The organism is Granulicella aggregans (assembly GCF_014203275.1).
GTDB lineage: Bacteria > Acidobacteriota > Terriglobia > Terriglobales > Acidobacteriaceae > Edaphobacter.
Window position 1 is genome coordinate 57672 of sequence record NZ_JACHIP010000007.1, and the last position, 115343, is coordinate 173014.

At 59.3% G+C, this 115343-nt stretch carries 105 protein-coding genes and 3 tRNA genes (2 of these 108 cut by a window edge); 44 read left to right on the forward strand and 64 right to left on the reverse strand.

The window, feature by feature from the left end:
* On the forward strand, positions 1–355 hold the 3' end of the coding sequence (locus HDF16_RS21675) for a hypothetical protein (protein ID WP_184221556.1). Its footprint begins 1859 nt before the window's first position; only the last 355 of its 2214 coding nucleotides appear in the window; its start codon lies beyond the left edge, outside the window; it ends in the stop codon at positions 353–355.
* A gap of 134 nt (positions 356–489) precedes the next feature.
* On the opposite strand, the gene HDF16_RS21680 is transcribed toward HDF16_RS21675, so the two are convergent.
* Positions 490–1674 carry a diflavin oxidoreductase gene (locus tag HDF16_RS21680; RefSeq protein ID WP_184221558.1) on the reverse strand — a complete coding sequence of 395 codons (1185 nt, stop codon included), beginning with the start codon at positions 1672–1674 and terminating at the stop codon, positions 490–492.
* A gap of 119 nt (positions 1675–1793) precedes the next feature.
* Between HDF16_RS21680 and HDF16_RS21685 the strand changes: the two genes are divergently transcribed.
* A complete protein-coding gene (locus HDF16_RS21685) occupies positions 1794–3569 on the forward strand; it encodes a S1 RNA-binding domain-containing protein (RefSeq protein WP_184221560.1) in 1776 nt (591 codons plus the stop codon).
* Between the two features lie 5 nt (positions 3570–3574).
* On the opposite strand, the gene HDF16_RS21690 is transcribed toward HDF16_RS21685, so the two are convergent.
* The 11 genes from HDF16_RS21690 to HDF16_RS21735 all read right to left on the reverse strand — a co-directional run bounded on the left by HDF16_RS21690 (position 3575) and on the right by HDF16_RS21735 (position 11311).
* Complete coding sequence (locus HDF16_RS21690; protein ID WP_184221562.1) at positions 3575–3985, reverse strand: hypothetical protein; 411 nt, start codon at positions 3983–3985, stop codon at positions 3575–3577.
* A gap of 98 nt (positions 3986–4083) precedes the next feature.
* Positions 4084–4887 carry a zinc ribbon domain-containing protein gene (locus tag HDF16_RS21695; RefSeq protein ID WP_221312994.1) on the reverse strand — a complete coding sequence of 268 codons (804 nt, stop codon included), beginning with the start codon at positions 4885–4887 and terminating at the stop codon, positions 4084–4086.
* Positions 4888–4982: 95 nt separating this feature from the next.
* Positions 4983–5579 (reverse strand): pyridoxamine 5'-phosphate oxidase, encoded by a 597-nt coding sequence (gene pdxH, locus HDF16_RS21700; protein ID WP_184221566.1) that lies wholly within the window; start codon positions 5577–5579, stop codon positions 4983–4985.
* A gap of 123 nt (positions 5580–5702) precedes the next feature.
* Positions 5703–6197, reverse strand: a complete 495-nt coding sequence (locus HDF16_RS21705; protein WP_184221568.1) for a DinB family protein — start codon at positions 6195–6197, stop codon at positions 5703–5705.
* Positions 6198–6211: 14 nt separating this feature from the next.
* Positions 6212–6991 carry an enoyl-ACP reductase FabI gene (locus HDF16_RS21710; RefSeq protein ID WP_184221570.1) on the reverse strand — a complete coding sequence of 260 codons (780 nt, stop codon included), beginning with the start codon at positions 6989–6991 and terminating at the stop codon, positions 6212–6214.
* A 133-nt stretch (positions 6992–7124) separates the two neighbouring features.
* Complete coding sequence (locus HDF16_RS21715) at positions 7125–7514, reverse strand: EVE domain-containing protein (RefSeq protein ID WP_184221572.1); 390 nt, start codon at positions 7512–7514, stop codon at positions 7125–7127.
* A 28-nt stretch (positions 7515–7542) separates the two neighbouring features.
* Positions 7543–8376, reverse strand: a complete 834-nt coding sequence (gene murI / locus HDF16_RS21720; protein WP_184221574.1) for a glutamate racemase — start codon at positions 8374–8376, stop codon at positions 7543–7545.
* A 67-nt stretch (positions 8377–8443) separates the two neighbouring features.
* Positions 8444–8806: a GerMN domain-containing protein gene (locus HDF16_RS30830; protein ID WP_246409622.1), complete on the reverse strand. Its 363-nt coding sequence runs from the start codon at positions 8804–8806 to the stop codon at positions 8444–8446.
* On the reverse strand, positions 8806–8988 hold the full coding sequence (locus HDF16_RS30835) for a hypothetical protein (protein ID WP_246409625.1): 183 nt from the start codon (positions 8986–8988) through the stop codon (positions 8806–8808). Before HDF16_RS30835 ends, HDF16_RS30830 begins: the two co-directional genes overlap by 1 nt.
* A gap of 86 nt (positions 8989–9074) precedes the next feature.
* Positions 9075–9809, reverse strand: a complete 735-nt coding sequence (locus HDF16_RS21730) for an N-acetylmuramoyl-L-alanine amidase family protein (protein WP_221312995.1) — start codon at positions 9807–9809, stop codon at positions 9075–9077.
* 146 nt (positions 9810–9955) lie between these two features.
* Positions 9956–11311 (reverse strand): DUF1015 domain-containing protein, encoded by a 1356-nt coding sequence (locus tag HDF16_RS21735; protein WP_184221578.1) that lies wholly within the window; start codon positions 11309–11311, stop codon positions 9956–9958.
* A gap of 289 nt (positions 11312–11600) precedes the next feature.
* Between HDF16_RS21735 and HDF16_RS21740 the strand changes: the two genes are divergently transcribed.
* From HDF16_RS21740 to HDF16_RS21775, 8 genes are all read left to right on the forward strand, one after another.
* Positions 11601–12662, forward strand: a complete 1062-nt coding sequence (locus HDF16_RS21740) for a VWA domain-containing protein (protein ID WP_184221580.1) — start codon at positions 11601–11603, stop codon at positions 12660–12662.
* A 22-nt stretch (positions 12663–12684) separates the two neighbouring features.
* Entirely contained in the window at positions 12685–13884 is a 1200-nt protein-coding gene (locus HDF16_RS21745; protein WP_348641387.1) for a VWA domain-containing protein, read from the forward strand.
* Positions 13885–14100: 216 nt separating this feature from the next.
* On the forward strand, positions 14101–15939 hold the full coding sequence (locus tag HDF16_RS21750) for an ABC transporter ATP-binding protein (protein ID WP_246409628.1): 1839 nt from the start codon (positions 14101–14103) through the stop codon (positions 15937–15939).
* Positions 15940–16088: 149 nt separating this feature from the next.
* Complete coding sequence (locus HDF16_RS21755) at positions 16089–20573, forward strand: glucoamylase family protein (protein WP_184221584.1); 4485 nt, start codon at positions 16089–16091, stop codon at positions 20571–20573.
* A 186-nt stretch (positions 20574–20759) separates the two neighbouring features.
* Complete coding sequence (locus tag HDF16_RS21760) at positions 20760–21233, forward strand: chemotaxis protein CheW (protein ID WP_348641388.1); 474 nt, start codon at positions 20760–20762, stop codon at positions 21231–21233.
* Entirely contained in the window at positions 21230–23053 is a 1824-nt protein-coding gene (locus HDF16_RS21765) for a chemotaxis protein CheA (protein ID WP_184221588.1), read from the forward strand. The genes HDF16_RS21760 and HDF16_RS21765 overlap by 4 nt, the downstream gene beginning before the upstream one ends.
* 1 nt (position 23054) lies before the next feature.
* Entirely contained in the window at positions 23055–23432 is a 378-nt protein-coding gene (locus HDF16_RS21770; RefSeq protein ID WP_184221590.1) for a response regulator, read from the forward strand.
* 30 nt (positions 23433–23462) lie between these two features.
* A complete protein-coding gene (locus tag HDF16_RS21775; protein ID WP_184221592.1) occupies positions 23463–23987 on the forward strand; it encodes a chemotaxis protein CheX in 525 nt (174 codons plus the stop codon).
* 14 nt (positions 23988–24001) lie between these two features.
* On the opposite strand, the gene HDF16_RS21780 is transcribed toward HDF16_RS21775, so the two are convergent.
* The 4 genes from HDF16_RS21780 to HDF16_RS21795 form a co-directional block, all read right to left on the reverse strand.
* Entirely contained in the window at positions 24002–25279 is a 1278-nt protein-coding gene (locus tag HDF16_RS21780) for a metal-dependent hydrolase family protein (RefSeq protein WP_184221594.1), read from the reverse strand.
* A gap of 76 nt (positions 25280–25355) precedes the next feature.
* Positions 25356–26291 carry an MBL fold metallo-hydrolase gene (locus HDF16_RS21785; RefSeq protein WP_184221596.1) on the reverse strand — a complete coding sequence of 312 codons (936 nt, stop codon included), beginning with the start codon at positions 26289–26291 and terminating at the stop codon, positions 25356–25358.
* A gap of 25 nt (positions 26292–26316) precedes the next feature.
* Positions 26317–27423 (reverse strand): homoserine O-acetyltransferase MetX, encoded by a 1107-nt coding sequence (gene metX, locus HDF16_RS21790; protein WP_184221598.1) that lies wholly within the window; start codon positions 27421–27423, stop codon positions 26317–26319.
* The gene (locus HDF16_RS21795) at positions 27420–28751 is read right to left on the reverse strand and encodes a homocysteine synthase (protein ID WP_184221600.1); all 1332 of its coding nucleotides are present in this window, start codon (positions 28749–28751) and stop codon (positions 27420–27422) included. Before HDF16_RS21795 ends, metX begins: the two co-directional genes overlap by 4 nt.
* Positions 28752–29180: 429 nt before the next feature.
* On the opposite strand from HDF16_RS21795, the gene HDF16_RS21800 reads away from it, so the two are divergent.
* Both HDF16_RS21800 and HDF16_RS21805 read left to right on the forward strand, forming a co-directional pair.
* Positions 29181–29540 carry a hypothetical protein gene (locus HDF16_RS21800; protein ID WP_184221601.1) on the forward strand — a complete coding sequence of 120 codons (360 nt, stop codon included), beginning with the start codon at positions 29181–29183 and terminating at the stop codon, positions 29538–29540.
* 48 nt (positions 29541–29588) lie between these two features.
* A complete protein-coding gene (locus HDF16_RS21805) occupies positions 29589–30017 on the forward strand; it encodes a hypothetical protein (protein ID WP_184221603.1) in 429 nt (142 codons plus the stop codon).
* Between the two features lie 36 nt (positions 30018–30053).
* Here HDF16_RS21805 and HDF16_RS21810 read toward each other — a convergent pair whose 3' ends face one another.
* Entirely contained in the window at positions 30054–30680 is a 627-nt protein-coding gene (locus HDF16_RS21810; protein ID WP_184221605.1) for an energy transducer TonB, read from the reverse strand.
* A 68-nt stretch (positions 30681–30748) separates the two neighbouring features.
* Positions 30749–32587, reverse strand: coding sequence for an ABC-F family ATP-binding cassette domain-containing protein (locus HDF16_RS21815; RefSeq protein ID WP_184221607.1), 1839 nt, complete (start codon positions 32585–32587; stop codon positions 30749–30751).
* Positions 32588–32749: 162 nt separating this feature from the next.
* Between HDF16_RS21815 and HDF16_RS21820 the strand changes: the two genes are divergently transcribed.
* A complete protein-coding gene (locus HDF16_RS21820) occupies positions 32750–32959 on the forward strand; it encodes a hypothetical protein (RefSeq protein WP_184221609.1) in 210 nt (69 codons plus the stop codon).
* A gap of 2 nt (positions 32960–32961) precedes the next feature.
* The gene (locus tag HDF16_RS30840; RefSeq protein ID WP_184221611.1) at positions 32962–33636 is read left to right on the forward strand and encodes an RDD family protein; all 675 of its coding nucleotides are present in this window, start codon (positions 32962–32964) and stop codon (positions 33634–33636) included.
* Positions 33637–33653: 17 nt separating this feature from the next.
* Here HDF16_RS30840 and HDF16_RS21830 read toward each other — a convergent pair whose 3' ends face one another.
* Positions 33654–33974: a hypothetical protein gene (locus HDF16_RS21830; RefSeq protein ID WP_184221613.1), complete on the reverse strand. Its 321-nt coding sequence runs from the start codon at positions 33972–33974 to the stop codon at positions 33654–33656.
* A gap of 28 nt (positions 33975–34002) precedes the next feature.
* Entirely contained in the window at positions 34003–34467 is a 465-nt protein-coding gene (locus tag HDF16_RS21835; protein WP_184221615.1) for an AI-2E family transporter, read from the reverse strand.
* A gap of 76 nt (positions 34468–34543) precedes the next feature.
* Here HDF16_RS21835 and HDF16_RS21840 point away from each other — a divergent pair, with 76 nt between their 5' ends.
* Positions 34544–35896, forward strand: coding sequence for an alpha-amylase domain-containing protein (locus HDF16_RS21840; RefSeq protein WP_184221617.1), 1353 nt, complete (start codon positions 34544–34546; stop codon positions 35894–35896).
* Between the two features lie 119 nt (positions 35897–36015).
* Here the strand turns inward: HDF16_RS21840 and HDF16_RS21845 are convergent, their stop codons facing one another.
* Positions 36016–36519, reverse strand: coding sequence for a DUF2062 domain-containing protein (locus HDF16_RS21845; protein WP_184221619.1), 504 nt, complete (start codon positions 36517–36519; stop codon positions 36016–36018).
* Between the two features lie 85 nt (positions 36520–36604).
* Here HDF16_RS21845 and purQ point away from each other — a divergent pair, with 85 nt between their 5' ends.
* Complete coding sequence (purQ, locus tag HDF16_RS21850) at positions 36605–37303, forward strand: phosphoribosylformylglycinamidine synthase subunit PurQ (protein ID WP_184221621.1); 699 nt, start codon at positions 36605–36607, stop codon at positions 37301–37303.
* A 17-nt stretch (positions 37304–37320) separates the two neighbouring features.
* Here purQ and HDF16_RS21855 read toward each other — a convergent pair whose 3' ends face one another.
* Complete coding sequence (locus HDF16_RS21855) at positions 37321–39693, reverse strand: GGDEF domain-containing protein (RefSeq protein ID WP_221312997.1); 2373 nt, start codon at positions 39691–39693, stop codon at positions 37321–37323.
* 112 nt (positions 39694–39805) lie between these two features.
* Between HDF16_RS21855 and HDF16_RS21860 the strand changes: the two genes are divergently transcribed.
* A complete protein-coding gene (locus HDF16_RS21860) occupies positions 39806–40702 on the forward strand; it encodes a tyrosine-protein phosphatase (RefSeq protein ID WP_246409631.1) in 897 nt (298 codons plus the stop codon).
* A 92-nt stretch (positions 40703–40794) separates the two neighbouring features.
* Here HDF16_RS21860 and HDF16_RS21865 read toward each other — a convergent pair whose 3' ends face one another.
* Entirely contained in the window at positions 40795–41670 is an 876-nt protein-coding gene (locus tag HDF16_RS21865; RefSeq protein ID WP_184221625.1) for an aldo/keto reductase, read from the reverse strand.
* 107 nt (positions 41671–41777) lie between these two features.
* On the opposite strand from HDF16_RS21865, the gene HDF16_RS21870 reads away from it, so the two are divergent.
* On the forward strand, positions 41778–42083 hold the full coding sequence (locus HDF16_RS21870) for a hypothetical protein (protein ID WP_184221627.1): 306 nt from the start codon (positions 41778–41780) through the stop codon (positions 42081–42083).
* An 80-nt stretch (positions 42084–42163) separates the two neighbouring features.
* Entirely contained in the window at positions 42164–43276 is a 1113-nt protein-coding gene (locus HDF16_RS21875; protein WP_184221629.1) for a hypothetical protein, read from the forward strand.
* A gap of 369 nt (positions 43277–43645) precedes the next feature.
* Here the strand turns inward: HDF16_RS21875 and HDF16_RS21880 are convergent, their stop codons facing one another.
* Positions 43646–44374, reverse strand: a complete 729-nt coding sequence (locus HDF16_RS21880) for an SDR family NAD(P)-dependent oxidoreductase (RefSeq protein ID WP_184221631.1) — start codon at positions 44372–44374, stop codon at positions 43646–43648.
* A gap of 18 nt (positions 44375–44392) precedes the next feature.
* Positions 44393–44953, reverse strand: a complete 561-nt coding sequence (locus tag HDF16_RS21885; protein ID WP_184221633.1) for a carboxypeptidase-like regulatory domain-containing protein — start codon at positions 44951–44953, stop codon at positions 44393–44395.
* 302 nt (positions 44954–45255) lie between these two features.
* Between HDF16_RS21885 and HDF16_RS21890 the strand changes: the two genes are divergently transcribed.
* Positions 45256–45555, forward strand: a complete 300-nt coding sequence (locus HDF16_RS21890; RefSeq protein WP_184221635.1) for a co-chaperone GroES — start codon at positions 45256–45258, stop codon at positions 45553–45555.
* A 59-nt stretch (positions 45556–45614) separates the two neighbouring features.
* The gene (groL, locus tag HDF16_RS21895; RefSeq protein ID WP_184221637.1) at positions 45615–47288 is read left to right on the forward strand and encodes a chaperonin GroEL; all 1674 of its coding nucleotides are present in this window, start codon (positions 45615–45617) and stop codon (positions 47286–47288) included.
* A 95-nt stretch (positions 47289–47383) separates the two neighbouring features.
* Here groL and HDF16_RS21900 read toward each other — a convergent pair whose 3' ends face one another.
* From HDF16_RS21900 to HDF16_RS21940, 9 genes are all read right to left on the reverse strand, one after another.
* A complete protein-coding gene (locus HDF16_RS21900) occupies positions 47384–48454 on the reverse strand; it encodes an aldo/keto reductase (RefSeq protein ID WP_184221639.1) in 1071 nt (356 codons plus the stop codon).
* A 96-nt stretch (positions 48455–48550) separates the two neighbouring features.
* Positions 48551–49108: a hypothetical protein gene (locus HDF16_RS21905; protein ID WP_184221641.1), complete on the reverse strand. Its 558-nt coding sequence runs from the start codon at positions 49106–49108 to the stop codon at positions 48551–48553.
* Positions 49109–49217: 109 nt separating this feature from the next.
* Complete coding sequence (htpG, locus tag HDF16_RS21910) at positions 49218–51098, reverse strand: molecular chaperone HtpG (protein WP_184221643.1); 1881 nt, start codon at positions 51096–51098, stop codon at positions 49218–49220.
* A gap of 204 nt (positions 51099–51302) precedes the next feature.
* Positions 51303–51878 (reverse strand): potassium-transporting ATPase subunit KdpC, encoded by a 576-nt coding sequence (gene kdpC, locus HDF16_RS21915; protein WP_184221645.1) that lies wholly within the window; start codon positions 51876–51878, stop codon positions 51303–51305.
* 12 nt (positions 51879–51890) lie between these two features.
* Positions 51891–53930 (reverse strand): potassium-transporting ATPase subunit KdpB, encoded by a 2040-nt coding sequence (kdpB, locus tag HDF16_RS21920; protein ID WP_184221647.1) that lies wholly within the window; start codon positions 53928–53930, stop codon positions 51891–51893.
* A gap of 11 nt (positions 53931–53941) precedes the next feature.
* Positions 53942–55717: a potassium-transporting ATPase subunit KdpA gene (gene kdpA, locus HDF16_RS21925; protein WP_184221649.1), complete on the reverse strand. Its 1776-nt coding sequence runs from the start codon at positions 55715–55717 to the stop codon at positions 53942–53944.
* Positions 55717–55803 (reverse strand): K(+)-transporting ATPase subunit F, encoded by an 87-nt coding sequence (kdpF, locus tag HDF16_RS31945; protein ID WP_432432264.1) that lies wholly within the window; start codon positions 55801–55803, stop codon positions 55717–55719. The genes kdpA and kdpF overlap by 1 nt, the downstream gene beginning before the upstream one ends.
* A gap of 255 nt (positions 55804–56058) precedes the next feature.
* Positions 56059–56781 (reverse strand): response regulator transcription factor, encoded by a 723-nt coding sequence (locus tag HDF16_RS21935; RefSeq protein WP_246409634.1) that lies wholly within the window; start codon positions 56779–56781, stop codon positions 56059–56061.
* Positions 56768–57907, reverse strand: coding sequence for a histidine kinase (locus HDF16_RS21940; protein ID WP_184221653.1), 1140 nt, complete (start codon positions 57905–57907; stop codon positions 56768–56770). Before HDF16_RS21940 ends, HDF16_RS21935 begins: the two co-directional genes overlap by 14 nt.
* Positions 57908–57935: 28 nt before the next feature.
* Here HDF16_RS21940 and HDF16_RS21945 point away from each other — a divergent pair, with 28 nt between their 5' ends.
* Positions 57936–59387, forward strand: a complete 1452-nt coding sequence (locus tag HDF16_RS21945) for a sensor histidine kinase (RefSeq protein WP_221312998.1) — start codon at positions 57936–57938, stop codon at positions 59385–59387.
* Between the two features lie 84 nt (positions 59388–59471).
* Here the strand turns inward: HDF16_RS21945 and HDF16_RS21950 are convergent, their stop codons facing one another.
* From HDF16_RS21950 to rlmN, 3 genes are all read right to left on the reverse strand, one after another.
* Positions 59472–60143: an NAD(P)H-binding protein gene (locus HDF16_RS21950; RefSeq protein ID WP_184221657.1), complete on the reverse strand. Its 672-nt coding sequence runs from the start codon at positions 60141–60143 to the stop codon at positions 59472–59474.
* A 6-nt stretch (positions 60144–60149) separates the two neighbouring features.
* Entirely contained in the window at positions 60150–61991 is a 1842-nt protein-coding gene (locus tag HDF16_RS21955) for a CRTAC1 family protein (protein ID WP_184221846.1), read from the reverse strand.
* Positions 61992–62161: 170 nt separating this feature from the next.
* Positions 62162–63505, reverse strand: coding sequence for a 23S rRNA (adenine(2503)-C(2))-methyltransferase RlmN (gene rlmN / locus HDF16_RS21960; protein WP_184221659.1), 1344 nt, complete (start codon positions 63503–63505; stop codon positions 62162–62164).
* Between the two features lie 89 nt (positions 63506–63594).
* Between rlmN and HDF16_RS21965 the strand changes: the two genes are divergently transcribed.
* The 4 genes from HDF16_RS21965 to lolA all read left to right on the forward strand — a co-directional run bounded on the left by HDF16_RS21965 (position 63595) and on the right by lolA (position 66867).
* Positions 63595–64236 (forward strand): TFIIB-type zinc ribbon-containing protein, encoded by a 642-nt coding sequence (locus tag HDF16_RS21965; RefSeq protein ID WP_184221661.1) that lies wholly within the window; start codon positions 63595–63597, stop codon positions 64234–64236.
* A 73-nt stretch (positions 64237–64309) separates the two neighbouring features.
* Positions 64310–65623 carry a M16 family metallopeptidase gene (locus tag HDF16_RS21970; RefSeq protein ID WP_184221663.1) on the forward strand — a complete coding sequence of 438 codons (1314 nt, stop codon included), beginning with the start codon at positions 64310–64312 and terminating at the stop codon, positions 65621–65623.
* Between the two features lie 75 nt (positions 65624–65698).
* On the forward strand, positions 65699–66217 hold the full coding sequence (locus HDF16_RS21975; RefSeq protein WP_184221665.1) for a prepilin-type N-terminal cleavage/methylation domain-containing protein: 519 nt from the start codon (positions 65699–65701) through the stop codon (positions 66215–66217).
* A complete protein-coding gene (gene lolA, locus HDF16_RS21980; protein WP_184221667.1) occupies positions 66217–66867 on the forward strand; it encodes an outer membrane lipoprotein chaperone LolA in 651 nt (216 codons plus the stop codon). The genes HDF16_RS21975 and lolA overlap by 1 nt, the downstream gene beginning before the upstream one ends.
* 3 nt (positions 66868–66870) lie before the next feature.
* On the opposite strand, the gene HDF16_RS21985 is transcribed toward lolA, so the two are convergent.
* Complete coding sequence (locus HDF16_RS21985; protein WP_184221848.1) at positions 66871–67380, reverse strand: pyridoxamine 5'-phosphate oxidase family protein; 510 nt, start codon at positions 67378–67380, stop codon at positions 66871–66873.
* Positions 67381–67516: 136 nt separating this feature from the next.
* Here HDF16_RS21985 and HDF16_RS21990 point away from each other — a divergent pair, with 136 nt between their 5' ends.
* The 3 genes from HDF16_RS21990 to aroA all read left to right on the forward strand — a co-directional run bounded on the left by HDF16_RS21990 (position 67517) and on the right by aroA (position 70358).
* Positions 67517–68248 carry an HAD family hydrolase gene (locus HDF16_RS21990; RefSeq protein WP_221313000.1) on the forward strand — a complete coding sequence of 244 codons (732 nt, stop codon included), beginning with the start codon at positions 67517–67519 and terminating at the stop codon, positions 68246–68248.
* Between the two features lie 99 nt (positions 68249–68347).
* The gene (locus tag HDF16_RS21995) at positions 68348–68827 is read left to right on the forward strand and encodes a (deoxy)nucleoside triphosphate pyrophosphohydrolase (RefSeq protein WP_348641389.1); all 480 of its coding nucleotides are present in this window, start codon (positions 68348–68350) and stop codon (positions 68825–68827) included.
* Between the two features lie 232 nt (positions 68828–69059).
* Entirely contained in the window at positions 69060–70358 is a 1299-nt protein-coding gene (gene aroA / locus HDF16_RS22000) for a 3-phosphoshikimate 1-carboxyvinyltransferase (RefSeq protein WP_184221669.1), read from the forward strand.
* Here the strand turns inward: aroA and HDF16_RS22005 are convergent, their stop codons facing one another.
* From HDF16_RS22005 to HDF16_RS31320, 8 genes are all read right to left on the reverse strand, one after another.
* A complete protein-coding gene (locus HDF16_RS22005) occupies positions 70359–71540 on the reverse strand; it encodes a glycosyltransferase family 9 protein (RefSeq protein ID WP_184221671.1) in 1182 nt (393 codons plus the stop codon). It lies immediately after the preceding gene.
* A gap of 29 nt (positions 71541–71569) precedes the next feature.
* Positions 71570–72106 carry a bifunctional nuclease family protein gene (locus HDF16_RS22010; protein ID WP_184221673.1) on the reverse strand — a complete coding sequence of 179 codons (537 nt, stop codon included), beginning with the start codon at positions 72104–72106 and terminating at the stop codon, positions 71570–71572.
* The gene (miaB, locus tag HDF16_RS22015; protein ID WP_184221674.1) at positions 72106–73419 is read right to left on the reverse strand and encodes a tRNA (N6-isopentenyl adenosine(37)-C2)-methylthiotransferase MiaB; all 1314 of its coding nucleotides are present in this window, start codon (positions 73417–73419) and stop codon (positions 72106–72108) included. Before miaB ends, HDF16_RS22010 begins: the two co-directional genes overlap by 1 nt.
* 81 nt (positions 73420–73500) lie before the next feature.
* On the reverse strand, positions 73501–74019 hold the full coding sequence (locus HDF16_RS22020; RefSeq protein WP_184221677.1) for a hypothetical protein: 519 nt from the start codon (positions 74017–74019) through the stop codon (positions 73501–73503).
* A gap of 76 nt (positions 74020–74095) precedes the next feature.
* Positions 74096–74172 (reverse strand) — tRNA-Glu (locus HDF16_RS22025).
* A gap of 57 nt (positions 74173–74229) precedes the next feature.
* Positions 74230–74306 (reverse strand) — tRNA-Glu (locus HDF16_RS22030).
* Between the two features lie 146 nt (positions 74307–74452).
* On the reverse strand, positions 74453–74728 hold the full coding sequence (locus tag HDF16_RS31315) for a DUF507 family protein (protein WP_184221679.1): 276 nt from the start codon (positions 74726–74728) through the stop codon (positions 74453–74455).
* Positions 74725–75003, reverse strand: coding sequence for a DUF507 family protein (locus tag HDF16_RS31320; RefSeq protein WP_184221681.1), 279 nt, complete (start codon positions 75001–75003; stop codon positions 74725–74727). The genes HDF16_RS31315 and HDF16_RS31320 overlap by 4 nt, the downstream gene beginning before the upstream one ends.
* Before the next feature lie 127 nt (positions 75004–75130).
* Here HDF16_RS31320 and HDF16_RS22045 point away from each other — a divergent pair, with 127 nt between their 5' ends.
* From HDF16_RS22045 to HDF16_RS22080, 8 genes are all read left to right on the forward strand, one after another.
* Positions 75131–75595, forward strand: coding sequence for a hypothetical protein (locus tag HDF16_RS22045; protein WP_184221683.1), 465 nt, complete (start codon positions 75131–75133; stop codon positions 75593–75595).
* A gap of 6 nt (positions 75596–75601) precedes the next feature.
* The gene (gene recJ / locus HDF16_RS22050) at positions 75602–77458 is read left to right on the forward strand and encodes a single-stranded-DNA-specific exonuclease RecJ (protein ID WP_184221684.1); all 1857 of its coding nucleotides are present in this window, start codon (positions 75602–75604) and stop codon (positions 77456–77458) included.
* An 84-nt stretch (positions 77459–77542) separates the two neighbouring features.
* Entirely contained in the window at positions 77543–78787 is a 1245-nt protein-coding gene (locus tag HDF16_RS22055) for an efflux RND transporter periplasmic adaptor subunit (protein ID WP_184221686.1), read from the forward strand.
* A gap of 1 nt (position 78788) precedes the next feature.
* Positions 78789–79763 (forward strand): tetratricopeptide repeat protein, encoded by a 975-nt coding sequence (locus HDF16_RS22060; protein WP_184221688.1) that lies wholly within the window; start codon positions 78789–78791, stop codon positions 79761–79763.
* 14 nt (positions 79764–79777) lie between these two features.
* Complete coding sequence (locus HDF16_RS22065) at positions 79778–81196, forward strand: TolC family protein (RefSeq protein WP_221313002.1); 1419 nt, start codon at positions 79778–79780, stop codon at positions 81194–81196.
* 79 nt (positions 81197–81275) lie between these two features.
* Positions 81276–82760 (forward strand): hopanoid biosynthesis associated radical SAM protein HpnJ, encoded by a 1485-nt coding sequence (gene hpnJ / locus HDF16_RS22070; RefSeq protein ID WP_184221692.1) that lies wholly within the window; start codon positions 81276–81278, stop codon positions 82758–82760.
* A 123-nt stretch (positions 82761–82883) separates the two neighbouring features.
* Entirely contained in the window at positions 82884–83312 is a 429-nt protein-coding gene (locus tag HDF16_RS22075; RefSeq protein ID WP_184221694.1) for an EamA family transporter, read from the forward strand.
* Positions 83309–83698 carry a hypothetical protein gene (locus HDF16_RS22080; protein WP_184221696.1) on the forward strand — a complete coding sequence of 130 codons (390 nt, stop codon included), beginning with the start codon at positions 83309–83311 and terminating at the stop codon, positions 83696–83698. The genes HDF16_RS22075 and HDF16_RS22080 overlap by 4 nt, the downstream gene beginning before the upstream one ends.
* Positions 83699–83784: 86 nt before the next feature.
* Here the strand turns inward: HDF16_RS22080 and hpnE are convergent, their stop codons facing one another.
* From hpnE to HDF16_RS22100, 4 genes are read right to left on the reverse strand one after another with little or no spacing between them, the layout of a single operon-like run.
* Entirely contained in the window at positions 83785–85185 is a 1401-nt protein-coding gene (hpnE, locus tag HDF16_RS22085; RefSeq protein ID WP_184221698.1) for a hydroxysqualene dehydroxylase HpnE, read from the reverse strand.
* A 7-nt stretch (positions 85186–85192) separates the two neighbouring features.
* Complete coding sequence (locus HDF16_RS22090) at positions 85193–86092, reverse strand: phytoene/squalene synthase family protein (RefSeq protein ID WP_184221854.1); 900 nt, start codon at positions 86090–86092, stop codon at positions 85193–85195.
* A gap of 29 nt (positions 86093–86121) precedes the next feature.
* Entirely contained in the window at positions 86122–87081 is a 960-nt protein-coding gene (hpnC, locus tag HDF16_RS22095) for a squalene synthase HpnC (RefSeq protein WP_184221700.1), read from the reverse strand.
* A complete protein-coding gene (locus HDF16_RS22100) occupies positions 87078–88184 on the reverse strand; it encodes an alcohol dehydrogenase catalytic domain-containing protein (RefSeq protein WP_184221856.1) in 1107 nt (368 codons plus the stop codon). The genes hpnC and HDF16_RS22100 overlap by 4 nt, the downstream gene beginning before the upstream one ends.
* A 135-nt stretch (positions 88185–88319) precedes the next feature.
* Between HDF16_RS22100 and HDF16_RS22105 the strand changes: the two genes are divergently transcribed.
* Together HDF16_RS22105 and HDF16_RS22110 are read left to right on the forward strand one after the other, a co-directional pair.
* Positions 88320–89102: an MlaE family ABC transporter permease gene (locus tag HDF16_RS22105; RefSeq protein ID WP_184221702.1), complete on the forward strand. Its 783-nt coding sequence runs from the start codon at positions 88320–88322 to the stop codon at positions 89100–89102.
* 54 nt (positions 89103–89156) lie between these two features.
* Positions 89157–89987 carry an ABC transporter ATP-binding protein gene (locus tag HDF16_RS22110; RefSeq protein ID WP_432432265.1) on the forward strand — a complete coding sequence of 277 codons (831 nt, stop codon included), beginning with the start codon at positions 89157–89159 and terminating at the stop codon, positions 89985–89987.
* 61 nt (positions 89988–90048) lie between these two features.
* Here HDF16_RS22110 and HDF16_RS22115 read toward each other — a convergent pair whose 3' ends face one another.
* The 3 genes from HDF16_RS22115 to HDF16_RS22125 all read right to left on the reverse strand — a co-directional run bounded on the left by HDF16_RS22115 (position 90049) and on the right by HDF16_RS22125 (position 97052).
* Positions 90049–92112 (reverse strand): alpha-L-arabinofuranosidase C-terminal domain-containing protein, encoded by a 2064-nt coding sequence (locus HDF16_RS22115; RefSeq protein ID WP_184221706.1) that lies wholly within the window; start codon positions 92110–92112, stop codon positions 90049–90051.
* Positions 92113–92180: 68 nt separating this feature from the next.
* A complete protein-coding gene (locus HDF16_RS22120; protein WP_184221709.1) occupies positions 92181–93239 on the reverse strand; it encodes a tetratricopeptide repeat protein in 1059 nt (352 codons plus the stop codon).
* Between the two features lie 93 nt (positions 93240–93332).
* Positions 93333–97052 (reverse strand): TonB-dependent receptor, encoded by a 3720-nt coding sequence (locus tag HDF16_RS22125; RefSeq protein ID WP_221313009.1) that lies wholly within the window; start codon positions 97050–97052, stop codon positions 93333–93335.
* A gap of 359 nt (positions 97053–97411) precedes the next feature.
* Here HDF16_RS22125 and HDF16_RS22130 point away from each other — a divergent pair, with 359 nt between their 5' ends.
* Entirely contained in the window at positions 97412–98614 is a 1203-nt protein-coding gene (locus HDF16_RS22130) for a tetratricopeptide repeat protein (protein WP_184221713.1), read from the forward strand.
* Between the two features lie 17 nt (positions 98615–98631).
* Here the strand turns inward: HDF16_RS22130 and HDF16_RS22135 are convergent, their stop codons facing one another.
* The 5 genes from HDF16_RS22135 to HDF16_RS22155 form a co-directional block, all read right to left on the reverse strand.
* Positions 98632–99780, reverse strand: coding sequence for an arabinan endo-1,5-alpha-L-arabinosidase (locus tag HDF16_RS22135; RefSeq protein WP_184221715.1), 1149 nt, complete (start codon positions 99778–99780; stop codon positions 98632–98634).
* 87 nt (positions 99781–99867) lie between these two features.
* Entirely contained in the window at positions 99868–100737 is an 870-nt protein-coding gene (locus HDF16_RS22140; RefSeq protein WP_221313011.1) for a tetratricopeptide repeat protein, read from the reverse strand.
* A gap of 232 nt (positions 100738–100969) precedes the next feature.
* A tRNA-Lys gene (locus HDF16_RS22145) sits at positions 100970–101045 on the reverse strand.
* Between the two features lie 154 nt (positions 101046–101199).
* Complete coding sequence (locus HDF16_RS22150; protein WP_184221719.1) at positions 101200–102054, reverse strand: menaquinone biosynthesis family protein; 855 nt, start codon at positions 102052–102054, stop codon at positions 101200–101202.
* A gap of 121 nt (positions 102055–102175) precedes the next feature.
* Positions 102176–102787, reverse strand: a complete 612-nt coding sequence (locus tag HDF16_RS22155) for a biotin transporter BioY (protein ID WP_184221721.1) — start codon at positions 102785–102787, stop codon at positions 102176–102178.
* Between the two features lie 378 nt (positions 102788–103165).
* Between HDF16_RS22155 and HDF16_RS22160 the strand changes: the two genes are divergently transcribed.
* Complete coding sequence (locus tag HDF16_RS22160) at positions 103166–103537, forward strand: FtsB family cell division protein (protein WP_184221723.1); 372 nt, start codon at positions 103166–103168, stop codon at positions 103535–103537.
* 27 nt (positions 103538–103564) lie between these two features.
* Here HDF16_RS22160 and HDF16_RS22165 read toward each other — a convergent pair whose 3' ends face one another.
* Entirely contained in the window at positions 103565–104482 is a 918-nt protein-coding gene (locus tag HDF16_RS22165) for a hypothetical protein (RefSeq protein ID WP_184221725.1), read from the reverse strand.
* Positions 104483–104836: 354 nt separating this feature from the next.
* On the opposite strand from HDF16_RS22165, the gene HDF16_RS22170 reads away from it, so the two are divergent.
* The 3 genes from HDF16_RS22170 to HDF16_RS22180 all read left to right on the forward strand — a co-directional run bounded on the left by HDF16_RS22170 (position 104837) and on the right by HDF16_RS22180 (position 107366).
* Positions 104837–105607 carry a hypothetical protein gene (locus HDF16_RS22170; protein WP_184221727.1) on the forward strand — a complete coding sequence of 257 codons (771 nt, stop codon included), beginning with the start codon at positions 104837–104839 and terminating at the stop codon, positions 105605–105607.
* A gap of 99 nt (positions 105608–105706) precedes the next feature.
* On the forward strand, positions 105707–106321 hold the full coding sequence (gene yihA / locus HDF16_RS22175) for a ribosome biogenesis GTP-binding protein YihA/YsxC (protein ID WP_184221729.1): 615 nt from the start codon (positions 105707–105709) through the stop codon (positions 106319–106321).
* Positions 106322–106328: 7 nt separating this feature from the next.
* The gene (locus HDF16_RS22180) at positions 106329–107366 is read left to right on the forward strand and encodes a sialidase family protein (protein ID WP_184221731.1); all 1038 of its coding nucleotides are present in this window, start codon (positions 106329–106331) and stop codon (positions 107364–107366) included.
* Between the two features lie 17 nt (positions 107367–107383).
* Here the strand turns inward: HDF16_RS22180 and HDF16_RS22185 are convergent, their stop codons facing one another.
* From HDF16_RS22185 to HDF16_RS22205, 5 genes are all read right to left on the reverse strand, one after another.
* Positions 107384–108235, reverse strand: coding sequence for an acetyl-CoA carboxylase carboxyltransferase subunit alpha (locus HDF16_RS22185; protein ID WP_184221733.1), 852 nt, complete (start codon positions 108233–108235; stop codon positions 107384–107386).
* 122 nt (positions 108236–108357) lie between these two features.
* A complete protein-coding gene (gene dnaE, locus HDF16_RS22190; protein WP_184221736.1) occupies positions 108358–111894 on the reverse strand; it encodes a DNA polymerase III subunit alpha in 3537 nt (1178 codons plus the stop codon).
* A 151-nt stretch (positions 111895–112045) separates the two neighbouring features.
* The gene (locus tag HDF16_RS22195) at positions 112046–113503 is read right to left on the reverse strand and encodes a carboxylesterase/lipase family protein (RefSeq protein ID WP_184221738.1); all 1458 of its coding nucleotides are present in this window, start codon (positions 113501–113503) and stop codon (positions 112046–112048) included.
* Between the two features lie 109 nt (positions 113504–113612).
* Positions 113613–114815 carry a peptidylprolyl isomerase gene (locus HDF16_RS22200; RefSeq protein WP_184221740.1) on the reverse strand — a complete coding sequence of 401 codons (1203 nt, stop codon included), beginning with the start codon at positions 114813–114815 and terminating at the stop codon, positions 113613–113615.
* Positions 114816–114864: 49 nt separating this feature from the next.
* Positions 114865–115343, reverse strand: the 3' end of a protein-coding gene (locus tag HDF16_RS22205) for a glycosyltransferase (protein WP_348641395.1). Its footprint extends 685 nt past the window's final position; 479 of the gene's 1164 nt are visible here — the last part of the coding sequence; the start codon falls outside the window, past its right edge — the gene reads right to left on this strand; it ends in the stop codon at positions 114865–114867.

A 115343-nucleotide genomic window follows, 5' to 3' on the forward strand; every position in this document is an offset into this window, starting at 1 on the left:
CGTCCCGGATCGCCGCCACGTCGGCAACCCTGCCGCAGGCCTGGCTATCCTCGCAAGTTCTGCCACGCGCGATCTTCAAGGATTCTTCCTCCAGGCCAGCCAGGGATTCATGAACCTCTGCGAAGACCTGAGCATCCTCGCGAACAAATCCACTGCGGTCACCGATCTGGCAAGCTACAACACGATGCTCGGCTTCATCACCAACATCACCACGAACGATGTCTTCCTCGACTACGCGATTCCCACGGCGGGCGCGCTTCTGCACCAGTGCAGCAATGCCGGGGCGCAACTGGCCTCTGTTGTCGATCTACCCTCAGACGCAAGCTCCGTAACCTGCACCCTCACCCTCTCGTAGGAGCTCCCCCATGTTGAACTGCGTCTTGCCCCGCGTCAGACGTAGGCGCAAGGAAAAAGCGAGAAGACCCTCAACATCTGAGGGTCTTCGCGCTTTGGTCTAGATTCCTTACCCTCACCGGCGATGAGAGAGTCTTAGTAAACGTCTCGCTGATACCGCTTCTGCTTCTTCATCGTCTCGAGATACTCAGCGGCGTGATCCAGCGTCCCGTGCGATCCCTTCGCGATCACGTCCAGCAGCGCTGTCTCCACGTCCTTTGCCATGCGAGTCGCATCGCCACAAACGTAGAAGTAAGCACCTTCCTCAAGCCACTTGTATAGATCAGCCGCCTTCTCCTGCATGCGGTCCTGTACGTAGACCTTCTTCTGCTGGTCGCGCGAGAACGCCAGATCCAGATGCGCTAGAGTGCCGTCCTTGTGCATCCCCTCCAACTGCTCTTCATACAGGTAGTCCAGCTTCTTCCGCTGGTCGCCAAAGAACAGCCAGTTCTTCCCTGTCTCGCCCTTGGCCTGCCGCTCTTCCAGGAACGCACGAAAAGGCGCGAGCCCTGTACCTGGCCCGATCATGATGATCGGCGCGCTTGTATCTTCCGGAAGGCGGAACATCTGGTTCGCATGCAGAAAGATCGGCAGCGTCGATCCCACTGGCGACCGCTCGCCCATATGTCCGCTCGCCAGCCCCTGCCGCTCCCGCCCATGCGCGTCATACCGGATCACGCGCACCGTCGTCTCCACGCGATTCGGGTGCGCCAGTTGGCTCGACGCAATCGAGTACATCCGCGGCGTCAACCGCTGCAGCACCGTGAACAGCTTCTGCGGGTCCTTCACCACTCCGGGAAACTCGTGCAGCAGGTCAATGAACTCACGACCCCAGCAGTGCTCCTCGGCCATTGCCTTGCCATCAGCACCGCACATCGCCGCAAGCCTTGGGATCGGCGTCGAAGGATCGACCAGCTTCGCATACTGGTTGATCGTGCTCCGCGTTAGCTTACCGATCGCCAGCCGCGTCCGCACTGCTTCCTCAAGCGAGATCTCCACCTTGTAGTGATCGAGCACGCGCTCTTCGCCTGTGAACCCAAGCGCCGTCAGCACCATATCCACTTCGCTCTTGCGATTCTCAGCCAGGATGCCGACCGCATCGCCCGGGGTGTACTGCATACCCTCTTCGAGCTCCAGCGCGACGTGGCGTGTCTCCTTTTCGGAGCCCTCGGCCGTCAGCCGGTAGTTCTCGGTCACTGCCGATGTGTAAGGGTTATTGCGGGTGTACTTCGACGCGTGTCCCGCCTTGGTGGGCTCTACTGCTTCAATCACTTCACTCATTCAACAATGATAAAACACCTCCTACATCGCTGAGGGCTTAAGGGCCGCCCCAATCCCCGGCGTTCCAACCTCAGGTGTTATCCTGACCCAACTGAAACTCGAAGAGGCCCTTCCCGTACATGTCCGAGATCAATCCGCTGAATCCTGAAGTCGCCAACGAAGAAGCTGTCGCCACCCACCTCCCCCAGGAATCCGAAGCCAGCGTCACCGTAGGCGAGGAAGCCCCTTCCGAGTCATCCATCTCCTTCGAAGACGAGCTCGCCGCCTACGAACGCGAGAACGTTCGCCGCCCCGTCTCTGACGACGGCGCTCGCTCCAACCAGATCAACGGAATCGTCGTCAGCATCACCGCCGACGCCGTCCTCGTCGACATCGGATACAAGACCGAAGGCACTCTCCCACTCTCCGTCTTCGGCGAGAAGCCGCCCGCCATCGGCGACAAGCTCCTCGTCACCAGCAAGGGCCGCAACGAAGAGGGCTACTACGACCTCTCGCTGCAGCGCGTAGCCCAGCCCAAGGACATCTCCTCGCTCGAAGCCGCCTTCGCCGCCGGTTCGACGATCCCCGGCACTGTAACCGCTGCCGTCAAGGGCGGCCTCTCGGTCGACATCGGCGTTCGCGCCTTCATGCCCGGCTCGCGCAGCGGCGCACGTGACGCAGCCGATCTCGAAAAGCTCGTCGGGACCGAGATCCTCTGTCGCATCATCAAGTTAGAGAAGGAAGAGGATGAAAAGGTTGATATCGTAGTTGACCGCCGCGTCGTCCTCGAAGAAGAAGCGGCTGGCCTCAAAACCCGTCGCTACTCTGAGCTCGCCGAAGGCAACATCGTCTCCGGCACCGTCCGCAGCCTCATGGACTTCGGCGCATTCGTCGAGATCGGCGGCGTCGACGGTCTCCTCCACATCTCCGACATCTCCTGGACCCGCATCGCCAACCCCTCCGACGTCCTCACCGCCGGCCAGCAGATCGAAGTCAAGATTCTCAAGATCGATCCTGCCACCAAGCGCATCGGCCTAGGCCTCAAGCAGCTTCAGCCCCATCCCTGGGATGCCGTCCCCGGAACTTACACCGTCGGCGAGCGCATTACGGGCACCGTAACCCGCCTCACCGACTTCGGTGCCTTCGTGGAACTCTCCCCCGGCGTCGAGGGGATGATCCACGTCTCCGAGATGTCCTGGGCCAAGAAGGTCCGCAAGCCAGAGGACATGCTAAAGCTCGGCGACACCGTCGAGGCGGTCATCCTCGCCATCGACACCGCCGCTCAACGCATTGGCCTCGGCCTCAAGCAGACCCTCGGCGACCCGTGGGCCGACGCCCCGGCAAAGTTCCCTGTCGGCTCGACCGTCACCGGCCCCGTCTCCTCGCTCACCAAGTTCGGTGCGTTCATCACGCTCGCCGACGGCATCGAGGGCATGGTCCACGTCTCCGAGATCCTAGCCGAGAAGCGCGTCGAACGCCCGCAGGACGTCCTCCGCACCGGCCAGGTTGTTCAAGCTAAGGTACTCGAAGTCGACGCGACCAAGCGCCAGCTCAAGCTGAGCATGAAGCAGCTCATCCCCACCGGCCTTGACGAGTATCTCGCAGAACACAAACCCGGTGACACGGTCACGGCCCGCATCGTCAAGCTCGACAGCACCAGCGCCCGCATCGAGCTCGGCGAGGGCATCTTCGCCACATGCACACTCAAGGCCGCCGAGCCGGTCGTCGAGGAACCGAAGGCGACCGGAGCAGTCGACCTCTCCGCCTTCAGCTCCATGCTCAAAGACAAGTGGAAGGGCGGCTCCTCCACCACGAAGCCAAAGTCCGAGACCCCACAACAAGGCCAGATCCGCAACTTCCGCATCACGGCGATCGATCCGGAGAGCAAGACGATTGCCGTAGAACTTGTGAGTTAGCCGATCTATGTATCTTTATCTGCGAGGACCAGTCGCTCAAGTTTGTCCTCTTTCAGATTGGGAATGGCCGGATTCTTTGGGTTGTAGTGGACCTGAATCTTCTTGTCTTTTAAGGCGCTCACGAAGTGAGTTGCTGAATCCTCGCGAAGAAAGCTACGCGTGTACTCGCCCGATTGGTACTCGTTAACGAAGTAGGAATAAGCGATAACTCCATACTTGCCGAGATCTCGCCCCTTACCTTCGATAACTTTAGCCTGCTGCACCCGACCTTCGACCACGCACCAGTCATCGCCGGGCGTCCTCTTCCACTTACGAAACGCAAACGCGAAAAAGATGATGCCTAGAGTGCAGATAGGCACCACGGCGGAATAGAGCTTCTCGAGCAGCCACATCGAATCGTTGGAGTTCGTACTCATTAGAAAATCCTCGGGATTCGAACTTAATTCTGGCGACCAGTATTATCGGTCGCCAGAATAGCATCGAGAACCCCTGCCGCCGGATACTCTGCAGAAAATCACGCCAGCTTCCCGCCGCAGTCCTCGCAGAACTTCGCCGTCGGCCCTGAGACATGTCCGCAAGCGGCGCACGCCCTCGGGACTGGCGGAGCCGTGGGAGCTCCACACCCCGGGCAGAACTTGCCTCCACTCAGCGCCTCGCCACACGATGTGCAATGCGCAACCGCCGCAGATGCAGGGACGGTACTCCAGGGAGTCTGCGTCGGCACAGGAGTTGCCTCCTGCGATGTCCACTGATCTGAAGCAGGAGCTGAAGGCATTGCCTGAGCCGCGCTCTGTACTGGCAACTGAGGGCTGGGTGCCGGAGGATTGAAGCGGATCTGGGCGTCGGCGCTCATATCGACACCCGAGACGTAGTCCGTTCCCCGCGCCTTCTCGTACATCTGTTCGCGTGTGGCGGTTATCTGAGCCTGCGTCCGCAGCGAGATGGCTTCCTGCTCGTACTTGGGGGTGCATCCGGTGCACTGCGACGCCTGCGTGTTCCAGCAGACCTCCGCGCACACCCACTCCCCGCAACGCTGGCAGCGGTGGAACTTCTCTTTGACCTCGGTGACTGCCTGTTGCAGAGCGCGGTCATGTGCCGGACCGCCGATAGCGCGCTGGATCTCGTAGCTGCTGTTTCCGGCGCTTCCCAGAAAGCCGCCGAAGATGCTTCCCGCAGCCTGCAACAGTCCACCCGCTGTGCCGATCAGCGACGCCTCGTACGACGACATATATCCGTTGCCGCAGTGGTCGCAGCGAAATTCGAACTGATATCCACGATCGGTCGAGTGGTCGCTGTAGTTCCGTACAAACTCAATCATTGCCATAGCCGCAGTTGGCCCCTTTTGCAGAATTCAACTCGTATAAGTCCCAGAGTTTACTACGCAAGTGATTCTGCCTGAAGAATCGAAGCCAGTTACGGATAGAGCCTCATCTTGTTCCACCTACTTCCGTCTCGCTCAAATAAGATCCGGTCGTGAAGCCGGTCCGGCCCATCCTGCCAGAACTCAATCCTCTCGGGAATCACCAGAAATCCTCGCCAATGCTCCGGCCGCGGAATCGTTCCCGGGTACTGTACCGCAAGCCCCGCAGCCTTCTCTTCTAACTCAGAGCGGCTCGCCAGCGGACGGCTCTGTTGCGAGGCCACCGCCCCAATCTGACTCCGCCGTGACCGGCTATGGAAGTATTCGTCTGAGTCTGCCACTGAAACCGGTTCGACCGGTCCCTCCACCCGCACCTGTCTCCGCATGCTCTTCCAATGAAAGCAGAGCGCCGCGTGGGGATTCGCTTTCAACTCCTGCCCCTTCTGGCTCTGCTCGTTCGTATAGAAAGTGAATCCCTTCTCATCGACCTTCTTCATGAGAACCATCCTCACGGAGGGCCGCCCCTCCGCCGTCGCCGTAGCCAGCGACATCGCGTTCGGATCGTTCACCTCGCTCGCCTTCGCCAACTCGAACCATGTCTCGAACAGGACGATCGGATCGACTGCATCTACTGCATCAAACTCTGCCATAACCACCTGCCACCCTTCAGCCTACAGAACTGCTCTGTCGCATGGGTGTCCAACTTTGCCCAGCATCGCAGCATGAAAAACGGCCACGGAATCTTCCGTGGCCGCCACATCCCTTAAGAGATATCAGCCTTCGTCGGCTGAAGGCCCGTAGATCGACGGCACCGGGCAATCGTTCAGCCGAAGATACATCCCAAGCTGCGCCCGGTGGTGAATCATGTGGTTGAAGAAGAGGTTTCGGATAACGAGATAGCGCGGATCGGAGAAGATGATGTGCTCGCCAGCCCGCAGGGTAAAGCGCTCATCCAGCGCCTCATCGGATGCCGCAGCCAGATTCGCCCGGGCCGTCGACGCCAGCGCGTCGAAGTGCTTCAAGCGCTCCGCGCCATTCGCCGGTGGAGCGGAGGGCTCGCGCGGCTGCGCCATATCGACCTCGGTGTACGCCAGAATCCGCGTCACATGAGCCGGTATGTCCGCCGTGTGATTCGCCAGCTTCACGAACGACATCGACTTCTCATGCGGCTTGTACTCGCACTTTTCGTCCGGCAGACGCTCCAGCATCTTTCGCGTCCGGGCTATCTCGCTGTCGAACTCAACCAGCAGCACCTTCTTCAGTTCCATGATGCGAACCTCTTCTAGAAGCCCATGATGTTGTAGCCGCAGTCGACGTACATCACCTCGCCCGTGATGCCCGATGCCAGCGGCGAAGCGAGGAAGAGCGCCGCGCCACCGACTTCACTCTGCTCGACGTTGCGATGCAGCGGTGCCCGCTCAGCGTGCGAATCGAGCATCTTCTGCAGATCGCCGATGCCACGGGCGGCCAGCGTCTTGATCGGCCCTGCCGAGATCGCGTTCACGCGAATCCCCTTCGTGCCAAGCGAGCTTGCCAGGTAACGCACCGTAGCTTCGAGCGCGGCCTTGGCTACGCCCATGACGTTGTACTTCGGCACAACCTTCTCCGCGCCGTAGTAGGTCAGCGTCAGGATCGATCCCCCCTCAGTCATCAGAGGCACAGCCGCGCGGCTCACCGCAACCAGCGTGTAGACGCTGACGTCGTGGGCAATACGGAACGCCTCGCGCGAGGTCTCGATGAAGTCGTTGTGGATCGCCTCTGCCGGCGCAAACGCGACAGCGTGGACAAGATGGTGGATCGTCCCATAGGTCTCTTTTATTGCGATGAAGGTCGCATCGATCTGCTCGTCCGACGAGAGGTCGCACATAAACGTCTTCGCCGGACCACCTGCGCCCTCAAGGCCCGCAGCCAACTCCTCAGCATCGCGCCGCAGCCGCTCATTCTGGTAACAGATCGCCAGCGTCGCGCCGGCCTCCGACAACTTCTGCGCGATCGCGTATGCGATGCTGCGCTTGTTGGCCAGGCCAAACACCACGGCCACCTTGCCTGTCATATCAATCATCGAACTTCCCTTCCTTCATCGTGTGAAACGCAACCGTAAGCATAGCAGTTAGGCACCACTCAAAGCCCCGAGCCACAACTGCGTGCCCCATTCATCGCAGTCTTATCGCGATGAGTGGGACAGCCACAAACGCTCAGCCCTTCGCCGGACTCACCAGCCAGTCATACTGATCCTCGGTAATCGGCACCACCGACAGCCGGAACTGCCGGAACATGATCGAATCCGTGAACACCGAAGCCGCCCGAATCTCCGCCAGTTCCTTCGCCACCTTGAACTTCTTCACCGGCTTGATGACGACCTTGGGATTCTTCGGATCGCTGGCATCGACGCTCGCCACCTTCGCCGTTCCCACCGCCGCTTTGCCGATGTTCGAGTGATAAATCACCAGCTTCTCGCCCTTCTTCATCCCGCGCAGATATAGCAGCGCCTGATTGTTAGCAATTCCGTCCCACACCGTCTCGCCATCGCGTTCGAGGTCATCGTAGGAATATTTATTCGGCTCTGTCTTCAACAGAAATGGCATCGTTCGTCGTGCTCCTTCAATTTATTGTCTAGCCACCAAGGTCAATCAGCCGCACTTCATCAATCGGCTGCCCAAGAAATCCAGCGCCCAGCCTCTGAAACTTCTCCACGGAATCCGTCGCATAAAACTCGAGCTTCGCCACGCCTGACAAATGACCGGCAACGTTGCCAAACCTCGCAGCGATCATCTCGGCCGTAGCCATCGCCGTTGCCCGCGCCGAATCGACAATCTCCATCGGGTGTCCCAGTCGCTCCGCCGCCTCGCGTATTGCCGCTTGAATCAAAGGATAGTGCGTACACCCCAGCAGCAACGCCGCCGAATCCGGCGCCTGCGCAAGCGCCTCCGACAGATAGATCTTCAGCACCTCGTCCATCACGTGATGCGACGTCCATCCCTCTTCCACCAGCGGCACCAGCAGCGGACAAGCCTTCTCGTAAGCCTTCAACCCCAAAGCGTTGAGTTCCGCCGTATAGGCTCCAGACTGCACCGTCGCCGCTGTTGCCAGCACCAGGACATCGCCCGCTCCCGTCGCCAGCGCCGCCTTCGCTCCCGGCTCAATCACGCCGACTACCGGGATCGTCATTGCCTCCTGAATATCCGGAAGCGCCATCGCCGTCGCCGTATTGCACGCAATCACCAGCAGGTCCGAGCCCTGATCGGCAAGAAACCGCGAACTCTCCACCGCATACCGGCTGATCGTCTTCTGCGACTTCGATCCATACGGCAGCCGAGCTGTATCGCCAAGGTAGATCGAGTCCGCCTCCGGCAGCAGCTTCAGTAGTTCGCGGAGGACCGTCAATCCCCCAAAACCCGAGTCGAAGACCCCGACCTTCAGTCTTCGTGCAGAAGAAAATTGTGACATTTCAAGAGAAGAATCCAGAGAATCGCAGCCTCGTTCCGCGGTTCCTCTATCTTACTTCGGCTCATTGCTAAGGAGCCGGCTGAAGATCGCCAGGCCCGGCCGTCGTGTCCACAGCCGGATACAGCCGGCCGAGATCGACATGCCCGGCCACTGTCTCCCGCCTCTTCCCGTCCACCACAAACCTCACCGTGGCAATCTCCGGGAAGTTCGCGTGCAACGTTCCCAGCATCGACAGCAGGCTCAGCATCTCCGTCTCGACTCCCGATGGATGCTGGTCGATAAAGCTTCCCCGCAGATTGATCACCGCCATCTCGCCCTCATCTGCTCCCGTTGAACCCTCCGCCAGCGGCAACCGAACCAGGAACACATCGTCGACCGCCGCTCCGCCAGCCAGCGGATGGTCAGACCTGGGCAGAGCATACTCGGCCATCAATCGCCCCAGAAGCGCCTTCGCCCTCCCGATGTCTCATCAGGCAAAGCCAACTGGCGCTGAACAGCCGTAATCGTTCCATCGCGATCGCTCGCCAGGTCGAGCGTGGCAGAGATCTCATGGGCATGAGGCGGCGCAACAAGGGGAGTCGCATCCACAGTGGCAAGCCATCGTTTGCGCACCCTTTCCCGCTCATAAAATAGGAAGAGCGCCATCATTACGATGCTCGCAAGAAGGCCATAGAACAAAGCACGCTGGTATCGTGGAATCAAAGACCAGCCCCCATAGAGTCCGCCGGCTGCGCCTGGTTCCGCCAAAGCTGCAGGCTTGCGGCGATCGCCTCCGCCAACCTCTGCTGATATCCCCCGTCGGTAACCGGAGTCGCCTTGGCCCCCTCTCCGCTAAGAGCTCCAACTTCGATCGAGATCGCTGGGCAAGTGAGATTGTCGAGCGGTCGCATCATCACACGCATCATCGTCGCCGGAATCCCGGCCCGCGTCAGTGCCGTCCCAATCTGATTTGCGAGCAGTCCGCTCTGTGCAACATAAGCTTCCTGGGCGCGGCCCCACGGCACGCCTGTCCGAGCTTCCTCTCTGGGACGGTTCGCAGCTCGCATCACCGACGACCTCAGCGCTGAGGTCCCAACGAGCACACCCTTCGTACTACTCGACGCATGGACTACCACGCATGCAACTGCATTCGACCGGTTTGCCACCTCCGCCCTGTGGTCCAGACTTCCCCCATCTGCTTCTCCGTCCCGCGTCATAACGACATGAAAACCATCGGCCGTTAGCAACACCCGAAGCCTCTCCGCCACGGTCAGGGTCACATCCTTCTCGGCAACCTGTTCCCCGATCTGCGCCCCGCCATCAATACCTCCATGAGCCGCATCGAGCACGATAGTGCTTCGGTCAAGGTTCGCAGCTTGCGAGCCCGCAGGCTGGGCCACAAAGGCCGCCATTAAGCAGATCATCGCGGCACCCACACCTCTTCCGTTGCCCACGCATACCTCGCTGGCGAGCTCTGCTTAGAAGTCAGCCCGCCCAGCGGAGACTCGCAATCGCATCTCCATCACAGAAACCGGGCGATCCAACGGAAACGGCCCCTGGCATCGCTGCCAGAGGCCGTTCTTAGAGACATCGCAACATGTTAGTCGAGCGCGTAGATCGCCAATCCGCTCAACAGCTTGGGATAAAAGTCGGTCGACTTCTGCGGCATCACATCGCCAGACAATGAGATGTCCCGCAACTGGTCCAGCGTAATCGGCTTGATGAGAAACGCCACATCCGCCTCTCCGCTCTTCACCTGCCCCAAAGCCTCATCCGCCTCGCGAATGTAACGGACATTTCCTAGCTTCGTGATCGTCTCCTGGTTCAATCCCAGCAGGCGGTCGAGCACCACCAGGTGAAGCTGCACCACATCCAGCTTCGCCTGGCGCGGCGATATGCCTCCCAGTGCCGCGGCGACCGCATCTGGCTTGGCCTTGAACAAATAGGAGCCCGCCGCCGTTGCCGCGATAAAGGCAACGCCCTCCAAGGGCTTCAAAATATTAAGGTCAACCTCCGCGAGCCGCGTCACGTCGAAGAACTCCGCCGCCTTGGCCGCGAACGCCTCGCCGGAGAAGTCCTGCAGACCATGCACCACCCGGTGAGTCGGCAGAATCGTGATTCCCGGCGCATCCATGTTCACGAACGTCATCATCATCGCCGCTTCCGGAAACGGCGGTGCCGGCAACTGGCTTGGCGCGAGTCGCTCGTCCTCATCCGCAGGCTGGTTCAGCGGCAGCTTCAACTGCGCCGACCGCTCCTTCGCGTAGGCAACGCTGGTCTCGTAGCGGTGATGTCCATCCGCGATGATCAGCTTCTTGTCCGCCATCGCCGTAAGGATAAGGTTGATCAGGTTCGGGTCGGTGAGCTTCCAGACGCGATGTACAACGCCGTACTCATCCGTGATGGAGAGATCGGCGGGAGCCGTCTTCTCTCCGCCCTTGCCGGTACCACCAAATATCAGCTTCTCCGCCGTAAACGCCGGATCGGAGTAGAGCATGTAGATCTGCTCGCAATACGTCCGCGTCGCCTTGAAGAGGCTCATCCGATCAGACTTATGCTTGGGAAAGGTCTGCTCGTGCCGGTAGACGACCTTGTCCACATAGTCATAGAGATGACCCAGGGCGATGAACCCACGGCGTTCGCGAGTCTCCTCGGTATGCGGAACCTTGTAGGTCTGCGAGTATCCGTAGATCGCCGGCTCAGACTCTTCCGCCAGCACATGGTCGTTACGCCATTGCTTCAGATATCTAGCAGCCCGCGTGTAAACGTTGTCCCGCTCGCTATCGTCAGGCTCATGCTTGCCCAGGATCACGCGCACCAGGTTGTAGGGACTGGCGTCGTAGTAGTGCTGCTGCATCGCCGGCGTGATCTTGTCGTACGGCTGGGTCACCACGTCTTCCATATGGACGCGGGAGGGATCGTAGCGAAGTGCGCGAAAAGGATAGATACGGGCCATGCTTGGGTCGTTTACTCCATCAGTAGTTTTCTTGATTGTACGAGCTTTACGTTACAGTTCGCGTATCCGGCCGCTCGCATAGCACCTTGGTGGCATCCGATTCCTCGCGGCCAACGTAAGCCATAATGAACCCGTCCGATCCGAATATCGCCCGCATTCGCCGATGGTTACATCTTCGTGACATCTGCGGATGAAGAAAAGGTCTAGAGTATCAGCTACTGGAAAGCGTCTAGAACGCTTTCCTTACGTTTGAGATGGATCCCGTCAACGACAATCAGGGAGTATTGTCATGAAATACCTCACATCAGGCCCACGATTCTTGATTGCCGCAGCATCCACCGCTGCCTGGCACCTGCTGTTCCTGCTGTTTGTCGCGCTTCTCGGCACGGGCATCTCTGCCGCCCAGGAGAATCCCCTGGATGCCCCGAATACTCCGATCGGTACTCCGGCGAAGCCCGCGCAACCGACGGTTGCACCAACACCGCCCCCCGCCACTCCCGGTTCACCCCGCAGGAACTCCCCGATTCGGGTTGAAGCAAACCTCGTCCTCGTCCCGATGACTGTCACTGACCCCATGAATCGGCTCGTTACCGGTCTGGAGAAAGAGAACTTCAACGTCTTCGACAACAATCAGGGACAGGTCATCAAGACTTTCTCGACCGAGGACGCCCCAGTCACCATCGGCATCGTCTTCGATCTCTCCGGCAGTATGACCTCCAAGTTTGCCCGCGCCCGCAAAGCTCTCTCCGAGTTCATGCGTACCTGCAATCCGCAGGATGAATTCTTCGTCGTCGGCTTCAACGATCGCCCCGCCGTCATCGTCGACTACACCTCCGATGTCGACGACGTCGAGGCCCGCATGGTCATGCTGAAGCCCGAAAATCGGACTGCCTTGATTGATGCAGTCTATTTAGGGGTAAGTAAACTGCGCGACGCCAAGTACGATCGCAAAGCCCTGCTCATCATCTCCGACGGCGGCGACAACCGCAGCCGCTACTCCGAAGGCGAGCTTCGCCGCATCGTCCGCGAGTCCGACGTCCAGATCTACTCCATCGGCATCTTCGACGTGGACGCCTCCACCATCGAAGAGCAGACCGGCCCCATTCTCCTCACCGACATCTGCGAGCTAACCGGTGGCCGTCTCTTCCGCATCACAGACATGGGCGACATGGGCGACATTGCCACCCGCATCAGCGCCGAACTCCGCAACGAGTACGTCATCGGCTACCGCCCTTCCGAGGTAAAGAAAGATGGAAACTGGCGAAAATTGAAGGTGCGACTGCTGCCCCCGCCCGGACTTCCTATCCTCGACGTGCATTATCGTCAGGGATACTATGCACCTTCGCAGTAAACCGATAGCATAGGACGAAGTCGTGCCACTTGACCTCTTCCAACCGGCAACCAGGTCCATCCGGGCTCCCCTTGCGACTCAACTCCAGTCGATGACACCATCTGCTCGCTTCTCGACTCCCTTGGTCTGGTCGATTCTGCTGACCTCCGCCGCGCTTCTGCATGGCCAGACGCCTCAGCCAACCCAGCCCGTTCAGAGCCCTCCGCCCGCTCAAGGCCAACCGTCGCTTACGGTGGATCGCGACCCGGCCCCTTCGCCGGACCCTGACCCTGCACCCGGCTCAGTCAACCAGACGGCTCCTCAGTCCTCGCAAGGCGTCATCACCAGGGGCTCTGGCGGAAAGTATGTCCTGCGCCAGGACACCTACGAAGTCCGCCTCAACGCCACCGTCCTGGACGGCTCCGGCCGCTCTATCCTCGATCTCAACAAGGACGCCTTTCACGTCTACGAAGACGGCGTGCCACAGACCATAGCGTCCTTCCGCCACGAAGACCTTCCCGTATCCCTCGGGATCCTGATCGACAGCTCCGGATCGATGTACGACAAGCGCGCCGCCGTAAACCAGGCCGCCCTCGATCTGGTGAAGCTCTCGAATCCTGACGACGAAGCGTTCCTGGTCGACTTCTCCTGGGAAGCATTTATCGACCAGGATTTCACCTCAGACACCGCGAAGCTCCAACAGGGTCTCGGCCTCATTAAGTCCAGCGGAGGTACCGCCGTCTACGACGCACTCGTCGCCTCCGCCGACTATCTCTCGAAGAACGCCAAGCGGCCCAAGCAGGTCCTTCTCGTCGTGACCGACGGCGAAGACAACGCCTCCAGCGCCACCCTCGAAGACGCGATCCGCCGCATTCAGGACCTCGACGGCCCGGTCATCTATTGCGTCGGCCTGCTCTTCGGCCCCGACACCGATAAGAACGAAGTCCGTCATGCCCGCCGCGTCCTTGAGGCTCTCTCCGAGCAGACCGGAGGCGTCGCCTACTTCCCGAAGAACATCAAGGAAGTCGATGCCATCGCTGCCGAAGTGGCCCACGACATCCGCACCCAGTACACCCTCGCGTATCGTTCCACCAAGTCGCCCACGCTCGGCGGCTATCGTCAGATCCACGTCGACGCGAAGGAAAAGGGATACGGCAAGCTACAAGTTCGCACGCGTAGCGGCTACTTTCCCAAGACGGATAAGACCGACAAGCCAGACGCGGCAGCAGGCGCTGCCAACTAGCAAGACGCCAGGCAATGTAGAGTACCAGGTGACCAGGGATCAAGGATCGGCGCTCCCATCCACTCAGCATTACCGCATGGATGGGACTAATTCCCTTTGCTCAGTACAGACCAAGTGTGCACGAGCCAACACTTATGGTGCTTCTTTGCATCTATAAGTCAGAGGTCACAAAGTTATTTCGGCTGATTCCTCTATCCCTTCTCAAGCGAGCGCTTATTGACTTTGATCGCTGACCACGTCGACGAGCAGCCGAAAGAAAGCCCATGGCGCGAGCGCGTCCGCGCGCTGAGGAACATGCCTCCTGTCCTGAAGATTCTCTGGGACTCCGGACCCGGCGTCGTTTCGGCCGGCCTCATACTTCGTGTCATCGTTGCGACTCTCCCCTTTGCACTCGCCAAAGTAGCTCAGTACATCATCCAAGACATCGCAGACAAGGTAGCCCGCCACCAGGATCTTCCCGCCAACTTCTGGTACCTCGTGGGAACAGAAGTCGGATTGAATGTGCTTCTCGGATTGTTGACCCGCGCAGTCGACTACTCCGACTCGCTGCTCGCCAACCGCTACACCCAGTACGTTAGCGTTCGCGTCATGGAGCAGGCCGCCCGCCTCGACCTCACCACCTACGAGAACCCGATCTTTTACGACCGCCTCGAGCGCGCTCGCGTCCAGGCGACCGACCGCCTCGCGATGATCCAGCAACTGGGCCGCCTCTTCCAGCAGGTCATCACCACGCTGGCCTTCTCCGCCGCCCTCGCCGTCGCCTCCCCCTGGCTGGTCCTTCTCCTCGCGCTGGGCGTCCTGCCGTCTTTCCTTGGCGAGACCCACTACGCCTTCCTCGGCTACGCCAAGAACTTCCGCCAGACCACCGCGAAGCGCCAGATGGACTATCTCCGCACGGTAGCCGGAAGCCGCGAAGGCGCCAAGGAAGTAAAACTCTTCGGCCTCAATAAGTTCTTCACCGACCGCTTCCAGGCCCTCGCTCACGCGATCTACGTGGAAGACACGGCACTCGCCAGTTCCAAGCTGATCGTCGGCGGCCTGCTGGGAATCATCGGGACACTCGGCTACTACGGCGCTTACGTCTACGTCATCTATCGCACGCTCAACGGCCGCTACGACATCGGAGAGTTCACCTTCCTCACCACCTCCATCCAGCAGGCCAGCTCCAACCTGCAGCAAGTCTTCTCCACCGCCAGCGGCATCGCCGACCAAGCGCTTTTTCTCACCGACCTCCTCGCCTTCTTCGAGATGGAGCCGACCGTCAAGTCCAAGCCCAACGGCCTTCCCGCGCCGGAAGTCATCCATCAAGGCTTCGAGTTCCGCAACGTCTCATTCTCCTACGCCGGCAGCGACCGCAAGATCCTCAGCAACTTCAACCTGAAGCTGTCACCGGGCGAACGGATCGCCCTGATCGGCGAGAACGGCCAGGGAAAGACCACGGTCGTCAAACTCATCACCCGGCTCTACGATCCCACCGAAGGCCAGATCCTCCTCGACGGCATCGACCTCCGCGAGTATGACCTCGCAGACCTCCACCGCCAGATCGGCGTCATCTTCCAGGACTTCATGCGCTTCGAGATGACCGCCAAGGAAAACATCGCCGTGGGCCGCGTCGAGAAGAACTACGAAGACGGCGAGATCGAGATCGCCGCGCACAAGAGCCTCGCCGATACCGTCGTCGCCAAGCTCGGCGGCGGCTACGACCAGATGCTCGGACGCCGCTTCGAAGGCGGCGTAGAACTCTCGGGCGGCGAATGGCAGAAGATCGCCCTCGCCCGCGCTTATCTCCGCGACGCCCAGTTGCTCATCCTCGACGAACCCACCGCCGCACTCGACGCCAAAAGTGAGCTCGAGGTCTTCGAACGATTCGCCGAACTCACCCAGGGCAAGATGGCCCTGCTCATCTCTCATCGATTCTCCACCGTCCGCATGGCCGACCGCATCGTCGTCCTGTCAGGCGGTAAGCTGGTGGAACAAGGAAACCATAAGAGCTTGATGGAAGAGGGCGGCCTCTACGCCTCCATGTTCGAGATGCAGGCCGCCAGCTACCGTTGACCCGCTTTTGTTTGTCATTCCCGAAGGGAATCTGCGTTTGCAGTTGCTCTTCCCCGTCATTCTGACTCTGAGCCTGCCGAAGAGGAAGAATCCCCGCACTAGTCGTTTCATGTTCCACCTCGTCCGTCTCAACCAGGAAGGATTTAGTCATGGCCATCACAGACGACACCTTGATCTCGCAAGAACAAGCCCCCCACTCGACCGTACCCGACATCGAGATCCCAACCGAGGGCCTGCCAGAAGCTCCTTCGGTCTCGGACGAGGTCCTGCGCGCCAACGCCGCGACGCTGATCAGCCGCTGGCAGCCGCTTCCAAAGGCAGTCTCGTCCGAAGGTCTGAAGCTTCGCCTCAAGGCCCTCTCCGACCGCCTCAAGGCCCGCCTCACCGCCGCCAAGGCCATTGCGAACACCAAGGAACTCACACCCCAGCTTGAACTCCTCGAGAGCAGCCGCATGTTCGAGGCGGCCATTATCTCCGCCAACGCTGCCAGCGACAAATTCGCCTCCATTCAGAAAATCCAGCTCCCCGATGGCTCAGAGCTCCCTCGAATCGTAAATCTCGCGGAGAACTATCTCGCGACAGCCGATGGCATCTGGTCCCCAGCCTCGCTCTCCGTCTACACAGCTGAGGCGCAGCAACACGATCCCCTGTCTCTCGATGAAGTCCGGCTTCTTCCGGAAGCCCTCAAGCTCGCCCAGCTTGAATACATCCTCGATCGCGCCGATGAGACTTTCGCCGCTCCCACGATGCCGCCTATCGAGGAGTCGCCCTTCTCTGCCCCCATCCACAGCCTCCGCCGCCTAAACCAATACGAATGGCGCAAGCTCCTCGAATCGATCCTCAAGTTCGACGCCGTTTTGCGGCAAGACCCCACCGGCATCTTCGCCCGCATGGAAGATGAGACCCGCGCTTCGTACCATGAGCGTGTCGCATCGCTCGCCGCCCGCGCCGACAAGAGCGAACTCGAGACCGCGCAGACCGCGCTCAACATGGCCGCTCGGTCCGCGCAACGAAAAAGTCCGGATCCCCAAACGGCATTCCGCGTCTCCCACATCGGCTACTATCTCTTCGCCGAAGGTCTACCCGAACTCCGCAAACAGATCGGTTACCACCCGCCCTTTATGCAGGCCCTCCGCGACGGCCTCCGCCGCTACAACGAGGACTTCTACATCCTCGGCATCTTCACGCTCTCGGTCCTGCTCATAGCGGCGCTCATCCTTCCGCTCGTTCCACACCACGACTTCGCCGCCGTCATCTTCGCTCTCCTGCTGGCGCTACTTCCTGCAACCCAGGGCGGCGTCGACCTCATCAACTCCACCGTCTCCGCACTGCTTCACGCCGAAGCGCTTCCCAAGGTCGACTTCTCCAAGGGCATCCCCGACGAAGCTCGCACCATGGTCGTCGTGCCATCGCTGCTGCTCAACGAGGCCCAGGTACGCGATCTCTTCGAAGAGCTTGAGGCTCGTTATCTCTCGAATCAGGATCCAAACCTTCACTTCGGTCTTCTTACCGATCTCGCCGACTCGGCAGCCCGTCCGTTCGACGAAGACAAGAACATCCTCGTCAACCTCGCTGTCCGCCTCATCGATGAACTCAACGAGAAGTACGCCCGCGAAGTCGGCGGCAAGTTCGTCATGCTCCACCGCCATCGTGTCTTCAACGCGCGCCAGGGAGTCTGGATGGGATGGGAGCGCAAGCGCGGGAAGCTGCTTGACCTGAATAAGTATCTCCTCAACGTCGAAGATGCCTTCCCCATCAAAGCCGGGCCGACAGAACTCCTCAAGGGCATCCGCTACGTCATAACGCTGGACTCCGACACGCAACTTCCGCGCGGTACCGCTGCTCGCATGTCCGGCACACTGGCTCATCCACTCAACCAGGCCATCATCGATCCTCGCTCTCGCATCGTCACCGCCGGTTACGGAATTCTCCAGCCCCGCGTTGGCGTCTCCGTCTCCTCAGCATCACGCTCACGCCTCGCCGCTCTCTACTCCGGAGAAACCGGCTTTGACATCTACACCCGCGCCGTCTCCGACGTGTATCAAGACCTCTTCGGCGAAGGCATCTTCGCGGGCAAGGGCATCTACGACGTGGCCGTCCTCCACCAGGTCCTCGATCGCCGCTTCCCCCGCAACGCCCTCCTGTCTCACGATCTGATTGAGGGCGCTTACGTTCGCGCCGGTCTCGTCACCGACATTGAGATCATCGACGACTACCCCTCGCACTACTCCGCCCACACCCGCCGCAAACACCGCTGGCTGCGCGGCGACTGGCAGATCGCGCAGTGGCTCTTCGGCCGCGTCCCGAACGAAGACAACCGCATGGTCGCCAACCCGATCAGCACCATCTCGCGCTGGAAGATCTTCGACAACCTCCGCCGTTCCCTCGTCGAACCGGTTACGTTTCTCCTGCTGATCTGCGGCTGGTTCTTCCTGACCGGAGGCCCTCGTTACTGGACCACCGCAACCCTCATCCTGCTTCTGCTGCCTAACTTTGTTCAGCTTGGCTTCGGTCTCGGCCGCGCCGCTCTGAAGATGAGCATTCCCACGGCACGCGACGGAATCGCGGCCTTCTGGGCCTCCTGCGGAATTACGCTGCTGAACCTTATCTTCCTGCCGCACCACATGCTGCTCTCATTGGACGCGATCATTCGTTCGCTCAATCGCAAGTTCGTCTCCGGCAAACACATGCTGGAATGGGAGACGGCCGCCCAGTCGGAGTCTGGCAGCAAGAAGACCCACCTGGATTTTTACCTGCGGATGTCGCCGGTGCTTGCGCTTGCCTTTGGAGCCATCATCTTTCTTGCGCATCGTAACGCTCTGCTTCCCGCCGCTCCTATTCTCTTGCTCTGGGCGATCGCTCCTTTGGTGTCACGCTGGCTGAACTCATCACCCACACGGATCGAAAAGCCTCTCACCGCCGCCGACACCACTTTCCTTCGTCAGCAGGCGCTTCTGCTCTGGCGCTACTATGCAGAGTTCGGTGACGAGAAGAACCACTGGCTAATCCCCGACAACGTTGAAGAGAAGGACACGCTTCAAGTTCTCAAGCTCTCGCCCACCAACCTCGGCATGCTCTTCAACGCGCGTCAGGCCGCGTACGAGTTCGGCTTCATCACGTTGCCGGAGTACGCATCGGCGTCTCTCGGCACGCTCTCCACCTACGATCGTCTCGAAAAGAACCACGGTCATATCTACAACTGGTACGACATCGAAACCCTCTCCGCGATTCCTCCGTTCACGGTGTCCGCCGTTGATAGCGGCAACCTTGCTGCGGGCCTCTATACGCTCCACGCCGGCGCCGTCGATCTGCTCAAGCGGTCCATCCTCTCGCCTGCTTCATTCGCGGGCATCCACCTCATGCAGGACTGGGTGGCAGGCTCGAACACCCATAAGACGCACAAGCGTGAAGAGGCCAATCCGCTCCGCGCTCTCACGCAGGAACTTTTTGAAACATCGATTCCTTCTGGCTCCGGAGAGACCGTATGGATCGCCGCCGAGTGCAATCGCCGAATTCTCGCCCTCCGCAACTTCATCGAGAACTACGCTCCGTGGCGTCTGCCGGAGTTCGAGCCACTCTTCGAGTCCGCCTCTCTCGGCACCGAGATCGATTCGAAGTCGCCCGCACTAGAGAACGCCGCCGCCTACGCTCTGACCATCCAGGCTAAGCTCGAGGAGGCCTGCTGCAACTTCGCGCCCGAATCGCCCCTCGGCGGCCTTGCCACCAAGTTGAAGACGCTTATCTCCGCAGCCGACCGGAATCTCCGCACGCTGCACGGTGAGATGCTTGCCGTCGCGACACAGGCACAGGCGCATGCTGAGGCCATGGAGTACGGTTTCCTCCTCGTCGAAGATCGTCAACTCCTCTCCATCGGCTACGACGGCCCTACCGAGAAGCTCCACTCGGCCTGCTACGACCTCCTTGCCTCGGAGGCACGCATTGCCAGCTTCCTCGCCGTCGCCAAGGGTGACATCCCGCAGCAGTCATGGTTCCGGCTTGATCGCTCGCATGTGCTGGTGAAAGGCCGCGCCTGCCTGCTCTCCTGGACCGGCACCATGTTCGAGTACATGATGCCCGCGTTGTGGATGAAGACCTTCCCCAACACCCTCATCTATCGCTCACTCGAATCAGCCGTACAGATCCAGCGCGACCACGTCAAAAAGTTCCCTGGGCACATGCCGTGGGGCATCTCCGAATCGGGCTTCGCCGAGACAGACTCGATCGGACGATACGGCTATCAGGCATGGGGCATTCCCTCCCTCGCTCTGAAGTACGGCGCAGAAGACGGCCCTGTCATAGCGCCCTACGCAACCTTCCTTGCGCTGCCCATCCTGCGCGGCGAAGCTATCGCCAACCTCCGCCGCATGGCCACACAAGGCTGGGTCGGAGCCTATGGCTTCTACGAGGCGGCGGACTACACGGCAGGCCGCGAGCCTCAACTCGTGAAGTCATGGATGGCCCATCACCAGGGTATGTCGCTGCTCGCGCTCACCAATCTCCTTTGCGATAACATCTTCCAGCGCTGGTTCCACGCCAACCCACGCGTCAAAGCGTCAGAGCTTCTCCTCCATGAGAAATCTCTAAGCAAGGACACGCTGAAGTCGCTGAAGGAACGCCAGATCACCGCGGCTTAATCAAGTCAGCACGAACCTACGATCCCCCATCCATTCGCGGCCTCACCGCGAATGGATGGGATGCGATAATTCTCCTGCCGTAATCCTTGCCTCTTCCCAGCCGATAACGTCTCCATGGGGAGCCCGTCGGCAGCGATTGCACAATTCGATCAACGCCTAACGCCCCCTTCCATCGAGCCCGCTCTCGTGCCAGCAGAAGATCCACGCGCCGGAAAGCATCTCGTCTTCCGCCTCGCCACCGAAGACTTTGCCATCCGCGTCGCCAGCGTGCAGGAGATCCTCGGCATCATGGAGATCACCTCCGTCCCGCAGACGGTGCCCTCCGTAAAGGGCGTCATCAATCTACGCGGCCGTGTCATTCCCGTCATCGATCTCCGCCTTAGGCTTGGCTTCCCCGCGCAAGCCTACTCGAAACAAACCTGCATCGTCGTCATTCGGACCCGCTTTGGCGACTCCGACCGCTTTACTGGCGTCATCGTCGACGAGGTCTCCGAGGTCGTCAACATCGTCGCGGGCGACATCCAGGACACGCCGGACTTCGGTATTTCAACTCCTTCCCCCTATCTGCTCGGAATGGCACGCACTAACGATAAAGTCAGAATCCTTCTCGACATCGAACAAGTGCTCAGGAGTCACGGCCCTATAACAGGACAGCCATGATGCCCGCAGATCTGACACCGGACGATCTCGATCTTCAAACGCAGGAGCCCGGCGACATGAGCGCCTACACCGCCGACCCTGCCATGCTTGCCGACTTCATCGTCGAGGTCCGTGAGCACCTCAACTCCATCGAAGAAAAGATCCTCCACATCGAGAGCACCGGCGCGGACTCCGGCGACATCGACGCCGCCTTCCGAGCCTTCCATACGATCAAGGGACTAGCTGGCTTCCTCGAACTCTCCGACATTCAGCAGGTTGCGCATGAAGTAGAGACGCTCCTCGATCTCGGCCGCTCCGGAAAACTCTCTTCACTCTCCTCGATCGCCGATGCCGTCCTGCAATCGATGGACTTCATCCGCGGCGAGACCGACCGACTCGAGTTCGTAGCAACCTCTGACGGATCCGCCCCCGGAGCTGCTAGGACTCTCGTATCAACAGACACGATCATTCAGAAGATTCGCGCCACTGTTTCCTCATCGCAGGAGAACAAGGAAGAAGATCAGCCGTCTGAAGTGGAAGATACGCCCTCCGCGCATGACGTCCCATTGTCCGAGACCCAGACCACTTCTGCGAAGAAAGAGTCCACCCGCAACTCTTCCATCCGCGTCGAGACCGCGAAGCTTGATCACCTGATGAACCTGATCGGCGAACTCGTCATCGCCCAGACTCTCGTCAGCCACAGCCCAAAGCTGCTTGGCCTACAGGACTCTCGCCTCACCGGCGACCTCGCGCTGCTCACCCGCGTCACCACGGAAGTCCAGCGCATCACCACCAGCATGCGCATGGTTCCCATCGGGACACAGTTTCACCGCACCGCGCGCCTCATCCGCGACCTCTCTCGCCAGGTCGGCAAGCAGATCTCCCTGTCCACCCTAGGCGAAGAGACCGAGCTCGACAAGACCATAGCCGAAGAGCTCGCGGACCCCTTGCTACACATGGTCCGCAACTCCATCGATCACGGCATCGAGACACCCGAACAGCGCATCGCCGCCGGTAAGGATCCCTGTGCGTCTATCCGCCTCGCCGCCTATCACAACGCTGGCCAGATCGTGATCCAGGTCTCCGACGATGGGCGCGGCCTTGATCGCACTCGCATCCTCGCGAAAGCAACGGAGCGAGGCCTCGTGCGGCCTGGAGCTCAGCTAACCGACACCGAAGTCTATCTCCTCATCTTCGAACCCGGCTTCTCCACCGCCGAGGCCGTCACTGGCCTCTCCGGTCGTGGCGTCGGGATGGATGTCGTCAAGAAGCACGTCGAAAAACTCCGCGGCCGCATCGACATCCAGTCCGAGCAAGGCAAAGGGGCCACGTTCTTCCTCCGCCTTCCACTCACGCTCGCCATCATCGAGGGCCTCGTCGTCTGCGTCGGAGACAACCGCTACATCGTCCCCATGTTCTCCATCCTCGAGATCCTGCGACCCGATGAGCCGTCCCTCTCGACCGTGCAAGGCAGAGGCGAGATGGCCACCGTGCGTGGCATCCTTCTGCCCATCGTGCGTTTGCACGAACGATTCAATCTCGCACTCAGCACACGGCAACTCACCGAAGGCATGTTGATTGTCTCGCAGAGCGATGGCAAACGTTTCTGCCTCTTCGTCGACGATGTGCTCGGCAAACAAGAGGTCGTCATCAAGACCCTCGGTACAACCTTCAAAGACGTCGCTGGTCTCGCGGGATGCGCTGTCCTTTCCGATGGCCGCGTAGGCCTCATCCTCGATGTCCACGCCATCTACCGCACCCCGCCCATACAAGCCTTCGCGCACTTACCCGTTCAAGCATCCGCGGCGTCTGCCGATAACCACACCCAAGGGGTGGATTGAGATGAGGGATACCGTTCTGATCGTCGACGACTCGGCGATGATGCGAAAGATTGTGCTGCGCGCCCTCTCCGTCGCCGGCCTGGAGTTCAACTCCGTCCTCGAAGCCGCCGATGGCAATGAAGGCCTCGAAGTCCTCAAGGCGAACAAGGTTCAGCTCATCATGTGCGACATCAACATGCCCGGCATGAACGGCCTGGAGATGCTGCGCGAGATGCGCTCCAAAGGCATCGGCGCAGGCATCCCCGTGGTCATGGTCACTACGGAGAGCTCCGCCGAACGCGTACGCGAGGCCGTCGCCGCCGGTGCCAGCGGATACATTCGCAAACCCTTCTCGCCGGAACAGGTCAAGCTGAAGGTCATCCCTCTACTCGCCGCTTAGACTTATAAGAACGCCGTTGAGGAAGCTCTGATGACGCGACCCGAACCCGCCGTACCGGCCACGGAACTCTTCAGTCACGACAACCTTCTGCGGATGGACGAGACGGTGAAAGAGGTTTTCGGCACCATGCTGGGCATGGACGTTGCCACTCGCCCATGCCCACTCTGCGAGGAAGACTGCGTCCACGGCCCGCACACCGCGCACATCGGATTTGAAGGCGTCATCTCCGGCCACTGCGAGATCCATCTCAGCCGCAACGCCTCCGCAGCCATTGCCAGCGCGATGCTCGGCGGCGTTGAAGTCGACTCCCAAAGCGATGCCGTGTGCGATGCCGTAGGCGAGCTCTGCAACATGCTCGCCGGCGGCTGGAAAGACCGGCTCCCCAGCCTCTCTGCGGAATGCCACATCACCGTTCCGGTCAGGAGCTGCGACCTTCATAAGCATGACCCCGGCACCGAACCTTTGCCCGCCACAGCGGAACTTCAGGTTAGCCATCGCTCCTACACCTTCGGCGGCCATCATTTGCTCGAACTCACGCTGGCGCGAGCACGCTAGCCGAATCCCTCGACCTAGCGCAGATAGATCACGCCACCCTTCATCACAAACTTCACCGACTTCGTCACCGCGATATCCTTCATCGGATTACCCGGCACGGCGATAATGTCCGCGAAGTAGCCAGCCTTCAACTGACCAATCTCCGCATCCCACCCCAACAACTTCGCGCCATTCAAAACATCCGCCTGCAACACCGCCAGTGGAGCCATCCCATACTGCACCATCAGCTCAAGCTCTCGCGCCTGCGTTCCGTGCGGAAACGGCCCGACATCGCTGCCCACCGCCATCGGCACACCCGCGGCAAGCTGCTTCTTGAACTCCTCCGCATGAATCGCCTGCAGCTTGCGTTCTCTCACTGCTCCCTCAGGCGTGGAAGCATGATCCGCGAAGTACTCCGTGATGGTGAAGGTCGGCACCGCGTAGATGCCCCTGACCTTCATCGCCGCCATGGTCGCGTCGCTCAATTGGTACGCATGGTCGACCGAAACAACGCCCGCCGCCACCGCATATCCCGTCCCCGGCTCGCCCGTCGCATGAACCGCAACGTGCGTTCCCTGCCGCGCCGTCTCGCTGATCGCCGCCTCAAGCTGAGCCGTCGTGTACTGATACGGCGTATGAAACTTCCCGCCTGAGTCTGAGTCCTTGCCCGTCTCGTAGATCTTGATGAAGTCCGCGCCACCCTTCAGCTCTTCACGAATCACGCGCACCAGGTCATCCGCAGAATCGGCATACGTCGCGTTCGACATCACCTTCTGCTCCGGGTTGAACCCGATCGCATCTTCATGCCCACCTGTGATGCTGATCGCATTCCCGCTCACTCGCATCCGCGGCCCCGGAATCATCCCCGAGTTAATCGCGTCGCGCACAGCCGAGTCCGCTGAACCAGCGCCCTCTGTGCCCATATCGCGCTCCGCCGTGAAACCCGCCATCAGGTCAGCCTTCGCGGCGCTCGCGGCGATCAAAGTCCGCTTAGGAACGCTCTCCTCCACTGTTTGCAAATCTTCGTCGCCGGGATGCAGGAAGAGATGAACATGCGCATCGATCAACCCTGGCATCAGCGTCTCGTCGCCCAGGTCGATCACCTCGGCTCCATCCGGCCGCGCCACCTTCATGCCAACCTCAACGATCCTGTCGCCCCGCACCAGGATCTCGCCCGGAGTCGTGACCGTTCCAGTTGCAACATCCAGCAAACGCGCCGCATGGAGCACCACCACCTGCTTCGGCTCAGCAAGCTGCGCATAAGAGCTTGCCCCGATAAGACCGAAAGCCATCACCGTAAAAACTGTCTTCATATCTGTCCCAACCCCCAATAGATACGTCATCTCGACCGAGCGAAGCGAAGAAACCCCGCGTTTCGCTTTTGATCCCTTACTTCACCGGATGCCAATCCAGCCGCTTCCCTGTCAGGCTCTGATACACCATCGCCACAAACCCATCCCCATCCACCCGATTCGTCGCATCCTGCGCATCAAACTCTTTTGTCGGATGGCTCGCCATGATCTCTTCCAGCGTCTTGCCCGAAGCGACACCCGCAGCCACCCGATCGCGGACCGTCTGGATCATCTCGCGATACGCCCGTAGTTGCTGCTTCGTCGCCACCGGCCCATGCCCCGGAACTACCTGCGTCTTGTCGTCGATCGTCGCGAGCACCTCGTCGATTACCGGCAGATATCCGTCCACCTTCCCGCCTACTCCAACATCGATATACGGAAAGAGATTGTTCACGAAGATGTCTCCCATGTGCACCACGTTCGCTTTGTGGAAGTACACAATCGTATCGCCATCCGTGTGCGATGGCTGATTGTGAAACAGCGTGACCTCTTCGCCATTGAACTCCAGCGTCAACCGGCGATCGTACGTCAACGTCGGCAACTCGGCCGCTGGCGACGGAGGCGTCGTGCTTCCCCAGAATGCGCTATGCAGCGTCTCCGTCATCCGCTTGCGGCAGTTCTCCTGCGCGATCACCACGGCACCATCTTTCGCGAACGCGCCGTTCCCGCCGCTGTGGTCGGAGTGATAGTGCGTATCGATCACATACCGCACCGGCGCCATGCCCATCTCATGCAGCGCCGCTTTCAGCTTCGGCGCAACCTCCGCGAACGACGGGTCGACCAGCAGCGCGCCATCGATCCCGATGGAAGCGACCGTGTTCCCTCCCGACCCATGAAGCAGGTAGAGATTCGGCGCAAGCTCCCGCGAATCCATCTTGAGGTTCGCCCAGTCGGTCGAGAATCCATCAGCTACGCGCACCTGCGCGCACGCCGGAACCGCAAACAGCAGAGCCGCGAGAAGAAGATTTTTCATCGTGCAAGCAGAATACAGTGAAGCGCTACTCGAACACCGGCGTTAGCAGCCGCACCAGTTGCTCCGGCTCCGCCAGAAAGGCATCGTGCCCATGCACCGACGCCATCTCGCGATAGTCGCACCGTGCACCAGCTGCACGGATAATCGCCGCCATCGAACGTATATCCTCTGGCGGAAACAGCCAGTCCGTCGAGATGCCAACCAGCGTCAAGTGGGCCGTGATCCTGCTATAAGCGACAAACGGCGACTCATGCCCGCGCACCGGATCGAAGGTATCCATCGTCCGAGTAATCGCGATGTAAGAGTTCGCATCGAACCGGGGGTTGAATTTTTCACCCTGATGGTCGAGATACCCCGCCACATCGAACCGTCCGTTCTGCCCGGCTGATGTCGAGATCCAGGGATTCTCCTCGCCGTGTCTATTTGGCTTGCGGTTGAACCTCTGCTCAAACAGCGGCACCGACTTATAGCTGATGATCCCCAACGCCCGCGCCAGCGCCAGCCCGCCCTCTGGCTGAGGCCCGTCGCCGTAGTAGCCGCCCTTCCACGCCGGGTCGAGCATGATCGCCTGCCGCTGCAGATGATTCAGCCCCAGCCCCATAGCCCCCAGCGGAGCGACGCCAATGCTGATCGCCCTGGCCACACGCTCCGGAAACAGGATCGCCCACTCCAGCACCTGCATCCCGCCAATCGACGCGCCAATCGCAAGCTTCAGGCGGGCTATGCCTAACGACTCGATCAGCTTCGCTTCGACTCGCACCATGTCGCGGATGTTGATCAGCGGAAACGTCGGCCCGTACACCTCGCCCGTCGCCGGGTCGATCGACTGCGGCCCGGTCGACCCGTAGCAAGAGCCAAAGATATTGATCCCAATCACGCAGTCACGCTCAAGATCGAGCAGACCTCCAGGCAGAAAAAGCTGCGGCCACCACTCGGCCACCTGTGCCGAGCCCGACAGCGCATGGCACACCAGCACCGCGTTATCCCGAGCAGCATTCAGCCGCCCGTACACCGCATAGTGCAGCGTCGGGTTCACAAGCTCTTCGCCACTCTCCAGTGGGAGGACTTCGTGCAACACGAAGTCCCCCTCGAAGCTCGGCTTAGGTATTTCAAAGTTAGAACCGCTCGTCATTTTGCCGCGAGTTCCAGTTCCTTCTCCGACGCCGCACTGTTCGCCGCCGCAATCGCCTGGTCGAGGTCCGCAATAATGTCGCGAACATCCTCAATCCCGATCGAGAGCCGCACCAGCTCCGGCACCACGCCGGTCGCCGCCTGCTCTTCGACCGTAAGCTGCGAGTGCGTCGTCGAAGCCGGGTGAATCACCAGCGACTTGGCGTCGCCAATGTTCGCCACATGCGAGAAGAGCTTCAACGCGTTGATCACCTTCTTGCCCGCCTCGTAGCCGCCCTTGATTCCGAAGGTCACAAGAGCGCTCTGTCCATCGGGCAGATACTTCTTCGAGCGCTCGTAAAACTTGCTCGACTCAAGCCCCGGATAGTTCACCCAGGCAACACCCTCGTGCCCTTCAAGATGCTTCGCCACCGCCAACGCGTTCTGCGAGTGCCGCTCCATCCGCAGATGCAGCGTCTCCGCGCCCTGCAGCAGCAGGAACGAGCTGAACGGCGACATCGCCGCTCCGGTGTCGCGCAGCCCCTGCACCCGCGCCTTCAGGATGAACGCCAGCGGCCCGAACGCATCCGCGTACACCAGCCCGTGATACGAAGGATCACCTTCAGTAAACTCGGTGAACCGCCCCGAAGCCTTCCAATCGAACTTGCCCGCATCGACGATCACGCCGCCAATAGTCGTCCCATGCCCACCAATAAACTTCGTCGCGGAGTTGATCACAATGTCCGCGCCCCATTCGATCGGGCGCACCAGCGCGGGCGACGCCGACGTATTGTCGATCACCAGAGGCAGCCCATGCTCATGCGCAATCGCGGCCAGCTTCTCGATGTCCACGACGTCCAGCTTCGGATTGCCGAGCGTCTCGGTATAGATCGCCTTCGTCTTCGAGTTGATCGCCGCGCGCAGCCCCTCAAAATCATCGGCATCCACAAAGCGCACCGTGATGCCCTGCCGCGGTAGCGTGTAGTGGAAGAGGTTGTACGTCCCGCCATACAGCGATGTAGTCGAAACAATCTCATCGCCCGCGCTCGCCAGCGTCTGGATCACCAGCGTCTCCGCAGCCTGCCCCGAAGCCGTCGCCAGGCCCGCGACACCACCCTCAAGCGCGGCAATCCGCTTCTCAAAGACGTCGGTCGTCGGGTTCATCAGCCGCGTGTAGATGTTGCCAAACTCCTGTAACCCGAAGAGTCGCGCCGCATGGTCGGAGTCATCGAAGAGATAGGATGTCGTTTGATAGATCGGTACAGCCCGAGCGTGGGTCGCGCTATCCGCCACCTGACCACCATGAACCGCTAACGTCGCAAACTGCTGCTTGGGTGTTTCCTCTGCCATAAGCCGCTCCTCATCTCCATTCAGTTATGAATCATGATCTTGTGCCGCGTGGATAGTGCGTCGACTCTATCTTGCGTGTCTCAACTAAGACAGAAATCTACCGGGAAAATGAATGGCCCACCATCCTCTGGGATCGTGGGCCGCCTGGAAACTTCGTCGTCTGCCTCTAGCGCATTCGACCATTCCGGCGTTCGCCCACAGGGCCACAACACATGCACATGCGCATGTTCTTCGGCCCAAAGAAAGCGATGCTGGAAGTCATCGGAGAAGTATGCTCCGGAATGTCGCCCGAATGCAACTCACGCTAAATGGTTATCCGCTATTTATGTCGGCTTCACACTTCCGTCGGTCACCCGGCTCACAAATGGCATCAAACCCTATGTCTCGTCGCTCCATGTTGCTGTAAGTCACGAAGACAATGGAGGTTCCATGCTCAAACTCGAAACTTTACGTTACGCCGCTCCCCTAATGCTGGCGGCAACGACTCTTACAGCCACCGCCCAGCATCACCATAACGACGACTTCTATCGCGGCGTTCACAATGGAGGTCGCGGCGGCTACTACGATCGTGGCCACGATCATCACTACGACGATCGGTACGATCGCAATCGCGGCGGTATCGGCCCCGGCAAAGGTGCCCTCATCGGAGCAGGCGGCGGTGCAGTCCTCGGCGCTCTGCTTGGCGGCGGCGTGAAGGGCACCATCATCGGCGGAGCAGCCGGGGCAGGCATCGGCGCAATCGCAGGACAGGCCGCTCAGAACCACCGCGACCGTGGCTACTACCGCTAAATCCTCGCCTCACGTCCTAAACCGACATTCACTTCAGAAAGGCTCGAAATGAAATTCAGCGCAGCGCTCCGGACATCTGCTCTCATCCTTGGACTGGCAGCATCCACCCTCGCCACACCCTCGTTCGCTCAGACTCCAGCCGCATCGACCGACACCGCCGCCAGCCCATGGACCACGGAGCAACTCCTCACCAGCACCGTTCACGATGCCTGGGTCCTTAGCGGCAAAGATGAGAACAAGTTCTTCGACATGGTCAAGGTACTCATCGAGATGTCTGAGCAGAAACGCGGCATCGATCTGCCCGACTCTGTCGAAACCGGCACACGTCTTGGCAACAACATCAAGCGCCTCGCCAAGCTCGACACCGACCAGCTTCTCTATGCCGTAGTCGACAAGGCCGTCATGCAGGCCGCCCACTCAAAGCCCGTACCCGCGGGCACTCGCTCGAAGGCCGCAGCCGCGCCGGCTCAGCAATAAACTCTTCGCTTGAACGCTACGGACGAGGGTCCAAACCTACCCTCGTTCGTAGTGAAAGTGGAGTTCCTGCTCGCTGGGTACTGGGGTGCCATTTCTGGTCGCCGGGTTATAGGTCCATTGACGAACTGCAGCAATCACTTGGCTATCGACCGAATTGCCCAAACCTTTGAGCAGCTTCAGTTCCGATATCTTGCCATGCTCGTCGATCACCGCGTTCAGCACCACATCTCCCTGCGTGCCATGCGGAAGAGTTGAGAGATCGGGCGTCGGTCGCGGAAAATATTTCAGCATCGCGATGTTGATGTCACCATCGCCGAGCCCTGCTGTGGCCGAGCTTCCTACTCCCTGTTCCGTACTCGGAGCCGCCGACTTCTCCGGAGCCGGTTTCGCCGCAGGAGCATGTTTTATCACCGCGAGCTTCGGCATCTCGAGCGACTTGGAAGCCAGATCAGTTACGGCGTGCTCTGGGCTGCCGGCTGCGTAGTAAGTCAGAAGCTGGCTCCCGTGAGCCGTGCCAGGCAGTTTGTAAGGCGTTATCTTCGGTGCGCGATGAAAGAACCCCACCGCGACGAGCAGGACAACAGCATGGACGCCTATTGATACAGCGTTCTGCCGCAGACGAAACCGGTCACTGCCTCCAACCACCTCTGCCAGATCATCCATCGCTCGCCCTCTTGGCTCGTTAGTGAGACTCGTCTTGCGTCCGTTTGATGCTCTCAAATTTTCGCCAACTACCCAGTCTTCTCGCTCAACTCCGCCCACCGCGCATAAAGCCCGTCGGCAGCTTCCTGAGCCTTATCCATCTCTGCAAGCGCAGCCGTCAGCCTTATCGGATCAACCGCTACGGCGTTATCTTCAAGCATCTCCCGAGCGGCCTGAAGCCGATCTTCGGCAGCTTCTACAGCCGCTTCGATCCCCGCATACTCCCGTGCCTCAAGATAGCTCAGGTTCTTCTTCCCACCACTCGCAGGCGCGGCAACCGGAGCAGCCGAAACCGCAGTCCCCGTCGCACCTGGAGCGATCGAAGCGGCGATAATCTCTTCGCCCTTGATTCCCTTACCCTGCTCCCACTGCGAGTAGTCGGCGAATCGTTCGGCCCCGCCTCGCCCATCCAGTCCCAACACAATCGTCGACACCCGATCGAGCATGTACCGATCATGCGTCACCAGCACTAGAGCGCCCGTGTACTCGAGCAGGCTCTCTTCAAGAATCTCCAGCGTTGCAATGTCGAGATCGTTCGTAGGCTCGTCCAGCAGCAAAAGGTCGGCCGGCTCAAGCATCAGCTTCGCGATCAAAACCCGGGCGCGCTCGCCACCCGAGAGCCGCGATACCGGCTGGTTCAACTGCTCGCTCGTGAAAAGGAACTTCGTCGCATAGCTCGCCACGTGAACGACGCGGCCTTGATACACAACCGAGTCCGAGTCCGGTGCCAGCGCCCGGCGCAAGGTGATGTCCTCTTCCAACTCCCGAGTCTGCGAGAAGTACACAATCTTCAAGGATGACGCGAGCTTGATCTCGCCCGATGCCGGCTTCAATTCGCCAGTGAGTAGCCGCAGCAGCGTAGTCTTCCCGCTTCCATTCGGCCCGACCAGGCCAACGCGCATCCCGGACGTAATCAGGAAGTTCAGCCCCTCGACGATCTTCCGGGCGTTGGCACCTTCTCCGAGAACAACCGAAACGTCCTCGAACTCCACAAGCCGCTTCGTCTGCCGCTCGGTCGCCGCAAATTCGATCCCCGCGCTCGAGGTCTGCGTCCGTTGATTCACGTCCTTCAACTGACCGATCAGATCGTTCGCGCTGTCGATGCGCGCCTTGCTCTTCGTCGTCCGCGCCTTCGGCCCGCGCCGCAGCCAGTCGGTCTCGATCTTCACCCGATTCTTCAGCGCGTCCTGCAGCTTGGACTGCGCCTCCAAATACTGCTCCTTGCCCTCAAGAAACTTCGAATAGCTTCCCTTCACGCGCAGCAGCCCATCCGCATACACGCGGTTCAACTCGACCATCTCCTCTGCCGTGTTCTCAAGAAAATACCGGTCGTGCGAGACCATCACCACCGCCGACTCTGTCTCCTTGATCACCTGTTCGAGCCACGCAATCCCCGCCAGATCAAGATGGTTCGTAGGCTCGTCGAGCAGCAAAACGTCTGGCTTCGTCACGATCGCCTCGGCTATAGCAAGCCTCTTCCGCCACCCTCCCGAGAGCCTCGCAGCCTCGGCCTCAAGCGAAGGAAATCCCGTCCGCCCGGAGGTCTCCCGCAGCCGCCCCTCGCGCTCCGCCTCGGGAATCCCGGCCGCAACTAACGCTCGCTCGAGCACATCCCGCACCGTCAGCTTGTCGGCAAACACCGACTCCTGCTGCACATATCCCACGCGCGCCCGCTTGCGCACGGCTACATCACCCGAATCCGCGTCCTCATCCCCGGCTAGCACCTTCAGCAGCGTGCTCTTGCCCGCGCCATTCGGCCCGATCAGGCCGATGTGGTCACCGTCCGAAACGGTAAAAGAGATGTCGTGAAAGAGGGGCGTAGCGCCAAAGGCCTTGGTCAGCCCCTGCGCATTAAGGATTGGTGGCATTTCTCCAGTTTACCGGCTAGAAGCTACTCGTCCTAATTGAAGACACTAACGGCTTCCTACCCGCTCCGTTTGTCATTCCCGAAGGGAATCTGCTTTTCGCCGGTGACACCCCATGCTGCTTCGCACTTCACTGCACATTCATACTGGTTGTAAACTCCCTCTATGACCGATTCGAACGATTTCATCCCCAAACCCGGCGCAATCAAGATCGGCGGCCTCGGCCGCAAGGCGCAGAAGCTGCAGGCCCTCCGCGACAAGGCAGCCCAGGGCAAGACCGGAGCGAAGCCTCTGAACGCCGCCTCCACCAACATGAAGGCAAAGGACTCCTTCGCCAACACCAAGAAGACCACCTTCCAGCGCAAGGCTGTGTAGGTGTGAAGACGACGGACTTCCGCTGGCCATTTCTGATCATTCTTGCTGGTGTGATCTTGATCGGAAACCTCGCAGAGCCGGCGAGTCTGGGTCTAACATCGGAGTGGTCTGACGGCACTTACCGTTTTGCTGGAGGAACTGCTCCTTGGGCATTGGCGTCATCGGTAGTGATTGGTATTCTCTATTCTTTGCTCATGGTGGCATCCTCGGCAAAGACGCTTAATCCGTTGCCCGGAATCTTTCAGAGATGGCTGGCGTTCTGGATCGATTTCGTTTTTGCCATCATGATGGTTGCGCCAATCTTCGGCGTGATCCCGTGCATCCGTGAGTGGCGGCGAACGGGAATATTTGAATGGTCTTTTGAAAGAAACTTTTCCGCAGCGGGCGACGGTTGGGTGATGGCACTTACCTTCCTGCTGTCCTTCACCGGAATACTCGTCTACTGGGCATTTCCCCTAATGCACGGAAGGCCTTCACCTGGATCATCCATTCTCGGATATCAAATTACGGTTTCCGACGAAAACCCAATGACGTTCAGAAGGGCCTTTCTACGAACCGTAGTTGGAATCGTGGCCGCGTGCGCGCCCTACCTTGCGCCATTTATCAAGCGAGATCGAAAACGAAGACAGTTTTGGCTTGACGCAGTCTTTGGAACCTATGCAGTTCGTCTTAAGTAGCCCGCAACAAACAGTCCCTAATCCAAATCAAAATCCCGAAGCGGCCTCTCCGTAAGCGGCGACTCCTTCGCCTTCTTCACCGCCTCGGCAAACTTCTTCGCCAGCACATCATCCTTGTTCTTCTCCGCGTCCACCGACTGCCGGAACAAGCTCTCGCGCCTCTGGTCACTCTCGCGCAGCGCCTTCGCCGCCTCGCCAAAATCTTCGAACATCTTCTTCTTCGGCGCGGAGGTATGCGCAATGATCGCCCGGCTCACCGGGTCGATCTTCAAAATCCCACCGCAATCCGGACAACTTACCTCAAAAGCCTCGTCTTTCAATCCGTCGCTCAATCCCATCGCATTGCCCTCGGCAACATTCTAATCGTCAGCGTGGAGACACAGCTTTCGGCCGCACGAACGCGAAGATAACAGCCAGCAATGGCGGCGCAAGCAGCACTCCCCAGAACGGAATCACGATCCCCAGCACGATCGGCCCGAAGAATGCCGCCCACCACGGCACCCGCGTCGTCCGGTGCAGGATGTACGGCCCGATCACCAGGCCTTCGAGTACCGCTATCAGCCCATAGAGTCCCAGCACGAAACCCAGCCGATACTCGTCGTGCCCGCTGAATGCGACCGCCAACACCGGCCCAATCACCGCAATCATCCCGCCATAAGTCGGAATGAACTGTAGCAACGCTCCAAACAGAGCCCACAGCGGCGCAAACGCCACGCCGATCAGCTCCAGCCCAGCAAACCAGATCCCGCCCACAATCAGCGCATCGAGCGTCGTCGCCCGCCACCATCCCATCAACGCCGTGCCCGCAGTTTTTATATGCGAGTTATCCATACATTCTTGGATGCCAACTCCCTTCAACCGCTCCGCATCTGACCGTCAGTACAAGAAAAAAACTGGAGACATAATCATGGCAGTCATGATGCAGGCCTTCTTCTGGGATTGCCCGAAGATCGATGATCAGGAACACAACTGGTGGAACCACGTCGCCTCCAAGGTCGAAGACCTGAGCAAGGCCGGGATCAATTCACTTTGGCTGCCGCCTGTCTCGAAGGCCGCCAGCAACACGTCCATGGGCTATGACCCTTACGACTACTTCGACCTCGGCGACTTCGATCAGAAGGGCGGCACCAAGACCTGGTACGGCAGCGGCGATGAACTGAAGGCGCTGATCGCCAAGGCCCACGCCAACGGCCTCGGCCTCTACGCCGACATGGTCATCAACCACAACTCCGGTGCCGACGAAGAAGAGGTAAATCCGCTCGACGGCGAGACCCGCTGGACCAAGTTCAACCCGAAGAGCGGCCGCTTTCCCCGCGACTGGAACTGCTTCCACCCCAGCCGCTACGAGCACGTGATGATGGAGGGCGAAAACTTTGCCGGATTCCCTCACCTCTGCCACCGCAACCCGCATGTCTACGCGGCGATGTTTGAATACTCCCGCATGCTCATTGAAGAGCTCGGATTCGATGGATTCCGCTTCGACTTCGTCAAGGGTTTCGGGGCATGGATCATCGGCATCCTGTCGAAGTATCGGTACGTCAAGGACGGTAAGGAGTTCACTCCCTGGGTCGTCGGCGAATATTGGTCAGGTGATCAGGACATCGACGCATGGCTGGAGAAGGTCAACAGCTACACCGACACCCAGATCTCCGCCTTCGACTTCCCTCTTCGCTATCAGCTCAAGAAGGTCTGCGACCAGCCCAACTACGATCTCCGCAACCTCACCTACGGCGAAAACATCGTGATGAAGCGGCCTCTGCACGCCGCAACCTTCGTCGACAACCACGACATGGGCGGTGACGAGATCGTGAACGACAAGTTGCTCGCATACTCCTTCATCATGGTGCATGAGGGCTACCCGAGCGTCTTCTGGTACGACTACTACAACAACGGCCTCGCCCGTCCGCTCACCCCTAACGGCATTGACGCTCTCATCCAGGCACACCACAAGTACGCCGGCGGAGACTCCGAGATCCTGCACGCCGACCCCGACCTCTATATCATGCAGCGCCATGGGTGGAAGGATGACACCACCGACCAGGCAGGCCTCGTCTACGTCCTCAACAACCTCGGCGACAAGTGGTCCGGAACCTCGGTCAAGACGAAGTGGGCCAACCAGAAGTTCGCCCCTATCGCGTGGGACGGCCACGGCCTTTACGGCGCGGTAGCCCATCCCGACGAACGCACGACAGACGCCGACGGCAACGCCGAGTTCCCCGCCCCGCCGCGCGGATACTGCATCTACGCCCCGGTCTTCTAGTCCCGGCTTCAAAGTCGAATCCGTCGAAGACTCAGTGCATCGCTCCAATGTACCCTGGGTCTTCGGAGGATCGGCTCGTGACTTCTCTACTCGCATCCTTCAAAGCCCAGCGAGCCTGATCACTCAGGCGCTCCGCTCATCAGTGTTCTGTTTCGACGCATCAGCAACACGAGAGCTCGCCTGATGTAGAGAGCAAGTACCGGCATCGTAACGATTGCCATAATCCCCCATACAACCAGAGCGTGCCACTCCCATTGCCAAATCTCGTGAAAGAGTCGCAACGGATGACGGCTGAGATGCTCGAGCTGGCTTCTGCTGAGCGGCAGTCGATGCGTGTGAAAAAGATAGACTCCCAACTCGATGAATGGAAGAAACAGCAAAAGGTGTAGCGGGGCCACCGCGTGTACGCCAATTTGAGATGCGATCTGGTTGAGACCAAAGACCCAGGCAAGCATGATGACCAGCAGCGTAGTGAGTCCAACGGATGGGTTAATGCCGACGACGACGCCAAAGGCGAGACTCCACGCCAGCCGACGTGGCGTCACTCCGCCTCGCAGTTGACGTAGCAACGGACGCAACATCCTGCAGCGGCAAAATTCGCGTACGGTTTCTGGCACAAGCATCACTCATAATCTGATGCGGAATCGGTGTCTTTCGCCGATACCGTATTCGGGTCTATATCAGGGAACACCCTGATATTCTGACAGTATGAAATTCGGCGTTCTCGTCTTCCCTGGCTCCAACTGCGACCACGACACCTTCAACGTCATCGAAAGCCACGTCGGCCGACCCGTCAGCTTCCTATGGCACGCCTCTGAAGACCTCGAAGGCTGCGACGCGATCCTCGTCCCCGGCGGATTCGCCTATGGCGACTATCTCCGCACCGGGGCTATCGCCAGCTTCGCCCACATCATGCAACCGGTAAAGAAGTTCGCCGCGAACGGCGGCCTCGTCCTAGGCATCTGCAACGGCTTCCAGATCCTCTGCGAGTCTGGCCTGCTCCCCGGCGCGCTGATGCGCAACGCCAACCAGCACTACATCTGCAAGCAGGTCCATCTCCGAACGGAGACTGTGACCTCGCCGTTTACAAATAGCCTCGCCCCCGGCCAGATCCTCAAGATGCCCATCGGCCACATGGAAGGCAACTACTTCTGCGACGACTCTACCCTCGCCGAACTGAGATCGCAGAATCGCATCGCCTTTCGCTACGCCAGCACATCAGGCGAGATCACGCCTGAATCCAATCCTAACGGCTCGCTTGAGAACATCGCCGGCATCCTCAGCGAAGGCAAGAACGTCCTTGGCATGATGCCCCACCCGGACCGCTCCAGCGAGACACTCCTCGGCTCCGCCGACGGCCTCATCCTCTTCAAGGCCATGGCCGAAGCACTCGCAGCGACCGCATAGACCAAGCGCTTTTCCGATCAGGCGGACCGCGACTCGACCATCAAGACAGTAGCGGTCCGCTTGCGCTTGGAGGCGTACATCTGGTGATCTGCGTGGAGCTTCAGCTCCTCGGTTGTCTGGCCGTGATCCGGATATCTCGCGAAGCCCAGGCTTGCCGATCCCACCACAAGTCGTCCCTCGATCGAAAACGGATGGTCGAAACACTTCTCGAGGCGGGATAAAACCGTCTCGGAGTTTTCATAGGACGAGTCCGAAGGCATGATCAAAAGAAACTCATCTCCACCGATGCGGGCAAGTGTGTCACTCTGCCGCTTCGCCGCGAGCAGTCGAGCGCTGATCTGTTGCAGATAGATATCGCCTATGCGGTGGCCATATTGGTCGTTCACTTCTTTGAAACGGTCGACGTCGATATAAATCACTGCGACTCTGCTGCTGTTGAGGCGCGCCTCCTCGAGGGCGTCTTCGAACCGGCGATCACATAAGCGGCGGTTCGGAAGATCAGTCAAAGCATCATGGGTGGAATGATGTACCAGTGCACGATGAAGCAGGAGCTGGTTCACTGCCAGCTTTGCAATCTCGAACAGCATATCGAAGACTTCATGCCGGTCCGATGACGGCACGTAGCCGTCTCGTTCTGAGACAACGATCCAGCCGAGAACCTCTCCTTCGCTGCCGTGGAGATCCATCTTGTAAAGCTGCTTGGCAGGATTCGTCATGTTGATCGCCTGCGCCGGCCTGTCGGAGCCCTTTTCGTTGAAGAGGTAGGCGCATTCGACTCCGGGCAGAAGCGATACCACGGTATCGCAGATTACCGTGAGAAGCGCATCCGGAGTAGCACACGAATTGATCTTTTCGAGGATTCTGCTGCGCTCGCGCGCAATCGACATCGATCGTTGAATCCGGTTCGTCTGCACCACCAGGCGCTGCCTCAGAAGGAGAGCCCAACCGGCGATCAGAATCGCCACGCCCAGGAACACCGCCAGCAACTCCAGAAGATGGCGCACGGTCCACCATGAAGGCTGCGCAACTAGAAGAGCATCCGCTCCGGAACGCATCTCGATGCGAAAGAGGTTGGGATTGCGGAACGGACCTCCCGCAACAATCCTACAGATTCCCGTCACCTGCACGCGGCTGCCCTGGAGGAAGGTTGGAAGTCGGCCATTTTCAAGAATCGCGCTCACAAGATGTCCGTCTACATCGACGACCAGCGTCTCCGAGCTCGCTCCCTGCAACTGCGAAACGACCTTACCCGACATCGAGATGAGATTGTCGCTGAAAAAGCCGCCGAAGGCCTGCGAATAAGTCACCGTCTGAGGCGTCAGCTTTTCGGAGAATCCAGTCTTGATGATGGAAGCTTCCACCAGGCTCGGAGCGTACTCGCGGTCGCTGGCGAATCCAAAAGCGTCCACCACGTCGCCGACGGCCAGTGGAGAGGTTTGCCGCGTTTGGACATAGATGCTCTTGCCTTGATGTTCCAGGACGGCAGAGTCGCCCTTCTTATAGAAAGTGACGGTCCCACGAACTCGCAGCCGGTTCGACGTATCGTCCACCTTCCGCGACGGAAAGACTTCATCGATATCGGTCAGAGCAAGGTCTTCCAGCTTCTTTGCGGGCGGCTTGAGAACCTTGATCGAATCCGCCGACGGGATATACAGCATCAGGCCGGTCAACTGGTTTTTGGCATCGAACGCTCCGCCAGCGACACCTGTCATCTCCACCGTCGCGTCGAGAAGCGACTCCGGATTATTTCCAAATGACGGGTCCAGATAGACCTCTACCTCGCCTCCCGCCATCGCGACATCCAGGTGAACCGAAGGTCCGGGATGAAGCGATATCTCGTGCGTCTCGATGTCCTGCGCCCGGACAATGCCGCGAAAGGTTACCAGAAGGCAGTCGCCGTCACCTGCGGCCAGCTTCGAGTAACTCAGTTCCGGAGCCGGATACGATTTGCCGCGGCCCGTTACCGTAATGACCGGGTCAAGAGCCATCTCGGTTCGAAAACTGCCGTGCGTGAACCCATCAAGCGTGACGGAGTCTCCCGTGCGAACAGGGTAGGTCTTGCTGGTATTGATATAGACGCCCCCGGACTCGTCCTGAAAGAACATCACGCCGTCCGAAGGATCGTAGTAAGTAATCATCCCGGAGAGATGAACCTTCGCAACCGGAGCGTCCGCTGGTCGGCTATGCACCTGAGCAGCAGCCAGGAGAATGGTCGGATCAGATACTACTTCCTGCCCAAACGATGAAAGCGATGCCGGGCTAAACCAGATCATCAACGCCAGGGAGGACGCCAGTAAAAGCCGCAATCGCCGGGATTTGAAGAACCAAGAGGGACTGATCAGAAACCGAGTCTCTGGCACGTTGTCAAACGAGTTGGGCGCCTTGGCCATTTAATTTCTCAAAACAACCAGTTGGCGTGGAACAGCCAATGACCGTGACCGTCAGGCCCACCACTGCCGTGGTCATAGTGCAGCTTAAACTCTAACCGCTTAAAATCAGCGGTTGAGTACAACTATTGGGTCACATCGTGGCACGAATCCGGCCTGGTCGCCCGTCCACCCCGCGAAGGATCGGACCGGCCCAGGAGTGCTACCCTTAGTTCCAATGGTCGACATCCACCATCACCTCCTCTCCGGCCTAGACGATGGCGCTCGTGACTTCGAAACCTCGGTCGAGATGGCCCGCATGGCCGTAGCCGAAGGCATTACTCACGTTGTCTGCACCCCGCACGCCAACGGCGAGTACGAGTTCAATCCCGCAATCAATCGCCAGAAGACGGCTGAGCTTCAAAACACCCTTGCGGAGCAAGGCATCCCTCTGACCCTGGGCCTCGGCTGCGACTTCCACCTCTCCTTTGACAACATCGAGGCCGCGCTCAAGGACCACACCCCCTACAGCATCAACGGCAACGGCTACCTTCTCGTTGAGCTCCCCGAATTCGGTCTCCCCAAGGGACTCACCCAGACCTACTACGAGCTCCGCCTCGCCAACGCCACCCCTATCCTCACCCACCCCGAGCGCAACCAGACCCTGCAGGCTGATCCAAAGCGCATGGAAGGCTGGCTGCGCGGCGGCCTCCTCGTCCAGGTCACGGCAGACTCCGTTCTCGGAAGGATGGGCAAGCGCGCCGAACAGATGGCGCACAAGTTCCTCGCCAACCGTTGGGTCCACTTCCTCGCCACTGACGCCCACAGCATGCGCGGCCGCCCACCCCGCATTCGCGAAGCCTACGATCTCGTCGCAAAGAAATACGGCCAGGCCTACGCCGACCTCATCTGCACCACCAACCCCACCGCAGTCTTCAACGGCCACCCCCTGCCCGAGCAGGAAGAGCCGCTGAACCTCTACGGAGACAATGATCAAAGATCAAGCTGGTGGAGCAGGCTCTTGGGAAAGTAGATCTTTGCGCCGGTTCGCCCCACCCTTTTGCCTGTCATTCCTCTTTTGTTTGTCATTCCCGCAGGGAATCTGCTTCTGCTCCCGCCCAACTCTCACGCAGCCGCAATATGCCGCGTCAACCCATCCTGCTCCCGCCGCGACTCCGCCCCAATCGTGAACGCGTCCAGCACTCCCGTCCCCAGCGCGTAACGAATCGCCTCAGCCGGCTTATCCCGCAGATCGCCCTGCCCGAGAATCTTCATCCCAACAATGCCCTTGCCCTGTTCCCGCATCTGCTTGATCACCGGGATCACCGCCTCCGGCCGAGCATCCATGTGCGAGCCAATCGGATTCAGCCGCACCAGATCGACCTCAACCCAGGGCGATGCCGCCGCCGCCTTCAGCGCCGAAAAGCTGTGGCACGACACTCCATGCGCCCGGATGATTCCCTTCTGCTTTGCCTCCGAAAGCACGTCCATCACTCCGCGATAGCGCGTCGTCCAGTCCGCCTCCGTCACGCAGTGAACCAGCACCACATCGATATAGTCCACACCAAGCTCCCGCCGGAACCGGTCAAGATCTTCTCGCACTCCTGCAGGATCACGCGTGTCAGTTTTGGTCAGCACCGTCACCTTGTCGCGTGGAAGCTGTTTCAGAGCCGACGCAACATAAGGATGGCTCCCATACGAGTCCGCCGCATCGAAGAATCGCAAACCATTGTCGTGATAACCGTCGAGAAGCAACCGCGTCAGCGGAGCCATTCCCATCTGCGTCTGATTCGACCGGCCACCATATCCGACCGTTCCAGTGCCCATCGCAAGCCGGCTAGTCCGGATGCCGGTCTTACCCAGCACAACCTCGTCGCTCGCTTTGAACTTGTTCGGCAGCGGCTCGGGCTCGAACAGCGCCGCACGGGCAACGGCTGAACTACCCAGGATAGCTGCGCCCAAACCTTGGGCCGACCTGCTAAGAAAGTCTCTTCTCCGCATGACACGATCTCCTTGCGGTGTAGGATACGCCCGATCGTCGCGCAGTTGGAGAATCGAAGTTCAACTTTTGTTTGGACGCATCCCCGAAGATCGCATAAATTCTCCCTATGCGCCGCCTCACAATCCTCCTCTGCAGCGCCCTGCTGTGCGCCCAGGCCCAATCTCCCTCCAGTAAGAAGCCCTACACTCCAGACATCCCCAAAGTCTGGGACGACGCCGCCATGGCCTCCATCGAACTCCCCCGCGCCGCCAAGGTCGATGTCCGCCCGCTCTCGAGTGCCTACTACTACACCATCCCCGAGCGCACGCTCTGGAAGCCTATCCCGTCTACGCTCCCGGCAAGGAGCCCAAGGGCTACTACGAGTGGCTGCAACAGCAGGATCCGCAGCAGGCCGTCGACTTCGACAAACTGAAGACCGAGGAGGACTGGATCAAGGCCGGTTCCATCGTCTTCGACTCCGCCAATACCTACAGCAACCCGGTCAAGAGCTTCATGCCGGTGCGCGACCCCGGCTGGTGGCAGGCCGTAAATCCTCCCACCACGCCCGAAGGCATCATCCCGTTCGAAAGTTACGTCATCCGCGAAAAGGGCAAGGTCGAGGTCGCCACGGACGCTTGCGCCGAGTGCCACACCCGCGTGATGGCGGACGGCAAAGTCATTCGCGGAGCACAAGGAAACGTCCCCTTCGCGCAGATGTTCGCCTATGCCATACGCAATGTTCCAGAGAAGACGCCCGCCGCGCCCTTCAACGATGTCTTCTACGCCGCACCCTGGATCAAACCAGATCCATCGCTTCCACTCGGCGGAGGTGGCATCAAGCCTTTCCACGACCATCTCGCCTCTCTTCCGCAAGGTGTCAATCCCCGCCAGGGCACCAGTCTCCTCTATCCCATCCAGATCCCCGACCTCATCGGCGTCAAAGATCGTCTCTACCTCGACCGCACCGGCCTCGAACAGAACCGCAACATCGCAGACCTGATGCGCTACGACGCCATCAACAACTTCATCCAGGAGATCACCAGCTACGACGGCTTTATCCCCAATAACGATCCCGGCGATGCCAAGCTGCCCGACGCCAAGACCCAGTCGCGCGACAGCGATCGCGCCCTCTACGCTCTGGCCATGTATCTCTACTCACTGAAGCCGCCACCGAACCCCAACAAGTTCGATGCGCTCGCTGCCAAAGGGCAGAAGGTCTTCGCCCGTGAAGGCTGCCCGAAGTGCCACACCCCGCCGCTCTACACCAACAACATGCTCACGCCAGTCGAGGGCTTCAAAGTCACGGACGAGGCGAAGGCAAACTATCGCATCATGCCCATAGTCGTCGGCACCGATCCCTACAATGCCCTGAACACTCGCCGAGGCACCGGCTTCTACAAGGTGCCATCGCTAACAGGCGTCTGGTATCGCGGCCCATTCGGCCACAATGGAGAGGCCGCCACACTCGAAGATTGGTTCGACATCCACCGCCTCGACGATAAATACGTTCGCACCGGCTATCGCGGCTACAACCTGAAGAGCAGTGCAGTGCCTGGACACGAGTACGGGCTGGATACCTCAACCGAAGACAAACAAGCGCTGATCGCATTCTTGAAATCTCTGTAGCTCAAGACTGTAACTTGAACCAGGCTGCTAAAGCACCTAGACAGCCCACAACTATCCATACGGCTGCCCTGATCCATCCGCTGGAAAACTCATTGCCCGTGTTTCTCTTAGGATGCTTAGGGTCATAACTTACTTCGAAGGTGTGCCCAATCTTTCGTGGCGAATTCGCCTTATAGCTTCCGTAGAGCGTATGCCCGTTAGCCTTATAGGAAAACGAAACGATATATGTTGGGAAATCGCCTTGCCCAAGGTTCGTTCTGTTGCCTGGTAAGCTTGAAAGCAGCGTTTGCCTGCAGCCAGTAATCGTCGCTATTGCGACTACCCATTCAGGCTTCGACCGTGCCATAAACCTGCTCACCCGCTGCGAGCTTACAGCCCCAGCCCACCATCCACCGCGATCAGCTGCCCCGTAATAAAGTGCGGCGCGGTCGCGAAGAACAACACCGCCGCAGCCACATCCTCCGCCGAGCCATTCCGCTGCATCGGCGTCTTCCGCGCAAACTCCTCGTATCCCGCACCGACCTCGCCCTGCACAATCATCCCCGGAGCAACGCAGTTCACACTGATCTCCGGTGCCCACGCCTTCGCCATCGTCTGCGAGAGCATGTGCAGCGCCGCCTTCGACGTGCAGTAGTGCCCATGTGTCGCCCACGGATGCAGCCCGCCCAGTGAGCCGATATTCACGATCCGCCCACTCGCCTCACGCAGAGCTGGATGTGCTGCCTGCGCCACCAGAAACGGCGCACGCGTATTGACCTCGAACATCCTGTCCCACGCTTCGACCGAGATATCTTCCAGCGCCACCGACTCGAAGGTCCCGGCATTGTTCACCAGAATATCCAGCCGCCCAAACTCCTCGATCACCGCACCGACACTCTGCTTCACGTCCTCGGGGTCGCGCAACTCGCAGCGCACCGCCATCGCCTGAACATCCAGCGCCGAAAGATCACGCACTGTCTCTTCCGCAGCCGCCTGCGAGCCTCCAAAGGTGATCGCCACACTCGCTCCCGCACGCGCGAGCGTCAGAGCGATCTCCCGCCCGATCCTCTTCGCGCCGCCGGTCACGAGCACGGTCTTGCCTGCCAACGGTCTGCTCATCGTCTCTCTTACTTGCCGCTACAGGTTGGGCTTGGTCTCAGGCACCGGCGGAGTCTTCGACTCCGCATCAGGCGTAGCGGCCGGAGTTACGCTCGCAGGAGGAGGAGTTGTAGGCCGCACCGGCTCCTGCACCCCCGGCTTGCGCTCGGAAGCTTTGCCGGAGTTATCCACATACGCCGAGACCTGTGCGCGCGGGCGCAGCATCTTGATGCTGATTGCTTTGGTCGCGCTGTCGACCATGTAGTCTTCCGCAAACGTAGCAAACCCACCCGCAATCACCTGTACCCGCAGCTTGCTGCCGGTAGGGATGACATCGATGGCAGCCTTGCCGTCTGGCCCGGTCTTGATCTCCAAATTGCCTTCGTCCTTGCCGTCCTTCTCCGGGTTGAAGATGACGGCGGCGTTCGGAATGGGTTTGCCATTGTTTGCCCGGACCACCTCGACCTCAATATGAGAGGTCTCCGGCGGAGACTTATATTTGCGTCCACGCGAATGATCCTGGGCAAAAGCGTTCGAGGCGACGGAGGCGAAGGTGACGCAAAACAGGGCTGAAAGACGCAGATATCGACGTAACAACATGCAGCGATTCTACTCTGCGGATGCGCCGTACGAAACTGTGCCGCCGGCCTGAGTGCCTACAGGGAGGAGTAAGGGGCTGCCCTGGTAGACCTGCGCGTCTTTCACTCACATTTCACAGAGCCGTATTGACACGCCCCTTGGCCATAGCCTATCGTTAGCAGTCGAAGGGTAAGAGTGCTAACGCCTCCTCCCTACTCACGACTTCGATCTACGGGCATTCGCCTTGGTCGTCCCCAGGAACCAGCAGCTCGCGCGTCTCGAATCTATCGATTCGCGCCTAAAGAATGAAGGAGATACGAGTTATGGCAGCATCATCATTCACACCGCTTCACGATCGCATCCTGGTAAAGCGCGTTGAAGAGGGCGAGAGCATCCGCGGCGGCATCATCATCCCGGACTCCGCTAAAGAGAAGCCGCAAGAGGGTAAGGTTATCTCCGTCGGCAAGGGCAAGTCGAACGACGAGGGCAAGACCTTCCCGCTCGATGTCAAGGCTGGCGACAGCATCCTCTTCGGTAAGTACTCCGGCACCGAGATCAAGCTCGACGGCGAAGAGTTCCTCATCATGCGCGAAGAAGAAGTCCTCGGCATCTTGAAGAAGTAAGCATCGCGCGTTCGACTCACAACGTAAAAACGTACAACCGACATTAGGAGCAACGAATCATGGCAAAGCAAATTCTGCACGGAGAAGATTCCCGCCAGGCGATCCTGCGCGGCGTCAACATCCTGGCCGACGCGGTCAAGGTGACCCTCGGACCAAAGGGCCGCAACGTCGTCATCGAGAAGAAGTTCGGTTCGCCGACCATCACCAAGGACGGCGTCACCGTTGCCAAGGAAATCGAGCTCGGCAACGCGCTTGAGAACATGGGCGCACAGATGGTTCGCGAAGTCGCTTCGAAGACCTCGGACGTTGCCGGCGACGGCACCACGACCGCAACCGTTCTCGCCCAGGCAATCTACCGCGAAGGCGTGAAGACCGTTGCCGCCGGTGCAAACCCGATGGCGCTGAAGCGCGGCATCGACAAGGCCGTCGAGGCCATCATCGGCAAGCGCGATGAGAACGGCGTCGTCGTTGGCGGAGCTCTCTCCACCTTCTCGAAGCCCGTCTCCGGCGAGATGATCGCCCAGGTTGGCACCATCTCCGCCAACTCTGACTCGCAGATCGGCACCATCATCGCCGAAGCGATGAAGAAGGTTGGCAAGGACGGCGTCATCACGGTTGAAGAGTCCCGCACCATGGAGACCCAGCTCGATGTCGTCGAAGGTATGCAGTTCGACCGCGGCTACCTCTCGCCCTACTTCGTCACCGACGCAGAGCGCATGGAAGCTGCCCTCGAAAACCCCTACATCCTCATCTACGAGAAGAAGATCTCTTCGATGAAGGACCTGCTTCCCCTGCTCGAACAGATCGCCCGCACCGCCAAGCCCCTCGTCATCATTGCTGAGGATGTAGACGGCGAAGCGCTCGCAACTCTCGTAGTCAACAAGCTCCGCGGAACGCTGAACGTCGCTGCCGTCAAGGCTCCGGGATTCGGCGATCGCCGCAAGGCCATGCTGCAGGACATTGCCATCCTCACCGGCGGCAAGGCCATCACCGAAGACCTCGGCATCAAGCTTGAGGGCGTCAAGATCGAAGATCTCGGCACCGCCAAGCGCGTCACCATCGACAAGGACAACACCACCATCGTCGACGGCGGCGGAGCGGACGAAGATATCTCCGGTCGTGTGAAGGAGATTCGCGCCCAGGTCGAGAAGACCACCTCTGACTACGATCGCGAGAAGCTCCAGGAGCGTCTTGCCAAGCTGGTTGGCGGCGTTGCTGTCATCAAGGTCGGAGCTGCAACCGAGACCGAGATGAAGGAGAAGAAGGCCCGCGTCGAAGATGCCATGCACGCAACCCGTGCGGCAGTCGAGGAAGGCATCGTCCCCGGCGGCGGCGTAGCGTTGATCCGCTGCACCCACGTTGTTGACGCTCTCATCAAGACGCTCGAAGGCGACGAGAAGATCGGCGCAGCCATCATCCGTCGCGCGATCGAAGAGCCGCTTCGCATGATCGTCTCGAACGCTGGCGAAGAGGGTGCAGTCGTCATCGGCAAGATCCACGATTCGAAGGACACCAACTTCGGCTACAACGCCGGAACCGGCGTCTACGAAGACCTGGTTGCCGCTGGCGTCATCGACCCGACGAAGGTAACGCGCACTGCATTGCAGAACGCGTCCTCCATCGCCGGCCTGATGCTCACCACCGAAGCCATGATCTCCGAGATCCCCGAGAAGAAGGAAGCGGGCGGCGGCGGTCACAACCACGGCGGCGGCGGCATGGACGGCATGTACTAAGCCTTACACAACGCAATCGCAATACAGAAGGCCCCGGAGCGATCCGGGGCCTTTCTCTTTATCGCAAACACTTTTTTCTGAGACCGACGGTCGACCTACCCTTTGCTTCGATCCGTAAACCGGAAGAACAGCGACTGCTGAGCCACAGGCGCAGCGAGCTCGTTCAATGTCGCCATCTGCGTCTGCGAGAGCGGAGTGAAATCACGGGCAATTTTCACATTCTCCTCCAGCTGTGCGATGGTGTCGCACCCAATGATGACCGTGCTGACAGGATGCGACAGGGTAAAGCGCATCGCATCGCGCATGTTCATGACCCCGCTACGAGTCGCAATCGCCGAGCCTTCCCAGGAGTGCCGCTGCGCATCGAGAGACGGCGGGGTCCAGCTTGCAAGCAGGCGTCCGCGGGCGGGAACCTTCATCCCGATGATGCCCATCTGCTTTTCGACCACAAGCGGCAGCAGTTGATCCGTGAAGCTGTGAATGTGGCTATCCGCGGCGTTTAACGCCATCAATATGCAGTCGAACGGGTGGCGATTGATGGCGTCGATGAGAGCATCCGGACGGTAGTGCCCGGTAACGCCGAGATAGCGCACGACCTTCTGTTCCTGCATCTCGACCAAAGCTTCCATGGCTCCGCCCTTGGCAAAGATCGCATCGACATCTTCGGGAAGCCCAATATCGTGCAACTGCCACAGATCGACGTGGTCGGTGTTCAGCAATTGCAGTGACTTCTCAATCATGCGCAGCGACCCATCGCGGGTCCGTTCCTTCGTCTTTGTAGCCAGGAACGCCTCATTGCGCCGCGTCTTCATCACGCGGCCAACATACTGCTCGCTCCAGCGTTCCGGCCCGCCGTAGATCGAGGACGTATCGATGTAGTTCACGCCCAGATCGAGCGCGCGTTCGATGATGGGAACCGCTACATCAAAGTTATTCGCTCGCTCGATGGAGGCCTGCCCGCCAAGTGAAAAGATTCCGACCTTATATCCCGTCTTGCCCAGATTGCGAGTCGGCATCGCCGCGACGGTTCGCGGATTTGAAGGGAGCGCGGGAAGCGTACGCGAGGCTTCGGCAGGAAGAGTAGTCTGGGCAAGAAGTCCGGCAGCAATAGCGCCACCTGACTTCAGGAAGGTACGACGGTCTGCGGAGAGAAGCGGCTGCTTCATAGATGGCTCACCTCGTGGCAATGAAATTGTATAGGCGTGATCAGGGAGAGAACCAGCAATGTTCCGTTTCAGCCGTATCTCCGACCGTGTCCGGCTCTACCGTGCTCCCCGTAGATCACCAACAATCTTCGCTGCACCCACGCGCGAGACCGCCACATCATCCTCCGACTTGCCGCCGCTGAACGCGGCAATGATGTATCCGGTCTTCACTCGGACGATCACGCCGCCCTCCCAGCCAAACTCACCCGTCATCGGCGGACGAACCTTGCTGCCGCTGTCTTTCAGCGTGTCCGCCATCTCCGCGGCCTTGGCATACACGATCGCGAGTAAATTCGAGCCTTTGTCCGTCGCCGTCGGCTCATCCTTCATCCGTCCGACGACTAGCATCTTCGAACTCCACGACTCGATCTTGTCCCCGTCAAAGTAAGCGACGACGGCAGCTCCGCCAATCTTCAACTCCTCTGCACGCGCCTTCATCGATTGCAATGCTGCTCCGGCAGAAGCATCGAAGCTCGCGGAAGTCACACGCAAGTCCGCGGCGCTCGCCCTGGGAGCAGCAACCACGGCGCTTGACGGACTTTGGGCTGAAGAGAGGATCGGAGAGATACCAAACGCGCAGAGAATAAGAAGCAAATAGCTAAACTTGCTGGACATTTAAGAGCCTCAATGTTTGCCAGCAATACTAACCCGCCGCACATAAGTTTGGCCCATGACGTTCTTCCGCCATGGGCCAAACTTATGCGCTTTATACAGCAGATGCTTGTTAGATCGAAACGCTCAACACCCGATTCAGCCGCTGCACAAACGCCGCCGGATCCTGCAACTGAACACCTTCCATCAGCAACGCTTGATCCAGCAGCAGCCACGCAGCATCGGTAGCCAGAGCATCATCCGGACGAGCCAGCAGCTTCTTCACAATCTCATGATCGGGATTGATCTCGAGCGTAGGCTTCGGCGCTGGCATATCCTTCTGCCCCATCGCCCGCATCATCTGCAGCATCTGGAGCGAAGGTTCATCCTCATCGCTGACGATAACGGAAGGACTGTCCGCCAGCCGCACCGAAGCGCGAACGTCTTTTACTCTGTCGCCCAGCGTAGCCTTCATCTTTTCAAGCAGCGGCTGAAGGGTCTCCGATTTATCAGCATCAGCTTCGTCCTTTAGGTCTTCACTGGTCGCTGCCTTGTTGACCGCTTTCAACTCAATCTCGCCGTACTTGTCCACACCTGAAAAGACGATCTCGTCGAAGTCGTCATCGAGGATCAACACCTCGATGTCCTTCTTCTTATAGATCTCCAACAGCGGCGAAGACTTCAGCAGTGACTCTGACCCGCCGGTGATGTAATAAATCGCCTTCTGCTCCGCCTTCATCCGAGACTTCACATCGGCGAGGCTGGTCAACCCTTCAGCCTTCGTCGACTTGAAACGGACAAGCTCCAGCAGCGCCTCGCGATTGGCATAATCGCTATATAGACCTTCCTTCAACGGACGATTGAACTGCTCGATAAATTCAAGGTACTTCTCCGGCTGCGACTCCGAAGCATTCTTCAGTTCGGTAAGAATCTTCTTGACGCTCGCCGTGCGGATGCTCGTCAGCACCCGGTTCTGCTGCAGAATCTCGCGGCTCACATTCAACGGCAGGTCTTCGCTATCGATGACACCACGCACGAAGCGCAGATACTGCGGCAGCAACTCCTTGGCGTCGTCCATGATGTAGACGCGCTTCACATACAACTTCACGCCGACGCGATAGTCCGCGTTGTAAAGGTCCATCGGAGCCTTTGAAGGAATGAAGAAGAGTGTCGTGTACTCTAGGCTACCTTCGGCCTTGGTGTGGAACCAGAAGAGCGGGTCTTGCCAGTCGCCAGAGATGGACTTATAGAACTCCTTGTAGTCCTCATCTTTCAGCTCGCTCTTGCTGCGACGCCACATGGCGCTGGCAGCGTTTACCTGCTCGGTAACATGCTTTTTCTCGGACTTCTTCGTCTCTTCGTCCCACTCGCTCTTCTCATAAGTCAGGAAGATCGGAAACGCAATGTGGTTCGAGTACTTCTTGACGATCTCCTGCAACCGCCATCCATTGGCGTACTGCTTCCCTTCTTCGTTCAGGTGAAGCTTGATGGTCGTACCTTGCGAAGCGCGTTCGGCCGGCTCAATCTCAAAGCCGCTCTTGCCGTCGCTGGTCCACTTCCACGCCTGCTCTTCGCCAGCCTTGCGCGAGATAACTTCCACGCTGTCAGCCACCATGAAGGCGCTATAAAAGCCCACACCAAACTGCCCAATCAGGTTTGAGTCCTTCTTCGCATCGGTCGAAAGCTGCGCGATAAAGTTCTTCGTTCCCGACCGCGCAATCGTACCCAGATGTGAAACCAGGTCCTCCTCGTTCATACCGATGCCGGTATCGCTCAGCGTGATCGTGTGGTTCTCTTCGTCAAGCTCCAGGTCGATCCGTGGATCGAATGCCAGCGTCTTGAATGCTTCGTCCGTCAAAGTCAGGTGCCGCAGCTTATCCAGCGCATCGGAGGAGTTCGAGATCAGCTCGCGGAGGAAGATCTCCGGGTGCGAGTAGAGCGAGTGGATGATGAGCTGCAGCAGTTGGCTGACTTCAGTTTGAAACTCACGTTTTGTAGCGGTTGCGTTTGCCATAGACATTCATTATCGCTCTTCTTTGCGCGCGTATAAAGCCCCAACACAAGCCTTCTCTCTCCTCATGTTCTGCCAGCTACCCACAGGATCCGTCATCCTGAGCGGAGGTTGGCGCGCACTTGCGCCAAACGGAGTCGAAGGACCTGCATATCCGCCCGCCGCGCCCAAATCGTTCGGAGCTTTTCCCACGAATCTTCAACCAAACTACTTTCGATCCGGACTTGCATGATCCAACGCGAGATTCAACTCCAGCACATTCACCACCGGCTCGCCCAGCAGACCGAGCGTGCGTTGCATCGTATGTTCCGCCACGAGGCTCCGCACCGTGTCCAGGCTCAGCTTGCGCTGCTTCGCGATCCGTGCCACCTGGTACTCCGCTGCAGCAGGCGTGATGTGCGGATCGAGTCCCGACCCAGACGCCGTCACCAGATCAATCGGTACCGGCACGCCGGGATGATCCACCTGCGCTATCGCCGTATCCGCAGCGATACGATCCACCAGCTTCTTGCTCGTCGGCCCAAGATTCGAGCCACCCGAAGAAGTCGGATCATAGCCCGTACCCGCAGCCGAAGGCCGGCTATGAAAGTAGTTGTCGCCACTGAACGGCTGCCCGATCAACGACGATCCCACGACTGTTCCATTCTTCACGATTAGGCTTCCGTTGGCTTGCTTGGGAAAGGCCGAGCGAGCGATGACCGTGACCAGCATGGGATAGCCGATGCCAAGCAGGATTGTCGTGATAACCGTGTAGAGAATCGAAGTAAGAAGTATCTTGCGCATGTTAGCTCCCAGCTAAGCCAGATGAATCGCGGTGATGATGAGGTCGATCAGCTTGATGCCGACGAACGGCACTATGATGCCGCCGACGCCGTAGACGATGAGGTTGCGGCGCAGTAGCGCTTCGGCACTCATCGCTCGGTAGCCAACCCCCTTCAGCGCCAGTGGGATCAGCCCAATGATGACAATGGCGTTGAAGATGACGGCAGAGAGTACAGCCGACTGCGGCGTCTTCAGGTGCATGATGTTCAGCGCGTTCAACACGGGAAACGTTGCCGCAAACATCGCGGGAATGATGGCGAAGTATTTCGCCACATCGTTCGCAATAGAGAACGTAGTCAACGCACCGCGCGTCATCAAAAGCTGCTTGCCGATCTCTACGATCTCGATGAGCTTGGTCGGGTTCGAATCGAGGTCGACCATGTTGCCCGCCTCTTTCGCTGCCTGCGTGCCCGTATTCATGGCAACGCCTACGTCTGCCTGGGCCAGAGCCGGAGCGTCGTTCGTCCCGTCCCCCGTCATCGCGACGAGCTTGCCGTCAGCCTGCTCGCGCTTGATCAGATCCATCTTGTCTTTGGGTTTCGCCTCGGCAAGAAAGTCATCGACGCCCGCCTCACGGGCGATAGCCGCAGCAGTCAAAGGGTTGTCGCCCGTAATCATCACCGTGCGAATGCCCATCGCGCGAAGCTGTGCAAAGCGCTCCTTCATGCCGCCTTTCACGATGTCCTTCAGATGAATCACCCCCAGGGCACGTCGTCCCTCCGCAACTACCAACGGCGTGCCTCCGCTGCGCGCAATCACATCGACGGCATCGCGAACTTCCTGCGGCATCGTGCCGCCGTTCTGCTCAATGAACTTCGCGATTGCGTCCGTCGCTCCTTTGCGAATCTGGCGCCCATCCACATCGATGCCCGACATCCGCGTCAATGCGCTGAACGGCACGAACTCCGCATGAAGCTCGCTCATCTCGCGTCCACGCAGCCCAAACCGCTCTTTCGCCAACACCACAATCGAGCGCCCCTCGGGCGTCTCATCTGGCAACGACGACAACTGCGCCGCATCCGCAAGCTCCGCGTTACTCACCCCCGGCGCTGCAACAAAATCGCTCGCCTGACGATTGCCCAGCGTGATCGTTCCTGTCTTATCGAGCAGAAGCGTGTTCACATCACCTGCCGCCTCTACCGCGCGGCCCGACATTGCCAGCACATTGTGCTGTACCAGCCGGTCCATCCCCGCAATGCCAATCGCTGAGAGAAGTCCGCCGATCGTCGTGGGAATCAAACAGACCAGCAGCGCGATCAGTACGAATACAGACTGCGGCGCTGCCGAGTAGATCGCGAACGGCTGCAGCGTGGCCACCGCCAGCAGGAAGATGATCGTCAACCCCGCCAACAAAATGTTCAGGGCAATCTCGTTCGGGGTCTTCTGCCGTTCGGCTCCTTCTACTAAGGCGATCATCCGATCAAGAAACGTCTCTCCAGGATTCGAAGAGATCCGCACCGCGATGCGATCCGACAGCACCCGGGTGCCTCCGGTCACTGCTGACCGGTCGCCGCCTGCCTCCCGGATGACCGGTGCCGATTCGCCCGTGATGGCCGACTCATCGACCGAGGCAACGCCTTCGATGACGTCGCCATCACCGGGAATCATCTCTCCCGCAGTGCACTGGACGACATCGCCCACGCGAAGCAAAGCACTCGATGTGGGCGTGATTGTCCCATCCGGTGAAAGCTTGTTGGCCATCGTCTCCGACTTCGCCTGCCGCAATGCGTCCGCCTGTGCCTTGCCACGGCCCTCGGCCATCGCCTCCGCAAAGTTCGCGAACAGCACGGTGAACCAGAGCCACAAGGTAACCTGTAGGTCGAAGCTAAACGGCCCACGATTTGTAATTAAATCGCGTACAAGATAGATCGACGTGATGACACTGCCAATCTCCACCACGAACATCACCGTGTTCTTCATCATGGTGCGAGGGTGCAGCTTTACCAGTGCATCCACTGCTGCGCGGCGGACGATCTTCACGTCCCACAACGAGCGCTTTTGTGCGGTCGACATGCGAAATCTCCTTAGTAGCTCTTGCCTGCGAGCATCTGCAGGTGTTCGAGAATCGGTCCAAGAGCAAGAGCCGGGAAGAAGGTAAGCGCGCCTACAATCAGAATCACTCCGACCAGAAGCACGGCGAACAGCGGCGTGTTCACCGGGAACGTTCCCGCCGAAGGTGGCACCAACTTCTTCTGTGCCAGGTTGCCCGCGACCGCAAGCATCGGCACGATCATCAGGAACCGCCCGATCAGCATGGCCGCAGCAAGTGACAGGTTGTACCAGTGCGTGTTTGCGCTCAGACCGGCAAAGGCCGAACCGTTGTTGCCCGTCGCCGAGGCATAGGCATAGAGAATCTCCGAGAGCCCATGTGGGCCTGCGTTGTTCAGGCTGGCGAGCCCAAGGTTCGGCATCAGCACCGTGACACCAGCGAACAGCAGCACCGAGAACGGAAAGATAAGCACATACAACATGGCCATCTGCACGTCGTACGATTCGATCTTCTTACCCAGATACTCCGGCGTTCGACCGACCATCAGCCCCGCTATAAAGACAGTCACGACGACGAAGATCAACATCCCATAGAGGCCAGCGCCAACGCCGCCAAAGACGATCTCTCCGAGCATGATGTTGACCATCGTGACCAGACCGCCTAAAGGCATGAAGGAGTCATGCATGCTGTTCACGGCACCGCAGCTGGCGTCCGTCGTGGCCGTCGCGAACAGGGCTGAGTTCGCGATGCCGAAGCGAACCTCTTTACCCTCCATGTTGCCGCCGCTCTGCATCGCCGTCGCTGCCTGGTTGACGTCATGCAGCAGCGGGTTCGCGTGACTCTCCGCCCAGTAAAGAACGAAGACGCCAGCCAAAAATAGAGCCGACATGGCGGCGAAGATAGCCCACCCGTGCCCCGGCGACTTCACCATCCGTCCCAGCGTGACCGTCAACGCACCGGGGATCACGAAGATCGCAAACATCTCGAGGAAGTTCGTTAGCGCATTCGGATTCTCGAACGGATGGGCACTGTTGGCCTGGAAGAAGCCACCACCGTTCGTGCCGAGCATCTTGATCGCCTCCTGCGAGGCGACCGGACCTTGCGCGATGCTCTGCGTTGTGATGGTCTGCGTTGTCACCTTGCCATCAGTACCTGTCGTCTGCGTTTGCAGCGGTTGCACCAGGGTCGCTGTATCGTAAGGCCTGAAGTTCTGCACCACACCCTGAGACACCAGCACCAGGGCCAGAATCAAGCTTCCCGGCAGTAGCACCCACAGCGTCGCCCGCGTCGTATCGACCCAAAAATTGCCCAGCGTATTCTTCTCGCGTCCTGCGATACCGCGCACAAACGCGATGGCGAGGGCCATACCCACAGCCGCCGAGGCGAAGTTGTGATATGCCAACGTCACCATCTGCGTGAGGTAGCTCATCGTGGCTTCGGGCACGTAGGCCTGCCAGTTGGTGTTCGTCGTGAACGACGCGGCAGTGTTCATCGCCAGGTCCGGAGCGACGTTCGCGAATCGCTGCGGATTTAGTGGCAGCCAATGTTGAAACCGCTCGATCGCATACGTAACCATCATGGTTACAAAACTGAAGAGCAGCACGGCAACCGCGTACTCGGTCCACTTCATCTCGTGCGCTTCGTCGACGCCGGTAAGCTTATAGATCAGCCGCTCAAGCGGTCTCGCAAAGACGTCAAAGAACGTCTTCTGGCGATCGAAGACCTTTGCCATGTACTCGCCAAGCGGCTTCGCGGCTAGTGCAATTAAGGCGAAGAAGAGCGCAATCTGCAGCCATCCATTCGAGGTCATTAGAACTTCTCCGGACGCAGCAGCGCAAAGATGAGATAAGCCATCAGCAGGACGATGGCAAGAATGAGAAGGACTGGCTCCATCATTTTGCTGGTCCCTTCTTCGAGAGCAGCCCGCAGCCCTTTACGTAGAGGACCGCGATGGTGAAGAAGGCAACACCAACCGCAGACATTCCCAGATCCCACATGTCCCAAGTTCCTTTCGGTGCCAGATGGATCGACACACGCACGCGCTGAGGCGCGACAGAACTCATTCCACGCGAGCCGCACTAAAGAGGCTGTAACGGAGATGTAAAGAAGTCGTAAAGGGGTTGACGGCTCTTGCTGACCGAACAGCTTGCTTCAGTCCAGCCCATTCGGCTCGTCGGCTTCAGCCACGAACCTATAACCCACCCAGGGCTCGGTCTGGATGTACTGCTCGCCGCGATCGCCCAGTTTCTTTCGAAGCTGCCCAATCGCTACGCGAAGATACTCCGGTTGAGAGACGGCATTTGCGCCCCACACTGCATTCAGCAGATCACGATGAGGCAGCACCTTTCCAGGAGACTGCGCCATGTACAACAGGAGCTCAAACTGCTTCGGCGTCAAGTGAATCTCGTTCTCCCGCACGGTCACGCGATGCTGCGGCACATTGATTACAAAATCGCCAAGGTCTACGGATTGACTCTTCGGCGTATCGGCACTTTGGCGGCGTAGATGCGCTCGAATCCGCGCCTTCAGCTCTTGAATGTTGAATGGCTTGGTCACGTAATCGTCCGCGCCCGCGTCGAGCGCTGCCACCTTCGCTCCCTCCTGCTCGCGCACACTCAACACGATGATCGGGGTCTGCGCAATCGAGCGTATCTCGCGGCACAACTCCACGCCGCTCATCTCCGGCATAGAAAGATCGGTGATGACAAGGTCAGGCCTCCACTCGCGAAAGACGATCAACCCATCGAGTCCGTTGTCCGCTGTCCTGATCTCATACCCCTGGCTGCCGAGCGTCACCTGCAGCGTCCGCAGAATCTGCTTTTCGTCATCAATCAGCAGAAGCTTCGCCCGATCCTGCTTGTCATTCGTCATCATCTTCATCCTTTTCGGGCTGGGTGACGATATGCACGTCGACCGTTGGCACATCACTCAAAAAGCGTTGAATCGAGTAGTAGTAAAAATACTTGCGCAGACCTTTGATCTGCGATCTTCCGAAGATTACCTGAGTGATTCGCTTCTCGCGCACCAGTTGCGCAGCCGCAAGTGGAACACTCTTCGCGGCCACCCGCACCACGCTGGCCTTTAGGTTCGTTGCGAACTGGAGGTTGTTTTCAAGTGCGCGCTCTTCTTCTTCCGAACTCTTACGCCCATCCTGAACATTCAAAACATATAGCTCGCCTTCAACGGCATCCGCCAACCGAGCTCCTCGCGCGATCAGGTATCTGGCCCGAGGATTGGCGCTGATGCACACCAGCACGCGCTCCCGCACCGCCCAGTTATCGCGGATATGATGAGAGTCCATATAGCTGGTCAGCGTCTTGTCGACCGCCTTGCTAACGTGCTGCAAGGCAAGCTCGCGCAGTGCGATCAGGTTGCCGCGGCGGAAGAAGTTTGAAAGAGAGCGCTCGACCCGAGCCACAGGATAAATGTCACCGCGCCGCATTCTCTCCTGAAGTGCCTCTGGAGTCAGGTCGGCCATCACGACTTCATCAGCCTGCTGAATTACCCAGTCCGGCACGGTCTCGCGAATCTCGACTCCGGTCACTCGCTGGACGGTAGGCGCCACGGTCTCGATGTGCTGCACGTTGATCGTCGAAAGCACATCGATCTTCGCCTGCAACAGCTCCTGCACATCCTGCCAGCGCTTTGTGTTTCGACTTCCCTCGATGTTGGTATGGGCGAGTTCATCGACCAGCACGATCTGCGGACGTCGCGCCAGGATCGCATCGAGATCCATCTCCTCGAACGCAACACCGCGATAATCGATCTGCCGACGCGGAATCACGTCCATCTTCTCAATCAGCTCCGCCGTCCGCGCCCTGCCATGGCTCTCGACGACGCCCACGACGATATCCTCGCCGCGCTCCTTGCGCCGGATAGCCTCGCTCAACATGCTGTAAGTCTTGCCCACTCCCGGCGCATAGCCCAGAAAGAGCTTGAGCGTTCCGCGCGTCTTCTCGGGATCGGCATGGGCCAGCCACTCTTCAGGGGTCTTCGGCATCGCAGGGCACTCGAACCTTCACGCTATCATGTCAACCATGCAGATGCGGTTGCTGGTCAAGGTCATCCCGTACATCGTCTCCACCGTCGTGCTTGCCCTGATCGTGTATGTCTACTTTCATCTCATCCGCGTGAACACTACGACGGTTGCGATGACGCTGATCATCGACATCCTCTTAGTCGCGGCGTACTGGGGATTTCGTCCGTCTCTTTACACTTCTCTGGCGGCGGCCCTCTGTTTCAACTACTACTTTCTGCCACCATTCCTCACCTTCACCGTCTCGGACTCGCAGAACTGGATCGCCCTCACGGCATTCCTCGGCACCGGCATCATCGCCAGCAATCTCTCCGACCGCGCCCAGACCGAGACTCGCATCTCCAACAAGCGCCGCCGCGAAGCCGAGCGCCTCTACGAGTTCAGCCAGCAGCTTCTGGTCGCCCCAAACGTCGTCGAGCTCGTCGGAACGGTGCCCGCAAAGCTGGTGGACATCTTTGCCCTCCGCGACGTCGCCCTCTACCTGCAATCGCGCAACCGTACCTACCGGTCCCATCAGGAGTTCTTCGCGAACGATCGCGAGCTTCGCGTCGCAGCCCAGGTGCAGGACCACTCCACCCGCGAGGGCAACATCACCTTCGTGCCCATCCGTCTCGGCATGCGCCCCATCGGAGCGTTCGCAATCGCGGGAACCGGCGTGTCGCGCGAGACTCTCGATGCCATCGGCGGCCTGATCGCGATCGCGGTGGAGCGCGCCCGTGCCGTAGAGACGCTCAGTCGAAGCGAAGCCGGTCGCGAAAGCGAACGCCTTCGCAACGCCATTCTCGACTCCGTGACCCACCAGCTGCGGACGCCACTCACCTCCATCACCATGGCCATCTCAGCGCTCCGCAACGATCCAGATCTGCCCGAAGAGGCGAAGTCCGAGATGATGATCGTCATCGACGAAGAGGCGGAGCGCCTCAATCAGCTCATCTCGCAGGCAGTCGAGATGGCAGAACTCGACACCGACGACGTCAAGCTCGAACTGTCTCCCAGCGATATAGAGCCGCTCTTGTCCGAGGCATTGCGCGAGGCCAAGATCAACCACGCGCATCATCCCGTGGAAATCCACGTTGCGCCCGAGCTGCCGAAGGTCTGGCTTGACCACGCCCGCATCGTGAAGGTGCTGCTTCACCTCATCGAGAACGCCGCCAACTATTCGCCTGCCGGAACTCCAATCATCCTGAGCGCGGAGCCGAGCGGCAAGTGTGTTGTGGTGAGTGTCGCGGACCGCGGACCAGGAATCGACGACCTTGAGCGAATGATGATCTTCGATAAGTTCTATCGCGGCGAGAGCCAACGCTTCCGCGTCCAGGGCACCGGCATGGGACTCGCTATCGCGAAGGCCATCGTCGAAGCCCATCACGGCACGATCGGCGTCACCAGCCAGCTCGGGCAGGGCTCCGTCTTTTCCTTCACACTCCCTGTAAACGCCCCCGCGTGAGCACCCTGCAGACCGTTCGGGTGCCCCATCCATGCGCGGTCTCATCGCGAACGGGTGGGACGTACAAGGTCCAGATCGCCGACCCTAAACCCGCGCCACAATGCCACCAATTTCAACCGACTCGATCACCCGCTTCGGATATCCCACCTTCGCCACTTGAATCATCGCCCGACCGACCTCTTCCGTCGTCGTAATGTATTTGGGGATCAACGCTCGCAGAATCGGGAGTAACGGCGCGGTGATCGTATACAGAATCCGATAAGCCTTCGTCTTTGAGACGATCCCATGCAACGGCTGAATCATCCCCGGCCGAAACATGTACGCCGCCATAAAGGGCATCGCCAGTAAATCGTTCTCTGTCTTTCCCTTTACCCGCGCCCACATCGTTCCGCCATGCTCGCTACTATCTGTGCCCGCACCAGAAACATACAGGAAGGTCATCGCAGGATTCATCTTTACCAATGTCCGTGCGGCAGCCGTGGTCACATCATAGGTGACCTTCCGATACGCCTCTTCGCTCATCCCCGCGGAAGAAACTCCAAGCGTGAAGAAGCACGCATCGAGCCCTGTCAGCTGCTCTTCGATCGACGCGTAATCGAGAAAATCCCGGTGCACAATCTCTTCAAGCTTCGCGTCTGACTGGCCCGAAGCGCTTCGAACCACACTCACTACGCGCGTCACATCCGGATCAATCAGGCACTCGCGCAGAACTCCCTGGCCCACCATTCCGGTCGCTCCAAAAAGGATCACTTGCATCGCCCGCTACTCCTTTTTGCCTGCGCCACTACCCTCGACCACCTTGAAGATTCCGTCCACGCCCGCAAGCTTGATCTTTTCGGTAACGCCACTCGGCCAGTGAACCTCTACTTCATCCACCGCCGTCGCATCCCCAAGCCCGAAGTGCAGCCGCTTGTCGCTGGTCGAAGCGAAGCTGCCGCCGCTCACCACATCCCCGCGCTGCTTGAAGTTCGCCGTCTTCACATACACTGTCGCGCCGACGGCATCGCGAGGACTCTTCGCCCCACCGACAAGCTCCAGCTCAACCCAGTGATTCTTGTTCTCCGAAACGTTCCGCAAGAACGACGGCGTCCCATCCATGTTGTTGATGATCGCGTCGATCTTGCCATCGTTGAAGAGGTCGCCGAACGCCAGCCCCCGTCCAACCCCAGTCTTCGCGAGGCTCGAGCCCTCAACCGCAGCCACTACCTCCAGCTTGCCCTTGTTGCTATGAAACAGCAGAGGCCGCTGCTTCCAACTTGTGCCCCAAGGCATGTTGTCGACCTCCGGATACACATGCCCGTTCGCCTCCAGCAGGTCCAGCCAGCCATCGTTGTCGTAGTCGAAGAATGCCGTGCCCCATCCCAGGAACGGCACCGTAGGCTCGGCGATCCCCATCTGGTAGCTCACATCGGTAAAGTTCGCATCGCCGTCATTCCGATAGAGCGGCTTGTAGTCATCGGAGAAGGTCGTGTTGTACAGATCGACCTTGCCGTTGTGCGTCAGGTCGCCCGAAGCGATGCCCATCGACGCCGTCTCTCGTCCACCCTCATTCAGCGCGTAGCCGGAGGCAAAACTGTCGTCCTCAAACGTGCCATCGCCCTTGTTGATGTAGAGGTAGTTCGGCGTGGAGTCGTCAGCGACCAACAAGTCCACCTTGCCATCGTTGTTCACGTCGATGAAGAGCGACGCGAGTCCATAGTAGGAAGACTTCGAGTCCGCCACGCCAGCTTTTTCGCTGACGTCTGTGAAGGTTCCATCGCCGTTGTTATGGAAGAGATGATCCGGCTCACCCTTCAGTCCGCGCGGGCCGCACATCACCCGCACTCCGCGAAACTGGCAGAAGCTCCCCGCAACGCTCTGTGATCCGGATGCCGGTGGCTCAACCATGTCGTAGTGCACATATCCCGGGACAAAGAGATCGAGCCTGCCATCGCCGTCATAGTCTCCCCACGTCGCGCTGGTCGACCAGTTCCCAAGAGTGATGCCTGCCTTCTCTCCGACATCGGTGAACGTGCCGTTATGGTTGTTGTGATACAGCCGATTCTTTCCGTAGTTCGAGACGAAGATATCCGGCCATCCATCGTTGTCGTAATCGGCAACGGCCACGCCGAAACCCCAGCGCTCATTCGTCACGCCAGCCTTCTCGGCCACGTTCGTAAAGGTGCCGTCATGGTTGTTATGGAACAACGCTGCGTGCGGCGCGGGAGCCTTGCCCGCCTCGGCCTCGAAGGTGGAACCGTTCAGCATGTAGATATCGAGCCAGCCGTCATTGTCATAGTCCAGCAGGCCGATGCCCGAACCGACCGTCTCAATGATGAAGTGCTTCTCCGGCGTCCCCATGGTGTGATGCCACTTCGCCAGGCCGCTCTTCTCGGCGATGTCCGTAAAGACCATCGGTCCCGTCTTCACAAATCCACCTGCAGTGATCGGACGGCGCTCTGCGTCGAGCACCGCTGCGTGCGCCCCCCCGGTGTTCACTCCCCCCATTCCCGAGTGCTGGCCACCCTCATTCTGCTTCTGCTTTTCGGAGTCAGGCGTAGCCTGCGCCCCCACGCTCACGCCCACCGCCAGAACTAGGCCTGCCACCCAAAAAATCCGCACCATTGTTTCCTTCAAAGTCACACGCTCTCCGGTGCATACAATACACCCTAAGACCCACTCCCACATCCACCAAGGGGTGGAGACTTTCTTCGACGATTTGCCTACGTATGCCCGGGTGCCCCATCCATGCAGCTTCACCGCATGGGTGGGACGTAAAACCTTCGCACCACCGCTTATTGCGCAGCCGCGATCTCCACCAACCCAGCCTCTTCCGCCACCGTCCGCTTCAACTGTCCGCAAGCAGCATAGATGTCCCGCCCACGCGGACGGCGAATGTAGGTCGGCAGCCCGCCATCGATCAGCATCTTCTGAAAGATGGCCACGTCTTCAGGCGTCGGCTGATGATAAGCAATCCCCGGCCCGGGATTCCAGACGATCAAATTGACCTTGGCCTTGGTCCCACCGAGCAGCGCCAGCACCTCCCGCGCATGCATCGGCTGGTCATTTACGCCTCCCAATAAGACGTACTCAAACGTCACATACTCGCGCTTGCCCAGCGGAATCGTATCGACTGCTTCGAGCAGCGCCGCGATGTTCCACTTCCTCGTGATCGGCATGATCTCCGCCCGAACCGTATCGTTCGAAGCATTCAGCGAGAGCGCCAGCTTCGGCCGCACCGTCTCCTGCGCGAATCGCCGAATCGCCGGCTCAATCCCGCTCGTCGACACAGTCATGCGCGACTCGGGAATACCCATCGCGCCCGACAGCAGCCGCACGCTATCCATAAAGGAGTCGTAGTTCAGAAACGGCTCGCCCATGCCCATGAACACAAGGTTGATCCTGTCCTGCCCTACCTTGATTCCCTGCCGCGCCAGCACCGACGCCACCTGCCCCGCGATCTCACCAGCCGTAAGGTTTCGCTTGATCCCCAGCTTCGCGGTCAGGCAAAACTGACAATTGACCGCGCACCCCACCTGACTCGAGATACAAATCGTCGCCCGACGGTATCCACTCTTCTCCAGCGTCCCAACGTCCTGAAACCTCTTCCGCCTTCCAGGTGAGGAGGTGTCATCCTGAGCGGAGTCTGGCGCGTCCTTTGCGCCAGACGAAGTCGAAGGACCCGCTTCCCCTCGTGCCCCATTCATCGCAGCTTCATCGCGATGCGTGGGACCGCCCACGCTTTCAATTTCATCAATCTCCCCAGCCTCTTCCGCAGCGGCTTCGCTCCCATCCCCGCGCTCGCCGCCATCGCCCTCGGGCATCCAGACGGTCTCGACCGTCTCCCCATCACCCATCCGCATTAGGTACCGCTCGGTGCCATCGACCGAGGTCGCCGTCTGCGCGATCACCGGCCTGCCCACGACGAACCCCTCCGCCGCCAGCCGCTCCCTCACCTCAACCGGCAGCGTAGTAATCTCCGCCAGGGACTCAACCCGTCCTTTGTACAGAGCCTCAAAGATCTGCGTCGCCCGATACTTCGTCAGCCCAAGCTCCACAACAAGCGCCTGCAACTCCGCCAGCGTCTTCCCAAAGAGAGCCTTGCCAATGGATGTCAAATTTATTGCCGACTGCTCCATACTCCTGCCTTCTACGATCACTCTCAAGTTTACGATGACTGTGCCGACGAAATAGCGCCTACCCGGCAGTTCTGTGTAAGCTCCTGCATATGTCCTACGCAGATGATCCGGAAGGCTGGCATCGCCTCCGCGATGCGTATGCCCGTATGTCAGACAAAGAACTCCTCCTGTTGAACAATCAATTCGACAGTCTCACCGACGACGCGCAAGGCCTACTTCGCAACGAACTCACCAGACGCAAGCTTTCCGCGTCGTCCGCTATCTTGCCCGACATGGCGGAAGCACCTTCTGAACTCAGTGCCGAGGATACGGAGGAAGGCGATGCCTACTTTCCGGCCGATCTCCTTCAGAGGGGCGGTGTAGCCCTCTGCGAATGCGACACGACCGACGAAGCCAACTTCGTCAGCTTCATCCTTGGAGAAGAACGCATCGCCTCAGACATTCGTCGCAACGAAGGAAGATCCGACCTTCGCCTTCCGCAGGTGCTTGTCGCTCCTGACGATCTGGAAAAGGCGAAGCAGGTCCTGAACAGCGCCAACCTGACCGAACTCCGCCCGCGATTCGAAGCCGAATCAGCCATTACAAGCCGCGACTTCGCACCACCAACTTGCCCGAACTGCTCGTCTGAAGAACTCTTCCTCGAAAGCGTCGAGCCAACCAACACCTGGGTCTGCGAAGACTGCGGCACCACCTGGCAAGATCCGCCGATAGGGCCGCTCCCTGCCCATTGACTCCGCCCTTTCCCAAGTAGCCCGAATCTGCACGAAATCCAACCCTTTCCCGCTGTGAAACAATAGTCAAAATATGTCCTCAACCCTGACCCCGCCCACACCCGCCGCATCCACTCCCCGCAACATCCGCCGGACCGTTCTTCCCAACGGCCTGCTCGTCCTTTCCGAGAGCATTCCCCACGTCCGCAGCGTCTCCATGGGCGTCTGGGTCAACTCCGGCGCGCGCGACGAGACCATCGCCCAGAACGGCATCTCCCACTTCGTCGAACACATGGTCTTCAAGGGCACCACCTCGCGCTCCGCCCAGCAGATCGCCCGCGAGGTCGACACCATCGGCGGCAATCTCGACGCCTTCACTGGCAAGGAGACCGTCGGCTTCACCATCAAGGCTCTCGACGAACACTTAAACCCGGCTCTCGATGTTCTCTCGGATCTTGTTCTCCATCCCACCTTTACGCCCGAGGACATCGCCCGCGAACAAGGTGTCATCCTCGAAGAGATCAAGATGGATGAGGACAACCCCGACTACCTCGTCCACGAGATCTTCACCCAGAACTTCTGGAAGAACGACGCTCTAGGTCGACCCATCCTCGGCACCGTAAAGACCGTCTCCAGCTTCGACCAGCAGACCGTCTTCGACTTCTACGCTAGCCGCTTCACCCCCAGCAACATGGTCTTCTCCGCCGCCGGCCATCTTGACCACGACTCCTTCGTCCAGCAAGTCGAAAACCAGTTCAGCTCCCTCGCCGCCAGCTCCGACACCCCTTTCGTGCGCCAGAGTGCGCCCCCGGCAACCCCACACATCACTCTGAAGCGGAAGAAGTCGCTCGAGCAGGTCCAGTTCTGCCTCGGCGTGCCAGCACCGAAAGTATCAGATGAAGGCCGCTACGCCATCTACCTCTTGAATAACATGTTAGGTGGTGGCATGAGCAGCCGTCTCTTCCAGTCCGTCCGCGAAGATCACGGCCTCGCCTACTCCATCTACTCCGAGATGAACCCCTTCCGCGATACCGGCTCCCTCTGTGTCTACGCCGGCACCTCCATCGATAAGACTGAGCGTCTCCTCCGGCTCACCCTCGACGAACTCCGCCGTCTCAAAGAAGACACCGTCAGCGAGGCCGAGTTGAAGCGCGCCAAGGATCAACTGAAGAGCAACATCGTTCTCGGCCTGGAGAGTTCCGGCAGCCGCATGGCCAACCTCGCCCGCCAGCAGATGTACTTCGGTCGCTTCTTCGGCGTCGACGAGATCACCGAGGAGATCAACGCAGTCACTCCCGCCGACGTCCAAACGACTGCCCAATCGCTCTTCCGTCCCGAATCGATGGCCCTGACACTTCTAGGTAACCTCGGAACGCTCAAGATCGAGCGCGAAGACCTCGCCTGCTGATAAAGTTTGAATCGAACTCTGCGCGATGACGCGCAGCACGATGCAGTATCGACTACCTGCAAAAGACGAGGAACCATGAACTTCCCTGACACGCAAAAGACATCGCGCTCCAACGAAGCGGGCTTCACTCTCATCGAGCTCCTAATCGTCATGTCCGTCATGCTAATCCTCATGACGCTGGGTATCCCGCAGCTGCTCAAGCTGCGCAAGAACGCGAATGAGCTCTCAGCCCAGCAATCCATTCGCACCGTCGTGAACGCTGAACTCCAGTACAACTCCGCCTATCCGGCCAACGGGTTCGCCTGCACGCTCCCTGCCCTTGGCGGCGATCCAAAGTCCGGCGCTCCCTCTGCCCTGGGCGCGCAGCTGATTCCAACTGACCTCGCGACCGGCAATAAGGCGGGCTACACCTTCACCATCGCCTGCGGCGGCAAGGTCACCGTCAACAACCAGGACCAGTTCAGCTCTTTTGAGATTACCGCCACTCCGACTTCGGTCGGCAAGACCGGCGACCGCGGCTTCTGCATCGACGAGAACAACGTTCTCCGATTCGATCCGGCTGGCGCTACCAATTGCACCCAGACAGTCCAGTAATGTCCTTGATTCGATCTCTGCTTTACGCTGTCCTCACCGGAGTTCCCCTCGGAACTCCGATGCTGCATGCGCAGGTATCCGATCCCATCCTGCGCAAAGTCGGCGACCACTACAACCATCTTTCAAGCCTTCGCGCCAGTTACTCCGAACACTACACCGGCATGGGCATGGACCGGACCGAAACCGGGACGCTGCTCCTGAAGAAACCCGGCCGCATGCGCTGGAACTACAACACGCCAGCCGGCAAGGTCTTCCTTCTGGATGGCAAGTTCGGCTGGTTCTACACGCCTGGCGATAACCAGGCCACCCGCATTCCCGCGAAAAAGCTCGACGACCTGCGCTCCCCGTTGCGTTTCCTCCTGGGCCACACCCAGCTTGCCAAGGAACTCGACCAGATAACCGTCGCACCGGATGGCTCCAACTTCCGCATCGCCGGGATTCCCAAAGGCATGACGCAGCGTGTCAAATCGCTCGCGCTCACCGTGACCGCTGCTGGCGCGATCCAGACGATGCGACTGGAAGAGATCGATGGCGCAGTAACGGAATTCGCATTCTCGGGCATGCAGGAGAACATTCCCGTTCGCGACTCCGACTTCACCTTCGCCCCTCCAGCCGGAGTCGCGATCGTCGACGGCATTGCCCCAATCTAGTCGCTAGACCAGCACCTTCCCCGACTCACCCACATCCACCTTTCCGCCAGTTGCCGCCGCAGCCAGATACTTCATACCGCGCACAATCCGGCTCGATGAAGCCTCCCAGTACTCAGCCTCGGTAACATCCACCCGCAGCACGCGAATGCTGGGATCGTCCTCGCCCTCTGGAAACCAAGCCTTGTACATCGGGTTCCACATCTCGTGAATCTTCGCCTTGTCCCGGCTGGTGGAAGCGAACCCTTTCACGGTTACATACTTCGAATCGCCGCTGTCGGCATAGATCAGGGAGACGTGACTGTCATCGGCAATCTCGTGCAGCTTCCCCGACCCCGCCTGCGTCAGAAACCACACCGTTCCGTCGAAGTGCTCGAACTTCTGCGTCGCCATTGGCCGGCTGTCGAAGCTCCCGTCCGGCGCCGCAGTCGTAAGCATGGCCATCCGGATGTCCTTGATCAGATCGCCGATCTTCTGCAGTCCCGCGTCCCCGTAAAGTTCCTGATACTCGCTCATAGCAAATCCTCCAGGCACTACGATGCGCTTCGCCGCGAGAATGTCTCTCCACCGTCCTTTCACAAGAGCAGCGTAAAATTTATCTATTCAGCAAAAAAAAGCAGCGTGTAGCGACACGCGGAAGAGATGACCAAATTTGAGCACCGCCATCAATAGGCCCCCGTTTTCAACCCTATCCACGGAAGAGTTCCACGCAGCCGTCCATGAACTGAACCCCGCCATCGCGGTCTTCGATTGCGACGGGACCTTGTGGTCGGGCGACGCTGGCTCGACCTTCATGCACTGGACGATCGAAACCGGCCTGCTTTCGCGCGATGCTACGGATTGGCTCGACGCTCGCTACCGCGGATACGCGCGCGGCGAGGTCTCTGAGGTCGCCATCTGTGGCGAGATGGTGCAGGTCTACCACGGGCTCGCCGAATCGGAGCTGCGCCAGTCCGCAGCCCGCTTCTTCACTGAAAAGATCGAGCGCAACATCTTCCCGGAGATGCTCGCCCTGGTAACCGAACTCCAGCAGCGAGGCACCGAGATCTGGGCGGTAAGTTCAACCAACGATTGGGTGATCGAGGAGGGAGTGAAGCGATTCAGCATCCCGGCAAACCGCGTGCTCTCTGCCCGGGTCGCTATCGAGAACGGCATCGTAACCGACCGGTTGCTGGATGTGCCGACCGACGAGGGGAAGGTCCGCGCGCTGCTCGCTGCCGGGGTCGTTACACCCGACGCGGTCTTCGGCAACTCCGTCCACGATGCGGCCATGCTGGCCATCGCTCGCCGCGCGTTCCCGGTCAATCCAACCGCTGCGTTGGTCGAACGCAGCACGATGGAAGGCTGGCCCGTCTATCTCCCGGTCTCGATACGCCGCCCCTGAATCGAACTTTTCAGCATAGTGCCTACTTTGGGCCCATACCCCATTCGGCAAGCCGATAAGTCCAATCTTTACTTCACAGCGTCTAAACTCTAGACAGTTGTGAAAGAGCCGATACGCAAACTCGACCGCAGCACCGATTCGGGAACCCCGAAGCCGATGCGTCTGGTCGTAGCGGGGCTGATCCTCCGCCATGCCGACTCCGCGGAGTCCGGCACCGGAACGACCGAAGTCCTTATCTGTCAACGCAAACCGGACCAACCCATGAGCCTGAAGTGGGAGTTTCCCGGCGGCAAGATCGAGCCCGGCGAAACCGCCGAAGAGGCTCTCGCGCGCGAGCTTGACGAGGAGTTGGGCATCAGCGCGACCATCGGCCGACGCATCGCCCAGATCCGCCACAAGTATCGCAACGGCGGCGCAATCGACCTGCAGTTCTTCGTAGTCGACCAATTTGGCGGCGCACTCGAAAACCGTATCTTCAACGACATGCGCTGGTCCCCGCTCACTGCCCTTCCCGAATACGACTTCCTCGCCGCCGACCTCGGCCTGATCCGCGACCTCTCCGAAGGCCGCCTGCTCTAACCCATCTGGCCTGTCATCCTTCGACGAAAGTCGGAGGATCTGCCGTCCTTCCACCAGCCCACGACGTGTCTGCGGTCAGGTAGAATCCGGGGGTGGGTCATGATTGGAACCGCGCTCGTAGAATCAATATCTTGGCAATCGTTGTATACCACCAACCTACTTAGAATCAATATTTTGCACAAATAAGGCGGAGGGGTAGGCCCCCCGCGAAAGAAAGCGATTCCAGACCGAAATGTCGATTGAAGTAGTCCGTCCCGCCCGCACCCTGCAAGGCTCCCTAACCGTTCCCGGCGACAAGTCGATCTCCCACCGCTATGCGATGCTCGCTGGCCTGGCCGAGGGAACGACGCGCCTCTCGAACTTCTCCACGGGTGCGGACCCGGCCAGTTCCCTCGCCTGCATGGAAGCGCTCGGAGCGACGGTAGAGACCACCGGCGAAGGCCCAACGCGCGTGATCGAAGTGACCGGAACAGCGGGCAAGTTTATCCAGCCGACGCAGCCGCTGGACTGCGGCAACTCCGGCTCGACCATGCGCATGCTCTCCGGTCTGATCGCCCCCCATCCGCACACTTTCACCCTCATCGGCGACCACTCGCTGACGCTCCGCCCCATGGAGCGCATCCGCAAGCCGCTCTCACAGATGGGTGTGAAGATGGACCTCATTGAAGGCCATGCGCCGATCACCATCCACGGCGGTCCACTCCAGGCGATCGACTTTGACACACCTATTCCCTCAGCGCAGGTAAAAACCGCCGTCCTCTTCGCCGGTCTTCAGGCCACCGGCACCACCAGCCTGTCCGAGTCCGTCCGCACCCGCGACCACTCCGAGCACGCACTCCGCGCCTTCGGTGCGACGCTCACCCGCTCTGGCGACAAGCTCTCCATCCCCGGCGGCCAGACTCTTAAGGCCATCGACGCCACCGTCCCCGGCGACCTCTCCTCCGCCGCCTTCTTCCTCTGCGCCGCGCTGCTCTTCCCGGACTCGAACCTCATTCTCGACTCGCTCGGCATGAACCCCACCCGCACCGCTCTGCTCGATGTCCTGGCTACGCTCGGAGCAAAGTTCAAGGTACTGACTGTCGAAGAGCACCACGGCGAGATGATCGGGACCATCCAGGTCAACGTCGCCCCCGGCGGCCTGAAGGGTGCCGACATAACCGGCCCTCTCTCCGCCATGATCATCGACGAGCTTCCCGTTCTGGCTGCCATTGCCCCGTACACCCGCGACGGCATCCGCATCCGCGACGCTAAGGAGTTGCGCGTGAAAGAGTCCGACCGCATCGCTCTGGTCGCGAAAAATCTCACAGCCATGGGAGCGAAGTTCACGGAGTTCGAGGACGGCCTGGACATCCCCGGCGGTCAGACATTGCACGGCGCCCAGATCGACTCCGGCACAGACCATCGCATCGCGATGGCGTTTTCGATCGCTGCTCTGCGGGCCGAAGGCGAGACCGAGATCCACGGAGCCGAGGCTGCGGCAATCTCCTTCCCGGAGTTCTTCACCAACCTGCGCGAGCTCTGCCCCGCCTAGTTATTCGGGAGATAGCGTTGGCAGATGATCGATGTGCGATAACGATCGATCGACACGCTCTGCGCGCTGCGCCCAGCTCGCAGGATAGTTTGCGATGAGATAACTGAGCGCGCGGATGACATCCTTGGCTTCTATCTCGTCCAGCTGATATCCCTTCGGAATCATCTCGCGGTCCTCGCCTCGAAGTATGCGGACATGCGGCAAGCCGAGCGGCATCCACTCAATCGCCTTCTGCCACGAGGTCGCCAGCACCACCATGGGCACGCCTGCCGCGCGGGCAACATGCATCGTGCCCGTGTCGAGCGAGACGACGTAGTCGCTCATGGCGAGCAGCGCGGCAAGCTGAGTCACGGAAGTCCGCCCCGCCAGCGAAACCCCAATCTCATCTGCGGCAAGCCGTATCTCTTCGATCGGCTTCGCGTCGGTCGCGGTTCCGACATAGACAACCGAGCAACCCAGCTCATGGCGTGCATGATGGATTACCTGGACCAATCGGTCCCGATGCCATCCCGTACGCTGGCCGCCGCTCGTCTGGGTGACCATGACCAGCAGAGGACGTCCCTGAGGATTAACCTCTCGCACGAGCTTCTCCGCGTAGGCAACGTCTGAGGAGGAGAAAGGGACGCGCGGCTCGCGGCTTGGACTCTCAAGTTTCAGCAGTCCAACCAGCCGAAGGTTGTTCGCGATCAGGCTCGCTTCTCGATCGAGGATCAGGGGCCGGTGATAGAGCGCCGGAGTCTGGGTAAAGCCTGCTCGCCAGCCTCCGGTTGCCAGCATCCCCATCAGGCCAATCCGCGTCCGCTGGTCGGAGGCACCAGTCAAGATGCAATCGGGCCGGATGCCCAACCTCGCCAGCTCCAACGAAAGCGCCTTGGCCGCCGGACGGAGTCCATGCAGCGGGTCTGGCGTCTCGATCAAGTGGTCGATGGCGGCGTTATGCCGAAGCAGTTGCAGTCCTAGTCCGCGCGTAGCGACCGTGATGACCGCATGCGGCTTCTCTGCCCGAATTGCGTCGTAGACCGGCGTGAGGTGCACGCAGCATCCCAGCGGAAGCATATATTCGAGGATCAGAATCGATCGCGCTTCTTCAATAGGAGTACGCAAGCTCGAAGACCTGACGAAGCGTTCTATCGCCATCGCCGGCGCGAGCGCCATGCCTGTGATCACTTGCTTGAGAGACATTGCCGCTACACCCCGTACGGTAGTTCCAGCTACATCTTGTAGCGGCCCATCTCGTCGTCGTTCAGATTTTCAAGCCACTTGCGGAGCTCGTCCGGATTGATGTTCTGCGTGCCATTCGCTGCCACTCGAGAGCTGGCGAGAACGTCGCGATTTACGTAGATGGGGCAGTCCCATCGCAGCGCCAGCGCGATCGCGTCCGATGGCCGCGCGTCGACGGCCACGATCTCGCCCTGCTGCTCCATCCAGATGAGAGCGTAGAAAGTGTCGTCGCGAAGCTCCGAGACGACCACCTTCGTAACCCTGGCGTTCAAGCCGCGAGTCAGGTCGCGCAATAGATCGTGAGTCATCGGGCGCGGCGTCGCCGTCTTCTCCAGTTCGATGGCAATCGCATTCGCTTCGAAGATGCCAACCCAAATGGGCAGCACCATCTCGCTCTCCACGTCCTTCAGAATGACGATGGGCATGTTGGTGATGGGGTCCATCATCAGGCCGCGAATCTGCACTTCGATCTCCGTCGGCACCTCAAGCGCCGACTTCGCCGCGACAGATTTGGCCTCATGCTTCATCAGGCAGCCTCGCCGACGAGGCTGTTCGGGAAGGTCTGCGTGATGCGCACGTTCACATAGCTGCCCGGCGCTGGAAGGATCGGCTGCGTCGTCGTAAAGTTCACAGTCTTGTTCTGCGAGCTGCGCCCAATGACCTGTCCGCGTTGACGATTGTGGCCTTCCACCATCACCTCCATCGTCTGGCCCAGGTGGCGCTCGTAGCTGATGCGCTGTAGATCGCGCTGAATGTCATTGAGCCGCTTCAGGCGGTCGATCTTGAGCTCTTCGTAGATAGAGTCCGCCATGGTGATGGCCGGCGTGTTCGGCCGGGGCGAGTACTTGAAGGCGTAGATCGCGTCGTAGCCAACCTCGCCGAGCAGCGTCGCCGTCTGCTCGAAGTCTTCCTCGGTCTCGCCGGGAAAGCCGACGATGATGTCCGAGGTCATGCTGATCTCGCGCTTCGCCGCCTTGATCCAGGCGATGCGTTCGAGGTACCAGTCGCGGGTGTACTCGCGGGCCATCGCTTTCAGGACATCGCTGGAGCCACTCTGCACGGGAAGGTGGACGTGGTCGCAGAGCGTCGGTACCGCATCGAGCACCTCGACGATGTCACGGGTGAAATGGCGCGGGTGCGAGGTGGTGAAGCGCACGCGGCGGATGCCGGGAACGGTTCCAACAGCTTCGAGCAACTCGGCAAAGGATTTCTTTCCCGACGGATCAGCGTAAGAGTTCACGTTCTGGCCGAGGAGTTGAATCTCGGTGTAGCCGGAGTCGGCGATGCGACGGGCTTCGGCGAGGACGGAGTCCGCTGTGCGCGACCGCTCCTTGCCGCGCGTGTAGGGGACGACGCAGTAGGCGCAGAACTTGTCGCAGCCTTCGATGATGGTGATGTAGCCGCGGTGCGGATTGGTGCGCGAGGTGAACTCGGTCTCGAAGGTCTCGTTGGTCTGGCGGTCGTCGAGGCCGGTGATGCGCGTCTCGCCGGCTTCGAGGCGTGCGAGCATCTCGGGGAGGTTGCGATAGGAGGCCGAACCCGAGACGATCGAGACGTAGGGTGCCTTCTCGAAGATCTTTTCGCCCTCCTGCTGGGCGACGCAGCCGATGACGGCGAACCTCTTGCCTTCGCCCTGCATCTTTTTGTACTCGTTCAGGCGGTGGAAGACCTTTTGTTCGGCTTTGTCGCGGATGGAACAGGTGTTGTAGAGGATCAGGCCGGCCTCGGCCTCGTCCTGAACCTGGGCGTAGCCTTCGTGCTCCAGGGTGCCGATGACTTTTTCGGAGTCATGGGCGTTCATCTGGCAGCCGAAGGTTTCGATGTAGAAGGTTTTGCTCACAGGGTAAGTATATCGCCCGATGGAGTTCGCCCGGGCTTGAGAACTTGTATCCCACTCTTGTCGAGTACCGCGAATCGTTCCTTAGTTACTCTTCACGAGTTCTAAGTCAAGAATATCGATCCGCTTTCCGTCTGGAGGGTCACCCCAAGACCTCCAATGCCAGTGTTTTGAAGCCGGTTCCCAAGTAAATTGCTCGGTGACAGTCTCTTGAGGTAGTTTGTAGACGAACGATAGTTGATCGCCATTCACCTGACTGTAGCCGAGGACCGAACTCTCTTCCGAGCCAAAGTTCTTCAATAAGTGCGAGATATATCGACCCTCTTTATAGTCATAGCGAAAGTAGTAGATGGCTTCGAAGGGCCTGCCTATGCCGAAGATGTTTTCGGCGCTTTTTTCTGTCAACCGCAGGAATTGATGGCTGAGCACCCATTCGCCGTGCATCTTCCATGTGTAGGGATGTTCGTGTGCAATCCCCTTCGCGTTCCAATCGCCGACGAGTTGGTCGAGTATCCGATCTTGAGGCCAGACAGGGGTGCTCTCCTGGCTGGTCGCGCCAGCGGAAGCAAGCAACAAACTCAAGATGGCTATCAGGTTTTTCATAGACCGCCTCAAAGCGAAGCGCTGGAAGCGAGATCGTACGCCATAACGCTGGAGTTTGCTCGATATATTGATTTTTTGGTAGCGCCACCGGGGCTCGAACCCGGACTCTCAGCCTTGAAAGGGCCGCGTGTTAACCAGTTACACCATGGCGCCAAATTGCTTCGGCATTGCTTTGAACTCGCATCTTCAAATCTAGAGGGGATCAGGATTTGGTAGCGTCACCGGGGCTCGAACCCGGACTCTCCGCCTTGAGAGGGCGGCGTGTTAACCAGTTACACCATGACGCCAAACAGAAGAAACATCTCTTCGCCGCGATTCTCTAAGTATATCAGGGAATTGGCTTGTGCAGAAGAGGTTGAGGTCGTTGCAAAAGACAAATGCGGGGATTCTTCGCTTCACTCAGAATGACGCCCTAGTACGCTTGAAGTCGACCCTAAAGGCCGAGTTTCTTGACCTCGTCGTTGTAGTACTTGCGATAGAGGATGTCCCATTCCTGCGAGCCTTCGACGATGATCTTGCGCTGCGAGGAGATCTTCATCCGAGCAGCCGCGTCGATCTTGGTCTCTTCCATCAGCAGCTTTTCGAGCGCCTTGCGGGCCTCCTGCCGGATGGTGTTGCGGTCTTCGAGAAAGTCGCACTCGGGGATCTCGGCAAGCGAGTCGGCGACCGTGTGAGCGAGCTTATTGAGCTTGTCGCGGGAGATTCTCATAGCACCGCCTTGTACTTGCGGGCCAGCTCGTTTTTGACCTTCTTAAACATCTCGGGGTAGCTTGCGCCGGTCTTGCGCATGTCGTCCTGGAAGGCTTCGAGGATAACGCGGACCTCATCGTTGATGCGGTCTTCGAGCGAAAGTTCCTCGACCATTGCCGTCGTCACGCGCTCGTTCAAGACGGCAGGTTTCGTGGTCGCAATCATCTTCGCTTCAACGAGATGCTTGACCGTCTGCCGTGCCAGGTACCCTACATAATCTTTAGAGAAAATCATCGCTTTTGTTCAGAATACACGATGCTGAGTTTCATCCATCCGACGCTCAGCGTCCGGATGTCGTTGAATCGTTGGTAGGGCAATTCCATAGGCGTAGCAGCCCTCTTTCTGCGACAATAGCTTCTTGATGCAGACCGATAACCTGATCTCAGTTAAAGACGACATGATTGCCTTCATCGCCGGACACGGCATGAGGCGGCTGAATGGCTATGTGACCGAAGAGGTGCCGACCGTCCTCTTTGAAGAAGACGACGCGGACGCCTGGAAGGTCTTCGTGGAGCACGCGAAGGCGGCGAACTCGCCGTTTGTAACCATGAGCGAGGTTGTTCTCGAGAAGACAGACATCGCCATCCTGCTCGAGCAGTTGCGCGACCAGAGCTATCCGGATGACGACGGCCAGGAGTTCGACGACGCACAGGCGCTGGTGAAGCACGTTGGCAAGACGGGATACCTGCAGCTTGGCTTCGCGCACCAGGGCGTGATGTTCCTCTTCGAGACTTCGACGCCGTGGTACGAACGCTTCCAGGAGCTGCTTGAGGCAGTAACCGATCTCGGCGGTATCGTCGTCGATGATGGCGAAGGCGACGACTAGGCAGCGATGAACGATGAAGCTGAGGCCCTGAACGTAACTGGGCTGGAACCTGCCGGTCGCCCATGGATCGGTCTCGCCATAGATGAGGCGACGGCGCAGGCTTTGTCGCAACAACTGGAGTGTCCGCTTCCGATTGCGAAGTTCCTCGTATCGCGCGGAATTTCAAGCTCGGTTTCAGCTCATAGATTCTTCCATCCCACAATCGATGAACTGTACGATCCCATGCTTCTACTCGGCATGGCACCCGCCGTCGAGCGCATTCAGCGTGCAGTGGCGGATGGCGAGATCATCCTGATCTACGGCGACTACGACGTGGACGGCACAACAGCCACGGTCCTGCTGAAGACTGCCATCGAACGAATCGCGCCCACGGACCGCCCGGCACAGGTGCGATACCACGTTCCCCATCGCATCCGCGAAGGCTACGGCATGCAGGCCAAAGTCCTGGGGGACGCCTCGATTGCGGGCGTGTCGCTGGTGATCAGCGTGGACACCGGAATTCGCGCGTTCGCCGCAGCTGATGAGGCCAAGGCACTCGGACTGGACCTGATCGTGACCGACCACCATCTCCCGGACGATGTGGCCGGGATTCCCGAAGCTCTCGCCGTCATCAACCCGGCTCAGGCCGATTGCCCATACCCTTTCAAGTCCCTTTGCGGCGCGGCAGTTGCTTTCAAGCTCGCCTATGCGCTGATGTCCGCAGCCGCCCGGACTGAGATCGAGCGGGAACGTTTGGAGAGCAAGATTCTTCCATCGTTCCTCAAGCTGGTCGCAATTGCGACGATTGCCGACTCGGTTCCGCTCGTCGGGGAGAATCGGGTGATCGCGGCGCTCGGGCTTCGCGAACTTCGCAATCCAGTCCAGCCGGGATTGCGGGCATTGATGCAGGTCGCACAGATCCCGCTCGACCGCCCTCCGACTGCGACCGAAGTGGGCTTTCGGCTGGCCCCTCGTATTAATGCAGCCGGACGGATGGATGTCGCAAGTGATGTGGTGGAGCTCTTCCTTACGCGCGACCCGGAGCTCGCCCAGCAGCTTGCAGAGAAGCTGGACCGCCTCAACAGCGAGCGGCGCGCGACGGAGGCAAAGGCGCTCGAAAGCATCGAGGCCCAGCTTGCCGTCATGAAAGCGGTGACCGGCCAGTTCCCTGCCGACTGCATCATCCTCGATGATGCCGAGTGGCATCGCGGCGTCCTGGGCATTCTGGCATCGCGGGTCGTCGATCGGACAGGCCGCCCCGCGTTGGTGATGACGCATGACGAAGGACAGGCGCATGGGTCAGGGCGATCGATTGAAGGCTTCCACCTGCTCGATGCATTGACGGTTGCACACGCATCCGACGCGGGTGCGGAACCCGTATTTACACGATTCGGCGGCCATGCCCACGCGGTCGGCTTCTCGCTACCCTCGGACCGTCTGGCCGACCTGAGAGAGCGGATGGCCGCCATCGCAGGAGTGCACTTCGCAGCAGAGGCTCCGGTCGAATCGCTTCACTTCGATGTTGAGCTGGAGTTTTCCCAAGTAACCGATGAGTTTGAGGGTTGGCTTTCGCGCTGCGCTCCCTTCGGCAATGGAAACCCCGAGCCGCTCTTCATGAGCTGCGGCGTCATTCTCGCGAGCGCACCCCGAATCATCAAAGACCGCCACGTTTGCCTGCAATTCGAACGAAGTGACGGGGACTCGATAAATGCCATGGGATGGAGCCGGAGTATCGACTGGCCCGAAAGGTGCCAACTCCTCGACATCCAGCGAGGCGCTTCGCTGGATGTCGCTTATTATGTTCGGCGAAATACGAACGGGCGATTTGCTGGCCTGGAACTGGAACTCGTAGACCTCAGGCTCGCTGCCCACGCGGCGGACTGAGTGCCCCAGTTCCGCAACATACTGTAACGAAAAAACTTGCTCCGTTGATGCAACATGAGCGTCTTATATACTGAAGACCCGACGATGCCAGCAAACGAAAAGACTCATCGCAACTCCTATGTAATTTGGATCGCCGCAGCTGTCGTCCTCGTAGCAGCGATTCTGTTCATTCGCTGGAAGACGAAGGACCGTGTCGTCGTCCGCTCGTCTACGGTGAGCCGCCAGAGCCTCGAGAGCTCGACCTCTACCAACGGCAAGGTGGAACCTATCCACGAGTACCAGGCCCACGCGGCCTTCCCGGGTGTGGTGAAGCGGCTCTACGTCCAAGTAGGAGATAAGGTTCCGTCCGGGGCGCTGCTGGTAACGATGGACGATACGGACATCCGGTCGCGGTTGGCCGGTGCGGCCGTCTCCATCAGTACCGCAAAGATCGGCCTCGACGCTACGCAACACAATGGGACGCAGGAAGAGCGTCTTGCCCTGACCAGCGACTTTGACCGGGCCAAGTCCCAGAAGCAACAAGCAACCAGCGACCTTGCAGCGATGCAGCAACTCCAGCAGAAGGGTGCCGCGTCCGCAGCCGAAGTCGCCGCTGCTCAGCAACGCCTGCAGACGGCAACCAGCACGCTGGATGGTCTTCAGGCGCGCAGCGAACGCCGCTACAGCCCTTCGGAGCTGGAGCGAGCGCGGCAGCAACTTGCGAATGCGCAGGCGGACCAGGCTGCGGCGGAACGTAGCTACGCGGCAGCGAATATCCGCGCGCCGTTCGCCGGGACCGTCTACTCGGTGCCAGTGGCTGAGTACGACTACGTTCCCGCAGGTGAAGATCTCCTCGACATTGCTGACCTCAATCAGATTCAGGTACGCGCCTACTTCGACGAGCCAGAGATCGGCAAGCTCGCCGTCGGCCAGAAGGTGAAGATCGTGTGGGACGCCAAGCCGCTGAAGACCTGGCACGGTCATATTGATCAGGTGCCTTCGACCGTGATCACCTACGGCACGCGCAACGTTGGCGAGTGTCTGATCACTGTGGACGATGCCCAGGGCGATCTGCTTCCGAACACAAACGTTACCGTGACCGTTACAACCTCCCAAAGCAGCAATGTGTTAAGCGTTCCTCGAGAGGCTCTGCACACAGACGGGCCACGCGACTATGTCTACCGGATCGTCAATGGCAAACTGGTACGCACCGCTGTCCAGATCGGAGTCGTCAACCTGACGCGCGTTGAGATCACTTCGGGCCTGAACGACAAGGACGTCATCGCGCTCAGCTCGACCAGCAGCAACAGCGACCTCTCCAACGGCTTGCGCGTAAAAATCGTCGAATAACATGGCTTATCGGCTCCCCACGGTTTTGCTGTTCGCGATGTTCCTTCTCCTCCGTCTCACCGCGGCGGCGGACGTCGTCCACGCGACGGCAGCTCTGAATCAAGGGCGGGTAGAGGATGCGACCCTCGAGCTTCGGAGTGATCTCAAGGCTCATCCTCACGATGCCCTGCTTCATCAGGTGTTGTGCAGGGCGTTTTACTCGGAGGAGCTCGCCGATCGTGCTATCGCGGAGTGCGAGGCAGCAGTGGCTGAAACGCGTTCCGACAATGCCTTATTAAGCGAAAATCTGATGTGGCTCGGTCGAGCCTACGGCCTCAAGGCCTCGCGCGCGAACCCTATCTCCGCATTCCGGATCGCGAAGAAGGTGGTGGGTGCCTTCGAGCGTTCGGCTCAGGTCGACCCGAAAAATATCTCCGCGCTCAGCGACCTTGGGGAGTACTACGTTGGCGCGCCTTCGATCGTCGGGGGCGGACTGGATAAAGCCGACGCTCTGGCCGCCCGTGTAATGCCCGTCTCCGCGACCAAGGCACACCGGTTGCTGGCGATGATCGCCGAGAAGCGAGGCGACAACGAAACCGCTGAGGCGGAGTTCAAGCGCGCCTTCGAAGCTCAACGGACGCCGCAGACACTAGTCGACATTGCAGACTTTTATCAGCGCCGAAAGCAGTGCGACGAGTCGGTATCGACGGTCAAGACGCTCGTCCGAATGGACCACGCACGAGACGCAGCGATCGTCGACGCCGCGAGCGTCCTGGTCGCATGCAACCGCGAACCGCAACTTGCGCGGGAGCTATTCGAAAACTATCTCACTTCTCCCGCGAAATCCGACAGCGCACCAGCAGCGCGAGTACACGTCCAACTGGGCGATTTGATCGGCAAGTCGGGCGACGTGGAAGGCGCACGCCGCGAGTACCAGAAGGCACTCGCCCTTGCCTCAGAGTATGCCCCTGCTCGCAAAGCTCTGCAGGCACGATAAGTAATCGAGATACCATGAACTTCAGCCGTAATCGCAGCATGACACAGAGAGGCCGGCAACGATCGATGCTCCGCTTCCCATCACTTCTATTGGCCGCCACGGCTCTCCTTGCGCCGTGCGTCACCTCGCAGGCGCAGATCTCTTTTTCTTCGGCGGTGGACCTTGCATTGCGGAGCGATCCAAAGATCAAGGCTGCTGATGCCGGCATCGAAAAGGCGCGCGCCGCGCTCTCCTCCGTCCGCGACACATTCATTCCCAGCGCAAGCGCGAACGGCGGCTACGGAACCTCTACGGGAGTTCCCTTGGGCGTCCCGGTGGTGTTCAGTCTGTCGAGCCAGTCGCAGCTCTTCAGCTTCGCTCAGCGGGACAACACACGTGCCGCCACGGCAGCCTTGCAGGCGGCTCTCCTGGCGGCGGAAGAGTCGCGGGACCAGGTCACCGAAGATGTAGCCGTGACGTATTTAAACCTCGACAACTCGCAGCGGCGTCAGGCCGCAATGGCGCAGGAATATAGCTACGCTCAGAAGCTGACCAATATTGTTCAGGATCGTCTGGAAGCCGGTCACGACGCACGGATCGAACTTCTAAAGGCGAAGCGCACGGCAGCACAGATTCATCTGCAGCTTCTTCAGATAGAGGACCAGATCACCGGGCTCTCCGATCACCTGTCGCGACTTGTTGGCCTGCCCGGAAACCGTCTTAGCTCGGTTTCATCCTCGATTCCCTCCCTGCCAGCGATCACGACTCTGACTGGAGATGCGCCGGACAGCTTTGGCGTCCAGTCCTCAATGGCAGTCGCTCGAAGCAAGCAATATGTAGCGTTCGGCGAAGAGCACTATCGTTTCCGGCCACAGATCAGCTTCAGCGCAAACTACAGCCGCATCAGTACCAGCCATACGAACTACATCGACTACTACCCGGGCTTTAAGCAGATGAGCGAGAGCGCTGCATCCATCGGCATTGGGATCACTTTGCCCCTCTACGACAGGCTCCACGAGGACCGTGCCCGCGAAACGGCAGCGGAGGCCCACCGCGCGCAATTTGAAGCGGAGGATCAGCGCAATCAGTTCCTCGAAGGCCGCGCCCGGCTACAGCACAGCGCCCAGGAATTGGCGGCACGAAGCGATCTCGCCGGCATCGATCGCGAGCTTGCGCAAGAGCAGCTTGACATCGTGCTGGCACAGCTTTCAGCAGATAACGGAAGTTCCGGTGGCCCGCTGATGACTCCGAAAGACGAGCAAAACGCTCGCCTGCAGGAGCGTGCGAGGGCTATCGACCTGCTGGAAGCGGAGTTTCAACTGAACCAGGCACAGATCAACCTGATGCGTCAGACAGGTCAGCTCGACACGTGGCTGAAGAACGTCGACGTTAGGGCTGTTTCGCCTTCTTCATCCACCACGATCACACCGGCTGCAGGATCCGTCACCCCATAAACGACCCTGCGGCGATACCTTCCCGACAACCCTCTTCGAAGGCCCAAGTGCTAACGAAGTGGTAAACTAAGAGATAGCGATGAAGCCACTTAAAACACTTTTTCTGAACCCGCCTTCCTTCGAGAAATTTGATGGTGGTGCCAGCTCACGCTGGCCCGCGACACGTGAGATCGAATCGTACTGGTACCCGGTATGGCTCACCTATCCCGCCGGCATGCTCGAGGGCTCGCGCCTTGTCGATGCTCCGCCGCACCACCTGAAGTGGCAGGATGTTGTCGAGATCCTCAAGGACTACGAATTCCTCGTCCTCTTCACCAGCACCATGGGCTGGGAAGGCGACCAGAAGATGGCCGAGGTCATCAAGCAGACCTATCCCTCGATTAAGATTTCGTTCGTCGGACCTCCGGTCACCACATCGACCGATAAGGCTCTAAACGAGTGCGCCGCAATCGACTTTATCTGCCGCCGGGAGTTTGACTTCTCCATCGTGGAGTTCGCCAACCACAAGCCGCTGGCTGAGATCCTTGGCGTCAGCTACCGCGAGAATGGCCAGATCGTTCACAATCCCGACCGCGCCCAGGTTACCCCGGAAGAGCTGGACGAGATGCCTTGGGCGACCGAGATCTACCACCGCGATCTCGATGTCACCAAGTACTCGGTTCCCTTCCTGCTGCACCCGTATGTCTCGCTCTACTCGACGCGCGGCTGCCCAGCGCAGTGCACCTTCTGCCTCTGGCCGCAGACGCTCTCCGGCCACGCATGGCGTAAGCGTTCGACCGATGACGTTGCCGCCGAGATGAAGCAGGCGAAGGAACTCTTCCCCCACGTAAAAGAGTTCTTCTTCGACGACGACACCTTCAACATTCAGCGCGCTCGTACCGTAGAGCTCTGCGAGAAGCTGAAGCCACTAGGCCTGACGTGGTCCTGCACCTCGCGCGTCACTACAGACTTCGAGACCCTCAAGGCGATGAAGGAAGCAGGCTGCCGCCTCCTGATCGTCGGCTACGAGTCAGGCGACGAACAAATCCTCAAGAACATCAAGAAGGGTGCGACGGTTCAGCGCGCGCTCGACTTCACCCGCGACTGCCACAAGCTCGGCCTCGTAGTTCACGGCGACTTCATCCTCGGCCTGCCCGGCGAGACCCGCGAGTCGATCCGCAACACCATCGAATTCGCCAAGCAGCTCGACTGCGAGACCATCCAGGTTTCGATTGCGCACGCCTTCCCCGGGACCGAGTTCTACGACTACGCGAAGACCAACGGCTTCATCACCAATGAAGCTATGGCTGACGATGGCGGTCACCAGATGGCGCACATCGAGTACCCGGGCCTGCCCGTCGAGTACGTTATGGAGATGGTGCACAAGTTCTATGACGAATATTACTTCCGCCCCAAGGCAGCGTTCCGCGTAGTGTGGCAGGCGATCGTCAACCGCGATGTGCCCCGCCTCTACACCGAGGCTGTCAGCTTCATGAAGCTCCGCTCGCAGCGCAACAAGGCTGCCCGCGCCGCGAAGGAAGCGAACGCGGTCAAGGCGCAGGAATCTGTCAGCATGAACGCCTAGCGTTTACGAACTCTACAAAGGGGCGGTCAGCGAGTCTGCTGGCCGCCTTTCACTTTACCCATACGGCCCAGACCGCCGTCATTCTGAGCGCAGCGAAAAATCCCCGTATTCCCCACTTTGCCCATGAAGCACACCCTCTCTCCCCAGCGCTACCTGATCCTGCTCGCGGTGATGCTGACCGTGTCGGTCGGCGACACGATGCTGTCGCATGGCATGGCGCAGGTTGGCCCAGTATCCATGCACCACCTCGGTCTGTTGATGATCGCTATGAAGAATCCCTGGGTCATCGGCGGAATCCTTTTGCTCATCGGCTACTTCGCCAGCTACCTGACGGCATTGAGTTGGGCCGACCTCACCTTTGTACTGCCCTCGACTGCCTTCGGCTACGTGATCATCGCGCTGCTGGCGAAGTTTTGGCAGCATGAGACGATCTCCCCCTACCGCTGGCTAGGCATCACTCTGATCGTCTGCGGTGTGGGCTTCGTTGCTAACGGCCCATCGCTCACTGAGCATCCTCCCAAGCCTTCGGAGCAAGGGTTGGAGCACGTATGACCACCGTCGGCGTCGTGGAGAAATGGGTTCTAATCGACGCGGTCGCTGTCTCGGCGATCGCAGGCGATATCTTGACGGCCGGAGCCATGCGGCGCATCGGCGACCTGGATCTGATTCGGGCAAAATCAGGAATTTCGGGCGCAGCTAAAGCGGTCGTGAGTAGCCCAATGTTCCTGCTCGGCGTCTGCGCGATGGCGGTGAGCTTTTTCTCTCTACTGTTCACATTGAGCGTCGTCGATGTCTCACTGGCGACGCCAGCCAGCGCCGCAATTACGTTCATTGGCAACGCGTTCGCGGCGAAGTTCTTCCTGCATGAGAACGTCGATAAGCGACGATGGATCTCGGTTGCATTCGTCGCCGCAGGTATCATCCTCCTCGCGAGGTAGCCCTTCTTCTTCGCATGACAAGAGCCCGGGTGCCCCATCCATCGCGCTTTTGTCTCTCGCGATGGGTGGGACGTAAAACGCCCGCGCTAACGAACTAACAGAGGCATCACCCCCGTAGCCGGAAGTTCAGCCGAAAGATAGCGAGCCATATCGCCCATCAGCGCTCCAGCCGCAAGTCTTCCGCTGCGTACGGCACCTTCCATGGTCGAAGGCCACTCAGTCGCCGTCCAATCGCCAGCGAGATAGAGGCCCGGCCACGGTGTCTTCTGCGTGGGCCTATAAGCATCGAGACCCGGAGTAACCGAAAACGTCGCGCGGGCTTCTTTCAGCACGCTCGACTTGACGAGCCGAGCAGTCTTGACCGCCGGAAAGAACATCGCCAGTTCTTCAAGAGCAGAGGCGAGTATCTCTTCCCTACCCAGTTTCAACTCCGGCCATGACGCACTGATGACCAGCTCCAGATACGTCCCACGCGAGGCCGGCCAGCGGCGTATGCGCGACTTGGTAAAGATCCATTGAATACGCGTATCAAGCAGCACGGCGTGGTCTAAATCGATGACCTCACGATCGAACCAGAGATGGATCGTCGTGATGGGCGCAGCGATAAAGTGCTCGAATCCAGCAGCGATCGGAGCGCCTCCCGGCAACTCCCGCAGGATGCCCTGAGTTTGTTTGAAGTCCACTGCGAGGATCACATTGCTCGTCTCGAAGACGGCGCTTTCGGTCGTGACCCGCCAGCGATCGCCAGCTATCTGTTCGAGCCCGGTCATACCGGTCTTCATGCGAACATCGACTCCGCGAGATTGAGCCAGCTCCGTCAGCGGATTCAACCACTCACTCAGCGGCAGCGCGGGAATCCCAAGCCTTCCGGCCTGCGGTGATCGCAGAAACGATTCGTGGAAGACCTTACCCGCGTACTTCGTCGAGCAGTTATCAAAGCCATCGTTCAACGCGCCAACCACCACTGGCTCCCAGAAGTGGCGAATCGCTCGTTCGGTCTGGCGAGTCCGCTTTAACCAAGTCGCAAAGCTCTCCGCATCCGAAGCGGGATAGCCACGCAAAAACTCCACTAACCCTCTCGCGACGCCGATCTTGTCACTCAGGCCCAGCATGGGCGCGCGCAGAAAACTTATCGTCTGGTGCGATGGCGCGGGCAGCACTCCGGGCGCAAGTCGCGTTCTATTGCCATTAGGCTCGAGGAAGAAAAGTTGGTCGTACCAGCGGATCGTGTCCGCTGCGCCTGCCTGCTCGAAGAGGTCGATGAGGTTCGTGCAGCAGCCCAGGATCACATGCTGCGAGTCGACAACCTCATCAAGCGCTGGATGCGGATACGAGTAGGCACGTCCGCCCAGCGTCGGCCGCCGGTCGAGGACTGTAATGCTGTTGCCGCTGATCTCCGCTCCGCCCTGCGATAGGGCAAGCGCAGCGGCAGTCCCCGCAAGGCCACCCCCAACGACGACTACGTCACGCTGAATCGCTCCGCTCATCCCCCGTTCATCCAAGGATTCGGTTCCTGAAAGACAGCAGAACGCCCTGTACGAGAATCGTCAGCTTCTGCGCCGTCGGCACCGAGGCACGCTCGCTGAAGACGTCGTAGTCCGCCGCGATGATGCGTTCCAGCAGGCGGCGGTAGATCGTCACGAGCACCCACAATGCAGCGCGGCTGTCGCGGTCGATCAGCGGCAGCAGCAGCTGCGCCGATGCGTAGTAAGCTTCAGCCTTTTCGCCGAGTGCGCGGAGCATATCGCGATCGTTCTTGACCGGCAGTTCACCCGAGGAGAGTACCTGTAACCGGTCGAAGGTGAGCCCATATCCAGCCATCAGGTCGAGCGGCAGATAGCAGCGCCCACGTTCGGCGTCTTCCTTCACATCGCGAAGAATGTTCGTCAACTGGAAGGCAATGCCGGTCTCTTCGGCGAACTTCTCGGCCCTTGGGTCCGAATAACCGAAGATGCGAATGCAGACGAGGCCGACCACCGATGCGACCAGGTAACAGTAGCGATAAAGAGCGTCAAAGTCAGCATAGCCACGTATCTCGCCATCGTCCGTCTCGTCGGGGTAAAGGTCCATCGTCGTTCCCTGCACAAGCTGCTCTAGCAGATCGTCAGAGATGCCGAAGCGAGCCTGTGTATCGCGCACTGCGACGAAGACCGGGTCAGCATCTTCGAGCGTGGATCGCCGCCACGCAGCAATCCACTCGTCCATCATCACGCGGCGAACTTCGATCGAAAATGTCTCATCGTCGGAGAGATCGTCCGCGCGTCGCATGAAGGCGTAGATCGCGCACATCGCATCGCGCTTGGCTCGAGGTAGCACGCGGAAGGAGTAGTAGAAGTTCTTCGCCTCGCGTTTCGCGATGGCGTCGCAGGCAGCGTAGGCAGCGGCGATCTCCATCGTCGGCGGTTGCGTCGAGACGGGCACGCTCACGATCTCGCTCCAAGCAACTTACCCCAGACTGCCCCCGCGACCAGTTGCAGCTTGCGAGTCTTTGAGACCTCGGGACGACTCTTCAAGGTGTCGTAGTCCTGCGCGGCGATCGCATCCAAGATCGACTCGCCACCTTTGCGGAAGAGATCCAGCGTCGTCGCAAGCTCACGGTCAACATGCTGGCTGATCGCGCTTCCCTCGCGCAGCATCTCTCGTGTGTACGCGACGAGATGCTGCATCAGTGTACGGAACTGTGGCGTGAACCGCCGTGCGGTAATGTCGTCGTCCGTCACGCCGAACTGCGTCATCAAATCGGCCGGGAGATAGCGGCGACCACGCTCCCAGTCTTCGACCACATCCTGCCAGAAGTTGGCGAGTTGAAGCGCGGTACAGATCTTGTCGGAGAGCAGGGCGAGCGACTCTTCGCGGTAGCCGGAGATCAGCAGGACGAGCCGTCCTACGGGATTCGCCGAGTCATGCGAGTACGCACCCAACTCGGCAAGTGACTCGTAGCGCGTCTTTGTCTGGTCAAGCCGAAAGGCGGCGAGCAGATCATGGAAGAGATGCCGGGGCAGATTATGTTCAGCGATCGTCTCATGCAGCGCGACAAAGACCGGATGCCGCGACTGTGCAGGCGCGTCGTAGCACTCGTCGAGCAGAGCGCCCCACTCGTCGAGGAGACGCAGCGCGGTCTGCGGATCGGAGACCTCATCACCAAGATCATCCGAGACGCGGCAGTACGCGTAGACACTCTCGAAGTGTGGTCGCACTGCCTTGGGCAAGAACCACGTCGCGACATGGAAGTTTTCGTAATGCGAGGTTGCCAGGTTGCGGCACCACAGCTTCGCCTCAGCCAGCGTAGGCCGCGCGGCGGGCATGATGTACTCCGGTGGAGCGCCCTCAAGGTTGCCATGTAAGCGATCGACCGGAACCGCCAGCTCCGCCGACGAGCTCATCGTGCGGCCCCCACAAGCGCCGACTCTACCAGTGCAAAATCCTCCAACGGATGGCTCCCCGGGAAGATCGCCGTCTTAATCTCCAGCCGCGACGCACCCCGGGAGCGCGTCAGCATCTTGTGGAAGAGATGGGGGACATCAGCAAGCGACGCTCTGCCGGTGATGTACTCCGCCGCTTTAAAGCGACCGCTTGTCACTAATTCGAACGCCGTCCGGCAGGCAGCCGGCGTGTGATGGAAGCTGGCCTTCAGCGTGATGTCGCCGTAGTGCAGCCGGTTGGTGTCGAGCGTGACCCGCGTCCCTGAGGGTGGTCCGCCAAAAAAGTTTACAGTTCCGCCTTTGCGAACCATATCGACGGCCCATCCCCACGTCATAGGAGTGGCGACCGCCTCAATGACAGAGTCCGCTCCGCGTTGTTGCGGTGTCAGAGCGCGTGTTGCGGCGACAATGTCGATTCCGTCGTGGATCTGCACAACCTGAGAAGCACCAAAAAGCCGCGCGGAAGCGATCTGATCTTCCCGCTTCACCACGGCAATCACATGAATGCCCGCCAGTTCCGCCGCGTGCATAAACATCAGCCCGATAGGCCCTGCCCCTACAACCACCATCGTGTCGCCAGGCCTCGCCATCGTCTCTTCCAGACCGCGAACCACGCAGGCCAGAGGCTCGGTCAGCGCTGCGTGCTCGAAGGCAATCCCCTCTGGAATGTGCAGTGTGTTCTTCTCCACAATCCTCGCTGGAACCCGGATAAACTCCGCGTAAGCACCGTTGTTGAAGAGCAGGTCCTCGCAGAGATTCTGCTGGTCGTGTTCGCAAAAGAAACATGCGTCGCAAGGCGCGGAGTTCAACGCCACAACGCGATCACCCACGGAAAATCCGGTAACTCCCTCGCCTATATCGGACACCGTTCCGGCCAGTTCATGCCCGAACGGGATGGGCGGCTGCAGCATCATCGCGTGATAACCGCGGCGATAGACCTTCAGGTCGGTGCCGCAGGTAAGCGCCGCTCCAACACGAACTACGATCTCTCCCTTTTCAGGAATCGGAAGCGGGACCCGCTCGAGGCGCAAATCTTCCTTGCCATGGAGCACTGCCGCCAGCATTTGGTTCGACGATCTCATTCTCTCCATTTTCTCACCGATGAGCCTGCCGGTGGGCAGCGGGATTTGGTCGAAGAAAATGCTGACGGAATCGAAGTCGCCCGGAAGGAAACCGCATCTGATACATTGAGCCAGACTATGCCTTTCGTTTCCCCAGACGTGTTCCTCAAACAACGTGTCGCAGCCGTGCAGGAATATTCCCTGCTGACGGGACAGGCGGTCGCGAATATCTTCAGCGGCCCGCACTACTGGGATGATGTCTTCACCCAGATGGATTCCATCGGTGTCGGGTCGATGCCGATCGTCATTCTGACCGGATTTTTCACCGGTTGCGTGCTCGCTCTGCAGTCGGCCAGCTCGCTTGAGGCCTTCGGCGCGATCAGCATGACCGGCAGCCTGGTCGCCCTCTCGATGGTTAAAGAGCTTGGCCCAGTGCTTACTGGACTGATGATCTCTGGCCGCAACGCCTCTGGGATGGCCTCCGAACTCGGCTCCATGAAGGTTACCGAGCAGATCGACGCCATGCGCGCTCTCGGAACCGATCCCGTCCGGAAGCTGGTTACGCCCCGCCTCATGGCCACCGTCTTCATGCTCTTCTTCCTCACCATCGTCTCGGACGCGGTCGGAATCGCGGGTGGCGCCCTGGTCAGCGTGACCATGCTGGGCTTGAATTTCTCCTCTTACTTCCACACCTCTTATCGCTCGCTTACCTACGCCGGCGTGACGCAGGGGCTGGTCAAGCCACTCTTCTCCGGCTTCATCATCGCGACCGTCGGCTGCTTCTTCGGCATGACCACCAAGGGTGGAACCCAAGGCGTCGGCCGATCGACGACCCAGGCCGTGGTCGTCTCGTCCGTCTTCATCATCATCGTGGACTTCCTGGTGAGCCGCGCGATGATCGGCATCTTTGGCAATCAATAGACCCTGGCAACCGATAGACGGCGGACGATGGCAAATTCAGTGACCGCAAATTCAATGACATCCGACAAGACGGAACCGGCCTCCGCTGCAAACAGCGAAGAGCCCGTCGTTGTCTTTGAGGGCGTCTCCATCATCTTCGACGTGAAGCCGGTGATCGAGGACATCTCCTTCACGGTGATGCCTGGCGAGACCCGCATCATCCTCGGCCCCGCAGGCTGCGGCAAGTCGGTTCTGATGAAACTCGCCAACGGCTTGCTCAAGCCGGACACCGGCACCATCAAAGTCTTCGGCCAGGATGTCACGAAGATGAGCGAGAACGACCTCTACAAACTGCGGTCGCGGATCGGCATGGTCTTTCAGGAGTCGGCTCTCTTCGACTCACTCTCCGTGGAAGAAAACGTCGCTTACCGCTTGAACGAGGAGAAGGTTCCTGAAGACGAGGCACATAAGCGGGTCGTCGAATCCCTCCGCTTCGTGGAACTGGAGAAAGCGATCTCCAAGTTCCCCTCGGAGCTCTCAGGTGGCATGCGGCGACGCGTCTCGATTGCCCGAGCGCTGATTACTAAGCCCGACCTGATTCTCTACGACTCCCCCACCGGCGGCCTCGATCCCATCACCTCGACAACGATCGTCGAACTCGTGGTCAAGCAACGCGATGTCTCTCACACCACCTCGCTGCTGATCACCCACCGCCTTCAGGACGCCTTCACGCTCGCGACCTACCAGTTCAACACCGAGACCGGGCACATGGAGAAGCTGCCGAACAACGGCATCGTTCCCAGCACGCGATTCCTGGTTCTGAACGAGGGTCGCATCGTCTTCGACGGCTCTACCGAAGAGCTTGTCCACTCAGACGACCCGTGGCTGAAGGAATACCTCTCTTAGCGGATGCGGACAGAAGTTAGCATCGTGCTGACGATCCAGTGACCTGCTTCACGTCGATCGCTTAGCGCCGTTCCTCGCTTGAGGGAAATTCAATGACGGTGATACTGCGGCTGGGGAAGATGTGTGTGAGCCGCGAAGTGAACTTCTCCGAGGTCACAGAAGGAGTCACTTCGTTGGGTCTGACCTCATCATTCGCCGCGAGAATAGTATTGGCCGTGATGGTCGATATATGCGCCGTGCCCTGTCGAACTCCCAGGGCAGAAAAATCGATCTCTGCAGTAGCCGCTCGAGTGAGGTGTCGGTTGACACAGAACAACAGAGTAGTTCCCTTGGATGTGGATTTCGCCGCAACGACATCCAGATAAGGAACGTTGACAATCTCCGGCAGGCGAAACACTCCGTGTGTCACCGAGTAAGTCGGCCCGTCGCTCTTCACCGCCAGCAGGCTGTCCGGTTGAGCATTGCTGTAGGTGCGCAGCACCCAGTAAGCGGGAGTTCCGTAAGCCTGGCCGTGCGTCTTGACGATGCCCGCGAAGTCGAGAATTCCCGTCATATCCGAGACACCGACTGCGTCCGAGTTCCGCATCACCATGTTGAGGAAGCCGCCCGCAAAGAGGCCTCCGCCCAGGTTGGAGAAGTGAGGGCCGGTGTTCAGGCCCGAGATCATGAGCCACTCCGTAAACGCCACCTTCACATCCGGCCGGCCCGACTCGACGATTTGCTTCTTGATCGCCTGCATGCGCTCGCCAAGACCCCATGGCATCGCGAGAGCCGCCTCAATACGAAATTGATCGCTAGCGTAGGGGAGCTGCACGTTATCGCCCACAACGAAGTGCGTGGAGAGATAGTTGAAGGTGTCCAGTGGTGTCGAAAGCTGTTGGGCGTTCCAGTCGTGGAAGTGGTCCTCATCCCCTCCGGTCGCTATCAGACGAGCGTTCGGATCGACGGCCCGCACGGCTTTGCTGGTGGCAAGGGTCTTGGCTGCCACTCGCTCCTGCGATGGATAGCCCACCTGGAAGTCGCCCCATAGCTCGTTGCCGAGTTCCCACAGGTTCCCGCCCTTGTGATCGCCCCAATGCTCGTTGATGTAGCGGACCCAGTCTGCCGCGTCCTGCGGCGCTCCCGTGCCAAGGTTGAGCGCGACTTGCGGCTGGGAGTGGATCAGGCGGCAGAAGGCGAGGAACTCGTCCGTGCCAAAGGTGTTGTACTCCGGAATACCCCAGGAGAGATTCAGCTTTGAGATCCGTTTGTCAGCCGGGCCAATGCCATCGTGCCAATCGTAGTGCGAGGTGAAGTTGCCGCCAAAGCGCACCAACGACGAGTGCAGATCGCGGGCGAGTGCGATGACATCAGGATCCATGCCTTCAACCGCATCGGCGGGCACCAGCGAGATGTTATCGACCTGTGCCCGCGCATCATCGCTGAGCGAAATCACGAGGTCGAGCGGGTCGAGAGGCGCTACATCTCCCTCCTTCAGCGCAAGGGTGAATGAATACTTCGTCCACCCGGCGCTTGAGGCCTCAAGGTTTGCCGAAGCAAGTATGGCGTCGTGATGATCACGTCGGCGAAGAGAGACTTTTACGCCCGCGGGACCATCGACGTGCTTGATCCAGACACTACCCTTGTAGGTCAGCTCACGTTGAACAGGCAGGTAGACGCGCTCGAGAATGCCGACCTCAGTCTTAGGCAGCGACATGATCAGCATCGACTGATAGGAGTTCGCAGCATCGCCCCGAATCGGCGAGTAACGCGAGCCCTGGCCGCGCTCGAGCGGCTCCCAGGGCAGCGGCAAGCCAACCTCCGAACCGCGGCGAAGCTCCGGCCGATCGTGCAGCATCTCGGCCACATTGTTCGACGACCATAGCCCATCTTCAAACGATGGATTCTCAACCGCGTCCGCCCAAAGGCCACCGTAGGTCGACTGCCGGATCGGCTCAAGAAAGCTTCCGAAGAGCGTCTCCGGAATAGCCTGCGGACTCACGGGCCTGCTCACCTGGATGTGGATTATCCCAGCCGCTCCGGGATTGGATTCAGTCACCTGGGCAGTCGCAAAGGTAGCGGTGCCGCAGAGCACTCCGGCAGTCAGAGAAGCACCAATCAATATTCGGTGCCGAGAAAATTTCATGATCTGAAGTCCTTTCAAGCTGGGCCTTGCGTGAGTGGGTGCAGCTGTACTTGATCGCATGGAGATTCCTACGGAGGAGCATCCGCAGGGAGAGGTGCCGATCTGCCCTGCTGCACCTTCGCCAGATCGACCGCCGCCTTCAGTTCCCTCTCCGATCCCTCTTTGTCATGCAGCCGTGCCAGGGTCAGCCCCAGGTAGTAATGCGCGGGCTGGTACTCCGGTGACGCAGTCGTGGCGCGCTTCAGCCAGTCGTCGGCTGCCACGTAATCCTTCGCCTGGTACGCGAGAATGCCCATGCCTGCGAGCGCGCCGCCGTGAGCCGGTGCACGGCTGAGAGTCCGCTCGAAGAGCGGCTTCGCCTCCGCCGCGCTCCCCTGGTCGAGAGCGATCCGGCCAAGCTGGTAGTAAGACTCCGTCTGATGCGGCTGCAACGCAATCGACCGCCGAAACTCGGCCTTCGCCTCATCGATCCTCTGCTGCATCTGCAACACGTGACCGAGCCCGTAGTGAGCTGTCGCATCGTCGGGACGTTGCTTCAGATAGGCGTTGAAGTGCTTCTCCGCAGGAGGAAACTGTTGCAACTCCGCCTCTACCCGCGCGAGCGAGTAGACGGTGGCGGCATCGTTCTGATCAAGATTCATCGCCTGTGTAAGCGTCTCCGCGGCCAGTCTGAGATAGTGCATGTCAAAGAGCTGAATGCCCAGGTCGCGCAATAGAACGGGGTCGTCGGGCAAAGATTCCCGCGCATGTCGCAGGCAGGCGAGCGCCGCCTCCTGGTCCCCCGCGCGCTTGGCCTCCAGCGCTAGCGCTGTGGCTGCATTCAACTCGCCTTGCCGCCCCTGCGGGGAACGGCGATCGATTGCCAGCACAGTCTCGAAACGCTCCATGGCCTCGGGGTAGCGACGCTGCTGAACAAAGAGGTCTCCGAGCGTGAGATTCACCGGGGGCGAGTTCGGACTAATCGTCAGCGCCTTGCGCAGGAACTCGATAGCTCCGTTGGTGTCTCCCGCTACGATCAGCTGCCGGGCCTGTTCAACCAGGGGCTGAACTTCGCCTGCGGGATTCGCCTGTCCACGAGCGGTCAGGACGATTGCAACAAGACCCGTTATGAGGAGACAACGTGGCATAGAAATAAAACTGGCGGCGGATTTATCCCGCCACCAGTATCACAGAGCATTGGTTGAAGTTTCAGGCGAGTCTCGGCCCACGATCGAAACTGCCTAGAACTGAATACGAGCGGTCAACTGCATGAGTCGCGGGTTGTCGATCGTAAACGTGGGTACACCGAAGTACTGGTCGTATGGTTGAGCGTCCGGATTGCCAAAGACATGGCGATTGAAGGCATTCAGCATCTCGATCTTGAAGATAAAGCTGACGCCCTCCTTGATCGGAGTTTCTTTGAGCAGTGCAAGGTCCTCATTGATGTAGAGATAGTTGCGAACCTCGCCTGTGACTCGCGCCACGTTGCCAAGTTCGAACGCTCCATTTTGCAGCGGTGACGTCGAGCGCAGCCGGCGGTTATCCGGAGCGTTCTCGCTGGTGAAGGCAGGCGCGCTCTGTAATGCAGCGTAACCCGCGTTGTCCTGATCGCCCAATGCGTTCTTCGGTTGAAGCAGGCCGTTGTATTCGCTGTCTACGCTTGGGTCCGGACCGGCAAGATTGTTACCGGCGCGGAGTTCGCGGAACGGATCGATATGTCCCTTGCGAGCCGCACTCTTAAAGCTCGATCCCGGAACACGGTCAAAGGAGATGCAGTTCTGGAAGCCGGGAATGCCATCAGCGCAGCCCCACGTCGTCGGCTGACCCGACTGATAACGGAGAACCCCACTAAGTTTGAACCCGCTTACCGCCGCATTGATAAACGGATTGCCCGTATTGAGGAAGTGCCGATTCTTGCCGAACGGGAAGGCGTAGGTGAAAGCGGTTGTAAAGGTGTGCGGAATATCTTGGTTCGAGATGAACTTCTGGCTCTTGGAGTCGGATGGGTCCTGCTCTTGAGCAACGCCATTGGTCACGTTGATGATGGAGTCCGCGTTCGTGATGGACTTGGCCCAGGTGTAGGAAGCCTGTAGCGAGAGTCCCTGTGTCAGCCGCCGCTCCAGTGACACGATCATTGCTTCATACGAAGAATGACCTACGTTCTGGAGACAGCAGTCCGTGGCGATGAAGTCATACTGAGGAAAAGGACGCAGCGCCTGGACATAGGCGGCCGCCGGATTGAAGGTCGCGTATGGCAGTGCCTTGCCAGTTAGCGGGGCCACGTCGCTGAAGTGGTCTCCAAGTTGGTCGCCGAGACCGAAGTATTGCTTGGAAACATTGTTGACGTTCTCTTCCTGCGACTTGAGGTGAGAGCCAGCCGAACCGATGTAACCGATCGTCAGGATGAGGTCTTTTGCAAGCTCCTGCTGGACCTGAAGGTTCCACTGATTGATCTGAGCCGGCCGTCCGTAGGAGGCTTTGATGTAGTTGCTAAAGGCCACCGGTGCAGCAGAGTTTCCGTTGTCGTAGTAGCCGGGATCAAGGTTGGTTCCCACGGTGTAAGGTGCCAGGCCATTGTCGATGGAATAGGTGGCGTTGAATCCATCGCTGTTCTGGTTGATCGGATTGGTGTAGCCGGTGAGGGTCGCACCTCCAAAGTCGCTGTACTGCAGGGGGCCGTAAAGGGTTGAGAAACCTCCGCGCAACACCGTCTTGCCATTGGAGTTCGGCGGGGTATATGCAAAGCCGATACGCGGCGCGATGTCCTTGTACCAGGTATCCGCCCAGCGCTTGTTGCAGCTTGTGCAGGTGGTTCCGAAGACCAGAGCGCCCGGCAGGCCGCTCTTAGGATCAATTGCCGACTCACTGAAGTTCGACGTGCTGTTCGTCGCCTCCTTGCGGGGCTGATCGACGTCGTAGCGGATTCCAAGGTTGAGGACGAGGTTATTGTTGACCTTGAAGTCATCCTGGACGAAGACTGCCCAGTAGTTCGAGATCCAACGCGGCTGATGGAACGGGATTGTCGTTCCAGCCGAATCGAAGCTACCAAGCAGCAAGCTGGCAAAGCCCAGGCCTGTGCCACCTGCATAGGGTCCGGTTTGAGTAGCCTTTGTCTGGTTCCCGTTGAAGTTGAAATAGCCGTTGATCTGATCGTTGGCCAAGGCGGAGTACTGCTGATATCGGTAGTCGCCGCCGATCTTGAAGCTGTTCCGACCATGAGCGATGCTGACAGAGTCGTTGAACCGGAGACCGTTGTCGATATTGTCGCCGAGCTGGTTGCGGCTCAACGAATCGACCCCGGACACGTTGATGCGAGGGAACCCGGTCACGATATTGGCGATGCCAAGCTGCTGCGCATAATTGACTCCGGAAACCGCCTCAATGGAACCATTGATCGAATTGGAGCGGTTGATCCCGAAGTTGAAGTGATTCAGGATATTTGGGGAAAACGTGTGATCCCATCCCGCGCGGCCGAAGTGGGTGATGAAGTCCTGGGTTTGCGTGTCCGGATCAACCGGGGCTGGAAGGGTAAGGTGAGTCGGACTGTTACGCGTGTTTTCGCGGCTGCTGTAAGAAGCCCAGATCTTGTCTTTGCTTCCGATCGTCTGGTCAATGCGAATGGTATAGGTCGTGTTGTTGATGGGCGATGAGGAACTTAGTGAATAGTTGTTATTCAACGCCGGGCTCGTGGGTGCCGGATAGTACGCAATCAACTTCTGTGCGACTGCGCTGAAACGGGCCGTTGGAATCGTATTGTTCGGGAAGGCAGTGCGGCAAGGAGTACCGTTCACGACACGAGTCGTGGCGGGATCGAAGATCTGGCCATTGAGAATGGTCGTGCCATCGCAGGGATTGATCTGTCCGTTGCTGCCGTTGATCAACTGGTCCTGGAAGTTTCCGCCGCGCTCTGCAGCGGTGGGTACCGTACTGGTCGTGACACCACCCAGATTCTGACGGAACTGCTCCCACGCGAAGAAGAAGAAGCTCTTGTCATGCCCGTTGTAGATATGCGGAATGTAAACCGGGCCGCCGAGAGATCCGCCGTAGTCATTCTGCTTGTCGCTTCCGCGATTGTAGTTAGCCTCCGAAGGATTGCCCTGCGACTGGTAGAAGGCCTTGAAACCGTTGTTGAACCAATTGTTCGCATCCAGCGCATCGTTGCGGAAGATATCAAACGCCGTTCCGTGATACTTGTTCGATCCCTGCTTGGTAACAAAGTTCTCAATACCCCCCGTGGTACGTCCAAACTCAGCGGCCGGAGTGGAAGTGGTGACTTTGAACTCGGCGATAGCTTCAACTGAAGGCGCTTCTTCGTCGAAAGAGGAGCCATTTTCCGAACGTGTCTGTGACGCGCCGTCGAGCAGGACTTCGTTTCCGAAGTTCTGGCCGCCGCCGATCTTCGAGATGAAGATTCCATTATTGTTATTCGCCGTGCCGGGACCCGCCGTGCCAGGGATCAGGAAGACAAACGCCTCTGGTGAGCGCATCGCGCCGACGCCACCCAGGGCGAGGGGAAGGTCGATGATCTGCTGCGCATTGACTGTGCCGCCAACGTCCGAGGACTGAGTTTCAATCTGCGGTGCGTCCGAAGCTACGGTGATGGTGTCGCTGGCTCCGCCAATGGCTACGGTGATATCGAGCGATGTCACCGATCCGACTCGGACCTCGACTCCAGTCCTGACGTCGGTCTTGAAACCCGCTGCGGTCGAAGACACTGAGTAGCGGCCCAGTTCGATGGAGGGGAAACGATAGCTGCCGGCGCTGGTGGAACGGGTCGTATAGACCGATCCGGTTTCAGCGTTAGTGGCCGTAATAACAACACCCGGGACAGCCGCTCCGGTGGAGTCGAGCACGTTTCCGGCGATCACACCCTGGTTTGTCTGGCCCGAGAGGGCGGTGCTCATGCCCAACAGAAGGCAGAGACTGGTAGCCAAGAGAAGTATACCTTTACCAATTTTCATATATAAAAATTCCTCCCAAAATGATGCTGATGCCTCGATCTTTAGTAGAGATGTTCCCCGCAAGTGGTCCGACCGCCTTATGTCTTGAGCCTGATGTATCCGCTTGCAAGAAAACGTTCTCTGGACGTTTTCCGGTTATCATCTCGAACGAGGGCTGATAGTACTCAACCAAAAGGTGGAGTGTCAATCGCTAAAGCAGCAGCGCTTTAAAATTCGGGGGATTTTGCTCCCCAATTCGCTTCCCGACCGGTCTAAGCGCGTCACGCACGATCGAGCAACCTAAACCGGTTTACATGGGCGCATTCGGCCTTTAGATTTGGAAAACAGAACCCGCCTCCATGCAAATACTTACGAGTTTTATGCCCTCCATATCGATGATGAAATTTTTCCGGATCGCGACCGCGCTGAGCATAGTTTCTGTGGCTGGCCTCGGATCAGCTCCTCTGCTTCAGGGCCAGTCTCCCGATATCGAGAACGCGTTCCGGCAGGGCGCAGAAGCCTTGAAACAGGGCCGTCCCGCCGACGCGGAGTCGGCCTTTCGCACCGCCATCCGGCTCGACCCCAGTCTTGCGGAGGCGCATCTTGACCTCGGCCTGGTGTACGGCCGCGAAGGCAAGTTGCAGGATGCAATCGACAGCTTGCATCGGGCGCTGCGCCTGAATCCCAAGCTTCACTCCGCGAGTATGTTCGCAGGCATCTTCGAGTATCAATCTGGCCAGATTGACGCGTCGGTCGACTCGCTGAAGAAAGAGCTGGCCGGCGATCCGAGAAATGGCGAGTGCCTATCGTGGCTGGGAATTGTGGAACTGGCCGCCGGCCATCCGGAGCTTGCAACTGGACCTCTCGACGCTGCGGCGGAGATCAGCCCCTCCGACCTGAGCATTCTTGAGTATCGGGGCCGGGCCCACAGCCAGGTCGCCCAGGCAAGCTACGCCAGGATGGCGCAGCTGAATCCCGACGCGTGGCAAGTGCACAAGGTCAGGGCCGAACTGTTTCTTTCAGAGAACCGCGACCGCGACGCCATCGCAGAATATGAAGCAGCCCTGGAGAATCAGCAGCGAAATCCTGACATTTATGAGGGGCTTGGCGACGCCTATCGCCACTTGAACGAGCTCGAATCAGCGCGCAAGGCCTATGCGAAGGAACTCGAGATCGCGCCATCGAACCCCATCGCAATGTACAACCTTGGAAGCACGGACATTGACCTGGGCGATTCGGCCGCAGGCATTCCGCTCCTGCTGGAAATGCTGAAGGTCTACCACGACGTACCGGTCGCGGAGTTCTATCTTGGCCGTGGATTGGCCGAAAGTGGAAAGTACGCCGAGGCTGCGGAGCATCTGAAAAAGAGCGCCGCAGGCGACTCGAAAGGCGAAGTCGGACGCAGGTCTTATTACGAGCTCGTGCGCGTCTACCGCAAGCTGCATAAGCCGGAGGATGCCGATAAGGCTTTGGCCGCCTATAACAGCCTGCGTGCGGCGGACGACAAGAAGAATGCGGACAAGCTCGCCGACTGGCGAAAGCTCAACGGAACCGTCCCAGCTTCTTCTTCAGCCAATCCGTAGCGGATTACTGCCCGAGACTACTTCTCACCTTCAAGAGCAGCTTCAGGCCAATCGTCTTTCCACCCAAGCGTGGAGATGTGAAGGCTCGGTTTCCCGTCCGTCGCGTTGTACGCGTGGAAGACGATAAGGTCCTGCTTCGGGAGGTGGATCAGAGACTCGCCGCCCGGCCCTAGCCACTTGGAATTGGCCGTGAGAAACGCAGATCCGCCGCCCGTCGCCATAGGGTGACCCTCGCGGTCGAGGTAGGGGCCGGTGACATTGCGAGAGCGACCCACCATCGTCCGATAGGTGCTCTTCGTGCCGCGGCAACAGAGGTCCCAGCTTACGAAGAGATAGTAAATATCGCCATGGTGGAAGATAAACGGGGCTTCCACGGCCTCAGTGTCGGGTGGAAGATCTCCTCTACCGGAGCGGTTCTGGTCGACGCCTGCGCGGGACGCAAGCGAGTAGACGCTCGCGTCTGTCGATGACAGGAGCCCCGTCTTACGATCCAGCTTGCGCATCTTGATGCCCGACCAGAAGCTCCCAAAGGATAGCCAGGCGTCACCTTTGGCATCGAGAATCAGGTTCGGATCGATAGCGTTGAAATTGTCGGTTTCGAGAGAGCGCAACACCAGCCCCCGATCAACCCACTTGTACTTTGGGCTAGCGCTATCGAGGGTCTCGTTCGTGGCCAACGCAATTCCGGAGGTGTTCTTCCCGAAGACAGAGAACGCGTAGTACAGGTGGTAGAGCCCATCGAAATACGAGATGTCCGGTGCCCATAACTCGGAGGTCTTCGGGCTCATCTCCTGAATCCACTTCGGGATGGAAGGAAAGATCTCTCCGCAACGAGTCCACGCATGTCGGTCGGTCGAGCATCGAATGGGAAACTGCGGCAGATCCTGAGTGCGCCTCTTCTTCGCGAGCTCTCCGCCAGGCGCGGGCGGCGGCGGGACACCTGACCCTGTATCGGCTTGCGGAAACGCAGCCCCCGTAGCAAACACGTAATACTTTCCGTGGTCTTCCCCGATCGACGGATCGTGGGTTCCCTTGAAGGCTCCCGTAAGCTCCAGTGCCTGAGGAGCCGTCTGCGCGTTGCAAATCGCTGGCGCAAAGAACGTTATTGGAGCCAGAATCAGCGCGAACCATCGCCGATCTACCGCAACTATCGCTGAAGAATTCATCTACGCTCCAAAGGCCTGCTTCAGTGAAATTCTCGCATGGAAGAAATTTCGAGGCCGGATTAATGGAATTCAACCCCTATCGGAACCTCACCTTTGCGTCTCTGAGGAATGCTCGCCATAGAGTCGGCCACTCAGCTCCATCTCTTCCCTACCCTTTTCCGCTTGCCCGGCGCGGCGATAGATCATACCAAGCTGATAGTGGAGCCGCGGCTCCTTCGGGGCAAGCCTTACCGCGTTCTCCATTCGCGTGATCGCGCCCGGCAGATCACCTTGCAGGTCGAGCGCCCGCGCAAGCTGTTCATTGCATCGGACGTCATCCGGGCTGATCTCAACCGCTCTCTTCAGTAGAGGCAGCGCCTCCCCGCCGCGTTGCAGCGATAGCAAAAGCCTTCCGTAGTTCAGAAAGGGCTGTTCGCTTGGATGCGGAAAACCCACCTGCCAGGCAAGCGCCTGGCGATACGCCGCAGCCGCATCCACTGGACGGTTTTCGGACTCGTAAATCACCCCAAGATTGTCCTCCGCCTTGACGAGCCTGGGGTTGAGGGCGAGCGAGCGCTTCATCAGAGCTTCAGCGCTCTGGAACTCCTGCTGCGTCATCCGAACCCGCGCCAGGTCGTACCAGGCTTCGGCATCGTTTGGGGACAACTCAACCGCTCTCGTTAGCCAGTGCGCTGCGGATGGGTAGTCATTCAACAACACATAGTCTCTGCCCACAACCCGCAGATCGTCCCCGCTCGGCGGCGATATCGCAGCCGCCTTTGTAAACCATTTCAGCGACTCCGCCGCCTTGTGCTCGCCCTCAAGCACGCGGCCTAGCAAATAGAGGGCCTCGCTGGCCGGGTGGGGCTCATCGGCGATGTAGCTGCGAAGCGCGCTCTCCGCTTGAAGTAGCTGCCCTGAGCCAAACGCCGATCGGGCCTGATCGAGCAGACCTGCACTCCCGCCTCCTGAGACCACTTGGGCCGCAGTTCCAGCCGTCCCAAGGGCCCACAGAAGCAGAAGAAGACATGTCCTCTCCGCTCCACGTCGGCTGCGCTGGAGACAACGACGAATTCGATAGCCTTTGGACATCAGCCCTAGCCTAGCAAAAGCAGAAAGGAGCTGGCCGGCTCAAGCAAGCGGTCCGGGAATGCGCTCTCGGGCGCAGCATGCCAGACGCGCGCTGCTCATGCTTGATTGCTGAAATGAGTGGTGGACGCGGTAGGGATCGAACCTACGACCAGTCGATTAAGAGTCGAATGCTCTACCAACTGAGCTACGCGTCCACTATTGAGGGAGCCTGTCGCTTGGAAAGGCTGTCTTTGAGGAAGGCCAGCTCATGAAGCGATTCATAAGGGCACGTTCAACTCAGCAACTAGGAAAGAATATCACAGAAGTGGCGCAGAACCTAGGCCTCCTCCACTCCTGTGCCGTGCCTTATTAGCCCACGAATTCAACTTCCGTTTTGACCGGGATCACACCGCGCTCGTATCCCAATTCCAGAAGTTTACGGATAGCAAGACGCCCATCTTCGCCGTAGTCCAGGGTCCGCTCGTTCACGTACATTCCGACGAAGCGGTTCGCGAGATTCGTGTCCAGATCCCGCGCAAACTGCATCGCGTACTCGAGAGCTTCGTCGCGATGATCGAGCGCGTGCTGAATGCTGTCGCGCAGCGCGTTCGTCGTAGTCAGCATGACATCATCGCCGAGAGACCGGCGAATGGCATTGCCTCCAAGAGGAAGCGGGAGTCCGGTCTCTTCTCTCCACCACTGTCCGAGGTCCAGCACCTTCTGCAGCCCTTCGATCGCGTAGGTCAGTTGTCCTTCGTGAATGATCAGGCCAGCATCGAATTCGCCCGCCAGGACTGCGGGAATGATCTTGTCGAAGGGAACAGTGACCGTCTCGATGTTCGGGTCGAAGAGCTTCAATGCGAGATAGGCCGTCGTCAGCGTGCCGGGTACGGCGATCTTGACCTTGCGGATCTCGTCGAGCGAGAACTTCCGGCTCGCGACGATCATCGGTCCGTAGCCGTCGCCAACGCTCCCGCCGCAAGCCATCAGCGTGTACTTCTCCTGCATGAAGGGGTAGGCGTGGAAGGAGATTGCCGTGACGTCGTAAAAGGCCTCGTTGATGGCGAGGTGATTGAGCGTCTCGATGTCCTGCAGCTTATGGGTGAACTTGAAGCCGGGTACCCGGATCTTGTTGGTTGCCAGGCCGTAAAACATAAAGGCGTCATCGGAGTCGGGACTGTGCGCAATGCTGATCTCTTGAATCGCGGTGCTTGATGCTGTCATTTACAAACTTCCTTATCCACACTCGTGGTGGTTCGGCGAGTGGGCTGTGCTAGTTATGCGAGGGCGGGAGATACGGCAGGGCGCGGCGCTCTGAATTTGCGGCTCCTGCCAAAGGGGAACGTTACGAGCGCAACCAGCGCCGCGTTGAAGCGAAGATCATCGCTGCGCCTACGACTTTGGCCGCTGCTCCAAAGAGAAATGGGCCCACCGCAACGTGCCACGCGGCGGAAGCGCTCAGATAATGCGCGCGAGCAAGCCAGGTTGCGCCGCCGGCGAGAATGACCGCCGTCGCGCCGGTACCAGACACGACCGCTGCGGTGAAGGAAGACATTCCCGAGCGGCTAAGCCTTGAAGCCGCCCCGGCGATGACCGCAGCGAAGGGGTAAGCGAAGAGGTAGCCGCCTGTAGGGCCAAAGAGCTGAGCCAAACCGCCAAGACCCGCCGGACTGAAGACCGGCAATCCCGCCGCGCCTTCAAGGAGATAGAGCATAACAGCGGAAAACGCAGCCGTAGGTCCGAGCGCCATGCCAACGAGCAGAACTGCGAAGTCCGACATCGTGAGCGGCACGGGAGTGAACGGGAGAGGCAGGGAGATATGTGCACCAGCGGCGATCAACGCCGTCGCGCCGATCACTACAAAAATTTTTCCAGGCAAGGTCTGGCTAACGGACTCGAGGAGCGGCAGTGCGGGTCGACCGTTAGGTCCCAGAGATTCGGATGTTACAGAGTGCATGTTGTCCTCTTTCGTCGAAACTTGTAGCCGTGCGTTCACTCAATTCGATGCGGTACTGGTTGGCCAACGTTGATGGCCGGAGCTGATCCTCGGAAACTCTTCAGCGACGTTGCCGTAATCCAGGGTCGACCGGCATCGCGAAGATAAGATGCATCGTCGACTTCAAGCATAGCAAGCCCACGGGCTGGTATGCACCATAATCCTCCTCCCCGATGCGTACCCTGGGAGGAGTGGGCACCAACCTTCGTGCTAGGTCAAATCAGGGCGTTTCCTTACAGCTGGATACAGGGCAGTTAGCTTTGTGGTTCGCGCGGCCGTCGGGAGAAAGATCGAAACTGGAAGTTTCGCGAAGGATTCTATACTTGGCTTGCGGAGTCCATGTCGAACCAGATCCATCCCGGAACCCGATTCGCATCGGTGGTACGCACAGCGAAGAACGTTTACGCGGTGCGTCGCAGAATTGCGACCGTTGCTGCAGCAGCCTTGACCATAGGGCTTGGCTATCACGTGGTCTTCGGCCGGAACGGTCTCTTTGTCTACCAGCAGAAACGCATGGACTCGCGAACACTGGACGGGGAGTTGCACTCATTGCAGCAGGAAAATGACCGCCTTAAAGTTCATGTGGACCGCTTGCAGTCCGATCCGGATGCGATTGAACATCAGGCGCGCGAAGAACTTCACTACACACGCCCGGGCGAGGTCATCTACACGCTTCCCACACAAACGCTTCCGGAAAAGACGAACAAGTAGGGCAACGCAACTGCGTTGCCACACTCTCTAGGGTGTTTGCTTCTTTTTTCCATGGATGTGCCGCCGTATATCGGGATAGAACTCGATCAGCAGTGCTCCGAAAGACCCCTCTGCGGTAACCTCCATGCCCTGCTCGACCGTAAGCGCAAATCCCCGCTCGGCACGAGGGTAGTAAATATTCGAAATGCCTCCGGAGATCAGGTTTCCTAGAACATTGGAGTAGTTGGGCTGCTTCTTACCGTTATCGCCCCTGGCAATGACTGTGGTTGAAAGCGAGTAGAGGAAGCGCTTTTTAAATGAGCCTGTGCCCATGCGGTAGTACCGGGGATCTTGGTGCAGCAGCACGGGAAGCACGCCGTTGCCAATGATCGTCCCGTTGAACTGGTCCACGTAGTTCGCCCCGTATCGCTCGCCGAAACCAGCCCATCCCTGTCCATAGCCGTGGCGGGTTCCGTTGGCATCGATGGAGCTGTGTGAGTCCGTCGCCTGCCCGTAGCCGGAGGTGATGAAGGCAAGTGCGAACTGGTAGGGATCAATAGCGCTTCTGAAAGCGGCTTCCATCTTCTCGCCCGCTGTCTGGGGAAGCGCCGTGCCGCCAAGCACCGCGTTGAAATTCGGCACCACTCCGGCCATGCGTTGATGAAGCTGCCGCTGGAGCTGCTCTTCAGAGAGCTTCTTCTTCTCTTCTTCGGTAAGAGGATGGTCGGGCACTGGTGCGGGTGCCTGTTCGCTGGACGAAGCCGGTTGCTGCGAACTCTGATCTTCGTTGGCAAGAGCTGCAGTAGCGAGAAGAACACCAGACTGCGGCTGAGGCGCTTCGGGAAGAGCAGCCGAGGCTACGGCGACTTGCACGGGTGAGGTCTGGCAAAGGAGCGCCACCGGAGATGCCAGGACCGCAGCGATCGTTGGGACGAGGAAAAGACGGCGAGGGCTGATAAAAATCACTCTTTGACTGTACCTGAACGGCTTTTCTGTAAGACGGAAAAATCCGGCATGAAGACTCAGGGGAATCGGTTTGCAGCTACCTGATGGAGGTTTATTGAGTCGTCGATTCGTCGCGCAGGGCCTCATTCCGTAAGATGGGTTGAGAGCCGCCATTCGTGTCCAGCGTTTGCGACACGAAACCGCGCTTGTCGTAGTATCTAGCTGGGAGTCGGATCGACTGTGCCTGGCCATCGAGCTGTTCGGTTGGCGCCACCTCCCGGTCCGAACTTCGAGTCGCCCTTGAGAAAGAGCAACTACTCCAAAATCAGAAACATCTACATGTATGGAAGGGCACTTCCGGAGGCCGTTACGAGTATGAAAGTTTACCGTCTTCTTCCCAGGTTCGTTCTCTTGGCAGGCGTCACAGCAACGATGGTCGCGATCGGATGCAAGTCGACACCGCCAGCCACACCGGCACCCGTTGCAGGGCAGAGCGCGCCTGCTCCTCTGAACTCCGATGGAACCCCAGTCAACTCCGCGCCAGCACCCTCCACAGCGCCGGCTCCCACCGTTGCGGCTACCCCTGTGCAGCCTGCAACCGTACCGGCACCGGCTCCTTTGCCACCGCCTCCACCGCCCAAGCCGGTCGCTTTGGTAGCTCCGAGTGGGACCCGCGTCGTCGTTCGAACCAATGAGACTCTGAGCGCTGGGAAGAATGAAGTTGGCGATGCGTTCTCAGGCGAGCTCGAAGAGCCCATCGTAGCGCGCGGCGCAACCTTGTTCCGCCGTGGTACGCATGTCTCCGGGACGGTTGTAGCAGCCAAGGGAAGAGGCAGGTTCAAGGGCGAAGGAGCCATCGGGATCGAAATCTCGTCCATCGGCTCCTTACGCGTTCACACCTCCGAGTACGAGAAAGAATCCAAGGGCAAGGGCAAGCGCACGGGCGCTTTGATCGGCGGCGGCGCCGGTCTAGGTGCCTTGATCGGTGGTCTGGCTGGCGGCGGTAAGGGCGCGGTAATCGGCGGTCTGGCTGGTGCCGGAGCAGGTACTGCGGGCGCCGCGTACACCGGAAACAAGGATGTCGTGATCCCGTCTGAATCTGTCTTGACCTTCAGCTTGCTGGAGCCCCTGACAGTTCACCCCTGACGCCTTCTTCCTTCGCACGAAACTATATGCCCATCCGGGCAGCGAGACGATCGCTACCGGATGGGTCTTTTCTTGCAATCGAGAGAATAAGATAGAGAGATGCGCCTCTCGCCGGTCTTCCTGCTCTCTGCCACTGATGTGTCTCACTTCCCCACCAAGGCAAAGACCTTCGATGTGCCAGAGATTGCATTTCTTGGTCGCTCGAACGTGGGCAAGTCTTCCCTGATCAACTCACTTATCGGTTCGAAAGAGGCACACGTCTCTTCGACTCCCGGCCGCACCCGTGCAATCAATTTTTTTGCCCTGCACGAGGGCGCGGGCGAGAAGAAGAAGATCCGCCCCACGCTGATCTTTGCCGACCTGCCCGGATATGGCTACGCCAAGATCTCGAGATCGATCTCATCAGAATGGCCTACATTCATCGAGCCCTATCTCGCGAACCGCGAGACGCTGGCCCTCTGCATTTGTCTCGTGGACACCAACATCCCGCCACAGCCCAACGATACCCAGCTCATTACCTATTTGAAGCAAAGCCAGCGGCCCTATCTTGTCGTAGGCACCAAGTCTGACCGCATCTCAGGAAATGTTCTGTCGAAATCCATAGCTGCGCTCAAGCGCGAGCACGAGGTCGACGAGATTCTGCCAATCTCCGCGAAGACGGACGCTGGGATAAAAACTCTCTGGTCGCGCCTCATGGCCGTGGCCGAAGACTAACCCAGCCATGCAACGCTACCTTTCCATAGTCCTTTCACTCATCGCGGTCGTCGCCATGCGTGGTTCTGCTCAGTCCCGGGGTGAGTTCATCTTTTCGCCCGGCAGCACCTCTTTTCCATCGAGCCACGCATCGACTCTCGTCGGATTGAGAGATGGCTCCATTCTCACCGCGTGGTTTGGCGGCACCGCCGAAGGCAACACCGACGTGGCGATCTGGAGCTCACGTCAGACGGGCACAGCCTGGTCAAAACCAGTAGAACTCGCGCGAGAACCCGGCGTCGCTTGCTGGAATCCCGTCCTCTTCCATATGCAGAACGCGCGCCTGTGGCTCTATTACAAGTTCGGAACCGATCCTCAAAACTGGACGGCCGCCCGAAAATACAGCGACGACGAAGGGATGACCTGGTCTGCGACGGAACACCTTCCAGCTGGAATCATCGGCCCCGTCAGGGCCAAGCCGCTCGTCTTACCCGACGGCACCATCGTCAGCGGAAGCTCCACGGAGTCCTACCACTCTTGGGCCGTATGGATAGAGCGCAGTCGTGACCAAGGAAAGACATGGGCAAAAATTGGCCCAATTGTCCCGACCCCGACCGATCCCGCCTCGAACCAGCGCGAAGGCATCATCCAGCCCTCCGTCGTCTCGCTCGGAGCGAAGCACCTCCGCCTCTATGCACGCTCCACTGAAGTCATCGGAAGGGTAGTGGTCTCAGACTCTTTCGATGAAGGCAACACATGGACACAAGCCCGACCGATCGATGTTCTGAACCCAAACTCGGGTATTGATGCCGTCGCCCTCAAAGACCATCACGTCATCTTGATCTACAACAACACGACAAAAGGACGATCGCCTCTGAACCTCGCCATCAGCACAGACGGCGAGCACTTCAAGATGTTCTTAACGCTGGAAGACGAACCGGGAGAGTTCTCCTACCCGTCGCTGATCCAGGCCAGCAATGGTGATCTTTGCATGACCTACACCTGGAACAGGAAGTCGATCCGTTTCGTGCGCCTGCCGCAATTAGAGATCCCAAAGCTCCCCTGAACGCGAAGTCCAGTGGATCACCCAACCGTGTAGAACTGGGCGATATTGCGGAACTTCGTATAGCGCTTCTCGAGCCGCACAGCCTCCGGCATACCAGTCAACTCCGCCAGATGATGCTGCAGCCGATCGTCAACAAACGCCATTGCAGCCGCAGGATCGTTCTGCGTTCCGCCCTCGGGTTCAGACAGCACATCGTCCACGCAGCCCATCCGCAAGACATCCGTCGCCGTGTAGCGGAGCGCCGCGGCCGCCTGCTGTTTCTTGCTGGCGTCCTTCCACATGATCGATGCGCAACCTTCAGGCGAGATCACCGAATAGATCGCATTTTCGAGCATCAGCACGCGGTCGGCAACGGCCAGTGCAAGAGCTCCGCCAGAACCACCTTCGCCCGTAATCGTAGCAATGGTCGGAACCTTCAGACGCGACATCTCCAGCAGATTGCGAGCGATCGCCTCGCCCTGTCCACGTTCCTCAGCGCCAAGCCCCGGAAACGCCCCGGCAAGATCGAGAAACGTGAAAATAGGCCGGCCAAATTTTTCCGCAATCTTCATACAGCGAAGCGCCTTGCGGTAGCCCTCGGGCTCCGGACTGCCGAACTTCCGGTCGACCCGCTCCTTCAACGTGCGGCCCTTCAGGTTGCCGATCACCATCACCGGCTCGCCATGAAAAAACGCCATGCCGCAGGCCATCGCGTGGTCGTCGCCGAAGGCACGGTCGCCGTGAATCTCGCTGAAGTCAGTAAACAGTGCGGAGATAAAGTCCATCGGATAAGGGCGCTTCTCGTGCCGCGCAAGCTCCGTCTTGATCCACGCTTCCGGCACCGCCGGAGGGGACTTCTGTGCCGATCGTATCGCTTCTATTTCTGCCATAACTTAGCCTGTTTTATCTTACTTGATGGCGTTCTTCCACGCGCCCAGAATGCCCAGGCGCCCCATCCATCGCGCTTCTGCTTTATGCGATGGGTGGGACGTAGAAGTTCAACCATCCCGCCTTAGTTGATCACCCTGACTCCGCCCCTGCCCACCAACTCTTCAATCCTGTCGATGAACAGCTTGTCGGCTGCAACCATCACGTCCGTTGGCTCCAGCACCACGCAGAAGGCTCCCGGCTCTTCAAGATCGAGCAGCAGCTTACCCGTTCCGGGCGCACTCCGAAAGACAGCCTGCATCTTTACCAGCAGTTCCTTGTCCGGGCTGTGCAGCGGCACTTTGATACGCAGCGCCTCCGGCAACTTCAGCTTGATATCCTCCAGCGCCTGTATCTTCGAGACCGCGAGCTTCGGAGCCGAATCCTCTTCACCCCGTAGCGAGCCCGTGATCAGAACAGGGACATCGATCTTCAGCTTCTCCGCCAGCTTCTCGTAGCTCTGTGGAAAAGCAATCAGTTCGATCTTGCCGACGGTGTCTTCAAGCGATGCCTGCGCATAGAACTCACCCGAACGCTTCGACTTCGCCACCTTCAGTCCTGTGATGACGCCCGCAATCGAGATCTCGTTCGATGGCTCCTCGCTGCGTCCGCGCCGAAACACCTGTGGCTCCGGCTTCATCTCGATGGCCTGCGCCGTCGTGACGACCTTCATATTACGTAACTTTTCGCGATACTTATCCATCGGGTGCCCGGAGACGAAGAAGCCCAGCACATCCTTCTCGTTCTGCAATCGCGTATGTTCATCCCACTCCGGCACATTGGGCAGGGCATGATCCGTGCTCGCCCCACCCACCGGTCCATCGTCAAAGATTCCAAACAGCCCGCTCTGTCCTGCCGCGCTGTCGCGCTGCGCCTTCGCGGCGCCTTCCATCGCCTTATCGAGCGCCGCCATGATTGACGCACGCGCGCCAAAGGCGTCCATCGCACCGGCCTTGATCAGCGACTCCAGCACACGCTTATTCAGCAGCCGCAGATCGACCTTCTCGCAAAACTCCCACAAGCTAGCGAAGCCCTTCTTCCCCTCGGCCTCAAGTAACGCACGGGCCGCAATGATCGACTCGATCGCGTTGTGGCCAACGTTCTTGATCGCCGCCAGACCAAAGCCAATCGCGCTGCCCTGCTCTGTCTGAATCGGCGTAAAGCTCGCAAAGGACAACTGCACATCCGGAGGAACCACCGGGATGTTCATCTCCTTGCACTCGGAGATGTACTTGACCACATTCTCCGGCTTCGAAGTTTCGCTGGTCAGCAGTGCCGCCATGAACTCGACGGGATAGTGCGTCTTCAGCCACGCCGTGTGATACGCCAGCAGAGCATACGCAGCCGAGTGCGACTTGTTGAAGCCGTACCCAGCGAACTGCGCCATCAGGTCGAAGATCTTTCCAGCGGTATCCTTCGGGTGCTTGTTCTTCGCCGCGCCGGCCATAAAGCGCTCACGCTGCTTGGCCATCTCGCCGACGTCCTTCTTACCCATCGCACGGCGCAGCAGGTCGGCGTCGCCCAGCGAGTACCCCGCCAGCGCGTTCGAGATCTGCATGACCTGTTCCTGGTAGACGATGACGCCCAACGTCTCGCGCAGGATCACTTCGAGCTCCGGCAACTCGTAACTCACCGGCCGCCGTCCCCACTTGCGCTCGATGAAGTCGTCGATCATGCCGCCCTGGATCGGGCCTGGACGATACAGCGCATTCAACGCGGTCAGATCTTCAATGGAAGTAGGCTTGTACCGCCGCAGAACGTCGCGCATCCCGCCTGACTCAAACTGGAAGACGCCAGAGGTAAGCGCGCGATGATAGACCTGCTCGTACGTCTTCTCATCGTCCAGCGCGATCGTCGCCATGTCGACGGTCTCGCCGGTCGTCCGCTTGATGAGCTTGAGGCAATCATCGATGACGGTCAGAGTCGTCAGGCCGAGAAAGTCCATCTTCAACAGGCCCATCTTCTCGATGGCACCCATGTCGTACGACGTGACGATGTCTTCGTTCTTCGCTCGAGTGACAGGTACGAGCTCAGTCAGCGGCTTGGGTGCGATCACCACGCCCGCCGCGTGAACACCCGCGCCGCGAATCAGCCCTTCGAGACGCAGCGCCGCGTCGATGATCTCCTTCACCTTGGGGTCCGTCTCGTAGGCTGTCGTCAGCGGGCCGCCATCTTTCAGCGCCTGATCGATGGTGATGCCGATGGTCGGCGGAATCATCTTCGCAATGCGGTCGACCTCGCCATACGGCATATCGAGAGCCCGCCCAACGTCCTTGATCGCCGCCTTCGCCGCCATGGTGTTGAAGGTGATGATCTGCGCGACCTGATCGCGGCCATACTTCCGTGTGACGTAGTCGATGACCTCGCCGCGACGGTTCATGCAGAAGTCGATGTCGATATCGGGCATCGAGATGCGCTCTGGATTCAGGAAGCGCTCGAAGAGAAGTTCGTTCTGCAGAGGATCAACGTCCGTGATCTCCATGCAGTAAGCGACCAGCGATCCTGCCGCTGATCCACGTCCAGGCCCCACCGGAATATTCTGCTCACGCGCATAGCGGATGAAGTCCCACACGATCATGAAGTAGCCAGGGAACTTCATGTCCTTGATGATGCCAATCTCGCGATCGAGACGAGCGTAGTAATCATCAAGCGTCTTACGCAGCAGCCCGCGCGAACGCAGGTGCGCGACGGAAGTCTCCAACCGCTTTTGTAACCCTTCGCGGCACACTCTCTCGAAGTAGCTGAAGAGCGTCTCGCCATCAGGCACGGGAAACTCAGGGAAGGGATTGTCCACCTTCTGCATCTTCAGATTGCAGCGCTCGATGAACTGCATCGTGCGCGTGCAGACCTCGGGATGCTCCGCAAACGTGCGGTGCATCTCCTCCGCGGACTTGATGTAGAACTCCTGCGTGTCGAACTTGAATCGGTTCGGATCGTTCATCGATCCAGCCGTTTGCACGCAGAGCAGAATCTCGTGCGCTCGCGAATCATCCGCCGCCACATAATGCGAATCGTTCGTTGCAATCACCGGGATGTCGAGCTCGCGCTCCATCTTGAAGATCGCGTCGCAGACCTCTTTATCCGGCTTCAGACCGTGGTCCTGCACCTCAAGAAAGAAGTTACCCTTACCAAACATGTCCTGGAACATGCCCGCACTCTTCTTCGCCTCTTCGTACTTGCCGGCCATGATGTGCTGATTGACTTCGCCCGCAAGACACCCCGAAAAGCCGATCAGCCCTTCAGTATGCTTCGAGAGGAAATCCTTCGAGACACGCGGCTTGCGGTAGAACCCATGCAGTGACGCCTCACTCGTCAACCGAACCAGATTGCGATAGCCTTCCTGGTTCTCGGCGATCAGCAAAAAGTGGTTATAGCCATCGGCGAGCGTGCGGTGGTCGTCCGTCTTCGAGAGATACAGCTCGCACCCGAGGATGGGCTTCAGGTTTTTCTTCTGCATCGCGTTGAAGAAGTGAACCGCGCCATAGATGTTGCCGTGGTCGGTCATCGCGGCCGCCGTCTGGCCGATCTTGCTCAGGTGCGATGCGAGCTTGTCTACATCGCATGCGCCGTCGAGAAGGGAGTAGTCCGTATGAAGATGGAGGTGGGTAAACTCTGCTGCCATACCTCCATTTTAGGCTTCCGTTCCCGACTCTTCCGGCTGAGGAAAACGAGTCCCAAACCCACACCCTTACCGTTACCATCCTTCGCCCACACCCTTGTCATCCTGAGCGGAGCGCCGCGCAGTCGAAAGACCTGTTTCTCAGTCCGGTCGGCTACAGCTTCCCATCCCAAAGCCTAAACTCCGCCTCCTGCGGCCTCTCCTCCACCTTACTGACAACATCCAGAATCATCGTCGGACGCGTATCCGCGCGATACCTTGGCCACACCGGCAGCCCCTGCGCGGTGGGCGTCTCCCCTTTTATGAACGCAACCCACGCAGCATGAATCTGCTTCCCCAGCACCGCTTCCTGCTGTCCATTCGCCGCATCAAGATGCGGATGCTGCCACACCATCCCCACATCCAGCGAGTGATACGAGTACCCGCTCAACCGCCCGCTCGTCTCCGCAAAGGCAAGCTCGTACACGAACGCCGTACCGCCAGCGTTCACATGCGAGTCCGCCAGCCTCAGGCTTGGCACCCAATACTCTTCCGCAGTGAGAGCGCGTATTCGCCGCTGCTCATCATTCATCTGCGGATACACCGATTTATACCGCTCATAAGTCTCGTGAAACGACGACAGCCCCAGATTCCCTACATTCTGCGCGGTAGCATCGCCAGGATGCGGCCCAACGAACAAGGCGCTCTCATCGCGATTGGTCCCGATCAGCAGCCTCTTGCTTCGAGCCCCTCCGCCGCCAACTACCTGCACCGGCAACTTCGAGATAAGCTTCCCGTCGATCTCCGGTCGCAGCGGAAAGTGCTGCGGCCAGTGGTCCATAAAGTCTTTCTGAACAGGGATGAGTCTTTCGGCAGGAGTAGTCAGCATCGCAGCCGCAGGCTGGCCCGTCGCCTCCGTCCACGCTTCGGCAAAACCTTTGCCAACGGGCGTCGCGAGCACCTTCGGCCACACTCGCTCCGCCCCTCCGCTCTCCGAGATCACCTGATGAAACAGAGACTCCGCCGAAGGAACGCCCAGCAAAATATCCGACAGCTTCGCTCCCGCCGATTCGCCGCCAATCGTCACCTGAGCCGGGTCGCCCCCGAAGCTGGAGATATTCTTGCGAATCCACTCCAATGCCGCGATCAAGTCGCGTACCGAGTTGTTCGCGGAGCCTGCATACTTCGAGCCAAGCACAGATTCGAAGTCGAGGAAGCCGAAGACTCCGAGTCTGTAACCAACGGAGATGCAAATTACGCCTTCACGAGCGAAGCCCGATCCATCGTAGGTCTTCTCGAAAGAATGCCCGCCCGTGAACCCGCCACCATGAATCCACACGAAGACCGGAAACGGCCCCTTGCCCTCAGGCGCCCATACGTTCAGATAAAGACAGTCCTCACTATGCTGAGTTCCCTGCTCACCCGGCTGCATCGGCGAAGCGCTGAAGCTCGTCGCGTCCCGCTCGCCCTTCCACGGCTTCGGTGGCAGCGGCAGCATAAATCGCAGAGCGCCAACCGGAGGCTCGGCAAAAGGAACTCCGCGAAAGACGCGAACGCCATCCTGCGTCAGTCCACGCAGAACTCCAAAAGACGTTCGGACTTTAGCGCTTGAGGGGATCTTCTGACCAAGCATGCGGCAGCCGCCCAACGCTGTTGCCGTAGCAAAAGACCGCTCGATGAACTCTCTACGATTTAGAATCGCAAACTCCTTGAAATTTTCTTCGAACTCTCAGCACTCCAGATCAGTGCGAGATAAAACTGATCCGCAATATCTTTACAGGCGTGATTGGTTTGTTTGCCGCATCTCTCGGAACGCGAGCGATGGCCTCCACCAGCTTCACCGAAGCATCATCGCACTGCCCGATGATGGTGAAGCCGCCATCGAGCCGCCGCATGGGATGTTCGGCGATGAAGATCTCGCTGTTGTTCGTGTCAGGCCCATTGTTGCCGAAGGCCAGCCGGCCGGGCCGGTCATAGCTCAGACCCGGATAGCTCTCATTCTTGAAGCGGAATCCGATGTCCGTCGCTCCGCTGATGTCTCCCGTAGAGTCGCCCGTCTGAATCACGAAGTCCGGAATGACTCGATCGAACTCCATGCCATCGTAGAAGCGCGTTCCATGCTCCACATGCTTCGTCACAGGATTCGTCCACTCCTTCGATCCATCCGCCAACCCTATGAAGACAGCCGTGGCAATGGGAGATTCCTTCGTGAACAGGCGACAGGATAGATTCCCCACCGTCGTCTCGATCAACGCCAGAGGCCCCGTCGGCTCAGGGGCTTGCGCGGTCTGCGTCATCATCGGTTCAGCCTTCGGCACGATCAATGCTGCTGATACATCGGGCGCAACCGGCGGGATTGTCTGGCCCTCTCGAACGATCGCAACATGATTGATCGCAATCGGTCGCTCCGGATGATTGTCCGCTGCTGCAAGCCGATGTGCGATCGCAGTCACCACCGGCAAAGACTCGTCATCGCATTGGCCAAATACTACCGCATCGTCGCCGTCATCTTCCGAGTTGGCATGATCGAGGATCATGAACTCAGTCGTTCCTGCCTGTCCCTTCTTACGTCGCATACCCAGCCTACCGGGATGGTCATAGCGAAGAACGGGGTTGTTCTCCACCGGAAGAGCGACACCCGGCAAGCCAGCTGTGCCCGACGTCCGACTTCCTCCGCGAACTCCCGCCGGTATGCCGTAGAGTCGAGTGCCATCGTAGAAGGGCTTCCCATGGGCCACGACTCCGCTCACGGGATCGACCCAGTCCTTCGTCCCCTGCGCTAACGCAATGAACTGCGCAGTCGTCGTCGGGCGCTCCTGCTCGAAGAGCTTGCAGCGCATACGACCCAAGGTTGTATCGATAACGGCGACGGGCGAACTCTGCGCAGCCATCACAAACGCGTTCATCGTGAAGAGCAACGCACACCAGAATCGGCTAAAAGGCATGTTGGAGTTGTAACACTTTGCCGCGCCGCAGGTTTAGCAGACTGCCTGGTCACCACATCGGCGCAACGTGCCGCTTCAACTCCGCCAGCGGATAGAAGGTCCCCCGCCAGACCACGCCCCCCTGCCTCAGTGTCGTCACCATCGACCGCAGCAACGCGTAGATCAGCAGCCACGCCGCAAACGGTGCCAGCGCCGCGTTCCATGCAGAGATGCCCGAGTGCCGTCCCAATCCGACATATAACAAAGCCACAGATAACGCCGTAAGGATCGCTGGAAGCAGCAGCTCAGGCACAATCACCACCACTGGCAGCACACAGAACGCAAATAGCCATCCGCACGCGAAGAGGAGCAAAGGAATCTGAAATCGGAACGCAGAAAAGATGTTCTTCGTAAGAACTCCAACCACACCAAGCGCGCCGGGTGCCCAATGGACATTCACCAGTCCTTTGCCAAAGGCAACTCTCTGTCGCAGCCCCGCGCGCTTTACTCGACGCGCGATCCCAAGATCTTCGATAATCTCCATGCGAA

What these genes read in the sequence shown, in the direction of transcription:
- HDF16_RS21680 (WP_184221558.1), bottom strand. Translation starts at nt 1,674, where the DNA reads ATGAGTGAAGTGATTGAAGCAGTAGAGCCCACCAAGGCGGGACACGCG.
- HDF16_RS21685 (WP_184221560.1), top strand. Translation starts at nt 1,794, where the DNA reads ATGTCCGAGATCAATCCGCTGAATCCTGAAGTCGCCAACGAAGAAGCT.
- HDF16_RS21690 (WP_184221562.1), bottom strand. Translation starts at nt 3,985, where the DNA reads ATGAGTACGAACTCCAACGATTCGATGTGGCTGCTCGAGAAGCTCTAT.
- HDF16_RS21695 (WP_221312994.1), bottom strand. Translation starts at nt 4,887, where the DNA reads ATGATTGAGTTTGTACGGAACTACAGCGACCACTCGACCGATCGTGGA.
- pdxH (WP_184221566.1), bottom strand. Translation starts at nt 5,579, where the DNA reads ATGGCAGAGTTTGATGCAGTAGATGCAGTCGATCCGATCGTCCTGTTC.
- HDF16_RS21705 (WP_184221568.1), bottom strand. Translation starts at nt 6,197, where the DNA reads ATGGAACTGAAGAAGGTGCTGCTGGTTGAGTTCGACAGCGAGATAGCC.
- HDF16_RS21710 (WP_184221570.1), bottom strand. Translation starts at nt 6,991, where the DNA reads ATGATTGATATGACAGGCAAGGTGGCCGTGGTGTTTGGCCTGGCCAAC.
- HDF16_RS21715 (WP_184221572.1), bottom strand. Translation starts at nt 7,514, where the DNA reads ATGCCATTTCTGTTGAAGACAGAGCCGAATAAATATTCCTACGATGAC.
- murI (WP_184221574.1), bottom strand. Translation starts at nt 8,376, where the DNA reads ATGTCACAATTTTCTTCTGCACGAAGACTGAAGGTCGGGGTCTTCGAC.
- HDF16_RS30830 (WP_246409622.1), bottom strand. Translation starts at nt 8,806, where the DNA reads ATGGCCGAGTATGCTCTGCCCAGGTCTGACCATCCGCTGGCTGGCGGA.
- HDF16_RS21735 (WP_184221578.1), bottom strand. Translation starts at nt 11,311, where the DNA reads ATGGCCCGTATCTATCCTTTTCGCGCACTTCGCTACGATCCCTCCCGC.
- HDF16_RS21740 (WP_184221580.1), top strand. Translation starts at nt 11,601, where the DNA reads ATGAAATACCTCACATCAGGCCCACGATTCTTGATTGCCGCAGCATCC.
- HDF16_RS21755 (WP_184221584.1), top strand. Translation starts at nt 16,089, where the DNA reads ATGGCCATCACAGACGACACCTTGATCTCGCAAGAACAAGCCCCCCAC.
- HDF16_RS21765 (WP_184221588.1), top strand. Translation starts at nt 21,230, where the DNA reads ATGATGCCCGCAGATCTGACACCGGACGATCTCGATCTTCAAACGCAG.
- HDF16_RS21770 (WP_184221590.1), top strand. Translation starts at nt 23,055, where the DNA reads ATGAGGGATACCGTTCTGATCGTCGACGACTCGGCGATGATGCGAAAG.
- HDF16_RS21775 (WP_184221592.1), top strand. Translation starts at nt 23,463, where the DNA reads ATGACGCGACCCGAACCCGCCGTACCGGCCACGGAACTCTTCAGTCAC.
- HDF16_RS21780 (WP_184221594.1), bottom strand. Translation starts at nt 25,279, where the DNA reads ATGAAGACAGTTTTTACGGTGATGGCTTTCGGTCTTATCGGGGCAAGC.
- HDF16_RS21785 (WP_184221596.1), bottom strand. Translation starts at nt 26,291, where the DNA reads ATGAAAAATCTTCTTCTCGCGGCTCTGCTGTTTGCGGTTCCGGCGTGC.
- metX (WP_184221598.1), bottom strand. Translation starts at nt 27,423, where the DNA reads ATGACGAGCGGTTCTAACTTTGAAATACCTAAGCCGAGCTTCGAGGGG.
- HDF16_RS21795 (WP_184221600.1), bottom strand. Translation starts at nt 28,751, where the DNA reads ATGGCAGAGGAAACACCCAAGCAGCAGTTTGCGACGTTAGCGGTTCAT.
- HDF16_RS21800 (WP_184221601.1), top strand. Translation starts at nt 29,181, where the DNA reads ATGCTCAAACTCGAAACTTTACGTTACGCCGCTCCCCTAATGCTGGCG.
- HDF16_RS21805 (WP_184221603.1), top strand. Translation starts at nt 29,589, where the DNA reads ATGAAATTCAGCGCAGCGCTCCGGACATCTGCTCTCATCCTTGGACTG.
- HDF16_RS21810 (WP_184221605.1), bottom strand. Translation starts at nt 30,680, where the DNA reads ATGGATGATCTGGCAGAGGTGGTTGGAGGCAGTGACCGGTTTCGTCTG.
- HDF16_RS21815 (WP_184221607.1), bottom strand. Translation starts at nt 32,587, where the DNA reads ATGCCACCAATCCTTAATGCGCAGGGGCTGACCAAGGCCTTTGGCGCT.
- HDF16_RS21820 (WP_184221609.1), top strand. Translation starts at nt 32,750, where the DNA reads ATGACCGATTCGAACGATTTCATCCCCAAACCCGGCGCAATCAAGATC.
- HDF16_RS21830 (WP_184221613.1), bottom strand. Translation starts at nt 33,974, where the DNA reads ATGGGATTGAGCGACGGATTGAAAGACGAGGCTTTTGAGGTAAGTTGT.
- HDF16_RS21835 (WP_184221615.1), bottom strand. Translation starts at nt 34,467, where the DNA reads ATGGATAACTCGCATATAAAAACTGCGGGCACGGCGTTGATGGGATGG.
- HDF16_RS21840 (WP_184221617.1), top strand. Translation starts at nt 34,544, where the DNA reads ATGGCAGTCATGATGCAGGCCTTCTTCTGGGATTGCCCGAAGATCGAT.
- HDF16_RS21845 (WP_184221619.1), bottom strand. Translation starts at nt 36,519, where the DNA reads ATGCTTGTGCCAGAAACCGTACGCGAATTTTGCCGCTGCAGGATGTTG.
- purQ (WP_184221621.1), top strand. Translation starts at nt 36,605, where the DNA reads ATGAAATTCGGCGTTCTCGTCTTCCCTGGCTCCAACTGCGACCACGAC.
- HDF16_RS21855 (WP_221312997.1), bottom strand. Translation starts at nt 39,693, where the DNA reads ATGGCCAAGGCGCCCAACTCGTTTGACAACGTGCCAGAGACTCGGTTT.
- HDF16_RS21865 (WP_184221625.1), bottom strand. Translation starts at nt 41,670, where the DNA reads ATGCGGAGAAGAGACTTTCTTAGCAGGTCGGCCCAAGGTTTGGGCGCA.
- HDF16_RS21870 (WP_184221627.1), top strand. Translation starts at nt 41,778, where the DNA reads ATGCGCCGCCTCACAATCCTCCTCTGCAGCGCCCTGCTGTGCGCCCAG.
- HDF16_RS21875 (WP_184221629.1), top strand. Translation starts at nt 42,164, where the DNA reads ATGCCGGTGCGCGACCCCGGCTGGTGGCAGGCCGTAAATCCTCCCACC.
- HDF16_RS21880 (WP_184221631.1), bottom strand. Translation starts at nt 44,374, where the DNA reads ATGAGCAGACCGTTGGCAGGCAAGACCGTGCTCGTGACCGGCGGCGCG.
- HDF16_RS21885 (WP_184221633.1), bottom strand. Translation starts at nt 44,953, where the DNA reads ATGTTGTTACGTCGATATCTGCGTCTTTCAGCCCTGTTTTGCGTCACC.
- HDF16_RS21890 (WP_184221635.1), top strand. Translation starts at nt 45,256, where the DNA reads ATGGCAGCATCATCATTCACACCGCTTCACGATCGCATCCTGGTAAAG.
- groL (WP_184221637.1), top strand. Translation starts at nt 45,615, where the DNA reads ATGGCAAAGCAAATTCTGCACGGAGAAGATTCCCGCCAGGCGATCCTG.
- HDF16_RS21900 (WP_184221639.1), bottom strand. Translation starts at nt 48,454, where the DNA reads ATGAAGCAGCCGCTTCTCTCCGCAGACCGTCGTACCTTCCTGAAGTCA.
- HDF16_RS21905 (WP_184221641.1), bottom strand. Translation starts at nt 49,108, where the DNA reads ATGTCCAGCAAGTTTAGCTATTTGCTTCTTATTCTCTGCGCGTTTGGT.
- htpG (WP_184221643.1), bottom strand. Translation starts at nt 51,098, where the DNA reads ATGGCAAACGCAACCGCTACAAAACGTGAGTTTCAAACTGAAGTCAGC.
- kdpC (WP_184221645.1), bottom strand. Translation starts at nt 51,878, where the DNA reads ATGCGCAAGATACTTCTTACTTCGATTCTCTACACGGTTATCACGACA.
- kdpB (WP_184221647.1), bottom strand. Translation starts at nt 53,930, where the DNA reads ATGTCGACCGCACAAAAGCGCTCGTTGTGGGACGTGAAGATCGTCCGC.
- kdpA (WP_184221649.1), bottom strand. Translation starts at nt 55,717, where the DNA reads ATGACCTCGAATGGATGGCTGCAGATTGCGCTCTTCTTCGCCTTAATT.
- kdpF (WP_432432264.1), bottom strand. Translation starts at nt 55,803, where the DNA reads ATGATGGAGCCAGTCCTTCTCATTCTTGCCATCGTCCTGCTGATGGCT.
- HDF16_RS21935 (WP_246409634.1), bottom strand. Translation starts at nt 56,781, where the DNA reads ATGATGACGAATGACAAGCAGGATCGGGCGAAGCTTCTGCTGATTGAT.
- HDF16_RS21940 (WP_184221653.1), bottom strand. Translation starts at nt 57,907, where the DNA reads ATGCCGAAGACCCCTGAAGAGTGGCTGGCCCATGCCGATCCCGAGAAG.
- HDF16_RS21945 (WP_221312998.1), top strand. Translation starts at nt 57,936, where the DNA reads ATGTCAACCATGCAGATGCGGTTGCTGGTCAAGGTCATCCCGTACATC.
- HDF16_RS21950 (WP_184221657.1), bottom strand. Translation starts at nt 60,143, where the DNA reads ATGCAAGTGATCCTTTTTGGAGCGACCGGAATGGTGGGCCAGGGAGTT.
- HDF16_RS21955 (WP_184221846.1), bottom strand. Translation starts at nt 61,991, where the DNA reads ATGGTGCGGATTTTTTGGGTGGCAGGCCTAGTTCTGGCGGTGGGCGTG.
- rlmN (WP_184221659.1), bottom strand. Translation starts at nt 63,505, where the DNA reads ATGGAGCAGTCGGCAATAAATTTGACATCCATTGGCAAGGCTCTCTTT.
- HDF16_RS21965 (WP_184221661.1), top strand. Translation starts at nt 63,595, where the DNA reads ATGTCCTACGCAGATGATCCGGAAGGCTGGCATCGCCTCCGCGATGCG.
- HDF16_RS21970 (WP_184221663.1), top strand. Translation starts at nt 64,310, where the DNA reads ATGTCCTCAACCCTGACCCCGCCCACACCCGCCGCATCCACTCCCCGC.
- HDF16_RS21975 (WP_184221665.1), top strand. Translation starts at nt 65,699, where the DNA reads ATGAACTTCCCTGACACGCAAAAGACATCGCGCTCCAACGAAGCGGGC.
- lolA (WP_184221667.1), top strand. Translation starts at nt 66,217, where the DNA reads ATGTCCTTGATTCGATCTCTGCTTTACGCTGTCCTCACCGGAGTTCCC.
- HDF16_RS21985 (WP_184221848.1), bottom strand. Translation starts at nt 67,380, where the DNA reads ATGAGCGAGTATCAGGAACTTTACGGGGACGCGGGACTGCAGAAGATC.
- aroA (WP_184221669.1), top strand. Translation starts at nt 69,060, where the DNA reads ATGTCGATTGAAGTAGTCCGTCCCGCCCGCACCCTGCAAGGCTCCCTA.
- HDF16_RS22005 (WP_184221671.1), bottom strand. Translation starts at nt 71,540, where the DNA reads ATGTCTCTCAAGCAAGTGATCACAGGCATGGCGCTCGCGCCGGCGATG.
- HDF16_RS22010 (WP_184221673.1), bottom strand. Translation starts at nt 72,106, where the DNA reads ATGAAGCATGAGGCCAAATCTGTCGCGGCGAAGTCGGCGCTTGAGGTG.
- HDF16_RS22020 (WP_184221677.1), bottom strand. Translation starts at nt 74,019, where the DNA reads ATGAAAAACCTGATAGCCATCTTGAGTTTGTTGCTTGCTTCCGCTGGC.
- HDF16_RS31315 (WP_184221679.1), bottom strand. Translation starts at nt 74,728, where the DNA reads ATGAGAATCTCCCGCGACAAGCTCAATAAGCTCGCTCACACGGTCGCC.
- HDF16_RS31320 (WP_184221681.1), bottom strand. Translation starts at nt 75,003, where the DNA reads ATGATTTTCTCTAAAGATTATGTAGGGTACCTGGCACGGCAGACGGTC.
- HDF16_RS22045 (WP_184221683.1), top strand. Translation starts at nt 75,131, where the DNA reads ATGCAGACCGATAACCTGATCTCAGTTAAAGACGACATGATTGCCTTC.
- recJ (WP_184221684.1), top strand. Translation starts at nt 75,602, where the DNA reads ATGAACGATGAAGCTGAGGCCCTGAACGTAACTGGGCTGGAACCTGCC.
- HDF16_RS22055 (WP_184221686.1), top strand. Translation starts at nt 77,543, where the DNA reads ATGCCAGCAAACGAAAAGACTCATCGCAACTCCTATGTAATTTGGATC.
- HDF16_RS22060 (WP_184221688.1), top strand. Translation starts at nt 78,789, where the DNA reads ATGGCTTATCGGCTCCCCACGGTTTTGCTGTTCGCGATGTTCCTTCTC.
- HDF16_RS22065 (WP_221313002.1), top strand. Translation starts at nt 79,778, where the DNA reads ATGAACTTCAGCCGTAATCGCAGCATGACACAGAGAGGCCGGCAACGA.
- hpnJ (WP_184221692.1), top strand. Translation starts at nt 81,276, where the DNA reads ATGAAGCCACTTAAAACACTTTTTCTGAACCCGCCTTCCTTCGAGAAA.
- HDF16_RS22075 (WP_184221694.1), top strand. Translation starts at nt 82,884, where the DNA reads ATGAAGCACACCCTCTCTCCCCAGCGCTACCTGATCCTGCTCGCGGTG.
- HDF16_RS22080 (WP_184221696.1), top strand. Translation starts at nt 83,309, where the DNA reads ATGACCACCGTCGGCGTCGTGGAGAAATGGGTTCTAATCGACGCGGTC.
- hpnE (WP_184221698.1), bottom strand. Translation starts at nt 85,185, where the DNA reads ATGAGCGGAGCGATTCAGCGTGACGTAGTCGTCGTTGGGGGTGGCCTT.
- HDF16_RS22090 (WP_184221854.1), bottom strand. Translation starts at nt 86,092, where the DNA reads ATGGAGATCGCCGCTGCCTACGCTGCCTGCGACGCCATCGCGAAACGC.
- hpnC (WP_184221700.1), bottom strand. Translation starts at nt 87,081, where the DNA reads ATGAGCTCGTCGGCGGAGCTGGCGGTTCCGGTCGATCGCTTACATGGC.
- HDF16_RS22100 (WP_184221856.1), bottom strand. Translation starts at nt 88,184, where the DNA reads ATGCTGGCGGCAGTGCTCCATGGCAAGGAAGATTTGCGCCTCGAGCGG.
- HDF16_RS22105 (WP_184221702.1), top strand. Translation starts at nt 88,320, where the DNA reads ATGCCTTTCGTTTCCCCAGACGTGTTCCTCAAACAACGTGTCGCAGCC.
- HDF16_RS22110 (WP_432432265.1), top strand. Translation starts at nt 89,157, where the DNA reads ATGACATCCGACAAGACGGAACCGGCCTCCGCTGCAAACAGCGAAGAG.
- HDF16_RS22115 (WP_184221706.1), bottom strand. Translation starts at nt 92,112, where the DNA reads ATGAAATTTTCTCGGCACCGAATATTGATTGGTGCTTCTCTGACTGCC.
- HDF16_RS22120 (WP_184221709.1), bottom strand. Translation starts at nt 93,239, where the DNA reads ATGCCACGTTGTCTCCTCATAACGGGTCTTGTTGCAATCGTCCTGACC.
- HDF16_RS22125 (WP_221313009.1), bottom strand. Translation starts at nt 97,052, where the DNA reads ATGAAAATTGGTAAAGGTATACTTCTCTTGGCTACCAGTCTCTGCCTT.
- HDF16_RS22130 (WP_184221713.1), top strand. Translation starts at nt 97,412, where the DNA reads ATGCCCTCCATATCGATGATGAAATTTTTCCGGATCGCGACCGCGCTG.
- HDF16_RS22135 (WP_184221715.1), bottom strand. Translation starts at nt 99,780, where the DNA reads ATGAATTCTTCAGCGATAGTTGCGGTAGATCGGCGATGGTTCGCGCTG.
- HDF16_RS22150 (WP_184221719.1), bottom strand. Translation starts at nt 102,054, where the DNA reads ATGACAGCATCAAGCACCGCGATTCAAGAGATCAGCATTGCGCACAGT.
- HDF16_RS22155 (WP_184221721.1), bottom strand. Translation starts at nt 102,787, where the DNA reads ATGCACTCTGTAACATCCGAATCTCTGGGACCTAACGGTCGACCCGCA.
- HDF16_RS22160 (WP_184221723.1), top strand. Translation starts at nt 103,166, where the DNA reads ATGTCGAACCAGATCCATCCCGGAACCCGATTCGCATCGGTGGTACGC.
- HDF16_RS22170 (WP_184221727.1), top strand. Translation starts at nt 104,837, where the DNA reads ATGAAAGTTTACCGTCTTCTTCCCAGGTTCGTTCTCTTGGCAGGCGTC.
- yihA (WP_184221729.1), top strand. Translation starts at nt 105,707, where the DNA reads ATGCGCCTCTCGCCGGTCTTCCTGCTCTCTGCCACTGATGTGTCTCAC.
- HDF16_RS22180 (WP_184221731.1), top strand. Translation starts at nt 106,329, where the DNA reads ATGCAACGCTACCTTTCCATAGTCCTTTCACTCATCGCGGTCGTCGCC.
- HDF16_RS22185 (WP_184221733.1), bottom strand. Translation starts at nt 108,235, where the DNA reads ATGGCAGAAATAGAAGCGATACGATCGGCACAGAAGTCCCCTCCGGCG.
- dnaE (WP_184221736.1), bottom strand. Translation starts at nt 111,894, where the DNA reads ATGGCAGCAGAGTTTACCCACCTCCATCTTCATACGGACTACTCCCTT.
- HDF16_RS22195 (WP_184221738.1), bottom strand. Translation starts at nt 113,503, where the DNA reads ATGCTTGGTCAGAAGATCCCCTCAAGCGCTAAAGTCCGAACGTCTTTT.
- HDF16_RS22200 (WP_184221740.1), bottom strand. Translation starts at nt 114,815, where the DNA reads ATGCCTTTTAGCCGATTCTGGTGTGCGTTGCTCTTCACGATGAACGCG.